The following is an 84,895-nucleotide window of genomic DNA, read 5'->3' on the forward strand; positions in this document are numbered from 1 at the left end:
GTGCTTTTTCTTCTGGTGCAGAGTCGATTGCAGCGTAATCTTTCGCTTCACCGCCGAATTTTTTTGCACATACAGTTGCAATTGCAGCTGTTAAAGTCGTTTTACCATGGTCAACGTGACCGATTGTACCCACGTTAACGTGTGGCTTATTACGTTCGAACTTAGCCTTAGCCATGAGATCTTCCTTTTTAAACTACTCATGCAGGGATACTGCATGAGCATTTGGTTTTTAACTATGAATTAGTTTGGGCTTATAGTAATCGAAAGATTACTCGTCGTCACCTTTTTTACCGCCAGATTGGAACTTAGCGATGATGCCTTCAGCCACGTTACGTGGTGTTTCAGCGTATTTAGCGAATTCCATAGAATAAGTTGCACGACCTTGAGACATAGAACGCATATGAGTTGCGTAACCAAACATCTCAGAAAGTGGAACTTCTGCACGGATAGCTTTAGTACCACCAGGTAAATCGTCCATACCTTGAACAAGACCACGACGACGGTTTAAGTCACCCATGATATCGCCCATGTAGTCTTCTGGAGTTTCTACTTCAACTTTCATGATAGGTTCAAGCAAGATAGGATCTGCTTTCATGAAACCGTCACGGAATGCGTAAGAACCAGCCATTTTGAACGATAATTCGTCAGAGTCGACGTCATGGTAAGAACCATCGAACAATGTCGCTTTGATGCCAACAACTGGATAACCAGCTAGGACACCATTCTTCATACGTTCTTGGATACCTTTGTCAACCGCACCGAAGAATTCTTTAGGTACTACACCACCTACAACTTCTTCAGCGAACTCGTAATCTTTGCCAGCATCTTCAGCAAGTGGTTCTAAACGTACGTATACGTGACCAAACTTACCTTTACCACCAGTTTGACGTACGAACTTACCTTCTTGTTCAACTGATTTTTTGATCGTTTCACGGTAAGCTACCATTGGTTTACCAATGTTCGCTTCAACGTTGAATTCACGCTTCATACGGTCAACAATAATGTCAAGGTGAAGCTCACCCATACCAGCAATAATTGTTTGACCAGATTCTTCGTCAGTACGTACGCGGAATGAAGGGTCTTCTTTCGCCAAACGACCTAAAGCAACAGACATTTTTTCTTGGTCAGCTTTAGTTTTAGGCTCAACCGCAAGCGCAATTACTGGCTCTGGGAATTCCATACGCTCTAGTGTAATTACATTGTTTTCATCACATAATGTATCACCAGTCGTAGTATCTTTAAGACCTACACATGCTGCGATATCACCCGCACGAATTTCTTCAATATCGTGACGGTCATTTGCGTGCATCTGTACGATACGGCCAACACGTTCGCGCTTCATTTTAACTGGGTTATAGCAAGGGCTACCTGCTTTAAGCACACCAGAGTAAACACGTACGAATGTTAAGTTACCTACAAATTTGTCGTTCATGATTTTGAACGCAAGCGCAGAGAACGGAGCATCGTCAGACGCTTCACGAGAACCTTCAGTTTCGTCTTTGTCGTCAAGGATACCTTTAATCGCCTCGACATCAGTCGGCGCAGGTAAGAATTCAATTACAGCATCCAACATACGTTGAACACCTTTGTTTTTGAACGCTGAACCACATAGCATTGGTTGAATTTCATTCAACAATGTACGTGCACGTAAACCTGAAACGATTTCTTCTTTAGTTAACTCACCTTCTTCAAGGTACTTGTCCATGAGTTCTTCTGATGCTTCCGCAGCAGCTTCAACCATGTTAGTACGCCATTCGTTAGCTAGTTCAACTAATTCAGCAGGGATTTCGCCATATTCAAACTTCATACCTTGAGACGCTTCGTCCCAGATAATCGCTTTCATTTCGATTAGGTCAACAACACCCTGGAAGTTTTCTTCTGCACCGATTGGAACAACGATTGGCACTGGATTACCACCAAGACGTGTTTTAACTTGTTCAACAGCACGGAAGAAGTTCGCACCAGTACGGTCCATTTTGTTCACGAATGCAATACGTGGAACTTTATATTTATTTGCTTGACGCCATACAGTTTCAGACTGAGGTTGTACACCACCTACAGCACAGTAAACCATGCATGCACCGTCAAGAACACGCATAGAACGTTCAACTTCAATAGTGAAGTCTACGTGTCCTGGGGTATCAATTACGTTAATACGGTGCTGTTCGAATTGGTTACCCATCCCTTTCCAGAAGCATGTTACTGCCGCTGAGGTAATAGTAATACCACGTTCTTGCTCTTGTTCCATCCAGTCTGTAGTTGCAGAACCTTCGTGAGTTTCACCAAGTTTGTGACTCTCACCTGTGTAGAACAAAATACGTTCTGAAGTGGTAGTTTTACCAGCATCAATGTGCGCAGAGATACCAATGTTACGATAACGAGAAATTGGGGTTTGACGAGCCATGATTTCTAGCATTCCTAAATTTTGTTGTTTAAAACAGGACGCTTTAAGCTGCATAGCAACTTAAAGCGATTCGATGACAAAACAGTGACAACTGATTTGTCACCCTCCTGAATAGGGGCTGTTTTATCCGCTTAGAAACGGTAATGAGAGAAGGCTTTGTTGGCTTCAGCCATACGATGCACATCTTCACGTTTTTTGATCGCTGCGCCTTTACCTTCAGCTGCATCAAGCAACTCACCAGCAAGACGTAAAGCCATAGTTTTTTCAGAACGCTTAGCAGCAGCATCTACTAACCAACGCATAGCCAAGGCAGTACGACGGGATGGGCGTACTTCCATAGGCACTTGGTATGTAGCACCACCAACACGGCGTGCTTTTACTTCGACCATAGGACGAACTTTTTCAAGAGTAGTCTCGAAAAATTCAACTGGGTCTACTTTAGATTTTTCTTGAACGCGGTCTAAAGCACCGTAAACGATACTTTCAGCAATAGATTTTTTACCATCTTGCATTACGTGGTTCATGAATTTAGCGATTGTTTGGCTGCTGAACTTAGGATCCGGAAGGATTTCACGGGCAGCAACTACGCGACGTCTTGGCATTTTAATACACCTAATAAATATGACACTTCAGGTTACTCCAGCAGGTGCACAAAGTGTCATGTGCTTTCGCTGGCCTTACTATACGTCGCTTGGAATTTTCACAAAAAATGCAGAAATCAGACAAGCGAGACGATAAAGGATTGCAGTTCTAACGAACTAAGAAGTTAATCTTTTCAGATTATTTCTTAGGACGTTTAGCACCGTATTTAGAACGAGACTGGTTACGATCTTTAACACCAGCACAGTCTAAAGAACCACGAACGGTATGGTAACGTACACCCGGTAAATCTTTAACACGACCACCACGGATAAGAACAACACTGTGCTCTTGTAGGTTATGGCCTTCACCACCGATGTAGCTAGAAACTTCGAAACCTGAAGTTAAGCGAACACGGCAAACTTTACGCATTGCTGAGTTAGGTTTTTTAGGTGTAGTTGTGTAAACACGTGTACAAACACCACGACGTTGTGGACAAGCCTTCAACGCAGGAACTTTAGATTTTTCAACTAAAGTTGTACGACCCTTACGGATCAACTGATTTGTTGTTGCCATTTGGCAATTCTCCCGTTAATAAAAAGCCCCAAAAAATACTACTTTTTGAGGGCATGCAATTGTAAGCGAAGACTTAAAATTGGTCAACAATATACGATCATCGAAAACATTTATTCATCGTGATTTGCGCAATTTTTCACCCACAAATAAATAGTTTATTTTTCAGAAGAATCTGCTGATTTTTTTGTAACTTTATCTACGGCTGCTGTTTTGGCTTTACGCGGCTTAGTTTTGGGTGCAGCTTTTTCCGCTGGGACATCCTCCTGCTGTATAGATTCCAACACATCAAACTCATCTTTTTCAGCTAAAACAGGTTTTTGCGCAGCCCCGGGTGCATGAGGCTCAACAACTTTCTCCGCAAGTGCTTCCAAACCTTCTGAGACTTTTTGTTCCTGCTCTACTTCCACTTCGGCTGCATCAGAGTTTTTAACTTGTGCTTTTTTGATGACTTTTACTGCGCGGATACTCTCATGACCTGTAACATCTATGGTCTGATCTAGTACAGGCTCAGCCAAATCAATATCTTTCGCCTTAATACCTTCTAGTAATTTAGGTGTTGCTTGAGCAAGCAACTCAAGAGAACGCTCATAGGCATGTAAAGGTGACAAGCTAATATCCTGATGCTGCAAAATATATTGGCGCGCATTAGAAAAGACTTGCTGTGCCTTCTGATTCACTTCATCCACTAAACGGCGACTATACACCACACTTACACCAACGCTCGCCACAGGAGATAATCGTGATAGCTGATTTAACAATGAAACTTTTGGCATTTGATTGAGCCATGCCCACTTAAACTGACCATTTTCATCTAGTACATATTTTTTCAATGCTGCTGCATCAGTATCTGAACCCATCAATTGCTGCAATTGATGTAAATCACTATTTTGTAGCGTACTACTCAGAGCTTTTATTGCCATAAGCAAAGTTTGTTTTTCTGCAATTAAACTCAGGTCGACCTGTTTAAAAATAAACTGAACAATATCTTGATCACTTTCTTTACTTAAGTCGAAACCATAAGAACGTCCAACTTGATAAATCACTCGTAAAGTCATAATCAGTGAAGCAGGGATATCAATACTTGAACCAATAACACCTGTCGCACCTGTTAAAGCCCCTTGAATTGAAGCAATCCATTTATTTTGCTCGCCTAAGGCCTGACTAATGCGGCGTGAACGATCGACATCTTGTGTCAACTCTTCTAAATCACGTACGCCAGCTTCATCAAGCACTGCATCTACAGATGAAATATCCGAACTAAAATGATTAAGTCGATCAAATAAATAATCAGAAATTTTGTCACTAAATTGAGGAGCAACAAAATTAGCCACATTATTTACAGTATTAAAATGTCGACCGAATAATTGTCTAGAAACATTTGGAACGTGTTCACGTAAGATTTGCTGAGGATTATCATATTTTTTTACATCAAATACGCCCGCTTGCCTTGACTGCCCCTCCAAGGTTTGACCATTTTTTTGAGGTTGAATGACCTTAGTTACGGATTCGGGTGCGACATGATTAATGATGGACACCCCAGTAGAACTGAACTTTTTAGCCACTCCAAAGGCGTTTGAGAGTAGACCTGCCGTTGGTTTATTATTCGTTTTCACCATTCCCTACCTCATTAAAACTATTCTTGAAATTATTGATAAATACTAGGTGTAGTCAAACTTTATCACAACTTGAATATGTATCTTTAAGTTAAGTTTTTTGCTGCAAAGTTGCAAATTAGCTCAGTCAACAATAGGCATAGGATTTGCCATAAGAATTCAAAAAGCTTTCTGCTATCATTATTCCAATCAAATTATATGAGTTCGCCTATTTAGAAAGTTTCCTTCGTATACTTTCTATAGCTTGCTCACACACTACCTATAAAGGATCTGTAGATGAAACGTGTTGTAATCACTGGTATGGGCATCAACTCATGCATTGGTAATACATTAGAAGATGTCACTCATTCTTTGCAAAACGGGATTTCTGGAACACGTTTCAACCCAAGTTATGCTGAACTTAATTTTAAAAGTCATGTCAGTGCGGCTGCAGAACAAAACTTTGACGGTATTGACCGCCGTTTAAAACGCTTTATGGGCGTATGCGCAATGTATGCATACAACTCAGCTTTGGCTGCGGTAGAAAATGCAGGCTTAACAGCAGAACAAATCGGTGGTAATCCACGTTACGGTATTGCGGGTGGGTCAGGTGGTGGTTCAACTGCATCTGTTGTTGAAATGAAAGAACTTCTAGACACCAAAGGTGCACGTAAAGTTGGTCCATTCTTTGTACCACGTAATATGACCAACACCATTACTGCAAACGTGGGTGTTGCATTTAAAATGCAAGGTATTGCACACACCATTACTAGCGCATGTGCAACATCTGCAGATGCCATTGGTTATGCATACAATTTGATTCAATTAGGCAAACAAGACTTAATGCTTGCCGGTGGTGGTGAAGAAGACCATTGGTCACAAAGTCTTTTATTTGATGCAATGGGCGCACTTTGTTCAAAATATAACGACACTCCAGAGACTGCTTCACGCCCTTACTCTGCTGACCGTGACGGTTTCGTGATCGCTGGCGGCGGTGGCTTCGTTGTACTAGAGTCACTTGAACATGCTCAAGCACGTGGTGCAAACATTTTGGCTGAAGTTGTCGGCTATGCAGCAAATTCTGACGGCGCTGACATGGTTGCACCATCGGGCGAAGGTGCGACGCGTTGTATCCTTATGGCTTTAGAAGAAGCTAAACAACATGGTGTAGATACCATCGACTATGTTAATACACACGGTACATCTACTCCGGCAGGCGATGTCACTGAACTTAAAGCGATGGAGCGTGCTTTCGGTGAAGGGCAAGTTCCTCCGCTCAGCTCGACCAAATCGATGACCGGTCACAGTCTGGGTGCTGCAGGTGTACAAGAAGCGATTTACTCTATTTTAATGATGCAAAATGACTTTATAGCACCAAATATCAACGTGACTGAACTTGACGAAGGTGCAAAACCTTTTGATATCGTACTTGAAAAACGTGATGCAAAATTGAATACTGTGATGAGTAACAGTTTTGGTTTTGGCGGTGTAAACGCTTGCCTCGTTTTCAAAAAATGGGAAGCATAATATAAAGTTTGCTGCTTTGGCGCTTCGGTGCCAAAGCACATACCCACCGCCCTTTTAAGGGTTAATATATGGATGCTCCATCAGATGCTTTCCTCTGGGTAAAAGCATTGCATATCATCGCAGTTGTTTGCTGGTTCGCAGCGCTATTCTATCTCCCTCGCCTTTATGTCTACCATGCTATGAGTGATGATGCTACGAGTCATCAGCGCTTTCAAATCATGGAACGTAAGCTATACCGCGGCATTATGTGGCCCGCTATGATTGCTACACTGATCACGGCGCACTTCCTCGTCGATTGGGGCGATGCAACACGACACTACCATGAAGCGCTTTGGTTCTATTTAAAAGTTGGATTGGTTGGACTATTGGTGATTTATCATTTTGTTTGTGGTTATTACCGTAAAAAGCTTATCGAAAATGCACATTATAAGTCGCATAAATTCTGGCGTTATTTTAATGAAATGCCCACTTTGATTTTATTTGCGGTTGTCATTTTAGTTGTAGTGAAGCCAAGCTTCTAAACGACTGTAAAAAAAGCCCCTACTCATTGGGGCTTTTTTATTTCTATATCAAAATGTTTATATACAAAAACTACAACTGCACACAGCTATCTAAAATATTCCAATTGTGTGCTCTAAATTGCTCACGCGGATACGGCACTTCAGCACACAACATCCCCTCTTTCTTAAAGAAACGTCGACCGTGGCTATTTTGATTCAACTGCATTAAATCAGTCGCACCCTGATTCAACAAATTAAAAATCATAATTCGATCATTCAAAATGTGCCCCGCAAGTACATAGCGCTCCCAAGGCACCCACTCTATATTGGACAAAGTATTGCCCAAATAGTTTTTGATATGCCAAGATGAATACTGTCCCTGTTTTTGACCAGCCTGCATCCTAAACGAATCATAAGAAAGCTCAGATAGCTGTGCCGCCTCTTCATATTGCTTAAACAATTGATTTGCAGTTTGATTTGGCAAATACAACCAATACATCAACGAGGTATTCCAGTCCGATAATTGCTGCACCTGCTTCAACACCGCATATACGCCATAGGCTTCCAATTGCGCTGCTGAGCGCAAACTTAACTGACTGGCACTTAAAGGCTCTAAATAAACAACTTGTCCAGTCTTTAATTGCTCATTACGTATAATTCGAACATAACGTGCCAGCCAGCTTTGAATCAGCATCCTTTCAACCAATGAGATCGGGCGCTCAAGCATCTGCTGCAATCTTTGATATTCAGCCATATATGCATCCAGCTTATCCTCTTTATTTAACGCAATATTGATCTGATAAAGGATCGCCAACTGATTTAAATACTTAAAGTCTGGATATGCGGAATTGCTCGGCATACTTAAACTGCGGTATTGGTCTGCATGCTGCAACCATGTGTTAAAGCGCTGCAACGGCACCTTTTCTTGCTGTATCAGCGCACCGAGCACCTGATGATGCTCAACAACAAATGCGCTAGCTGCCTTAGGATCATCGACCAGCAATTGCTGAAACTCCGCAACTAAATTCATCTGTTCTTCTGACCACTTTTCACGTGTTAGCTTCGCATTCAATGGCTGGCCCAATACATTCTGATGCTCTTGCCCCAACAAACTAAATGCCCAATCTTGATGATAACGATAGCGCCCAACATTCAATGCCGAAAACCGATCTGCGGCATTCAGCCCAAGCAAGTTAAAATACGGCTCTTGTGTGTAATTTGAATGATAAGAAATTTCAGACTGCTGCCACTTGAGCACCCGAGGATCAATACGCTCATCCCACCGCAACCAAAGACAAAAACACACAACAACTGCAAGCAACAGCAAGAAAATAAAGATGATTTTTTGTTTCATTGATTTCTTATTTTGAATTATTTCAGCCGCATTATATTCAACTTCACCATTCACGCATACAAAAAAAAGCCATCACAAGATGGCTTTTTTTACTTTAAACACAAATATTTATGCAGGAATACGAAGCACCTGACCTGGGAAAATGTCATCGGCATTTTTTAGCAAAGGACGGTTTGCTTCAAAAATTTTATTGTATTGATTTGCATCACCATAAAATTCTTTAGAAATCTTAGAAAGATTATCGCCTGATTTAACTGTATAAAATTTACTTTCTGGTTCTGGCGTTGCTACAGTCAACTGATCATCCACTTGCGCCACATGATCAATATTCCCTACCGCCAAGATAATCTTTTCACGATCTGCTTGGCTTTGCACCTGACCTTTCACTGTTGCTAGATCTGAAGTCCCGTTATAACTCACAGACAAGCCAGTTACAGGTAAGCCCAGTGCTTTGATATGACCCAATAACTTATTGGCAATTTCTTGTGCAGATGGTTCAGAAGGTGTTGCTGGCGCTGCCTGAGGTTCTGCAGGCGCTGTATTTTTTTTACCAATTCCTTTTACAAAATCAAAAAGACCCATGTTTTTCTCCGTTGTTTTTACTGTTTTAAATAATTTAACTATTGTTCAAACTCTATTTTTATAGCTAAAAAATAACCGCTTTTGAGTTGTTGTTGGTGACAGAAACGTAAGCTAATGTAAAAACAAAATATTCAGCATAAAAAAAGCCACCGAATGGTGGCTTTTTAAATCAGCATCGCTGAAATCTAAAATTAACCTAGTTTCTTAGAAACATAGTCAATTGCAGATTGTACAGTAGTGATTTCGTTTGAATCTTCATCAGGAATAGTGATGTCGAAATCGTTTTCGAAAGACATAACTAATTCAACTAGGTCTAGAGAGTCTGCACCTAAGTCATCCATGAAAGAAGCTTCGTTTTTGATCTCGTCTGCTTTAAGACCAAGTTGTTCAGCTACTGCTTGTTTTACGCGTTGTTCGATATCGCTCACAGGAATTCTCCTCATTGCTTGTGGCGTTTTTAATGCCGTTAGTTTAATTGAATCTAAATCGTTTTGAAAGTTTATACTTGAGCGCTTAGCTCATGTATAAACCACCATTTACATGTAATACAGTTCCGGTAATGTAACTTGCCTTTTCAGAAGCAAGAAAACTTACGGCATTTGCGATATCTTGCGGCTCACCTAAACGGTTTAAAGCCACTTGATCACTCATCTTTTTACGAATTTCTTCGCTTAACTGTTCTGTCATTTCTGTTGCAATAAAGCCCGGAGCCACTGCATTTACAGTGATTTGGCGGCTTCCCATCTCTTTTGCAAGGCTGCGACCAAAGGCCTCAATCCCTGCTTTTGCAGCAGAATAGTTTGCTTGTCCTGGGTTAGCAAAATGTGCAACCACAGAACTAATATTAATAATTCGGCCAAAACGTGCTTTGGTCATGCCCTTTAAAACACGTTTAGAAAGTCGATAAACGGCTTTCAAATGAATGTTGAGAATGTCATCCCAATCATCTTCTGACATACGAAGTAACAAATTATCTTTGGTAATACCCGCATTGTTCACTAAAACCAATACAGAACCAAAGTTTTGCTCAATGTCTGATACCAATGCATCAATTGCAGTTGCATCACGTACATCTAGAACTTTACCCGCACCATTTTCAGCAAAAGCAGCAGATAATTTTTCCGCACCCGCTTCTGAAGTTGCAGTACCTACAACAAAATAACCGTCTTGAATCAATTGCTGAGCGATGGCTGCTCCAATCCCTCGGCTCGCACCTGTTACTAAAGCAACTTTGCGTTCTTGTGTCATGCAATTTTCCCTTCTGCCACTAAAATGGCATTCAGTGCATCTTCCATACGACCTTTCGTGTCGAGTGGGAATGCTTTTTCAATATTTGGCAAACGTTTTGCGAGATTCGCAAGGACATTACCCGGACCACATTCAGCAATGTACTGAATACCTTGGTCTTGCAAATACTGCATGGTCTTTGTCCACTGTACAGATTGGTATAACTGTGCAGTTAACGCCTGACGTAATTGCGCTACATCAGTCGCGATTTCAGCGCCTACATTTTGTATTACAGGTATAGTAGGCAGCTCAATGGCAGTTTGTTCCAATGCTGTCGCAAACTGTTCAGCAGCAGGTTTCATCAATGCACAATGCGATGGCACAGAAACCGGAAGTGCGATTGCCTTACCGCCATTTTCTTTAGCAGCAGCCATAACCGCTTCAACCATGGCTTTATCGCCAGCAATGACAACTTGACCTTGTGCATTGTAGTTTGCAGCATCTACTGAACCTGGGCCTTCTGCTTGAGCACAAAGTTCAATGACTTTGGCATCATCTAGACCCAAAATTGCCGCCATTGCACCTTGACCTTCAGGTACAGCACTTTGCATTAACTGACCACGTAGGTTCACCAGTTTAACGGCATCACCTAGGCTCATCGCACCTGCAGCAACCAAGGCGCTGTATTCACCTAATGAGTGACCTGCAAGGTATTTCGGTGCAACACCACCTAACTCCAACCACACACGCCATAAAGCAATACTGGCCGTCAGTAGTACAGGTTGAGTAAATTCTGTTTGGTTTAACCCTTCACCACTTTGCGCAATCTGCCAAAGATCAAAGCCAACTGCTTCTGATGCTTCTGCAAATGTTGCTTGCACACTACTAAACTGTTCTGCAAGTTCAGCGAGCATGCCGACTTTCTGTGACCCTTGACCTGGGAACACGAATGCAGTTTTAGTAGCTTGAGCTGCTTGCTCGAGTTGTTTAGCAGACATAAAAAAATCCTTTATCAAGACTGGTGAATTTATGCTATTTGGACATTTATTCAACACAATCCCATGTAAGCTTGTTTCAGGGACGGAAATTTAACACTTAATTTTTGTCTTGGTAATTGCCAAATGCAACAAAAAATCGGTACAAAAAAAGGGAGCTTAACGCTCCCATTTTTTCTACTAAGCTTGACGCTTAATACATCACCAATTATTCAGCAGATGCTTTAGCGAATAATTGACGACCACGGTAGATACCATCTTTAGATACGTGGTGACGACGGTGAGTCTCGCCAGTAGCTTGGTCTACAGTTAATGCATTCTCGGTTAAAGCGTCATGTGAACGGCGCATGTCACGGCGAGAGCGACTTTTACGGTTTTGCTGAACGGCCATGATGGCTCCTTACAAAGATCGAAAAAATGGATCAGAACAAATTCGATTGTCTTATACTCAAGAGTATAACACAAAAATTAGTTAAGTTTACCCTTCAAACCTGCCAAAACATCAAACGGGTTGTCCCGTTTTTCTTCAACAAGCTCTTCAGCGGCAGGTTGATGCTTATGTTCACAAGCGTCGTGCTTAGGTGACAAAGGCATCAACAATAACAATTCATCCTCTATCAGTGAGAGTAAATCAGCAGTCGCAGGTGCATCATATGAACCTTTGGTTGTTGCTTCACTTTCACCTAAAACGATGAAATCAGCATCCTCATCCAAGCGCTCTATCAGTGACTCGTCATCTACAAGAGCTAGATGAAAACTTAAAACAAGTGGAATCTCAACAGTATCCAGACAACGCTGGCATTCCATTGGAACATTTGTTTCAACATGACCATCTAGCCATACAATGCGATGATAAGCATCCATTGATAGCTTACAGTCTATGTTAATCAATTGATCATCAATTGATCCAACAGCTTCACGAGCAATACGAACAAAGCGAGATAATGGCAGTGTTCCTGACCATTTAAAGCCCTGTTCAGCCCATTTAAACGGCTCAATCTGTGCCGGAAAGGTATTTGCTGACATAATTAAGGCGGCAATTCTACAAATTCATCAGTACTCTGTCAAAGATTAAGATACAATTTTGTACTTATTTAGACAGACCATTTGGGTAACTTAAGTTATGCATCTGTTGCAGCCGCAAACAGAAGTGAATGTTTCATCACTTATGAGCACAATTTCAACGCTTGATTCTGACATTTCAACCGACCAAGTGCAACTCTCGGCTTGGGAGAAACTTTCCACAGAAACAGAACACGTCGAATGGCTCATCTTACACTTTAATCATTGGTTTTCCCACCTGAATGTGAGCTTAGTGAAAGGTGACTTTGAGCCCGAATACTTTCCTGCTGATTCAAACGGCCCTGCCCGTATTCAATTTGCTCATGGTTATTTCAATAGCGCCTTGCATGAAATTAGTCATTGGACTATTGCTGGTGATCAACGTCGTTTACTTCCCGATTTAGGCTATTGGTATGCACCTGATGGTCGTAGTAAAGAGCAACAAGCCCTCTTTGAACAGGTAGAAATTAAGCCGCAAGCGATCGAATGGTTATTTGCCAAAGCCTTTGGACGTAAATTTCGTGTCTCACTTGATAACCTTACTGGTGAAGGCGGTGATGGCAGTAGCTTTAAAGATAATGTCTATGCACAATTACAGGCTTATTTTAAGGGCGAAGCCAAACTTCCACGCGATGCTTGGCGCTTTATCCAATGCATTTGCCACTGTACACGTGCTGGCAAAATGTTACAGGCGAATGAATTTCAACGTGAAATGCTTGATTAAATTATACAATTTGACTGCATTTCACATTGCACAAAGCAAATAGACCGCGACATAATGTCTAGAGCTTTTAATAATAAGAGGAAAACGACATGTTGCATTTAAGAATACATCCGGAAAATCCTCAGCCCCGTTTAATTACGCAAGCCGTTGAACGGATTCGTGCCGGCGATGTGGTGGTTTACCCTACAGATGCCGCCTATGCCATCGGTTGCCAAATTGGGAACAAAAATGCCATGGAACGCATTGCCCAAATTCGTCAGCTCGATGCTAAACATCAATATGCGATTATTTGTGCAGATTTATCTGACATTGCCACTTATGCCAAAGTCGATAATGCCATGTATCGTTTATTGAAAAATAACACCCCTGCGGTCACTACCTTTATTTTGCCTGCGACCAGTGAAGTTCCTCGCCGTTTAATGCATCCTAAAAAGAAAACCATTGGACTACGCATTCCGAGCAACCCAATTTGCCAATTATTACTCAAAGAACTCGGTGAGCCGTTATTAACATCGACCTTAATTTTACCGGGTCAAAAAGAACCGATTGATGATCCTTACGAAATTGAACTGCAAATCGGCAAACGAATAGATGTATTAATTGATGGCGGCTTAGGTACTTTAAATACCACTAGCGTTGTAAACCTTGCAGGTGAATACCCTGAAGTGATTCGCCGTGGTGTCGGTGATGTCAGTGCATTTGAATAACATGTACTGTTAAATACATCGGTTCAAAACGCGGTTAAAGCACCTTTCGATAAAGGAATCAACCTGATGACTTTATTTCAAATTCTACTCAAGCTCCAAAATGCGACAGACCTCAGAGTCTCCGAGCAAAACAGTCTCAATCATCTTGCCATTTATGCCACTGAGCCTTGGACTTTAGAATCCACGGCTCAACTGAGGGCAATAGATAAAAATTCAATTTCACCAATAGCGACAACACAGCCGCAGGCTTTTTCTTACTTTCTGCATGCATCAACGGTCAAATCACTATTTAAACACCGATCAAGTCAAAATCTCTGCTCGCAAGCGCAGTGCCAACACATTATCGAATTTGCACTTGAACAAAAGATATGACTAACAGGCTCAAAGCATTGATAGTGGTTTCTGCTCAAGCGCTATAAAGCTGCATAAATTCCTTTAAATGAATTTTTTGTTGCCCCTGCTCATCAAAGTTGTTTGTATCGAGCCAAGCTACGTAAGCTTGAGACAACATTGGCCAATCCTGATCTAACATCGCAAACCAAGCGGTATTACGATTACGACCTTTCACAACAACATGCTGACGAAACAGCCCTTCAAATTGAAAGCCAAAACGTAAAGCAGCATTTTTCGACGGCGTGTTCAAGTCATCACACTTCCACTCTACCCGTCGATAACCTGCTGCAAAGCACGCTTTTAACAATAGATAAATGGTTTCTGTTGCTGCGGTTGATTGCTTCATTAAACTTGAAAAATAGACATTACCAATTTCGATGACGGCATGTGCTGGGCGTACATTGAGCAAACCAATCCACCCCACAACGGCTTCACCAACCTCAATGACATAATGCATCGAACCCGCAAAATGAAAGGATTGCTGAAAATAATCACGCAATTGCTGCATGCTTTGAATTTGACAATAAGGCAAATACGTCCAACAGCGTTCATCCGGTTCTTGTTGGACAGTCAACCATAGCCGCTGTAAAAAACTGTCATCAAGCTGATCGGGCAACATCGGAATAAGCCGAACAGATTGCCCCACTTCAGTTTTACATCTGAACTGGCAAGGTTCAAACTGCGCCAACGTCATCCCTACGGCCTGACCCCATTGATTATATTGTTGTGGCATAGCAAATATTCTTTTAGTCAATTCATTCAAATCATTTCATGCTGGACGCCCATCACCCAGATATCACAGCTTAAATGAGTTCATTGATTGATGAGTGTATTTTTTACAATTAACACAAGATGTGATCGATATCACAGCTTTAAAATTTTACATGTGTATAAATAAAGCCTATTCCCTATAAATTTTAAGTTTTTTACCCAATTCAACCGTTCAGTAATTTCTTTAAACGCATTTTTCCATTACACTATTCCCTATAACTTTTGTGCTTTTACTTTCGATGTGAGATCGAAGCGAAAGCTGTCTGCATGCCTTTGAAAATTCGCGTGGCCTATAATTGCAATGAACCAAACTGTCCATAATTCTATGGAAGATGCTCCACACATTCGCGTTTTGGATGAGTGGCAAGAAGCTATTCCAGAAGATTTGTACATTCCACCCGCTGCATTTGAAATTCTATTAGAGCATTTCGAAGGACCACTCGACTTTCTGATTTACCTGATTCAAAAAAATGGCTTCGACTTATTACAAGTCGATATTGCCCCGATTGCATCCCAATATTTGTCTTATATGGATGCAATGAAATCCCTAGATATTGAATTAACCGCAGACTATATGGTGATGGCAGCCCTATTGGCCGATTTAAAATCGCGTCTATTATTGCCAAAACCTAAATCGACCGCGGCACATGAACAAGATCCTAAACAAGAATTGATTGACCGTTTAGAAACGTATTTGCGCATCAAACAAGCTTCGGAAAGATTAGGTCAAATGTCAGTGTTGGATCGAGATACATTCGATACCAATGTCAGTTTAGGAACAATAGTCGAAACCAATGATGGCTATGACATTCAATTACTTCGTGATGCCATACTCTGTGTCTTTAATCGACCAGAACCGGTTACCCACCAAATTTTACAAGAACCTGTCTTACTCGAAGAACGTATTGCTTATATTGAAACTAAGCTTGAGTCAGGTGAAGTATTAGACTTTGCGGACTTACTCAAACCAAGCCAAGGCCGCATGGGTGTTGTCGTGACATTTATGGCCGTATTGGAACTGACACGCCAACAAAAAGTTCAAATTGTCGCATCAGGTGTAGAAGCACCGCTTGCAATTCAGGGAGCACGTGCATGAACACTGAACTTAAACAAATGACTGCGGTGACTTCAGAAGATAATCTGCATGAAATTTTGATGCAGCTTGAAGCCATTATTTTTGCCAGTGAAGCGGCAGTGAGTATTGCCCGTTTAAAAGAGGCTTTCCAAGACCGTTTCAGTAAAACTGAATTACGCCAATATTTGCAGCAACTTTCAATGCTGCAACACGGCAGATCAATTGAACTTGTTGAAACCGCTCAAGGTTTCCGTTTTCAAGTACGTGCAAAATATCGTAATATTATTGCACAGACCTGGCCTGAACGACCAACTCGTTTATCGCCATCCTTGCTCGAAACTCTTTCTGTCATTGCTTACCATCAACCGGTAACCCGCGCAGATATTGAGCAAATCCGTGGGGTGACCAACAATAGTCAAATTTTACGTACGTTATTTGACTGGAACTGGATTAAAGAATCTGGTTTTCGTGAACTCCCAGGACGACCCGCGTTGTTAGTTACAACGCCTCAATTTTTAAATGCTTTTGGTCTAACCTCTTTGGGCCAATTGCCTCCCCTGCAGGATGCCAAGGAAGCTTTTATGGCCCTCGATGCGAATGCACCGAAGTCATAAATAGGTGAACTGTTGATGATAATTTCTAAGGTTATGCTGTCATGAGTGAAAAATTGCAAAAGGTGCTCGCACGCGTTGGTTTGGGTTCTCGCCGTTATATGGAAGAAGTCATTGCCGCTGGTCGTGTGAGCGTAAATGGGCAAGTTGCCCAAGTGGGTGAACGTATTGAACCGGGTGATGAGCTTCGCATCGATGGTCGTAAAGTTCAGTTCCAAATTGAAGACGAAATTCGTCGCCGTGTGTTGATTTACTATAAACCAGAAGGCGAAATTTGTTCACGCAATGACCCTGAAAACCGTCCAACGGTATTTGAACAATTACCTCAAATTACCGGTGATCGCTGGGTAATGGTAGGTCGTCTAGATATCAACTCTACAGGTCTATTGCTGTTCACAAATGATGGTGAACTGGCGAACCGTTTAATGCACCCTTCTAGCGAAATCGAACGTGAATATGCCGTTCGTGTCATGGGTGAAGTCACTCCTCAGTTAAAAAACAACATGTTACAAGGCGTTGTTTTAGATGATGGCCCTGCAAAATTTGAGTCATTCTCTGAAATTGGTGGTGACGGTATTAACCGTTGGTATCAAGTGGTCGTAAAAGAAGGTCGTAACCGCGAAGTTCGTCGTATTTTCGAATCTCAAGGCTTAAAAGTGAGCCGTCTTTTACGTACACGTTATGGTTCAGTAATTCTGCCACGCGAACTACGTACTGGTCGCTGGATCGAGCTAGATAAACAAGATATCGACAACTTAACCAAGTCCGTTGAGCTTAAACCACGTCAAGGTACTGGCCTGTTTGGTATGGCGAAACGTCGTACTGAACGTATGCAAGATAAACCAATGGCAGCACGTCGTGGTGGTTACTTACGCCAACAACGTCGTGACAGTGACGAAAACCAGCCACAACAAAGCAATGGTTATCAAGACAACCGTGGCGAACGTCGTACTGGTCGTACTGAAGGTGTTTTCCAAGGCAATGGATTTAACCGTTCAGAGCGTCGCAACGAAGGGTTCAACAATAACCGTAATGATCGCAACAGTGAAAACTTCGGTAACCGTGAACGTCGTAACGACAATTTTGGCAATCGTGAGCGTCGTAATGACTCTGTGCCAAGTCGCGCATTTAGCGGAAACAACAAAGGCTTTAAGAAATTTTAATTTCTTAAGTATAAAAAAACCGCTCATTTGAGCGGTTTTTTTATGATTACTAAGCAAATTGTTCAGTGGTTTGTGGAATCGCACTCAGCAAACGCTTGGTATATTCATGCTGCGGCGATCTATACAACTCATCCGAGTTTGCAATTTCAACGATATCACCATGGTTCATCACCATGATTTGGTCAGAAATATATTTCACTACAGATAAATCATGTGAAATAAAGATATAGCTCAAACCAAACTCATCTTGTAAGTCTTGCAATAAATTCAGAACTTGGGCTTGAACCGAAACATCTAATGCAGAGACAGACTCATCACAGATCAAAATTTCTGGCTTTAAGGTCAAGCATCGTGCAATGGCAATACGTTGACGCTGACCACCAGAAAACTCATGTGGATAGCGATAAAATGCTTGTGCAGGCAAACTGACACGTTCAAGTAAATCAAACGCCATTTGCTCTCGTTCTGCATCATCCTTCCCAATCTGATGCACTTGCATCGGCTCCATCAGAATTTGACCCACAGTAAAACGTGGATTAAGTGAAGCATATGGGTTTTGGAAAATGATCTGTATTTTGCGCTGATATTGGGTAAATTCTTTTTCGCTCATCGCCAAAATATCATGACCTTCAAACAGCGCCTGACCACCTGTCGCTTCCTGTAGACGCATCAGTAAAAGGCCGATTGTGGTTTTACCTGAGCCAGACTCTCCAACCAACCCGAGCGTTTTACCTTTCGCCAGTTGAAACGAGACACCTTTGACCGCCTGATATTCATCCTTACCAAATAAACCCTTGCGGCTATAAAAAGATTTTTTCAGGTCTTTGACATCTAAAATAATCTGTTCGTTACCCGTAAGACCACGCGTTCGTTGTCTACGGGTTTCCTCAGATAAATGCACATCCTCAATCAGCTCATCACCATTTTGACGCATAAAATCACTGATCATTGGCAATTTATAAGGACGCTCAGACATCTGAGGACGGCACTTGAGCAAAGCGCGTGTGTAAATATCTTTAGGATGATCCAGCACTTCATTGACCAAGCCTTGTTCACGGATTTCTCCATGACGCATGACAATCACCTGATCGGCAATTTCACTTACCAATGCTAAATCATGTGTAATGAACAGCATCGACATCTCACGTTTCTTTTGCAAGGCTTCGAGTAAATCTAAAATTTGCTTTTGAATCGTCACATCAAGTGCTGTGGTTGGCTCATCTGCAATCAATAACTTCGGCTCACATGCAATTGCCATAGCAATCATGACCCGCTGTTGTTGGCCACCTGACATTTGGCTAGGATAGGCATCAATTTTCGTTTCAGGAGAAGGAATACCCACTTCCTTCAATAATTCCAAAGTCCGTGCTCTTGCCTGCTTACGTCCCATACCTAGATGAAGTCGTAATACTTCTGCAATTTGATCACCCACCGTAAAGACAGGATTGAGTGACGACATCGGTTCCTGAAAAATCATCGCAATATCTTTACCGCAGATATTGCGCATTTCTCTTGGTGACAGACTCAGTAAATCCTGCCCTTCAAAAACTATTTTACTGCTCGTATCTATACGGCTTTGATCACGTGGCAACAGCCCCATGGTTGCCAACGAGGTCACCGACTTGCCACTGCCAGATTCTCCCACAAGCGCCACAGTTGTATTGGCAGGAATGTCAAAAGATATTCCTTTGACCGTTTCGATATAACTTTTATCTTCAGCTTTAAAGCTCACTTTCAGGTTTTGAACACTGAGGAGCGTTGGTTTAACAGTTTGATTTTGTTCCGTCATCCTTTACTCCTCCTTATTTCAATTTTGGATCTAATGCATCACGCAATGCATCAGTAAACATTGAAAATGCCGTAACCAAAACCGCCATCGCTACAGATGCTGCGATAAGTTGCCACCATTTACCTAAAATCAATTCACTTTGTGCTTCATTAAGCATACTTCCCCATGACACAACCCCAACAGGAACACCAAATCCCAAGAAGCTCAAAATCACTTCTGACTTAATAAAGGCCACCACTAAAATCGAGATTTGCACCAATGCAATATGACTGACGTTCGGAAAGATATGCACAAAGATGCGTCGGAAATGACTCACCCCTATCGCTTTGGCAGCGAGTACATATTCACGCGAAGTATGTTTCATATACTCTGCGCGAATCAGACGATACACCCCCGTCCATCCAGTAAGCCCTAGAATGAGGACAATCGATAAGATCCCCTTTTGCTGTAGTACAGCAGCAATCGCAAGAACCAAGAGCAAATACGGAATCGAGGTAAAAATGTTATAGAACCAGTTTAAAATATCATCAACCCAACCACCAAAGTAGCCAGAAATTGCCCCTAAAATTGTCCCAATCACGACAGCAAGTAATGCAGCTACCACGCCAACAATAATAGATGTTTCAGCACCCTTAATGGTTTTTTGCAGGACATCCTGCCCCCATTTATCCGCACCAAACGGTAAAGTTTGTTTTAGCTCGCTTTGTTGATCTAACAAATGACCACCCAATTGCTGATCAATCGCCTTCATATCTTCTGCTAATGGATCGACAACGCCATAGTAGTCAATTGCATTGGCACCACCTTGCTCAGTCGCAATCTCTGCATTCAGTTCAGCAATTACATCCTTTAAAGGATCAACAGGATTTTCAGGCAATGCCATATCTTCTGCTGATGCTTTGGTTTTGGCTGTTTCATTGAGTTCCGCCCCAATAAAACTTGGAGGTGCATAACTAACTGCCACTTCTTTATTCCAATTGGATGCAACCACGCCTGTCATCGACAATAGCAACACCACGAAATAGCACAGTACAACGAACAACGACACCATCGCTAATTTATCGGCCTTTAGGCGTCGCATCGCCAACTTCCACAAGCCAGTCGATGCAGGTGTTGATGCCGTTGCTTTGGTCTTATTGAATATTCCTAGCATAGGCCACCTACTTCAACTGAACGCGAGGATCGACAAGTTTATAAATCAAATCCGCGATTAAGTTAAAAATCATTGTAGCCGCTGCAACGTAGACTGTAATCGCCTTAATGACAGGGAAGTCACTGCGTTCAACAGCAATAATGACTTCACGACCAATACCCGGAATACCAAAGAATCGTTCAATCAGGAAAGCGCCTATCAGCAGTGCCGGTAGACTCGACATGACATCGGTAATAATTGGAATTGAGGCGTTACGCAGTACATGTACACCTAAAATACGGCTTTCACCCACACCTTTTGCGCGCGCAGTTCGAACATAGTCTTGATTGACTTCATCCAATACAAAACTGCGGTATAAGCGCAAAGTTGGCGCAATACTTACCACCAACATAATTAAGATAGGCAATAAACCGTATTTAAATAAGTTTTCGCTAAAGTGATCACTCCAGCCTTGAACCGGAAACCAACTCAACTGATATGCAAAAACATATTGAAAAACAATAATATAAACCAAAATACTGATCGACATACCAATCGTACAAAGCATCATAATCATACGATCGGTTAATGTGCCACGAACTGAAGCCACAGCAAGTGCCAAACCAATTGAAATGATCGTTTGCAAAATAGTTAAAGGAATTAAAATCGTCAGTGATGGTCCTAGACGGGTCAAAATAATATCTGACACCGACTCACCTGTACTCCAACTCATTCCATAATCAAAAGTTAAAATCTGCTTAATGAAGATCCACAATTGGACATAGTAGGGTTGATCAACCCCCAACTGTTGACGGATGTTTTCAATTTGCTCTGGGTTCGACATTTTGCCTGCTAAAATATAAGCAGGGTCCCCACCTACCCAATTAAATAAGAAGAATATGAGCAGAACAACCCCCAACATCGTTGGGATCATCTGCCATATACGCCGTATGATATATGCCAGCATAAAGTTGTCCTTACTTCACTCGTTGTCCAGTAATTTCATCAAAGAAAGCTTTGTTATCAGGTTTACGACCTAAGAAATCATGTACCAATTTTTCTGCTTCATATTGACCACCTTGCGACAAGATCGTTTTACGGTAGCGTTGTCCCACTTCAGGGTTATTTAGGTTATCTCCGAAAGCAGACAACATATCGAGTGCCATCACTTCAGACCACATATAGCCATAATAGCCAACTTGGTAACCGCCCATGATATGGTTGAATTGTCCTGGGAATTCAGTGCTTGGGACATAGCCTAAAGCTGTCTCGCCTTCCATTTTCTTCCAGACATCTAAAGGTTTAACACTCAAAGCATCTGATGAGTGAAGTGCCATATCATATTTTGCATACAAGGCTTGACGTGCATAATGCAAACCACGTCCATAGCTATGAACTGCTTTTAATTTATTAATCAGTGCATCATCTACAGGTGGACACGCTGGATTACAGTAATTTGCGAGTGTAGATAAAGTTTCTTTACGACGCGCCCATTCTTCATACATTTGTGAAGGTGCTTCTACAAAGTCGCGCTCTACTGAAGTCCCCGATTGGGATGCATAGCGTGTATTGGACAAAATACCGTGTAAAGCATGACCAAACTCATGAACAAAGGTTTCAAGTTCATCACTATTTAGACCTTTACGGTTAAAATTAGTCACCAAAGCAGAAATTGGTTTACGCTTAGTCAAGGTACTACCACCTTTTACGCCCCAAACAGCCGCATGACCATACTTCCCTTCACGTGGGTATTTATCGATATATAAACCACCAAGCAACTCACCGGTCTTTTTATCTTTTACATCGTAATATTCAACTTCTGACTGCCAAACATCGACTTTCGCAGGCTTAAATTCAATGCCATAAAGGTCAGATGAAATGGCAAAAATCCATTCTTGAGATGCTTGGGTTGGGAAATAGTCACGCAATTTTTCTTGATCGATTTGATACTTTTCTTTGCGAAGTTTTTCACTCCAGTAACTCTCACTCCAGCGATTGATTTCAGCTTTTTCGAGTGGAATTTTCAGGCTTTTCGCTTTGAACTCACGTAAAGTCTCAACTTCTTTTTTCTCTAAAGGTGCCACCGTTTGATGAACATCGGCTAAGAACTTATTCACTGTTTCAGGGTCTTTTGCCATACGGTGTTGCAACACCCATTCGGCATAGCTTTTTTTGCCAAAGAGCTGCGCAATTTCATAACGTAAATCCATTGCTTGCTTTAACAATACTAAGTTTTTCTCAGTACCACGACGCGTGAATGCAGTTTGGTAACGCTTACGCGCATCATCGCTTTCTGCGAGTTCCATAAATGGACGGTATTCTGGGTATTCAAAACCGAGCAAATAATTGCCCTTTTCATTTTTCTTTAAGCCCGAAATATAGCTGTCTGGCAAGCCTTTCAACTCCGCCGGTGTAAACTCCAGTTTTTCTTTATTATCTCGTACATTACGCGCATATTCTTGTTCAATTTTTGCTAATTCATCAAAGATAGCTTTCAAACGAGCACGTTTTTCAGGTGTAAATTGTACCCCTGTATTTTCAAAACCATCCAAGATGTCTTGACGCATTTTTTTATCAATTTCGTCATTGGTTTTGAGTTTTTTAATTTGCTCATAAAGTTTTGGATTTTGATAAACCGAAGTTTGAAACTCCATAATTTTAATTTCACAATCTTCCGCAGCCTTACGTAAAACCTCATCAGGATCGACGTTGCTATATAGTCCGATTGGTCCATAAAAATCTTCAAATTTGGCAAAAATTTGATCCCACTCCGCCAAAACAGGTGCTGCTTTTGCATTATTTTTTATCTTTTTTTGCTCAAATGCCGCTAAATCTGTTTTCACTTGCTGAATTTTGGCATCACACAGCGCAGGTATTTCTTTGGCTTGGAACTTTGGCAAAGTACTCCGTATTGAATCTTCGGCTTGAACGAATTGGCTAGCGCCGATCATCAACATACTGAGGGTGGTGAGTTTCAAAGCTTTATTTTTCATAATTTCTCCAGTTTTGTTCCATTTTATTTTTTCGGGTCAATATCGATGTACATCCATTCTGTTGCCAAAATTGGATGCTTTTTATAACCAATCACGCGTGGTTGCGACAACACACTACGGTAACGTGCATAATTAATTTGGACAGGCATGTACACTTCTAATATGCGTGACATTTTCCGATAGATTGCATCACGCTCCGGTCCCGGTTTCATACGCTGCGTCTGTTCATATAAACGGTCGTATTCAGGAATTTTTGAACAGCCGTTGTTGGTGACATTGATATTTTTGCCATAGAACAATTGCATAAAATTGTCTGCATCTGGATAGTCTGCGATCCATGCAGATGCTTTAAACATGGTTTTACACTGTTTTTCGGCTTTTAAAGCTTCTGCAAATGGCATCGACTTTGTTGTCATTTTAATTTTGATGCTATCTAAAGTTTTCTTCCAAAATTCGCCCAACTGCTGACTACGGCTACTATTGCCCGATATCGTCATTTCAATCGTAAGCGGTTTACCATTCGGTTGAGTACGCCAACCATCTGCGCCGACTTTATAGTTATAACGATCGAGCAATAAATTTGCCGCTTTAACTGAGTATGGAATACTCGACTTATAATTCGGGTCATAGCCGACAACGCCGAGTGGAATTGGGCTTTGTAATTTTTGTGCATCACCATTCATCAAAATTTTGATTTGATTATCTGCTGAATAAGCCATCGCCATTGCACGACGTAATGCAATTTTTTCTTTACTAAAACCTCCAACCACAGGGTTTTGCATATTCCAATAGTGATAGTCGATAGAGGGGTCAGAAATCCGCGACATTTGGATGCCTTTTTTAGCCAACTCAGGCTTTAGCTCTCCATCTTTTAAGGCTTGTACCGACAAATCTCCATCTAGTACCAACAAATCCGCTTCATTTTTTGCAAAGGTCAACCAACGTGATTGTGATTCTTCCATCACCTGAATATCAATCACGCCAATTTGCGGCATTTTTTTGCCTTGCATGGCTTTTACAATCTTTTCATCTTTGGCATCTGATGCTTTAAAGTCCCAGACAAAGCCACGATAGTTTGGATTGGCCTTTAAAATAATTCGTGAACCAGGTGTCCAGCGTGTCAAAATATATGGCCCTGTGCCCACAGGTTTACCCATCACAAAACCCGCTTTGTCTCGATATTTTTCGACCACTTCACGTGCCATGGCCGATGCAGGTTGATGAGCCAATAACATTGGAAAGTTTTGATCTGGAGAATTTAAACGAATGACAAGGGTATACCGATCAGGGGTTTGTATGCCTTCAATGGGCGCATCATAATCAAACTTACCTGTTTTTTTTGCCTTTTCTAAAACCTTCTCCATCCCTAAAATACGACCATCAAGTAGCCAACTGTTTGGTGAACGAAGTTGTGGATCGACTAAACGTCTAAAGGTATATGCATAATCAGCCGAGGTTAATTCTCTTTTTTTGCCCTTAAATACAGGATCATCCGCAAAATAAATGCCTCTTTGCAGGCGAATGGTATAAGTCAAACCATCAGCACTGATTTCTGGCATCGCAGCCGCCGTTTTAGGAACCAACTTTGCTGGTGATGCTAAATAGTCATAGGTATATAAGGTTTCAAAGATTGAGGTATTCACATGTGCAGAATACAGATCATGTACGCCAACTGGGTCAAAACCTGTTTCTGCGACAGGGAAAATATGACGTAAAACTTTATTTGGATCTGCTGGATTCTTTGCCATTGCTAATGTCGGCATCGCACTGAATAGCACTCCCCCCATCAAACACGCTGTAGCAAATTTGGTTAGCGTAAAATTCGAATTTCGCTTCATTGTAATCCTGACTCAATTATTTTTTACTAGGCTGAATATCGAGATATTGCCAACTGGTGTTCATCATTGGATGTGTTTTATACCCCTGAATTTCAGGGTGAATTAACCAATTACGAATCCGTGTAGAATGGATAATCCAAGGGTTATCCGCTTCAATTTGACGGTTCATTTTTTCATAAAAAGGTTCACGATCTTTAGGTTTCAACACAATTGCTTGTTTATATAAAGCGTCATAAGCTTTAGATTGATAACAACTTAAATTCCCTTGTCCTGAATTTGGCCCATATAGTAATTGAGCAAAGTTCTCCCCTTCAGGATAATCTGCAATCCACGCTCCTGACCACATCATATATTTACATTGCATTGCTTCTTTTAAATTATCAGCAAAGTTACTGACCTTAAACTGTACCCGTATCCCAATGGCATCGAGATTTTTTTTCCACAACTCAGATTGAATCACTGATTTAGAGCTATTTTCAGTATTTATTTTTAAGGTCAACGCTTTACCATCGGGCAAGGTTCGATAACCATCAGCACCTTTCTTATACCCAAATCGATCCAGTAATTTATTGGCCAGCAATGGGTTATATCCCAAACTGCTGCGATATTTTGGATTAAAGCCACTCACACCTTCTGGCAAAAACATTTCAGCCTTTACGGCCTGCCCTTGATATAACTGTTTAATCGCTTCAGCTTGATTGTATGACATGCTGATAGCACGGCGTAACGCAATCTTTTCAAGGCTTTGACCACCGACAAGCGGGTCTTGCATATTGAACATGCTGTAGGTGATTTCAGCATCTTTATTTGGATAATGCTTAATGCCGAGCTTTTGCATATCAGGCTTAAGTTTATTTTGCGAATCTAAGGCTTGCGGTACTGCATTTGAGGTCAATTTATCAAAATTCAGCTGCCCTGTTTTAAATGCTAACCACCGTGACTGTTCTTCTTCAATAATACTGACGGAAACTTTGCCGATTTGCGGCATTTTCTTCCCGTTCATTTCTTTAACTAACTGATTGTCCCAAGCTGTGCCTGTCGATTTAAAATTCCAGACAAAACCACGATAATTCGGGTTTGCAACCAGTTCGATCTTGCTACGTGGCACATATTTACTGAGCTGATACGGTCCCGTTCCCACAGGATGCTGTGCAATTTTATTGCCATAAAATTCAACAACTTCTTTTGAAATTGCACCAAACGTAACATAGGCCAAAATATATTGAAAATTATAGTCAGGGCGCGTCAAAGTAATTTGCAAAGTATAAGGATCTATCGCTTTTAGGCCGGCAATAGCCGCATTGTAATTAAATTTTCCTGACTTCTTTGCATCCGCAACGACCGCATCCCCTCCTAAGATTTTGCCATCAATAAATGAATAGGTCGGAGAACGGTTAGCTGGATCTAAAATTCGTTGAATCGCGTAAATGTAATCTTGCGCAACTAGCTCGCGTTTTTTTCCCTTAAAGGCTGGATCATCTGAAAAATGGATGCCTCTTTTGATTTTGAAGGTATAGACTTTTCCTTCTTGTTCAATCTTTGGCATCGCTTCAATGGTATTTGGAACAAGAACAACAGGACGTGCTAGATAGTCATATTTCAATAAGGGTTCAAAAATGGCTTCCGCAATATTGCCACTATAATAATTATAGGTTTTGACCATATCAAAACCATCATCAGGTGCTTCAAATGCAATATTTAAAACTTTATTCGATTGTGCAGAAGCTTGAACCTCGGCCATCATCCCTGTTGAAATTAATAATGCAAGGAGCGCTATTTTAAATTTTCTAGTTTCCAAACCTTTTCCTTTCTGATGATTTTTTAATAATACAAAGCCGCAAGCAGACTTTAAATAAAGCCACCCTCACTAAAATAAAACAATCTAGTTTAAATTGAGTTTTAAACGTAGAACTTAATACAGCAATTAATATAAAGCGAAATTCATGCCACCACTCCTTGGTTGAAAGTTATCTGAATTAAATATCCTTTTAAATTCATTTTTTAAGATAAATTTATACTAATAGCGACTTTCCGAGTAAAGCTCGTTTTTATCAAAAATTCAACTCTTGGATGTGTACTCATCCATGCACATTCTGCACAAATATAATACATTCCTGATTCATAATGGATCATGTTCAGATGAAATGACAGACAACAGACAACTAAGCCACTGAATTTATGGTTTTTATTTTTTATTTATTTCTCTTATTAGCCTTATAAATCAAACACATAAATATGAATTAAATCACACTTTTTATGGTTTAATTTGCACCTAATCATGTTTTTAAATTTTTTTTTGATCAAATGTTAAATTCCCAACAAACCCCAATCAAAAGGATAATTTTAAAAAATATACTTACCGTTCATCTTAAATTTCTCCAATTTAAAATCAATAATGTAGATATTTATCAGTATTTTATATTTGAAAATAAAATTTAAATATAAATATGGCACTTGAATTGCTTAAAAAGAATCAAGCAATATCGCTAACTACAACAAAAAGGAATACTTTTACTATGAAAGAGAAAAAAAATGCTAAATCTGTGGGGGGCACACCATTTAGCAAAACAATACTTAAATTAAGTACTCTTAGTTTAAGTATGCTGTGTTTATCTTTAGCGCATGCAGCAGATAATACGGACGAAGAAGAGAAAGCTCAGCCAAAAGTAGCTAAAGTGACCGTAACAGGCTCTTCAATTAAAGGGGTAGCAGCACAGAGTGCATCACCAATTACGGTGATTAAAGCTGAAGAATTAATTAAACAGGGTGTTACCACTGTGGAAGAAGCGATGAATAAAGTCAGTGCTAACCAGGCTGGCTTTGTGACTTCCCAGAATATTGGTAAAAGTAATACCTCTGGTTCTTCAGCAAATTTACGTGGTATTGGTACCGATAAAACACTTGTCCTTTTAAATGGTCGCCGTCTGGCAAATAGTCCATTCAGTACTTCAGAAGTCAATTTGAATATCATTCCATTGGCAATGGTAGACCGCGTCGAAGTCCTACGTGATGGTGCATCTGCCGTTTATGGTGCAGATGCAATCGCAGGTGTAATCAACTTTATCACTAAAAAACAATATACAGGCGCTGGTATTAGCGGAGGTATATTTGCACCTGAAGAAGCTGGAGGCGATAAAAAGGACGTCTCTATTTTTGGTGGTTATGGCGATTTAGATGAACAAGGTTTTAATGTCTATGGTGTTATCGATTATCGTAAAACCGACCCAATCTGGGCTAAAGATCGTAAAGTCAGTAAACGTGGCGGTTTAATTCCTGAACTCGGTATGGCAATTGGATCGACAGCTGGATTCCCTGCAAATATCGGTGATTCAGGCGTTGGTATTGTTAACCCGTATATCAACGATAACTGTAATAATGCACCAAATACATTTGTCTCTGGTACACGCTGTTTACTTAATACCCAAGCATTGATTGGTATTATTCCGGAAGAAGAAACACTATCTGCTCTTGGTAAAGCTACAATTAAAATCAATGACAATATCAATGCTGTTGCTGAATACATCTATACAAAAAGCGAAGTCACCACTTCTATTGCTCCAGATGTTTGGGGTGGTAGCCTAACTATTCCGAATACAAGTAAATACTACCCTGGCAATGGCATAACTCCAGGTATAACTGGTTTAAAAGATGATGAAGCTGCCCTTTATCTTCGTTCTCAAGCTGGTAATCGTGTATCACACACCATTAATGAATCGAATCGTGTCTTTGCCGGAATTGAAGGTGAAGCTTTAGGCTGGGATGTGAATGCTGGGGTGACATATGCCAAAGGTGAATCAAGTGACAGCTTCAAGAGCGGCTATCTCAACATGGAGAAAGTACAAGATGCGCTGAATGATGGAACACTTAATCCATTTGGTGCGCAAGCACCTGAAGATGCAGGGAAATGGTCGACTTTTGATGTTAGAGGTAAAACAAACGTCGCGAGTTTAGAATCAACTTCTGTTGACTTCACAATTAGCCGACCAATTTTCGAACTACCTGCGGGTGAAGTTGGTTTTGCATTCGGTGGTAGTTTCACTAAGCAAGATTGGGAGGCTAAAGTAAACTCACCGATTGTCGCTTTAGTTCCTGGTAGTGGTATAGACCCTGATAAACCAATCAGTAAAGGTGATCGTGAAAATACAGCATTCTTTACAGAATTCCACATTCCGATTTTACCAACCTTAGAAGCTCAACTTGCAGCGCGTTATGATGATTTCAGTGATTTCGGCGATACATTCAACCCGAAAGTTTCATTACGTTGGGAACCGACAAAGCAATTGATGTTCCGTTCGTCATATAGCACTGGTTTCCGTGCCCCAAGCCTTTGGGAAATCAACGCTCCACAAAGCGAAACATACACTAGCGCCAGCTTCGACAATCCAAGATTTTGTGATGCTGAGGGCAAGCCAAATGATGTTAACTACGCCGACCAATGTGGTATGCAATTCAAACGCAAGCAAGGTGGTAACCCAGATCTTCAACCTGAAGAATCAACATCATATACAGCTGGTTTCGTCTTTGAACCAATCAAAAACTTAGTCTTTACTGCTGATTACTACAATATTGAAATTGAAGATCTTGTTGGTTCAATTACACCTGACATGATTTTCGACAATCTTAGTCAATACGGTAACTTAATTGTATATGCACCAGATGGCCGAATTCAGTATTTAAATACAACACTGCAAAACATGGGTGGTTTAAAAACTTCTGGTGTTGATTTAAGTCTAAATTATCAAACTCCAAATACACCTACAGGACGTTGGGGCTTCGGTATTGATGGTACTTATGTCATCAAAATGGATTACCAAACTGAAAAAGGCGGTGAATGGGAAGGCTTAGTCGGTGTTTATGATGACCCTGCAGTTGTCCGCTGGAAACATACGGCCAACCTAAATTGGGCATATGAAAACTGGGGATTGCGTTTCGAACAACAATTCACCCGCGGTTATGAAGACGCATCTGAAACTCGTGATGTTGCTGACTATACCTTGTATAACGTTGCAGGTACTTACAAAGGCTTTAAAAATCTAGAGCTTACAGCAGGTATCAAAAATATGTTTGATGCCGAGCCAGCTGCATCTGACGCAAAAAACAATGCACAGTATGGTTATGACCCTCGCTACAGCGATCCAACAGGACGTACTTACTTTGTACGTGGTACATATAAATTCTTCTAAAACATAACTTTGCTAACACGGTTACTCGTCTAACCGTGTTAGTAGCGTTAATTTATTTAATTAGTCAAACATAAAAAATGCAAAAAACACTTATATCTCAAGTGCCAATTTCACTATTGATTGTTTGTCTCACATTTCAGGAGTAGTAATGGGCAAAAGCTTTTCCGAATTAGAAAATAATTCCGGCAAACGCCTGATCGGAATTGGGGCAGTCATTCTTCTGCATCTCATTGTACTCTACGGATTAATTACTGGCCTGTCCAAAAAAGGTGAGAAAACTGTAGAAGAACCTGTTGAATTAATCATTATTCAAGATAAAAAACCTGAGCCAGAAAAACCGAAACCAATTGAAAAACCACCTGAATTACCAAAACTCGTTAAGGAAGTGCTCAAAACACCAGACCCTCAACCTGAACAAAAGGTTGTTGAAAAAGCTGCACCAACACAAACAGTGAAAGCCGTTTCAACACCTACGCCTACAGCCTCTCCATCTCCTAGCCCTGTTGCAGCACCTGCACCAATCGCTGCGGCAGCACCCGCTCCTGCCCCTGCTCCAAAACCAGCTGGGGAAACACGTGGTGCATCTGAGGGTAGCGTTGGATGTAAAGAACCAGATTACCCTCGTGAAGCTGCAATGGCAGAAGAAGTAGGAACTGTCCGCATCTCTGTATTGGTTGGGCCTGACGGCAGTGCGAAACAAGTGAAGGTCAAAAAATCGAGTGGTACTAAATCTCTAGATAAGGCTGCTAGCAAAGCATTCAGCTTATGTACATTTAAGCCTGCACTCAAAAATGGTGAGCCAGTTGAAGATTGGTTTGATATTGAATACGAATTTAAACTTGATTAATGAATCTACAAAAATTTGGAGAATATGAATGAATAAAATGATGAAATCAGCACGTATTTTTGCATCAGCAACTGTATTAGCAACAACTACATTACTCCCGCTTCAATCTGTATTTGCTGAAGAATCTGCAACACCGCCAAGTATGGTTAAAGTCGAAATCAGTGAAGATAAAATTCAAATTACCGATGATGGAACACACACGCCACCACCAAAACCAGCAGCAACCCAAGAAGTCCACAACCCGTATGGCTTAGAAGCACTATGGCGTGAAGGTGACATCGTTGCTAAATCGACACTCTTTATCTTGGTCCTGATGTCGATTGGAACTTGGTACATCATGGTCACTAAATTTATTCAACAAGCTAAAATTAAGCGCCAAGGCAAAGAAGCTGAAGCTAAATTTTGGGATGCAGCTTCAATTGATAGCGCTGCAGAAACCTTAGACGAATCGAGTGCATACCGCTTTATTGCAGAAAAAGGCATTAATTCAACCAAAAAACACGGCGGTAATCTGCTGGAACGTATTGACTTCAACACATGGGTAACTATTTCAATCCAGCGTGCTATCGATAAAATTCAAAGCCATTTAAGTGGTGGATTAGCTTTCCTCGCTACTGTAGGTTCGACTGCACCATTTGTGGGTTTATTCGGTACAGTTTGGGGTATTTACCATGCTTTAACGGCAATTGGTATTTCAGGTCAAGCATCTATTGATAAAGTTGCAGGCCCAGTCGGTGAAGCCCTAATTATGACGGCAATTGGTTTGGCTGTAGCAGTACCTGCGGTTCTTGGCTATAACTGGTTAACACGTCGTAATAAAGCAGTTCTAGATAATGTTCGTACCTTTGGTTCAGATCTACACACCGTACTTTTAAGCGGTGAGATCAAAAACAATAATAACGACACAAAATAAGAGAGGCATCAGCCATGGGAATGATGGTCAATTCAGATGGTGACGAAGATGATGTAATTTCAGCCATTAACACAACACCTTTGGTTGATATTATGTTGGTGCTGCTCATTATTTTCTTAATTACAGTACCTGTTGCAATCCATACAGTTCCGGTGAAGTTGCCTGAGGAAAAGAATACGCCTTATGAAACTAAACCGATCAATATTCAGATTGCTGTCAATAAAAATGGCGATATCTTCTGGAATGAAAAATACATTGCAGATAAAGATACGCTGATCAGTCGACTACAAGCGGAAGCTAAAAAGCGTCCGCAACCTGAAGTTCATATCCGTGGCGATCAGGTGACAAAATATGAAGCGATTGATGAAGTCATTAGTGCAACACAAGCAGCAGGAATTGGCAAAATTGCTTTTGTCACCACCCCTGTTGCCGCACCATAATCGGATGAGGGACAAGGTATGGGAATGAATGTCGGTTCCGATAAAGACGATGATGTTATGTTGGACGTCAACATGACGCCATTGATCGATGTGATGTTGGTTTTGCTCATTATGTTTATTATCACAATTCCAATTCCAAATAACTCGATCAATATTGATTTGCCAAACGGTACGCCACCGCCAACCAATGAAAAGCCGCCTGAGCCGGTCACTTTACGGATTGATGCGCAAGGTAAATTATTTTGGAATGGTCAACCCGTTGCCAATAAGCAAGCTTTAGAAACACTTTTTGCTGGTGTTGCACAACAAGCAGATCAAGATACGATCAAAGTGCAACCTGACAAAATGACAGAATATAAAGATGTCGCTATGGTGATGGCAGCAGCACAACGTTTGAATGTCAAAAAAATTGGGGTCTCAGCAAATCAATAATTGCTCCCCAACAAAAAAAGCCAACTGATCACCTCAGTTGGCTTTTTTAATTCTTCACAGAAATCTATACAGTTAGTGACTCAGAAAGAAACTCTTAGTATTTATTAAGTATTTTTCTGCTTCCAAAATTCATATAGCTCATGATCACAATTTGGCTTTAACTGACTAAAACTCAACCCTTGCTGTTCATGAGGTTCATGTCTTAATTTTTCGGCAATCTCTGCTGTAGATAAGCCATAGGCTTCTGCATCAGCATTTGAATAGGCATACACAATTTTTTCAACTCCAACCATTCGCAGAGCTGCCAAACACATTGGACACGGTTGTCCGCTCGCATAAACGACACAGTTCTTCAAAGACGTCGTATTTAAATTTTGTGCGGCTTGTCTTAATGCATTTAACTCGGCATGAGATGTCGGATCGCCTGAGATTAATATTTCATTCACCCCTGTACTCACCACAGCACCATGCTTAACGATCACAGCACCAAATGGTCGCCCACCTTGCTCAATATTTTCTTTCGCAAGTTGAATCGCAAGTTCTATAAACGCATGATCCGTCATAATTACACCCAATCATTGTCAATATATAGAGTTAGCCCATTATGCCAATACAGGAACATCAATCCATAACGCCTCTGGAAAGTGTTTGGCTAAATATGCTTTTAAATATTCAGCAGTATCTTTAGAAATCAATACATCTTGCGATTCATCATTTAAATTATAAGCCAGTGCATAAAGCGCCAAGCCACGACTTTTTAGTGCTTCCAAACTTAAAATCGTATGGTTAATGCTGCCCAAACGCCCCGAAGTCACCAAAATAACGGGATATTGCTTCTCTACAACATAGTCGATGGTTAAAAGGTCCGTAGTCAATGGCACCATCAACCCTCCCGCACCTTCGAGTAAAACGTTGTCATATTTTTCAGTTAAACGTTTTGTCGCATATTCAATTTTAGCAAAATCAATGTCACGTCCATCAAGTTTGGTGGCGAGATGTGGCGACGCAGGATAACTAAATATTTCAGGCATCGTGAGTTTAGTTTCATCTTCGACCAACAACCCCGTACCCATAATTTGACGATGTTGTTCTATATCTTCAGAAATATCGACATTGCCTGTTTGAATCAACTTTTGCGTGATCGTTCGCGCCCCTTGTTCATTCCATATTTTAGCCAAATAGCCCGTGGTATATGTTTTACCGATGCCTGTATCGATCCCACTAATGAAATAAACTTGCCCTGTCATGGCATTCTCCGTGCAATACAAAAAATCGGATGATAGGTCAGTGCATAACGCATCTGCCCAGTTTCATCGCGCAAAGAAAACTGTTGATATGCTGAATAAAAATCAAAGAGCGATTGTTTCGTCCAACGAAAATGTGAGGCTGTCGCAGTCACACCTGTCGCTTTTAAATGCTGCAAAACCTGCTTTGGATGATCAAAATATAATGCCGCTGTCTGCTCTGAAAGATGCAGAATTTCAAAACCATTTTGACTTAATATAGCTTGAAGCATATCAACATCGAGGTAGTCCAAACCCTGCCCAGTCAAAGCTTTTATTTCCTGTAAATTCTGCTGCCCAAAAGTCGAAAAACAAAAATATGCCTCTTGATTTAAACTTTGAAAGGCTTTTTCGACAATGCCCGCAAAGTTTCCTACCCATTGCAAAGCCGAACTGGATGCGATCAAGTCGATATGCTGTGGAAATTCAAGTTGTTCGATATCTCCAAGCCTGCACTGAATCTGTGGATTTAACGGAAAATGCTGTTGAATTTCTGCATACAGATCATTTAAAACCAAATGATTGATTTGCATATTTTCCAGCATTAAATGGCTTAAATTCCCCGAGCCACATCCAATTTCAAAAACGGTTTCTACGGGGTGGTTTTGCAACTTTGGACAATACTGCTGCATCAACTCAAATAAATGTTGAGCAATCTCTTTTTGTGCTACGGCATGTTCAGCATAGCTGTGCCCTGCCTGAGCAAAGCGCAACGCCACTTGGGATTTATCAATCTCAAAATTATTCACAAGTCACTCACAACAATTGAGTCAACTGATCCAAATCAGTTTGTGTAATTTGAGCAGTGAGTGAAATGCGTAAGCGCGAACTATGCTGCGGCACAGTGGGTGGACGTACAGGCATGATATAAAAACCTGCCGCTTGCAAAGCTTGAGCCTTTGCTACAGTTTTATTCGACTCGCCAATAATGACGGGCACAATATGTGATGTAGATGGACAATCAAAACCTTTGTCTTGCACAGCTCGCTGCAAACTTTGACTGATTTGCTGTAAATATTGACGCTCTGCTTTTAAATTTAAAACATTCTTGAAGATAAAATCTGTCCACGCCATACAGATCGGGGGCTGTGCGGTACTAAAAATCAACGGTCGCATCGAGTTAATCAAATAGTCACGAATAATCGAATGACAGATGAGATACCCCCCTATTGAAGCCAGTGCTTTACCAAATGTTCCGACTAAAAGATCAATATCATCCATCACTTGATATTGTTCAGCACAACCTAAACCTCGCCCACCGCGCACACCAATGGCATGCGCTTCATCGACATACAGCATGACTTTGCTAAATTGCCTTTTGATCCGTACCAGTTCAGCTAAATCTGTTTCATCACCATCCATGCTGAAAATCGATTCCGTCACTACAATGATCCGCTCAAAAGCCTCATCTTCATGATATTTGCATAAAAGCTGAGATAAATGTGCCAAATCATTATGGCGATAACGTACATATTTCGCACTCGATAATCGGATGCCATCAATCATACTGGCATGAATCAGCTTATCCGCCAATATCAAGGTTTTACTGTCTGCCAGTGCAGGTAAAATCCCGATATTCATGTGATAGCCACTATTAAAGAGCAGTGCTGATCGGCCATGAAAGGCATCACTTAATGTTGATTCAAGTTGTTCATATTCAGGAAAGTTTCCAGTTAATAAACGCGAAGAGGATGAGCTCATCCAACGCTGTGCGTTCGGGGTTTCATCAAAAAACTGTTCACGTAGATGTAGGTTTGAAGCCAGACCTAAATAGTCATTTGACGCTAAATTCAACATATTGTGATCGTGAATACTGATGCAATGATCGTGCTGAAGATTAGAAGTGAACTGACGTAAGTTGCCTTGCTGTTTCAGTTGATCAAGTTGATCTGAAAAATGGCTAAGCAGATTCATACCGACTGCCCCATGTTTTTCACCACCTCAACCATTTGTTCTAGCAAAATTTTTAATTCATACTCAGAAATAATATAGGGTGGCATCACATACACTAGCTTACCGAATGGACGAATCCAAATACCACGACGAACAAACTCCTGTTGTAGCGTTTTCATATCGACATTAAAGGTCAATTCCACCACACCAATAGCACCAAGTATTCGCACATCTTGCACATAATTGAGTTTAGCTAACGAACTCAAGCCCAACTTTAGCTGTTGTTCTATACGTTGAATATTACTCGCCCAGTCCTGTTGCATTAAAAGTTGGGTACTTTTCAGCGCAACTGCACACGCCAGCGGATTCGCCATAAAGGTTGGGCCATGCATAAACACGCCGGCTTCGCCTTGGCTAATCGTATTCGCGACTTTCTGCGTAGTCAGGGTTGCAGACAAGGTCATATAACCGCCTGTCAGTCCTTTACCAATACACATAATATCTGGCTCAACTTCAGCCCATTCCCATGCAAATAATTTTCCGGTACGGCCAAAGCCTGTGGCAATTTCATCAAAAATCAATAAGACCTGATATTTCTCACAGAGTAATTTAGCTTGACGTAAATATTCTGGGTGATAAAAACGCATGCCTCCTGCACCTTGCACAATGGGCTCTAGAATCAATCCCGCAATATTTTCATGCTGTTCGGCGAGTGTCTTTTCCAGTTCAGCAATATCCGCAGGATTCCACACTTGGTCAAAGCCAATTTGCGGCGCAGGAACAAAAATTCGATTTGGTAAACTTGGACCAAAAATTTGATGCATCCCTGTCACGGGATCACACACAGACATCGCATTCCAAGTGTCGCCATGATAGCCAGAACGTGGAGTGACAAAATTGGTTTTATTCGGTTGATGCAAAGACGCCCAATACTGCACTGCCATTTTTAAGGCCACTTCGACAGCAACCGAACCTGAATCGGCAAAGAAAATTTTATCTAAACTGGGCGGGGTGATTTTTAACAGTAACTTAGCAAGTTGAATCGCAGGATCATGCGTCAATCCACCAAACATGATATGTGACATTTGTTGCAGTTGATCGGTCACAGCTTGATTTAGCTCGGGATGGTTATAACCATGAATCGCACACCACCATGAAGACATACCATCAATCAATTGACGACCATCTTCAAGCTCAATTATCACCCCTTGAGCACGTTTCACTTTAAACGTTGGAAGGGGCTGAGTCATCGATGTATAGGGATGCCAAATATGCTGCTGATCAAATTGTAGATCGGTTAAATTGGCCATCCCTCACTCCATGTATCAGGCTTAAACATCAATGTGGCAAGATGTTAAACCCACGGCAAGGAAAAATAAATTGCCATAAAGCCCAGCTATTCAGAGATTTGTTCTATTTTCTTTAAATATTGGCAGATTTTGCAACTTATGACTTCAGATTGAAACAATGGAAAGCCATGTGAGCCAGAAACCAATTCAGTCTCCAAAAACTTTACAGCTAAATTACGCAGTAAGCGTTCAACTTTGTAACTAACTAAAAAATCTTGCTTAGCAAACAAATGGTATTGATGACCAGTGTAATTTTTCAAGATACTGACATTATTAAGCTTCCCCAAACAGTTCAATCCTGCTCGAAGCACATCTAAATTTTGCGCTTGAATCAAACTTTGCAAGGTGATGAAATCTTGCTTAGTGCTATCAGTACCCTGACAAACCATATAACCAAACTTCTTTAAGGTAGAAATAGCATCCTGCTCGAAAGATTGTTTGAAGCTTTGAAAACTCGCTTGATCCATCGCAGCAGGCCACTGTTCATGAGCCACAAAACTTGGATTTGAGCCTAATGTGATCAGCACTTTCTGTTGTTGATATTTTTTTTGAATTTCATCTACCAAAATCGTCGCCAATTGACCACCAAGGGACCAGCCAATAATCACATCAAATTGCTGCGCCAATTCAACTTTCTGTTCCAGCACTGCTAGATTTAAGGCATCAAAAATATTCCATAATTCGACCTGATAACCTTGAGCGATCAATGCCTGCTGTAAAGGAGCAAGTAATTTACGACCGCCGCCCCAACCAGTAATAAGTAAAATCTGTTGTTTCAATGCAAACTCTAAAATTAAACGATTCCACATAGTATAAAAGTTCAGAGCACGTTTGATAGTGGCATTTCAGCACATCAACCGGTTTGCCAAAAGACATTCGAAATCGACTTTGATAAATATAAAATCAGCTAGCCTACAGCGCTTTAAAATTTGCTAAGATCGGATAAAGAACGATATAAACTGATGCTCTATGAAAGTTTCTTCATTGCTAAAAATCTGTTTAATGACATGTGCTTTAATAGCAACTACCCAAATCACAGTTGCCGAAACATCAATACTCAGCACCAGTCAAAACAAACAAAAACAATGGGTAGGCACACCCGCACCCAACTTTAAATTGCAAGATCAAAATGGAAAATGGCACGAACTGAAGCAATATCAAGGGAAATGGCTCGTTCTGTACTTTTACCCTAAAGACAACTCACCCGGTTGTACAGAAGAAGCCAATCAATTTAAAACCCTATATCCACAATTTTTGAAAAGTAATGCTGTTGTTTTGGGCGCAAGCTTAGATGATGTTGCATCACATCAAAAGTTCTCTAAAGCACTAGGACTTCCCTTTCCAATTCTTGCCGATCAACAACATAAACTGGCGACACAGTTAGGTATTGTACGAAACTTAGGGATTTTGAAAGTTGCCAAACGTGAAACCTTTCTGATTGATCCGAAAGGCATTATTGTTTATCACTACACCAGTGTGAATACACAGACACATGCGGCGCAAGTCTTGGCAGATATTAAAAAACTACAACAATAGTTTTCATGGCCCAATAAAAAACCCAGCAGAAGCTGGGTTTTTTGGATATTTTTTAAATTACATTTGAGACTGAATATAGTTTGGTAGACCAATAAGTTCGATCAAACGCATTTGCTTTTCAAGCCAGTAAGTATGATCTTCTTCAGTATCTGACATTTGCTGACGGAGCATATCACGGGTCACATAGTCACCCTTTTCTTCACACAATTTTACGCCTTGTGCAAGTTTCTCACGAACATGATATTCAAGCGCCAAATCCGCTTTTAAACAAGTCACAACGTCTGTACCGACTTCAATATCATCACGATTCATATTCGGCGTTCCTTCAAGGAACAATACGCGCCGAATCAATGCATCTGCATGTGAGCCTTCTTCTTGGCTTTCATGATCGATACGTTCAAAGATTTTACTTAAGCCCCAATCTTCATACATACGGGAATGAATTAAGTATTGATCACGAGCAGCCAGTTCGCCACCGATCAGCATATTTAAGTAGTCTACGACTTCTGGATTGCCACGCATTTTCTTCACTCCATACCCTTTTCAAATATTATGGACAAGTTTCAAAATGAATGCAAAATATAATTTTTGTAAGTTTATGATTTATATAAAATTTAAATGATAAACATACGCATTTGCAGTTCAATTCCGCGCATTTTTCACATATAAAAGAAGCCCTTGCAGAAAATTTAAGGCATTTAGAACACGAAATAATCAAAAATCGCTGGATGCTGTTTTTTGTAACAATTAACAATGCGTCTTGTTTAGCAAAAATATCTCCTGATTGATTCAACACACTGAGCTTATCGCTATGGGAAACTTTATATTGATGCCCTATGCATTGCTGTCAAAGACAAGGCGAAAATCTCCAACGAAGACAGACTTAAGCTGAAGTCCAACGTGCATTCTTCCACGCTTGCTGTTGCCTTAAATCTAGAAAAGTCCAAGCGACAAAACGGCTTTCTTTTTGTCCCTGCGTCATTTTAATGGTTTTCACATCCACTGCGCCGCTCTTCGCTAAGGCCTTTAAAAGCACGGGCAATGTTGTTTTCTTGGAAACCAGCGTACTAAACCAAAGGCATTGCTCAGCAAAATGAATACTCTCTTGCACCATTTGGCAGACAAATCGTTCTTCACCACCATCACACCAGAGTTCGTTCTTTTGACCACCAAAGTTCAATACCACCTTGGTCCGATTAACTGGCTTACCCAGTTTTCTTAATTTTTGCGTTGCTGTCGCGTTGGCTTCATCTTGCGAGGCATGAAATGGTGGATTACACATGGTCAAATCAAAACGATCTGAAGGTTTAATCACACCATTGAAAATATTGCTCGCTGTCTTCTGCAATCGAATCTGAATCCCTTTACGCAGATTCGGATTGGCCTCCACAATAAATTGAGCACTTTTAACCGATGCAGCATGTATGTCTGAGCCGACAAATTTCCAACCATAGCTCCGATGACCAATGATCGGATAAATACAGTTCGCGCCAACCCCAATATCTAAGACTTGAACGGCGTGTCCAGTTGGAATCTGCCCTTTATTGTTTGCACTCAACAGGTCAGCTATATAGTGGATATAGTCCGCTCTACCCGGAATAGGTGGGCAAAGATAATCTTGAGGAATATCCCAATATTGAATGCCATAAAAATGCTTGAGCAATGCTTTGTTGAGCATTTTCACAGCGTGCGGATCAGAAAAATCTACCGATAAATCATTATATTTATTTGGGCTGACAAAAGGCGCAAGTTCCGGACAACTCTTGATTAACTGCGGAAAATCGTAACGACTGCGATGCAGATTTCGTGCATGTAGTTCCGATTTTTGTTGCGGAAAAGATTTCTTTGCTTGCGCCATATGAATGCCAATAATCAACGGGAGAACAGAATCATCTGATAAGGCAGGATCTAGACCTGCAAATTAAGCGATATTGTACGTGAATTTAATGCTCAATGACGCCCCTATCCTTTTATTTGTCTTTCTGCAAATCAATAACCACTTGGAAATCTATTCTTATTTAATCTGTACATTTTTGGTTGCTATAGCATTAGATTTCATTAAAAAAACCGTGGAAGATGAAGAATCAACAAAAAAGCCCAATCTGTGATGATAGGGCTTTTCATATCAGCATAAAATAATGATTTATATGAAATAAAAGTTAGTGTTATTCCCAAGTAGAAATGTCCGCTTTTAGAATATGCACTTCTGCAATTTCCTTAGCGGACGGTTTGATATGTTGGTGTCTATGTCGGATAAAGAACTTAAACGATTGTCGGTCTTACAGGAAATCTGTGATCAACGCATAACTCAATCCCAAGCTGCTCAGCTACTTCATATTTCAGAACGTCAGATCAGACGCTTACTGCAGAAATACAAAGCTCAAGGCCCAGCTGCATTAGCCCATGCTGGTCGTGGCCAAACCAGCAACTCCAGGCTTCCTGAAGAAATCAGGCTCAAGTGTCTCAATCTTGTCGCTGATCAATTCCATGGTTTCGGACCCACTTTAGCGCATGAAAAGCTCACCACCGGGCATGGATTCGATCTTTCAGTAGAAACCCTGCGTTCCTGGATGATTGCAGCCGATCTGTGGATTCCTCGCTCCAAGCGCCTGAAACGCCCATATCAGCCACGCTATAACCGGGATTGTTATGGTGAACTGGTACAAATCGATGGCTCTCACCATGACTGGCTCGAAGGACGTGCAGCTAAATGCTGTTTGCTGGTGTTTATTGATGATGCCACAGGAAAATTGCAGCACTTACGCTTCTGTGAATCAGAATCAACCTTTGACTATATGATTTCGACACGCCTGTATGTCGAACAGCACGGCAAGCCCTTAGCGTTTTACAGCGACAAACATTCAGTCTTTAGAGTGAATCAAAGCAGCAAGAAAGATACCAAGATTACCCAGTTTGGACGCGTACTCAGCACCCTGAATATCGATATTATCTTCGCTAATTCACCCCAGGCCAAAGGTCGTGTAGAACGAGCGAATAGAACACTTCAGGATCGTCTGATTAAGGAGATGCGTCTAGAAGGCATCAGTTCAATTGCAGATGCCAATAAGTGGCTGCCGTGCTTTATTGAGCAATTTAATCGTAAATTCGCCAAGATGGCTTTTAATCCCAAGGATCTACATCGGCCTATCGCTGAAACAGCCGAAGAATTAGATGATGTTTTTACCTGGCGTGAACCCCGCAGAGTCACGAATAGCCTGACGATTACTTATGATAAATGCGTATATCTCCTAGAAAACACCGAAGAAAATCAAAGGTTGATCGGTAAGTATCTTGAGTTCCTGGAATACCCGGATGGTACTGTATCCCTCATGCATGATGGCCGAAAGATCAATTACAGCCTATTCGATAAATTAAGTCAGCTGAATCAGCGAGAGATTGTTGAGAATAAACGGTTGGGTGCTGTTCTGAATCATATCCAACAACAGCATGAAGAACTGGAACAACAAAACAAACGCAATCGTTCTCAAAAGATGCCAAGTAGACGTGCACAGAAAACAGCGATTGAACAACGAAATCTGAATCCTGTGCTTGACTTGGAAATGCCTGTATAGGACATTTCTATTTGGTTTTAAGGTAGGACATTTCTACTTGGGAATAACAGAAGAAGCCTATAACTCTGATCTAGGCTTTAAATTAAAGCTCACAAGTTAGATACGACTCTTTGTCCATCTATTTATGAGATTTTGCGTCCATAATCATAAGAATATACATCTATCCAACATTCATCCCATATTCGCGTTTTTTAAGATCAATAAAAAAAGTACTTTTACAGCATTCACATACATTTTCTGCTGAATTTAGAGCGTATTAAACCCAATCATCAACATATATTTTTCAAATCAATCAAAGACAAAACCAAATATTCTCAATATGATAAAAAAATGCGTCAATTAAAGTTGAAGAATATGAATAGCAAGACAACAAAACAGATACTCGTCACAGGCGCGACAGGCTATATTGCCAGTTGGGTCATTAAAAACTTACTTGAATTAGGTCATACAGTGCATGCCACAGTTCGTGATCTGAATAAAACATCAGGATTTGCACATCTCGAAAAAATTGCAGCGGGTGGAACTGGCACTTTAAAACTATTCCAAGCCAATTTATTAGATGAGGGTGCATTTGATTCAGCCATGCAAGGTTGTGACATTGTGATCCATATGGCATCTCCTTTTGTAGTGACCAACTATAAAGACGCGATTAAAGATATTATTGAGCCAGCCATTTTAGGCACTGAAAATGTGCTCAACAGTGTCAATAAAACTGAGTCAGTAAAACGTGTTGTCGTGACTTCAAGCATCGCATCAACCTATGGTGATGCCATTGATATTCTACAGACCGAGCATAATGAATTTGATGAGTCTCACTGGAATACCTCCAGTTCAGAAACTCATCAGCCTTATCCATATTCAAAAGTAATGGCAGAGCGCAAAGCGTGGGATATGCAAAAAGCACAAAACCGTTGGGATCTGGTTTGTGTCAATCCAGCATTGGTCATGGGGCCATCTTTAACTGCGTCAACACAGTCAGGAAGCGTTGAAGTGCTACAACAGTTTGCCAATGGTATGACTTTGGCCGGTGTTCCACCAATGTGGAATGGTATCGTCGATGTTCGCGATGTTGCCGATGCGCACGTACAAGCAGCTCTCAATCCCGCAGCAAGCGGACGTTATATTATTAGTGGTGGAACACTAAGCCTATTAGACATGGGCAAATTATTACGCGCACATTTTGGGAATAAATTTCCATTTCCACGTAATACCTTACCGAAGTTTGCCTTTAAAGCATTTGGCCCTCTTGCAGGTTTCCCACGTAAATTTGTTGAACTCAATATGGGTTACCCAATTTACTTTAATGCAGATAAGAGCAAGAAAGAATTAGGGATCGAATACCGTGATATTCAAAACAGTGTGGTTGAGCATTTCCAACAACTCCTAGATGACGGTGTGGTGAAGCAATATATTCCGTGAATCACTCATCAACAAAAAAGCCACCTTAAATAGGTGGCTTTTTATATTAAAAAACTAATCTAACTTAGAAATCAAAAGTCACACCAACTTTATAAGTACGTGGACCACCCACTAAGGCATAACCTGAGTTAAATATACCTTCCCAATATTTTTCATCAGTCACGTTATCAATATTAGCTAAGAACGTTGTGTTCACACCACCTAATTGAGTTTTATAGCGCGCACCAAGATCTAAAATTGTGTAGTCTGGCAGTTTAAGTGTATTAGTTTCATTTAAGTACTGTTCACTCACGTAGTTTGCACGTGCATTGACATTCAAACCATCCACATACGGCACTGCATAATCCAAGCCGAGTGTAGCAGTAAAGTCAGGAAAACCATACACCGTATTACCTTGATTGGTTACGCCACTTTTCACCGCTGCTTTGGTATATTCAGCGTCAATATAAGCCAAGCTACCCATCAGATTTAGTCCAGTATAAATCTCCCCAGAAAATGCCCACTCGACGCCACGTGAACGTGTTTCTGCATCATCTGTTGTGATTTGGTTGACACTACTACCTGTATTTCCATCAGAATAATCAGAAGACATCGTCGATGGTTTTTCAATTTGATAAAGTGCAAATGTATTTAACCAACTACCTGTTTGATATTTAGCACCCAATTCATATTGTTTGGTTTGGAATGGCGCAAAGGTGACATTATTGTTGGCATCTGCAACATTATTCACCGTTACACCTTCAGAAAGACCTTCAACATAGTTTGCATAAATAGAAAGATTCTCACCAAATGGTTTAACCACAACACCTAAGCTTGGGGATATTTTATCGTCTTGATAGCCTGTATTTTTCTGTAAATTCTTTGTGTCGATATCTTGATAACGTGCACCAACAATAAATTGCAACTTATCATCTAACATTGAAATCTGATCAGATACCGTATAGCTAGTATATTTATTATCTAAATTCGGTTTAACCACTGGGTACGCAGAAGGCATCCCTACAGTCGTATCAGGATCATACAAATTAGTTGAATTAATTTTCTCTTGTGTTGCCGCAACATGCTGATCTGTTTCTTTGGTCAAATAATCAGCTCGAACATTTACAGCATGTTTTACAGCACCCGTATTAAACTTATATTGAATACCTGTATTTGCTGATGTAATCGACTCTGATGACCCCGTACGATAGTACTGAGATGTGGCATGACCATCTGCTTGGCCAACGACAAGACGCGTACCAAAAATATGGCCACTATAGGCCTTTTCAATATGTCCTACACCTGCATAAACATTTAAGTCAGGTGTAAATGCATATTCACCACTTAAGCCTACAAACTCACTATCAGTATGGCCTTCCAAATTTTTAAAATAATTGGTATCGCCTTTAGGTGCAGCAAGCACGCCATTATAGGTATGGCCATGAGCATCTTTGACACCAAATGCCACCATCGCAGGCGAACCACCATTACGGTCATCACGTACAGCATACGCATCAAAATTCAGTTTCAATTTATCTGTTGTATAATCAGCAGCAATTGCACCTGAAGCATGTTTATCATCCATGCCTTCTATGATGTGCTCACCTTGACCATAAGCCCCATTCACACGTAAGCCAAATTCTTTTTCAGCACCAAAGCGACGTGAAACGTCAAAACCTGATTGGTAAAAACCACCTTCTTCCATTGAAGCTGAAACTTGAGTTTTTTCTTTATCTGCACGCTTAGTTTTAGCGATGACCACACCACCGACCCCACCTGCTGGTGACATCCCAGCAACTAAGGCATTCGGGCCTTTTAAAACCGTTACCGAATCTAGAAATTCAGTCGGTACGCGTCCATAAGGCGCCATACCATAGATACCATTGAGTGCAATGTCATCGTGATTGATGTCAAAGCCACGAATATTAAAGTTTTCGTTTATATGACCTTGGTTGGTTGTAATACGGATACTCGCATCATTTTTTAAAACTTCACCAACTGTCCTAGCCTGCTGTTCTTCAATTAACTTTTCACTATATGCAGCAACGCTAAATGGCGTATCAACAATTTTTTTATTTCCCAGTGCACCAAGGTCTGTCTACGCTTTCAATTTTCCATTTGCAAGCTGCTTTTCGGCTGACACCTCAACTTCAATTGTTTCAAGCACGGTTCGCTCTGCTGCATTCACTGCTGCAGATGTACCCACCCCTAAGATCGCGATTGAAATCGCACGGACTAAGTGTGTTTTTGCAAAATTATTCATCATTTCAAGATTAGTTTTATTTGAATAAGAATCATTATTATATTTAGAATAATTCTTAACTGCATCATGAATCCCGATGAATATATTTTTTTAATGAAAAATATAAATATTCATTTTTTATAAATTGTAGATAAGACAAATGTAAATAATTGTTTTTTTATTGCTTTTATAAAAAAATAAAAATACAACCTGGTTATGTTCAATTAAAGCTCTTAGGCAAACAGATGATTAATTAATATACAATAGTTTGAATTTTTACATGCTTAATTGCCACATGAATAGATAAATCCTTTTACATCCAACGATTATTTAAAAGTAAACAACGCTTTTGCGTTAGTGCCTTTTAGCCAAATTTAAATCTCCTTTTTTAAATTTTTAACAAAAAAAAAGCGACTCAAAAGAGCCGCTTTTTTCTAACCGAAGTTAAACTCAAATTATTGAGCTTGACCAGGTTGAGCCACTACAGTACGGCTACCAGAAATCGTAGCGAATACGCGACGGTTCATAGCACGGCCTTCTTTAGTGTTGTTGTCAGCGATTGGTTGATCCCACGCGAAACCTTGAGTAGATAAACGAGCTGGGTCAACGTTGTATTCGTTAACAAGCGAAGATTTAACAGAGTTAGCACGAGCTAGTGATAAACGTTCGTTTAGAGCACGTGGACCAGTGTTATCTGTGTGACCTTCGATGTTCGCTGTAGCATTAGGGTATTCGCCTAATTTTTCAGCTACTTTAGCAATTTCAGGTTTGTATTGATCTTTGATGTTTGATTTGTTTGTATCAAAGAACACACGAAGTTCCATGTTAAGATCTTCAGTCAACTCTTGAGGAGCTGGAGCAACTGGAGCAACTGGAGTTACAGGAGCAACTTCAACTACAGGAGCAGCAGGTTTCAAGTGACCGCCAAGAACTACGTTAAGACCAGCCAAAGCTGTGTAGTTCCAGAAATCTTCATCGATGTTGTAAGTAGCACGAGCTTCAGTACGTAGAGATAAAGCATCGTTTAAGCGCCAGAAAGCACCTAGACCAGCGTTACCTAAAGTACCTTCTTCAGTAGTACCACGATCAGTACCGTTTACACCACGAGCAAGAGCTTCGTCAAATTTGTATTTATAGTGACCAGCACCTAACAATACATATGGCTTAACTTTGCTGTCATAGTTTTTAGTAATCAAATCAGAAGTAGCATAGAAGTTACCGTTGATTTGAGTTTGTTTGTATTCGCCGTGATCAACGTCTACATCACCTTTAACTTGGTTATATTCAGCTTCGAAACCTAACCATGGAGTTAATTCAACACCAAGTGCTGCACCAACAAACAAGTCGTCTTGTAGCTCTGGACCTTCAGTAAGGTTGCCACGGCTGTTGTTGTGTTGAGAATCTTGGAAAGTGTAACCAAGCATTAATGGAGTAACAGTTACGCCTGCGTTTGCAGCTGCTAAAGGAGCAGCTACGAGCATTGCTAATGCAATACGACTCATTTTCATGGATTTATCCTCCAGAGATAACAATTGTTGTTCAAGCTCAAGCCGAAAAATTGGCTATCCTGAGATAGGCTTTCTTAATACCCCAGTTTTTTTTTAAGCTATTTACGCTGAATCATACAAACACTTTATTCTTTTTCCAAGTGCTTGATTAATCTAATCAAGTAAATTATTGACAAAATTACTTACAATTTCCGTTGTAATTCGGTAAATTTTTACTCAATTTTGAGCAGTGAATCGCCTATTGTCACTTGCTATTTTCATTTTAACAGCTTTATCTAAAATTGAGTAATAAAATTCTATACTCAAAATTAATATCGCCATTAAAAACACATATAACACTAAACATATAAAAATAATATTAAATTTTGGATTAAATCAATGTCTTACAACAAAGAAACTGGCTTTACTTTATTTGAACTTTTAGTCTCAATTGCGATTATTGTCATTATCGTGACGATAGCTTTACCACATTTCAACAATTTAATGGCGCAGCGAGAAGCGAATAACATCAAATCGACTATTCAAAATCACAATGCATTCGCACGGGCTCATGCCACTATTTATCATTCCAATATTGTGATTTGTCCTAGTCTTGACTTTAAACTTTGCCAACCTAACAACTGGAACAGTGGTCTGATTATATTTATTGACAGTAATAAAAACCGTCAAGTTGATGCAAATGAAAAAATATTACTGCAAGACAAACTCAACTTAAAATATGGCGATCTGTCTTGGCGTGGGACTCTACACATTCCAAGTCTCACCTTTCAGGCTAGCTCCGGTTTACCCAATGGTTCAAATGGCAGTTTCTACTACTGTTCGAAATCAACGCTTCAACCGATCCGAGCAGTCTTAAGTCGAATGGGACATATCCGATTTGAAAACCCAACCAGTTGCTAATTTGAGAACCGGTGAGTCCAAAGCAGCCTTTTAAATTTGCTTTATTCCTGTTCAATTTTACTTATACTGCTGACGTATTCAAAAATTAATGTATAAGAAAATGGAGACATGTAATGACTGATATCGTCATCGTGAATGGTGCCCGTACAGCAATGGGTGGTTTTCAAGGGAGTTTAGCCGCTGTCACTGCACCAGAATTAGGCGCAGTTACGATTAAAGCAGCCATCGAACGCGCGGGTTTACAACCGACAGATGTTGAAGAAGTCATTATGGGCTGTGTGCTTCCGGCTGGCCTGAAACAAGGTCCTGCCCGTCAAGCGATGCGTAAAGCCGGTCTTCCAGATTCAACTGGTGCCGTAACCATCAACAAGCTGTGTGGTTCAGGTATGAAGGCCGTGATGCAAGCGGCAGATATGATTAAGGCAGGTTCGGCTCAAGTCGTGGTTGCAGGTGGTATGGAGTCAATGACCAATGCCCCTTATGTTTTGACCAAAGCACGTGCTGGCTACCGTATGGGCCATGGTGATGTTAAAGATCATATGTTCTTAGATGGCCTAGAAGATGCAGAAACGGGCCGACTCATGGGTTCTTTTGCGCAGGATATGGCAAATACCAAAGGCTATACACGTGAACAAATGGATGACTTCGCCATTCGTTCGCTTAAACGTGCACAAACTGCAATTACTGAGGGTTATTTTGCTGACGAAATCGTGCCTGTCACTGTTTCGAGTCGTAAAGGCGATGTGATTATCGATAAAGACGAACAGCCTTTTAACGCTAATATTGAAAAAATTCCAACGCTGCGCCCTGCTTTTGCTAAAGATGGAACAATTACCGCTGCCAATGCCAGTTCTATTTCTGATGGTGCATCTGCTTTAGTTTTAACATCAGCAGATCTAGCTTCAGCAAAAGGTTTAAATCCGCTCGCGAAAATTGTGGCTTATGCATCAAATTCACAGCATCCTTCAGAATTTACCATTGCACCTGTGGGCGCAATTCAAAAAGTTCTAGATAAATCGGGTTGGAATGTTGCTGACGTAGATTTATGGGAAATCAATGAAGCTTTTGCCATGGTCACGATGTGCCCTATTGATGAATTTAAATTAGATGCTGAAAAAGTAAATATCAACGGGGGTGCTTGTGCGCTTGGACATCCAGTTGGTTCTACAGGTTCACGTATTATCCTAACGCTGATCCATGCATTAAAACGTACTGGTGGTAAACGTGGTATTGCAGCGCTATGTATTGGTGGTGGTGAAGCGACTGCTGTGGCGATTGAATTGCTTTAATCCTCTGTAGAGTTCCTTCGCAAAGGGTAATTTAGAGGGAATATTCTTTAATCCTCCCCGAACCCCTCCTTTAATAAAGGAGGGAGACTGAAAATCCCTCTGTAAGAGGGATTTTTTATGCTTACATTTTAGACATAAATTGTTCACATATGGCACAGCAAAGGCTCTTAAAATAAATGTCGACATAATAAAAATGGATGACCTTTATGCAGCTCAATCACTACTTGAATTTTCAAGGCAATACCGAGGCAGCATTTAATTTTTATCGTTCTGTATTTGGTGGAGAGTTCCTCAATGTGATGCGTTATGGTGATATGCCTGCTGAGGAAGGTATTTCACTATCCGATGCAGATCAGCAAAAGATTCTGCATATTTCCTTGCCAATCAATGAATTTACAGTGCTGATGGCCTCAGATGTCAGCGAACAATTTTGTGCACAAACCAACCAACCTTTTACCGTAGGCAGCAATCACTATATTTCGATTAATTTAGAAAGCAGTGAACAAGCTGAAGTCAAACGACTGTTTGATGCATTGTCCAAAGGCGGCTCTATAGAAATGCCTCTCGAAAAGACCTTCTGGGGCGCGTTGTATGGCGCATTTACCGATCAGTTCGGCATTAAATGGATGGTCAATTGCTCGCTTGAAAACGAATAATCACTCATTAAAAGTATTTCGATCAATAAAAAAGCCTCCGAACGGAGGCTTTTTTAATCAATCAAGGTACTTAAGCACCTGTTTGATAATGTGCTTGCGGCACAGCAGTTGAAGCTTGGTATGGATTGGTAAAATCACCTAAGCCAGCAGCAGCTTCAGCAACATCTTTACCTTCTTTCACCACAAAAGTATCGAAACCTGAACGCTTCATGTAGTTCAACACGTCTTTGAATACATCACCTGTCGCACGTAGTTCGCCTTGGAAACCTTGGCGACGTAACAATGCAGCAAATGAATAGCCACGACCATCATTAAAACCGGCAAATTCGATGAAAATGGCATCTAACTGGTCAAGCGGGAATTCATTGGTTTCAGGTGAAGCATCCACCGTTACGAAAAGTGCTTTTTTACCAGTTACATTCGCAAGTTGATCTAACTGCTCAACCGTTAAAACCACGTCACCTTGTGGCAACACACCATCTTCACCAATGACTTGGTAAGTATTGTCTGCAATCGAGCCATCTTTAGAGAGGACTTGTAGTGCTGTATTAAGCATATGCACGCTCCTTAAATGGTTGGATGCCAACACGGCGGTAAGTATCAATAAACTCTTCGCCTTCAGTACGAAGGTCTAGATAAGTATTTAAGATCTCTTCGATGATGTCAGGTACAACTTCAGCTGCAAATGATGGGCCTAAGATGTCACCAATCGATGCATCATGATCGGCATTACCACCCAAAGTGATTTGATAGAACTCAGCACCCTTTTTGTCTACACCTAAAATACCGATGTTACCCACATGGTGGTGACCACACGCATTCATACAGCCAGAGATGTTCAGATCCAATTTACCCAAATTGTAAATGGTGTCTAAATCATCAAAACGACGTGTAATGGCTTCAGAAATTGGAATCGATTTCGCGTTCGCCAATGAACAGAAATCACCGCCTGGGCAGCAAATGATGTCGGTTAAGAAACCGATATGCGCACGTGCAAGATTGTGTTGATCAAGGATTTTCCATAGATCAAACAAATCTTTTTGCGGTACATCTACAAGTGCAATGTTTTGCTCATGTGTGGTACGGAACTCACCAAAGGTATATTTGTCAGCTAAGTCAGCAATTAGGTTCATTTCTTCAACGGTCATATCGCCCGGCGCAATACCCGCACGTTTCAGAGAAATCGTAACGATGCGATAACCTTTGACTTTATGTGCATTGGTGTTGATGTTGAACCATTGTTTAAATTTCGGCTCTGCGGCAAATTGCTCTGCAAAATCTTCATCTGCATAATCTTGGTAATCAAATGGTGTGAAGTTCTCATCCATTTTCGCCAAGGTATCTGCATCGATTTTTAATGTTTTGATGGTATGTGCAAATTCAGCTTCCACTTTCTCTGCAAATACTTCTGGTGTTAATGCTTTCACCAAAATTTTGATACGTGCTTTATATTTGTTATCACGACGACCGTGTAAGTTGTATACACGAAGTACCGCTTCTAAATAAGCAATCAAATCTTCACGTGGCAAGAAGTCACGAATAAAGCTACCAATCACTGGGGTACGGCCTAAACCACCACCAACTTTGATTTTATAGCCAATCTCGCCTGCTTCATTTTTCACGATATACACACCGATATCATGGAAAGACGTTGCCGCACGATCAGTTTCTTCCAGTGCTGAAACTGCAATTTTGAACTTACGTGGCAAGAAAGCGAATTCTGGGTGGAAAGTTGACCATTGACGAATCAATTCACACGTTGGACGTGGGTCAGCAATTTCACCTGCAACCACACCTGCATATTGGTCAGTTGTGGTGTTACGAATACAGTTACCCGAAGTTTGAATCGCATGCATTTGAACAGATGCGAGCTCTTGTAACATATCAGGCACATTTTCTAGTGCAGGCCAGTTAAACTGAATGTTTTGACGAGTAGATACGTGCGCATAACCACGGTCATAGTCCTGAGCCAATGACGCAATTTTACGTAATTGTTTAGAATTCATCAGGCCATAAGGTACTGCAATACGTAGCATCGGTGCATAACGTTGTACATAAAGGCCGTTTTGAAGACGCAGTGGACGGTATTCATCTTCCGTCAATTTACCTGCTAAATAACGTTCCGTTTGATCACGGAACTGTGCAACACGTTCATTAACCAGTTGCTGGTCAAAATCAGTATATAAATACATGGCGTACAGCTAGTAATTTCTATTATAACAATGCACAGCATAACGAGATTTTATCTATCAAGAAAATGCGTTTTTTACATATTTAATAGCGATTTTATTGATAAGACTGTCGCAATTTCACTGATATAGCGGATTTCGGTCCTTTACTTTTTATTTATTAATATATTGAATTATTTTTCTATTACTTAGCATAAATTTACATAAAGAATTTCAGCTAATAAAAAGCCCGATAAATCGGGCTTTTTATTTAGCGATGTAAAATCACTTATTTTTTATCTGGTAAAGCATACGCAACAAGGTAATCACCAAGTTTTGTACCAAATGAACCATGACCACCAGCCATGATCACAACATATTGTTTACCATTTGCTTCATAAGTCATTGGAGTCGCTTGACCACCTGCTGGTAGACGACCTTCCCACAAAGTATCACCATTCGTTACATTGATTGCACGGATATAGTTATCTTGTGTTGCGCCTACAAACATGACATTACCAGCAGTCGAGATTGATCCACCAAGACCCGGTACACCAATTTTCACAGCAGGTAATTGGAACAATTTCGGTAAACTATCACGAATTGTACCAATACGTTTTTTCCAGACCACTTCATGTGTATTTAAATCTACACCTGCAGTAAAGCCCCATGAAGGTTGTTTACAAGGTAAGCCAAGTGGTGACAAGAAGGCTTTGATTTCCACACCATAAGGTACGCCATACATCGGTTGCACGCCTTGTTCAGTACCCGCACCTTTCGCAGTTTGCTCACGGTTTGGATCTGTAGGAATCAACTTAGTCACAAATGGCAAGCCAATTGGGTTCATCACAGCAACTTGACGGTCTTGGTTCACCGACATACCACCCCATTCAAATACCCCAAGGTTACCTGGGAATACCAATGTGCCATTTTCAGAAGGTGGTGTATAAATACCGTCGTAGTTTAATGATTTGAAATACACACGACACATCAACTGGTCAAACATAGTGGCACCCCACATTTGTTTATCAGTTAATTTATCTTTTGGTGCTAAATCAAAATCAGAGAACGGTTGAGTTGCAGAATAATGCTCACCTTTAGTTTGTGGACCACGTTTTACAGTTTGTGGAACTGCTTTTTCGGTGATTGGCACAATCGCTTTACCGGTACGACGGTCAAGGACGAATGCATTACCTGTTTTGGTTAAGACATAGATCGCTGGAACAATATTACCTGATTTATCTTTGATATCTGCCAATGAAGGTTGTGATGGTACATCCATATCCCACAAATCATGATGTGTGGTTTGGAAATTCCAAATTAATTTACCTGTTGATGCATTTAATGCCAACATTGAGTTTGCATAGCGTTCATCTAATGGCGTACGGTGACCACCAAAAATGTCTGGTGTGCCTACACCTGTTGGCACATAAACGATGTCAAGTTTTTCGTCATATGCTAAAGGTGCCCATGCATTCGGTGAGGCTACAGAGTATTTTTGACCTTCACTTGGCATGGCATTTGGATCTTGCGCCCCTGTATCAAAGATCCACAATAATTCACCAGTATTAACATCATAACCACGGATGACACCAGATGGCTCTTTAGTCGAGAAGTTATCAGTTGTTGAACCGCCAATCACAATGGTTGTGCCAGTAACCACTGGAGGTGAAGTTGGGATATAACCGCCCGGATACGGATAAGGCATATCTTTTTGTAGATCGACTTCGCCGTTATGACCAAAATCACTACATGCTTTACCTGTGTCAGCATTGACTGCAACCAAACGACCATCATTTACAGGCAAGATCACTTTGCGCGGACATTCAGTAGAAGTCGAGCGTTTGTTCTCTAAGCTTTTTGCAAACTGAGTGGTATTTGCTGCGTCAAAATAAGACACACCACGACATGTTAAATGTTGATAGGTATTGTCCGCTTTAAGTTTAGGATCGAATGCCCATTTTTGTTTACCTGTCGCAGGATCAAGTGCAATTAAACGTTGGTGAGTTGTACACATAAACATGTCATTGCCGACTTTAATCGGAGTGACTTGGTTTGTGGTTTCACCTGAGTCGTTTTCTGTTGGTAACTCACCTGTACGGAAAGTCCATGCTACTTCTAAATCTTTAACGTTGTCGCTATTGATTTGGGTGAGTGGAGAATAACGTACACCACCTTGTGTACGACCATAGGCAGGCCAATCTTCAGGAGCAATACCCTCAATCGCTTTGGCTGTTTGAGGTTGTGCATTTTTAATTTCACCGTGAATTTCTTGCGGATCATTAAAAATTGAATAGATCATCACGATAATCGCAATCACCAGTGTGCCTGATAATGTAATTTTCGCAGTTTTGCCATTTTCCATACCGCGTGTCACGGCAGGAATCAGTAACCAAAGGCCCAATAAGCCTAAAATATCAAAACGCGGTGCAAGTGCCCAAAAGTCAGAACCTGCCTCCCAAAGTCCCCAAATCACTGTACCCAGCATCAACGCTGCATAAATGTATAAAGAACTGTTTTGAATTTTTCTTAAGTATATTGCTGAAGCCAGCATTAACAGGCCGGCGATAATGTAGTACCAAGAACCGCCAAGGACTGCCAGCCAGATACCACCAATCAATAGAACTAAGGCGAAAATTGCCATCACAACGACGGTAAATGTTCGCATCCCAGTTCCGGTAGATGGGTTGCTCATGTTGACCACCTCTATTGTCGAATGTTGTATTTGGTGCGTGAAACACATTCAACACACCACCGTTTTTATGTCGCAAAGAGAAGTTGTTACAAAAACAATTCAAGGGGAAATATCGTAATTTTTCTCAGAATTACCGAAGTGCTTTTATAAGAACTCTAATTGGACATCAATTAAAATGCTGTTTGAAATTTGATACCGCCAACCCACGCATTCTCACCATTTTTGTAAGCACCGACGTGACGGATATATTGAATATTAGGACGAATAGTTAACCAGTTTGTTGCATGGATGCCGTAATAAATTTCGGCATCGTATTCTTCACTACGACCATCATTGAGGTCATCATTAATGCTGATACGACCTAAACCAATCGCAATTTCATCCTGAGGACGTGCATCGAATGCACCTTTGTAGACCAAGCCAATGTTTTGCATATCACTCACATTGTTGGTGTCTGAGTCATGCACGGTGACATTCACAAAACCGCTTAAGCCACGTGAAGCATCGTCTTTGTGTGCTGTCAGTTGTTGTTTCGCCACAATCCAACCACCTTGATGGTGATCTTTTTCATTTACTGGGCTATCAATGACATCGGCATCAGCGGTACTGTAGTAGTAACCTGCACGGTATTCACCCGGTAGCTTTTGTGTCCCCACTTTTGGCGTCCACACCACTTCAGCAGGAATAATCGCACCTTTAGAACCATCAGTACTCAAGTTCCAACCTTTACCACGTTTTAGATTTTCAGGGTTGTATTCATAAACCCCGACTTGTGCGTAGAGTTCAGGCTGAATGTTATATTTCACGCGAGCAGCCCATTGGCTGACTGGCCAGTTGTACCATTGGTCACCGACCCAGTTACCCACTTGTGAACCACAAAGTGCTAAGTTTTGAAAGTCACAGTCAAAGCTGTTGAAATCTTCACCTTCACCGAAACGACCGACTTTAATATCTAATTTTTGATCTAAGAATTTTTTCTTGATCCAAAAATCAGTCAAACGCCAAGTTTGACCACGACCCCACACTTCTTGTGTTGCACTTAAATGACCATTTAATGCATCTGAAGTTTGAGACAATGAACGACCATTACGTTCAGTGATATTGATTTGCGCTTCGGTATCTTTCCAACCCGCAATTTTTTCTAAATCGAGATGTGCCCCGATCGCGAATTGGTCCGCATATTCAGTGCCATGACCAGAAGCATGCTTTGCATCTAACAAAGTGGCTAATTCGCCACCATAACTAAAACTAAAATCGTAACCTTTCTGTTGAAGCGCTGTTCGTTGACCGTTCCAATCACCGAACATCCATGGGCTTTCAGAACTGAAAGCATCTGCAGTAGTTGCCGCTTGGGTTGCTGAACCCGCAAGCATTATGCCGAGGCTAAGATATAAAGATCCAAGTTTACTCACAGCTATTTTCATTTGGAGACCTATATACCAATTGTGTTAATAGCTCATATAATAATCTCACATTTGTATAATTTATTTATTTTTTTGTTAACAACTCTCAATATTTACATAGATGTTTATCTAATTAAGAGATTTTAAAAGGTTTTATTGTTTAACTTATCACCTTTTTTTATACCTTTCATAACCAATTATCCGCACCTAAAGTTTTACCCACATGGGTATAAATCAATGCTGATCTAGAAAATTTAATCGGACATGCCAGTTGAGTTTGTGTCATTGTGTCGCCTTCTTGTAGCGGAACTTCAACACACCAATGCCGCTCTTGGGCCAATTGTGAATTTAGAGCTTCGTCCAAACTTAAAACTGGTTCCACACAGACATCTTGAGAGGCAAAAATCTTTTTCCACTCAGCCCATGTTTTGGTTAGTATTTTTCGGGCAATTGCATGCTTAATTTCAGTCTGGTCTTGCGGATCAAATGACATGCCTTGCGTTGCTAAAGCGGGTAAATCTAGAATTTGCGCCAATCCATGTAAAAACTGTGGCTCCAAACCACCTATAGACAGATAACGACCATCTTGGGTTCGATAATAGTCATAGAAACTTCCGCCATTCAGATGTGCCGTCTCTGCCGCGGTTACCGCATTGGCAGCCAATACGCCAGCTGCAGCCATATTGTTCAATGCGACAGCGCAATCGGTCATGGAAATATCAATATATTGTCCTAAGCCGCTACGGTAACGCTCAATCACCGCAGCTAAGATGCCAGTAATCGCATGCATTGATCCGCCTGCCACATCGGCGATTTGAATCCCCATCGGTGGCGGGCCACTATCTTGACGTCCGCTATGACCTGAAATACCCGATAAAGCCAAGTAGTTGATGTCATGCCCTGCACGGTCTTTGTAGTGCCCAGTTTGACCATAACCCGTAATCGAGCAATAAATAAGTCGCGGATTAATTTCGGCCAAAACTGCATAATCCAAACCCAAGCGTTGCATGACACCTGGACGAAATTGTTCTACCACAATATCAAAATCTGAAATTTTGGCTTTGATCAATTCAATACTTTTCGGATCTTTTAAATCCAATGCGATGGATTGTTTATTGCGATTTAAATAACTATGCGCTGTGGCTTGCCCATTGGCATAAGGTGGCATCAAACGAACTAGATCGGGACGCGTCGGTGACTCAATATGCACAACTTCCGCACCCATGTCAGCCAAATACAAGGTCGCAAATGGCCCTGGGAGTAATGTCGAAAAGTCGAGTACTTTCAATCCTTTTAAAGCTGCTTCCATGGATATTTTTCTCTAATTGTGTAGATTTTTTATCCATGGTAGAAATATAAAATGATTAAAACAATGTCATGTTCAGCCATTTACCTTGATAGTTTCGGCAATTTACCATGTAAAAATGGCAAAACCGCTGTTGTAAATTGCCATGATTTCTTTTTTTAGCGTCATTTAGGTCAAACATTTGTGAACATTAAAGAGACTGAAGGATTAAACATGAGTCGTGATACGATCAGTATCCATTTCGTCAACGCAGCCTTAACTGGTGTGAAACGTCTCGGCATGGATGTCGAAACTTTATTGTCTCATGTTGGCATTGAGGCTGAACTTCTACGCCAACCCAAAGCCCGTATTTCACCTGAACAATACACACGTTTTATTAAAATGTTGTGGATGGTGACCCAAGACGAACATGTCGGTTTTGATATTCAACCGCGCCGCTTGGGTACTTTTGCCATTATGTGCCAATTGATTATTCATGCAAAAACCCTTGGTGATGCACTTGAATTGTCTTCGCAGTTCTACAAACTGTTTGGTGATGAATGGTCAGTGACACTAGAACGTGATAAACACGAAGCACGTTTAGTTCCTCAAATTCCAAAATCTATGGACCCAGACCATTTCATTACAGAAAGTATGCTGATGATTTGGCATGGTCTCGCTTCTTGGTTGATTGAACGTCGTCTGCCTTTAGAACGCGTACACTTCGGTTATGAACGTCCTGAACATGCTGACGAATATGATGCCTTGTTTTTTGCACCTGTCATGCAGTTTGATACACCACGAACTGAAATTACATTTGCAGCGGATTATTTAGATTTACCCATTCGTCAAAACGAAGAAACGCTTGAAGAATTCTTAAAAGCGGCTCCTGCACAGTTATTGGTTAAATTTAAAAATACCAATTCATTAACGTCTCGTATCCGTGATGTGCTGAAGAGTCAAATTGGCGAAGAAATGCCAACCTTGAACGATGTTGCTTCAATGCTGTATCTATCGCCACAAACACTTCGTCGTCGTTTAGCCGCTGAAGGTAAGAGCTACCAAGGTGTGAAAGATGCCTTACGTCGAGATGCTGCAATTCACTTATTGCTTAATCCAGACTTAACGCTTGAAGATGTTGCACAGCAAGTCGGCTTTAGTGAAACCAGTACTTTCCACCGTGCATTTAAAAAGTGGACCGGTGTAACACCAGGCCTATACCGCCAATTACATGGTTATCACTAAGCATCATTCAAAACTAGCATTCTCTAAAACCTGATCTCGATCAGGTTTTTTATTTCGGAAAATCTGCGCGTTGTTTTTGACAAAGCAATGGATCGACAGGCGTAATCACTCGTTTGCCATCCTGTATCCGATACATTTCTGCCTTGGTCACATGATCATTTCGATCATACTCACAGGCTAAGCCGCCAGTCCCTTCATCTGAAGGATGAATGCCATAGATCATATAAATATAAAAACCGATCAAGCATACAAAACCTAAGCAGCCTGCAAAAACAAGCCAAGCCAGACCTTTCAACACTCGCTTCACATTTTTATGCATAAGCAGATCTTCAATATGTACTGAATCGATAGCAACTGATCTTAACCGATCCTCGCTTTCAATGTGCAGGTTGATTTTTATCTTATTCAGCAGCAAGCGTTGACCAAAAATATCAAACGACTCGCCCGTTCTCATCATTGCACCGGCTTGATTAATCCGTACACTCAAAAAACCAATAAAAATTTATAGATCATAGGGACAGGATTATGAGCGAGGCTTACATCATTGATGCCATTCGCACACCGCGCGGCAAAGGAAAAAAAGACGGTTCACTGCATGCCGTTAAACCCATCAGCCTACTGACCGGTTTATTGAACGAATTGCAAAACCGCCATCAATTTGACACCGCTGCAGTAGACGACATTGTACTGGGCTGTGTAACTCCAATTGGTGACCAAGGCGCAGACATTGCCAAAACCGCAGCCATTGCAGCAGGTTGGGACAATGATGTAGCAGGCGTTCAAATCAACCGTTTTTGTGCATCAGGTTTAGAAGCTGTGAATATGGCAGCGCAAAAGGTCCGCTCTGGCTGGGAAGACCTTGTGGTGGCTGGCGGTGTAGAGTCGATGTCTCGTATGCCGATGGGCTCAGATGGCGGTCCTTGGGCGCTTGACCCTGAAACCAATATGGCCTGTGACTTTATTCCACAAGGCATTGGAGCCGATTTAATTGCCACCATTGACGGTTACAGCCGAGCAGATGTGGATGCCTTTGCAGCCAACTCTCAGCAAAAAGCCGCAGCAGCTCAAGCCAATGGTTATTTTGACCAATCTGTCGTTCCTGTTAAAGACAAAGCAGGCGTGACAGTTTTAGCCAAAGATGAATTTATTAAACCAACGACCACAGCAGAAGGCTTAGGCAAGCTCAACCCAAGTTTTGCCATGATGGGACAAATGGGCTTTGATGCCATTGCCTTGCAAAAATATCCTGAAGTCGGCGCAGTCAACCATGTACACCATGCAGGGAATTCATCTGGCATCGTTGATGGTGCTGCCGTAGTATTGCTTGCCTCTGAAAAAGCGATCAAAGAACAAGGCCTAAAACCGCGTGCCAAAGTGCTTGCCACTGCATTGGTGGGTGCAGACCCAACCATTATGCTGACTGGCCCTGCACCTGCTGCACGTAAAGCCTTAGCCAAAGCTAACTTAACCATTGATGATATTGACCTATTTGAAGTGAACGAAGCTTTTGCAGCAGTCGTGATGCGTTTTATTACCGAACTCAAGGTTGATCCTACCAAAGTCAATGTGAATGGCGGTGCAATTGCATTAGGACATCCGCTGGGTGCAACAGGCGCCATGATTTTAGGCACCCTGATGGATGAACTAGAACGCCAAGGTAAAAAACGCGGTTTAGCGACCTTGTGTGTCGGTGGCGGTATGGGTATCGCAACGATTATTGAGTTGGTATAAGGAGACTAAAATGAGCGCAATTCAATTTGAAAAAAATGCCGACAATATCGTCATTTTAACTTTAGATTCTCCAAACCAATCTGCCAACACCATGAATGCAGACTTCCGTGCTGCACTGGCTGAAACGGTAGACAAACTGCAAGCAGATGAAAATATTGCAGGGATTATTTTCCGTTCCGCAAAAAAAACCTTCTTTGCCGGTGGCGACTTAGACGAACTGATTCAAGCTACACCTGAGCATGCGACAGAATTCTTCAATATGATTGAAGAGATGAAAGCCAAACTGCGTTATATCGAAACCCGTGGCATTCCTGTTGTAGCAGCCTTAAATGGTACAGCGCTTGGCGGTGGCTGGGAGTTAGCTCTTGGCTGTCATTATCGAATCGCCCTTAATGATGCTAAGGCAAAATTTGGCTTACCTGAAGTAACCTTAGGTTTACTGCCGGGTGGTGGCGGTATTGTACGTATGGTACGTTTATTGGGTCTGCAAAATGCATTTCCGCTCTTGATGGAAGGCAAACAAATTGGTGTCGAAAAAGCCAAATCATTGGGGCTGATTCAAGACACTGCAGATAGCCTTGAAGAATTGATGGACAAAGCCATTGCGTGGGTCAAAGCCAATCCAAAATCACAACAGCCCTATGATGTAAAAGGCTATAAAATTCCGGGTGGTACGCCATCGACTCCTGCTGTGGCGCAAATGCTCGCCATTGCCCCTGCTATGCTGCGTGACAAAACCAAGGGCTGTTACCCTGCACCCGAAGCCATTATGTCGGCTGCGGTTGAAAGCGCTCAAGTCGATGTCGATACGGCGCTCACGATTGAATCACGTTATTTTACTTACCTTGCAACCGGTCAAATTTCTAAAAACATGATCGGCACCTTCTGGCATGGTCTAAATGCTATCAAATCAGGTGCAAGCCGTCCAAAAGACGTCGCGAAATGGCAAGCCACCAAAGTTGGTATTTTAGGCGCAGGCATGATGGGTGCAGGCATCGCTTATGCCACAGCATCAAAAGGCATTGCAGTTGTACTCAAAGATGTTTCTGTTGAAGCTGCTGAAAAAGGCAAAGCCTATAGCCAAAAACTGCTAGATAAAAAAGTTTATCACGGCCGTTTAAGTGTAGAAAAACGAGATCAAGTTTTAGGCCTGATTCAGGCCACTGCAGATGCTGCCGACTTACAAGGCTGCGACTTGATCATTGAAGCTGTATTTGAAAATGTCGAATTGAAAGCCAAAGTGACGCAAGAAACAGAAACCTATTTGGCAGATGGCGGTATTTTTGCATCCAATACCTCAACCTTGCCAATTTCAGGCTTAGCCAATGCATCTCAAGATCAAGCTAAATTTATCGGTCTGCATTTCTTTAGCCCTGTCGATAAAATGCAATTGGTCGAAATAATTAAAGGTAAAAACACGTCAGCTGAAACCTTAGCCAAAGCCTATGACTATGTACAGCAAATTGGCAAAACACCAATTGTGGTGAATGACAGTCGCGGCTTCTTTACCAGCCGTGTCTTTGGCACTTTTGTACAAGAAGGTTTACGTCTACTGTCTGAAGGCGTACACCCTGCCCGCATTGAAATGGCAGCGCTAAAAGCCGGCATGCCTGTAGGTCCATTGGCCATTCAAGATGAAGTGTCTTTAACACTCTCTGAACATGTCGCGGCCGAGACACGTAAAGCCTTGCAAGCTGAAGGCAAAGACCTGCCTCGCTCAGGTGCGGATGAGGTGATTCAGACAATGATTCATGAGTTTGGCCGTAAAGGTAAAGCTGCGGGTGCAGGTTTTTATGAATATCCTGAAGGCGGTAAAAAGCACCTCTGGGAAGGCTTGAGTAAATGGCAGAAAGATAATGCTATTTCTGAACAGGAAATGATTGACCGCTTCCTATTTGTACAGTCGCTCGATACGCTGCGCTGCCTAGAAGAAGGCGTACTTGAATCAACAGTAGATGGTAATGTCGGTTCAATCTTCGGGATTGGTTTTGCCCCTTGGACAGGTGGTGCACTTCAATTTTTAAATCAATATGGTTTGGAAAAAGCGTTACTTCGTGCCAATACACTAGAAGCAAAATATGGCGAACGCTTCAAAGCACCGCAATTGCTGAAAGACAAAGTGGCGAAAGCTGAGAAGATTTAATTATTCATTTTGAGCATGCAAATTTTGCTGTTCAATCACATCAAAAGGAGCTTCGGCTCCTTTTAATTTTCCTTCGCATTCGCGTGTTTGCAAACAAGTCTAGATTTTACGCGAACTCTCATCTGTTTTATGTTATAAAGTAACAAGTTTTTTGATTTCTTTTTATCCGATTGAGTAGCTTGTTATGACAGATCATACTTCTCCTGAAAAATCACCATGGGGCTGGAAAGCACTGATTATCTTCTGTATTTTAGGTGCGCTATTCATGGGTATTTTCTGGCTTGCTGTGACCAATGAACCAGACTATATGCCGAGCCAACAGAAAAAAGACAATACTCAACAGCATGCATTTAAAAATGCCCCTGTGATGTCAGAAGAAGCGTTGAAAAAGGCGCAAGCTGATCAAGCAGCTCGTGAAGCTTCTGCGCCGACTGCAGCAGATATGCATATGACCGAAGAACAACATGCACATATGGATGACATGAGCCCTGAACCTACTCCATCGAATGATCATGGTAACTAAGCTTTGACCCAATCTATGCAAATAAAAAACGCTTAAAATATTAAGCGTTTTTTATTTATAGCTGTCCAATTTTACGTATTTAAGCCAAAGCCATATACATATCTTGATGCGGAATACCACAATCTAAATATTCATCACCTTCAACAACAAAACCTAAAGCTGCATAAAACGGTATAGCATGCACTTGTGATGATAGTTTTAAATATTCACGTTGCTCTAATTTCGCTTGTTCGATGATAGCTTGCATCAAGATTTTACCAATACCCTGACCGCGATGAGCCTTTAAAACAGCAACACGACCTATACTGTTATTTTTCAACAAACGTGCAGTTGCAATAGCTTTCATCCCATCATGAACAATAAAATGCAGTGAAATCGCATCTTCTGCATCCCATTCATCTTCGGGCGATATCTGCTGTTCTAAAATAAAGACCTGTTCACGTATCGGCCGAGCTGCAGATGCCAGTTGCTCCCACGGACCAAATTGAATATTTAACTGCTGCATCCCTTCATCCTTTAGCATTTACAGCCAATATCTTGCTGGTCCCATTGATCATTCAACAATAATTCTAACGAATGCTTTTGAATGCCATACATGTCTTTTAAAGCTTGGATCTGCGCCAATACCGCTTGATCAGGTTCGACATAGTCTGCACGTTTGGTTGCCAAGATCATTTTATTTTTACTGGTATGTTCAAGTGCCACAAATTCAAAGACTTTGGTTTCATAACCATATGCTTTCAATAAAAGTGCACGAATCGTGTCGGTTAGCATTTCTGCTTGCTGGCCGGCATGAATGCCAAATTGCAACATCGGTGCAAGTACTTGCGGCGCTTTCAATTGCGGACGCAGTTCTTTATGACAACACGGCGCACACATGATCATTTGCGCATTTAATCGAATACCGGTATGAATCGCAAAGTCCGTTGCCACATCACAGGCGTGCAGCGCAATCATGACATCTAAGCGCTCAGGCGCATATGTACGCACATCGCCTTGGAAAAAATCGAGTTTGCTAAAATTCGACTGCTGCGCAACGCTTTGGCAAAATTCCACCATTTTCGGATTCAGCTCAACCCCTGTCACTTTAGGCACTTGCTGGTGTTTTGCTAAATAATCATATAGTGCAAAAGTCAGATAGCCTTTACCTGAACCAAAATCCACGACATGTAGAGATTGATCGGTCTCTTTGATCTGACTTAAAGCACCTGAAAAAAATTTCTACAAATTTATTAATTTGTTTCCATTTACGCGCCATGCTCGGAATAATTTGTGCTTTGGCATCCGTAATGCCCAATGGCTGTAGAAAGAAACTGTCTTGATCGACATAGCGATGTTTTGCTCGATCATGCCCTTGCTGCTCCGTAGGATTTTTCCCTAAAGCAGGCTGCTTTTTGCTAATGCTTAGCATGGCTTTCTTTTTATTTTTCTTAAGCTGAATTTCTTCATCTAAGGTCATCAGGTTGGCTTGCTTACAACAACTCAATAAACTTTCGACTTGTTGATATGCAGATGCGATTGGATAATTTTTGGTGATATCTTGAGTTTTGTAACGATATAAACAGCTGAGAAATGACTCACCTTGCAGCGAAATGACTCGCAAGGTCATTTTTTCTAATTGCTCTAATTCACCTTTATACTGACTCAAGATCATGCGATCAAAACGCTGTGTTTCAATGGCTTGCTGAAAGGCTGCTAAAAATTGCTGCTCTTGCGTAGAGGGAGAAGCCAAAGATGACATAATATAAACCTAGATAAATTTGCAAAACAATTTTAAATCTTCTTACACCAAAAGCAAAATTGAATTACTATACACTTGTATATTTAAATTATTATAAAAGATACGTTATGAATGCTCCCCACCTTTTAGCTTATGACCCAGCTGAAGAAAGACTGAATTTCTATACCCATGCTTTCGGTGCAGCGTTGTCTGTCATTGCAGGTATCCTATTGATTTTAAAAGGATCATACCTTCAAACTGGACAATGGCTTGCACTTTGGGTGTATGCATTCAGTATGCTGTTATTGTTTTCAGCCTCGAGTCTATATCACTTCGCAGAATCTCCTGAGCGCCGTGGTTGGTACAAAAAACTCGACCATACCGCAATCTATTATTTAATTGCAGGTACTTATACCCCGTTTCTGGCAATCGCACTGCCTACCGCAAAAGCGCATTATTTACTCATTGCACTGTGGGTTATTGCCGCTATTGGAACACTATTCAAATTAATTTTCATTCATCGTTTTCAAAAGATTTCGTTGATTGCTTATTTGGTGATGGGATGGCTTGCAGTACTGGTAATGGATGATATGCAACGCTTTTTATCTGATCAAGCTTTAACCTACCTGATCATTGGCGGGCTATCTTATACAATCGGTGCATTGTTTTATGCCTTAAAAAAGGTAAGATATACACACGCTATCTGGCATATTTTTGTATTGATAGGTGCAGGATCACATTTCCTGTCGATTTATCTCTACGTGATATAACCCACTGACACTGCATTCTTTAGTGACCCTAATTCCGCAGTCCGTAAGTTGGTATTTCGTATTTTTTTAAGAAATTACGCCTTTTTTAAAAAGATTACGCTTTTAAAACTAAGTTCAATTATTTTTAGTAAGTGTAAGGTCCACCATGGCGTCTTCAAGTGCTGCTGCCACTGAACAGCAACCAACAAATTCAAAATTCCGCGTACTTACAGCAAGTCTTGTAGGTACCACAATCGAATTCTTCGATTTCTACATCTATGCAACTGCGGCTGTAATTATCTTCCCGCATCTGTTCTTCCCTGCAAGTACAGATCCAACAACCGCAACGATTCAATCTCTAGCAACGTTTGCGATTGCCTTTATTGCTCGCCCGATTGGTGCAGCATTCTTTGGCCATTTAGGTGACCGTATCGGTCGTAAAGCCACATTAGTTGCCGCTCTCCTCACCATGGGGATTTCTACAGTATGTATCGGCTTGCTTCCAACCTATGCTCAAATTGGTATCGCTGCTCCGCTCATGCTTGCACTTTGTCGCTTAGGTCAAGGTCTGGGTTTAGGTGGTGAATGGTCAGGTGCCGTGCTACTTGCAACTGAAAATGCGCCAGAAGGCAAACGTGCTTGGTATGGTATGTTCCCTCAATTAGGTGCGCCAATCGGCTTTATTCTTGCAACAGGCTCATTCTTGACCTTAGGTCACTTCATGTCTGAAGCTGAGTTTATGCAATGGGGTTGGCGTATTCCATTCATTGCAAGTGCGCTATTGGTTATTGTCGGTCTGTGGATTCGTTTAAAATTACATGAAACACCAGCGTTCCAAAAAGTATTGGATAAGCAAAAAGAAGTAAATATTCCGTTCAAAGAAGTGATCACTAAGCACTGGGGGATGTTAATTCTCGGTACGATTGCCGCGATTTGTACATTTGTAGTGTTCTACTTAACCACAGTATTCGCTTTACAATGGGGTACAACCCAGCTTGGTTACACACGTGAAGAATTTTTAAAACTTCAACTGGTTGCCACACTTTGTTTTGCTGCCTTCATTCCACTTTCTGCTGTATTTGCTGAAAAATTTGGTCGTAAAACGACTTCGATTGCGGTATGTGTTGTATCTGCATTGTTTGGCTTAGTCTTCTCAAGCATGCTTGAGTCTGGCAGTACTGCGATGGTGTTCTTATTCCTATGTATCGGTCTTGCGATCATGGGTTTAACCTATGGTCCAATTGGTACAGTATTGTCTGAAATCTTCCCAACGTCTGTACGTTACACAGGTTCAGCTTTAACCTTTAACATGGCAGGTATTTTTGGTGCATCTTTCGCACCACTGATCGCAACTAAACTTGCAACTGGCTATGGTTTATATGCAGTAGGTTACTACCTAACTGCGGCATCAATCCTTTCATTGATCGCGTTCTTAATGATTCGCGAAACCAAAAATGATGATGTGAATAATCAGGTTTAATCTGCACATAATAAAAAAGCCAGCACCTATTGCTGGCTTTTTTATGTCTCAAATGGAGTCAATGACCTGATTAGCTACTCTATAGTTGACATCACTTCGATTTTATTCATGAATGCAGCTTAGATCCAACTGAGCAATACACATCATCTGTTCCAAGACACGGTCATTCACTTAATTTCAAACAGCAAATGAATGGCACGATTCAATTTTATTAACCAAACAAGGCCTGTAGCTCTACATCAAGAAGAACATTCACCAAACCGTTTAGCGATAATGAACGGTAGTTTTTGATTAAACCAACTCGATAATATCAATGGTCGGTGGCACAAGAAAACGGAAAGGTACCCCAACCATGCCCGTACCAACAGTGACAAAGACATCTGCATTGTCATGCTGATATAGCCCTTTTTTATGGCCTAAAATCGACACTTTTTTCATTACATAATCGGTCAACCAAGGCAGTTGTACCTGCCCGCCATGGGTATGACCCGACAACATCAATGGTCGTCCGGGAAGTTTAGGTACCATATCGACGGTATCTGGATTATGCGACAAAATGATCCAAGGCTTATCTTGTGGCAATTCTGGCAAATAGCGCATATCGGCTTTACCTGCCCACAAATCCCCAACACCTAATAAACGAAACTCATTAAACTCAACCACTTGCCCTTCGATATCCACCACATGATTACTTTCTAATGCATGTTTTAACAGCGCTTGAATAGGCGGACCGGGATATTGCTCATCATGATTACCATTCACCGAATAAATTGGAGCAATAATTTTTTTCAGTACAGCCAATTCTTCAGCTAACTTATTTTCTGGCTCGTAAGTCCAATCCCCTGCAACCACGACCAAATCAGGATTTTGCGCATTGATTTTATCGACGATCATTTTTAACTGACGTTCATGACCTGAAAATAAACCAATGTGTAAATCACCAATTAAGGCAATGCGTACAGGCTTTAATAATTGTCGTGTTTCATGCAATTGATATTGACATTTTTTCACCTGAATCATGTGCGGCTCGATAAATCGGGCATAGCACAAAAGCCCCGTAACAGCACCGACAAAAATCGCTTCATGTAGTGAATAATAGCCACTCCAGCCTGCATAAAAGCTAAAGAAGAATAAAGGGATAAGTAAATACGAGAGATAAAACGCCAACAAATGTACGAAGGCTTTAAACGGATGAATCGTTTCCGTGCGCGACTGGCTTAACCAAGCTTGGGATATTGCCCAAACGCCCAGCACAGCCAACCCGATATAAAAATACATCACTACGGAATCTAATTCCCACATACATTTGCTCTACAATTTGCCTAACGAGAAAACTCGGTCACTATATTTATCTTTTCACAGCTGACACTTATACTCAAATCAAATTTTTTAGTATGTCTAACAGTATGAACTCAGCTACACTGAAACAGCAAAATTTGTCCTTCATACATAACCACACTAAGGTGGTTTTGCTGAGTTGTAGCCTTGTTGTGACTTTATCTGCATGTAGTACCTTGCCTAAACAGCAAACTCAACCTGTGGAATATGCCTTTAATACTCCCACTGACGATACTAGCCTTGCTAAAATTGTGCTGCCGTTACGGGAACAAAATCCTAACTTAACTGGTTATCATGTTCTATATGACCCATTAGAAGCCTTAGCGGCTCGAATCGAACTGATCAATAAAGCCGAAAAAAGTTTAGATCTACAATACTATATTTGGGATAACGACAAAATTGGTGCTTTGGCCCTGCATGCCATGATCAAAGCTGCAGATCGTGGGGTGAAAATTCGTTTATTGGTCGATGACAACAATGCCAAAAAAATGGAAGGCATTTATATGGCACTCGACCAACATGCCAATATTGATGTCAAACTGTATAACCCGTACCGCTTCCGACATTTCCGCCCTGTCGATATGGTACTGGATCTAAAACGCATCAACCGTCGTATGCACAACAAAAGCTTTATTGCAGACAATCAAATTGCTCTGATTGGTGGTCGCAATATGAGTAACCAATACTATAACGTCAGTGATAACTATCAATTTTCCGATGTCGACGTCATGTTGGTCGGTGCGGCATCCGATGAAATCATCCATTCTTTTGACGAATATTGGAATGATGATTATGCCTTTCCAGTACGTCAATTGGTCAATCCACGCCACTATAGTTTGCGCTTTGACAGTCTCAAACAACAACTCGATGACTATAACCAAGAAGCCACTGTGGTCAATTATTTGGACTTAGCTAACCGTTCACATGCCTTTGATGATTGGCTCAACAATAAAATCCAATTTGATTGGGTCAAAGCCGAAGTGGTCAAAGATTCCCCGAGCAAAATCAAATCTAAAGCCAAAAAAGAAGAGCACCTCAACTTTCAGCTCCTCAACCGTTTAGATAAACCGGAACAAAGTGTCGATATCGTTTCAGCCTACTTTGTCCCAGAAAAAAAAGGGGCTGAACGCCTAAAAAACCTTCGTGCAGATGGCGTAAAAGTCAGAGTCTTGACCAACTCATTCCAGGCCAATGACGTACCATTGGTTCATGCTTTTTATAGCAAATATCGTCAAGATCTCTTGGAACACGACGTTCAACTCTATGAATTTCTCTCTAGACCTGATGCAGAAAACCTCAACACCAATACCAAAGAGTTGGCGGAAAAATCTAAAGTTAGTCTAAAAGGTTTAAGCCGTTCAAGCCTGCATGCCAAACTGATGGCAATTGATGAAAAACAAGTCTTTATCGGCTCATTTAACTTTGATCCACGTTCAGCATATTTAAATACTGAAATTGGGGTATTACTAAATAGTCCGCGTTTAGCCAAAGCCGTCCACTACACCATGGATGAAAATTTAAGTAAATATGCCTATAAGTTAGTGCTCAATGCAGACCAACAGATCAATTGGAAAATTAAGCTGTCAAATGGTCAAACGCGTATTTATCCACGTGAACCGAAAATCAAGTGGTGGCAAAAAGCGGGGGTGAAATTTATCTCTTGGTTGCCGCTCGAAGGCTTTATGTAAGGATTGTGCTGCAAAGGCATCCCCTGCAGCCTGTATCATTAAATTATTTAGCTTCAACTGGAACTGGCGCTTTAAGAACTTTAGCTTGAAGCTCTGCTAATCCCTGATTCATTTTTTGCTGCACTTCTTGTGTCAGACTGTCAACAGTATGACCTGCCGAATCAATTGCGGGCAATGTCATCAGATGCGCGGTGACATTCGGCATTTCTAAGACATTTTTGACATGTCGATCAAAGCTAATGTCTCCGACATAGGGTGCAATATTGTCTAGTTCACCATCTTGATTTACATAGCAAATTAAACAAATTTGGACTGGGCGTTCGGCTTCAATCGCCGCACCTAAAATACGACCATGAATTTTTTTAATTTTGCTGCCATCTGAAGTGGTGGCTTCTGGGAAAAAGAGTACCGGCGTATCTTGTTTTAAGAAGCCCGTAATTTGTTCTTTAATTTTAATCGAGTCGCCAGAGCCACGCTTAATAAATAAGGTGCCACCGCCTTTCGCCAAATTACCCAGCACTGGCCATTTTTCAATTTCAGCTTTCGCCAAAAAGAATACACGTGCGCCAGAACCTAAAACTGCCACGTCTAACCATGAAATATGATTACTTACCCAAAGGGCTGGTTGTCGTGGAATTTCACCATGCACTTTGACTTCAAGGTTGAATACTTTGCATAACTTGCGACAAAAATACTGCACATAGCGAGTATTTTGCGGGTTATTCGGGTCTTTATACAATTGATGACGATAAACCAAATAAAAACCCTGCGTCACGGCAACAGCTGCTGCACCGACTTTTTTACAATACAAATAAAATTTTGAAAACACATTAATTTGCGGTGTATTGACGATTTGAGGTTGATTCATAAACGGTTCACTAAAATGACACGGTGCCACAATTTGGCGTAAATTTTCATCATCATATACCGAAGACAGTTTTTTTGCATTGATCATAAAAACCGAAGTCGAAGATAATATTTTCCTATTTTAATCGTTTTTAAAAATCAAATATCATTTTTATATCGGTTTTAAAGGTTATGTATTATGAATCACTCACATTCGGACAATCCTTCTATTTCGTCATGGCAAGCTTTAAAAGCCATTGCTGGTTTTTCACTGATATATATGAGTGTGCTTTTTTTACTGGCACTAAGCTTTCTCTAATTGAACAGCAGGTCATATAGCAGCTTAGCCATTAATCCCTCACTTAGATTAACCCTCGCACTCCATTTTCGCCTAAAATGAATCTTTAAACAGGAGTGTGTGCTGAGTGGAAAATTTAAATCAACATCAAGCGAGCGGTGAACGCGTAATTTTAGTCAGCGTGGCAGTACAAATGCTCGCAGACCTTGATGCCGAAGAATTCCACTTACTGGCTCAATCTGCAGGTGCCAATATTCTGCAACATGTGCATGCTCAACGTATTAAACCTGATGCCAAATTATTTATTGGCTCAGGGAAAGCTGAAGAAATTGCCGAAGTGGTTGCAGAACATGAAGCCGAATTGGTCATTTTTGACCATGCCCTCACCCCTGCCCAAGCACGTAATCTAGAACGCATCATGCGATGTCGTGTGGTCGATCGCACAGAACTAATTTTAGATATTTTTGCCCAACGCGCACGTACCTATGAAGGTAAATTGCAAGTTGAATTGGCCCAATTACAACATATGGCTTCACGACTGATTCGTAGTCGTGGCGATCTCGATAGCCAAAAAGGCGGAATTGGCTTACGTGGCCCTGGCGAAACTCTGCTGGAAACAGACCGTCGTCTACTCAAGCTCCGTATGGGACAACTCAAAGCGAAACTTGAGAAAGTCCGCCAAACACGTATGCAAGGCCGTGTGGCACGTCAAAAAGCCGCTGTTCCAACTGTTTCATTGGTGGGTTATACTAATGCGGGTAAATCGACCTTATTTAATAATTTAGCGAAAAGCGATGTCTATGCAGCAGACCAACTGTTTGCGACACTTGATCCGACCCTACGCCGTCTACATTGGGATGGTATCGGCAACTTGGTGCTCGCCGATACTGTAGGGTTTGTGCGTAATTTATCGCACTCATTAGTCGAGTCGTTTAAAGCCACCTTAGAAGAAACGTTAGAGGCGACCTTATTGTTACATATCATTGACTCCAGCAGTCCGGACATGATGGAACAAATTGAGGCTGTCGAAAAAGTACTGAAAGAAATTGGTGTCGATGTTCCGATTCTGCGCGTTTATAACAAAATTGATGTCAGTGGCGAAGATCCTAAAATCATCTATGGCAAGCCACATCAGCCGGAACGTGTTTATGTCTCTGCGCATAGTGGTAAAGGTTTACCCTTATTACGCCAAGCGGTTCAAGAATGTTTAATGGGACAAATTCAAAGCTTTGAAGTCCATCTAAAACCGGCTTATGGTAAATTAAGAACACAACTGTATGCGCTCAATGTGATCCAAAATGAAAGTTATGATGAACAAGGCAACTTAATTTTGCATGTCATCATTGCGCCGCATAAGTTAGAACAACTGATTAAACAGGCGCATTTACCCATTGATGAAATTTTGGGAACACGTGCGCAACAATTCCAACGTCCTCTTGAAGAATTTGAAATTAAAGATTAAATCGGTTAAAACTTGATTTGTATAATTTTAACGAAAGACAAAAATGGACTGGATCAAGCGCATCGACTGGAAAGCCTGGATAGGCACTATTGCATTAATTATTCTTTTCCGTGAAGGCGCGGTCTGGGTCATGAAGCAATTCAATCACCCCGAATTAGGCAATCTCGTCGGACTGATTAGCTTACTGATCGTGCTTTCATTTTGGAGAAAATTCAACAAAATTCCGGCCAGTTTGGTCGACACCAATAATAAAATCATGAAAGAAAGTGCCTTTGCCTTCTTACCCATTAGTGCAGGCTCATTGCTGATGATGATGCATTTAGGCGATGAAATTCCGATATTTTTGATTGTTCTCTTTGTCAGCACCCTCATACCGCTGTGGGTCTACGCAAAAATGTCTAAGAAATGGCTATAAGGAGAATCAACATGCTTTCAATCCTCTCTGGATTCATCATTACCCTGATCGCCTATCTTGTAGCAAAACCCATTAATAAAAAATTACCGCAAATCCCCGTGATTGTGATTGGGATGTTTTTCGTCATTGGTATGCTCTATCTGTTTGGCATTTCCTATGAAAGTTATATGACACAGGTCAATCCACTGTTCAATAACTTACTCGGCTATGTCACGGTGGCTCTAGCCATTCCTTTAGCAGCGATGCGTTACGATGACTTACCATTAAAAGCCGTAGGCGGGATTTTAGTCTTTGCCAGTATCAGTGCCGTTGCCCTCCCTATGGGGCTGGCTTATTTATTGCATTTGTCAGATCCAACCATTATGGCTTTTGCTACACGGGCAGTGACCACCCCAATTGCCATCAACATTGCGACGCTGCTGCATTCCCCGATTCCTTTGGTGATTTTGATTGTGATTTTATCAGGGGTGATTGGCGCAGCATTTTCACCCATCATACTCAAAAATATTCATGATGAACGTGCATCAGGACTCGCCTTAGGACTTGCTGCACATGCGATTGGCACAGCTCAAGCTTGGCAGCGCGGCAGCATTGCTGGGCGCTATGCAGCATTTGGCATGGCGGTAAATGCAGTCTTCACAGCAATCTGGTTGCCAACTTTCATACTCTATCTACAAAATATGTGACTGAGCAATCACTTTTAAATGATTGTTTTGTATAAAAAATAAACTTAATATAAATTCAAGGGTACGCCACAACACATTGAACGATGTGCTGTGGATGTTACATTTTTGGTAAAGTCACTTTTGTGCAACATGTCAACTTTCCCGAATAAAATGTAAATATTTATGCTTAGAGTAGTTGCTCTAAGTTCAGATATTACCTAGTATGATCAATAAACCCTCACAAAGTGTATTGATAAAGGATTATTAATATGATCGAAAAAAGTTTGAAATGGGCTGCATTATTCGGTGCTGTAGTAACAAGCTCTGCACTCTATGCTCAAGATCTTACAGGGACTTGGCAACAAATTGACGATAAAACCGGTTCGCCTAAAGCACTGATCGAAATTCGAAAAGATGCCAAAGACACCTATACCGGCAAAATTGTCAAAGTGACGCCACGTCCGGGTTATACACCAAAGGAAAAATGTGTGAATTGCCCTGCACCTTATACCAACCAGCCTATTTTAGGGATGGATGTATTTAAGGGGCTGAAACTTGAAAGTGAAAATACCTACTCTCAAGGAAAAATTATTGATCCTTTGGCAGGCAAAATTTACAGCTTAAAAGGCAAAATTTCTGCCAATGGTAAGCGCTTACATTTACGTGGATATCTGGGGATTTCCGCGATTGGTCGTACACAGACATGGATTCGCGCTGAATAAATTTTAAATTTATTCAGTAAATTGATTTGACATAGGTGAACCACCTACAGGGAATATCTGATGAAAAAATTAAAAGTGAGCCTCTTATTCTTAGCTGCTGTAATGAGTGGTTCAGCTTTTGCTCAAGACCTTTCAGGGACTTGGCAACAAATTGATGATAAAACAGGTTCACAAAAAGCCATTATTGAAATCCGTAAAGAAAGTAATGGCACATTCGTGGGTAAAATCATCAAAGTGACGCCGCGTCCGGGCTATACACCACGCGACACCTGCGTAAACTGCCCTGCACCCTACAAAAACAAGCCAATCTTAGGCCTTGATATCTTAACAGGTTTAAAACATATTGAAGGCACTAATAACTACGACAAAGGCCGTATTATTGACCCTCTTTCAGGCAAAGTTTACGACACAAAAATCCGTTTAAATGCCAGTGGGAAACGCCTAACTTTACGGGGTTATATGGGTGTTTCTGCACTTGGTCGTAGCCAAACTTGGATTCGCCAAGAGTAACCCCAAACAAGTAAAAAAACCGCCGACATGGCGGTTTTTCTTATTCCGAATATCTTCAAATTATTTTTAAATTAAAGTTGACTATTCTCATAAACTTTCTAACATACGTGCTCATAAATCATGCTTCTCGGGGACAAACGATCATGTTTAAAAAAATATTATTCAGCCTATGTACATTGGGTATGATGAATGTTGCATTTGCAAATGACATTGCTGGCACATGGCAACAAATTGACGATAAAACAGGAGCTGCAAAAGCAATTATTTCGATTCACAAAGAATCAAATAATACCTATACCGGTAAAATTATTAAAATTACACCACGTCCGGGCTATACACCGCAAAAAAACTGTAATAAGTGCCCTGCGCCTTATACCAACCAACCGATTCTCGGCATGGAAATTGTTAAAGGTTTAAAGCAAATTAATAATACGAATAATTATGAAAAAGGTCGTATTATCGACCCTCTTTCTGGCAAAGTTTATGATGCTAAAGTCCGCTTAAACAGCACAGGAAAACGTATTTCGATCCGTGCAAGTATTGGCGTTTCAGTCTTGGGTCGTAACCAAACTTGGATTCGTTTAGACTAATCCACACACCAATAAAAAAGCCGCACGAATGCGGCTTTTTTATTTTTAAATACTTACATTACAGGATTATCGACCGCAAACATGCACTGATCTTCTAAACGATAGGCCATCAACTGATTGCCCCAAACACATCCGCCATCCACATTTTGGATTTTTGCTGAAATGCTTTTTCCTTGTAAAGCAGCCCAATGACCAAAAAGAATTTGATGGGTCTGAGCTGCTTGTGACTCAAACTCAAACCATGGCTTAAAACCCTTCGGCATAGGGTCATCGAGTGAATCTTTAAAACTGAACTCTAATCGACCTTCTGCATCGGTTAAGCGCATGCGGGTCAAATAGTTGGTAATACAGCGTAAGCGCGCATGACCAGACAAATCATCCGACCATAGGTTCGGCTCTTTACCGTACATCACTTGAAGAAACGCATCGACCACATCAAAGTCGTCATGACCAATCACCGCTTCCACTTCCTTTGCCAAGTCTGCGGTTTGCTGCGCAGTCCAATTCAAAGGAATACCCGCATGAGTCAAAATGGTTTGCTCATTCGGAAATAGACACAGCGGCTGCTTGCGTAACCAATCAATCAAATCATCACTTTCTAAAGCGTGAATCACATCATCGATATTGTCTTTAGGATTGATATCCTTAATACCGCGAGCGCATGCCAGCAAAGTCAGATCATGATTGCCCAGTACCGTCGCCGCAACTTCACTATCCACTAATTTTTTGATGAACCGCAAAGCGCCTACCGAGTTTTCACCCCGTGCGACGAGATCACCGGCAAACCATATAAAATCTTGGTCTGCATCAAACTTAATCTCTTTCAGTAAAGCTTTTAATGCTTCAAAACAGCCTTGAACATCACCAATGACATAGTTATAGCGAATATTGCGAGTCATAATTATTTAAGCCACCATTTGATCTGCTAATGCGACAAATTCTGCAAGTGTTAGGGTTTCTGGACGCGCCATTGGATCAACCCCTGCATTTTCAAAACCATCTTCAACCAACATGCCTTTTAAGCTGTTACGCAAGGTCTTGCGGCGCTGAGTAAAGACATGTGAAACTAAACGCGCAAGCGCTTTTTCATCTTTCGCCATAATCGGTTTAACGGCATAAGGCTCTAAACGGAATACCGCAGAGGTGACTTTTGGCGGCGGATTAAATGAGCCCGGTGGCACTTCAAATAAAAACGTCGGTTTGCAGAAATATTGAATCATCACCGATAAACGACCATATTCTTTAGTATTCGGTGAAGCGGTAATACGGTCCACGACTTCTTTTTGCAGCATGAAGTGCATGTCTTTGACTTTGTCGCCAAACTCCAAGAGATGAAACAGCAGCGGAGTCGAGATGTTATACGGCAAGTTGCCAACCACGCGCAGAGGACGGCCTTCGGCAAACAGCTCGGTAAAGTCATATTTCAGCGCGTCGGTTTCAACAATGGTCAAGCGCTCAGGATGCGGCACACGGCCCGGCAAACCTGCAGCTAAGTCACGGTCCAGCTCAACCACAGTTAGAGCATCACATTCACCAATTAAAGGCGATGTAAGCGCGGCAAGACCGGGACCAATTTCGACAATATTGTCACCAGTACGCGGATTTACCGAACGTACAATTTTGGCAATAACACGTTGATCATGTAAGAAATTCTGTCCAAACCGCTTACGCGTGTGATGCCCTTCATCTTTTGGGTTTAGGGCATTAATTTGATACATAAAATTCTCCGCATAGGTTTATTACAACGATTACTGACTTGATTCAAATTCACTCAAGCGAGCAAAAATTTCTTCGGACTTGGCCACATTATCCCGAGCCGCGTTAATTACACTGAGCAATGGCTCTCTTTGTTTCAACAAAGCCATTGTTTCAGATTTCATCATTTCTTCAGTTTCAGCCTGAATGGAGAGCAAACTTTCACGCATTTCAGCATTGTTTACGCGCTCTACACCGAGTTCGGGATTACCATTCAGTTGAGCCTTCAAAAAAATATTGAAAGTTTCAAAATCTGCTAAAAAGTCATCTAAATCGTCTGGATGAATAGAATTTACATCAGTTAACTTCAGCAAAGAACTCAACATTCGTCCCGCAATATAGACTTGATTTTTGGCAATCATTGCTTGAATAGCTGAATTGTTTGCTCTAGCCATCATATCAGCCAGAATGTTATATTCAGCTTGAATACCTGGAATGGTTTCACTTACAAGAAGTTGATATTCATATAGCGCACTCAGGCTATTTTGATGCTGTACAAGCAGATCAATATTAGCATTGATTGCCTGTCCATCTTGAAGCATTTTATCAGCTCCATCACGATTCGCATATTTTTTATGCACCGCGGTCAGCGCTTGATTAAATTTTTGCTGATTATGTTTAAAGCCATCCACAGCACCCGGTAATGCAAAACGTATAAATCCTTCCGTCTGTTTTGGAATTTGCAGCGATAATACTTTTAATTCACAAAAATGATGATCTGTAGCGAGCGTTGAACATGCTGACAGCATCAACGCTAACGCAATCCCAAAAAATGGGCGAATGATCGATTTCGCCCTAAGCATCTTGTTATTTTCCTGTTTTATTTTTGATAATTTTTTACTATTATTCATATAAAATTCAAACCTTTATTATTAAGTTTCGTTATTTTTCGCACGTGCTAATTCTAAAGCCAAATCAACCGCCACCTGTAAACTCGAACTTTTAGCAAGACCAGTTCCAGCCAGTGACAGTGCTGTGCCGTGATCCACTGAAGTCCGAATAAACGGTAAGCCCAAAGTGATATTGATGGCTTCGCCAAAGCCCTGCGACTTTAACACAGGCAAGCCCTGATCGTGATACATCGCCAAAACCGCATCGGCATCTTTTAAATTTTCAGGGGTAAATAAGGTATCGGCAGGTAAGCTCAGGCTCATATTCACCCCTTGAGCGCGATAACGCTCTAGCACCGGATTGATCACTTCAATCTCCTCCATGCCCAAATAGCCATCTTCACCCGCATGTGGGTTTAGACCGCAGACTAAAATATGCGGATGATCTTTTTTAAATTTGGTTTTTAAGTCATGAATTAATATATCGATGACTTGATGCAAACGTTCTTGAGTAATGGCATCGGCTACATCACGAAGCGGTAAATGTGTAGTTGCCAATGCGACACGGAGCGTTTTGGTCGCAAGCATCATCACGACACGATCAACGCCTGCAAATTCTTGATAAAACTCCGTATGTCCGCTGAAATGGATACCGGCATCATTAATAATCGACTTTTGCACAGGTGCAGTTGCAACACCAACACTTTTGCCAGACATCGCATAATCTGCAGAACGCCGTAATTGCTCCAACACATAGGCTGCATTGTTCACATCTAACTGACCTGCGATGACAGATTTAGCCACAGGTACATGTTCCACATAAAGCTGACCTAGAGCTGCCGACGCTTCCTGCCCAACATAGTCAATCAGTTCAACTTCGAGCTTTAACTGTTGAGCACGCTTGATCAGCAAATCTTTATCAATAAGAACCACAATTGGCCTTTCATCTATTCGATTGGCTAAGCTCAAACAAATATCAGGTCCGATACCTGCGGGTTCACCGCTCGTGATATATAAAGGCAGCATGGGTCTATCCTGTGTGTGCAATAACATTATTATACTGTGTGATGCACATGACAGACCTAATTTTATTGACTAAAAATACCTGACAAAACTCAAAAATAAGCGCGTTGTACGACATTGTATGGAATGAAATCGAAAGCAAAACCTAAAATGTCAATGATCCAAATCAATGCAAATAAGAATCATAATGCCGCGCTGAACGACTGACACATGCTGCGGGTACTTCGTTATCAACCAAAAAGACATAACGCTCACAAGCAATAATCCAATCAACAGATAAACCAATAAATAACTAAGGAAAAATAAAGTGAGCATCATCAACAAAACGATGATCGCACCATCCGCCCCATGCAAATATACCAAATACAAAAAAGTTGGGCTTAAAATCAAGGTGCTACATAAGCCCATTAAATACCACCAATGTCGCAAAATAAGGGTTCAGATGTGTTTTTTAACAGATTAGAATTCGACATGATTTACTTTCATCCGCTTTTTTTATAATTTCTGGATTATCTACTGTTTATTGCTGAAGAAATATACTACAATACAGCGCTTGAAATTTTATATTTTCATTTGTGATTCTTCACGTATTCGTATAGAATCGCGTCTCCTTTTGTTTGGACAGCTTCCATAGTCCAAACCAACTATAATAGGTAGTGGTTTAATGAAAACTCTCAGCGCTAAGCCAGCTGAAGTTCAACACGACTGGTACGTTGTTGATGCTTCTGGCAAAACTTTAGGTCGCCTTGCGACTGAAATCGCTCGTCGTTTACGCGGTAAGCACAAAACTTCTTATACTCCTCACGTTGACACTGGTGACTACATCGTTGTTATCAATGCTGAGCAAGTTCAAGTGACTGGTAAAAAATCACTTGATAAGAAATATTATCGCCACACTGGTTTCCCTGGTGGTATTCGTGAAACTAATTTCGAAAAATTAGTTGCTCACAAACCAGAAGAAATCTTCGAACGTGCTGTAAAAGGCATGTTGCCAAAAGGTCCTCTTGGTTATGCAATGATCAAGAAAATGAAAGTGTACGCTGGTACTGAGCATCCACATACTGCTCAACAGCCACAAGTTTTGGACATCTAAGGGATACAGCACATGGCTACTAACTATGGTACAGGTCGCCGTAAGACCGCAACTGCACGTGTTTTCCTATCAGCTGGTACTGGTAAACTCGTAATCAACAACCGTTCTTTAGAACAATATTTCGGTCGTGAAACTGCTCGTATGGTTGTTAACCAACCACTTGAGCTTTTAGAAGCTACTGAGAAATATGACCTTTACATCACTGTTGCTGGTGGTGGTATCGGTGGTCAAGCAGGCGCTATCCGTCACGGTATTACTCGTGCATTGATCGCTTCTGACGAAACTCTTAAACCTGCTCTTCGTCAAGCTGGTTTCGTTACTCGTGATGCTCGTGAAGTTGAACGTAAGAAACTTGGTTTACGTAAAGCTCGTAAACGTCCTCAATTCTCTAAACGTTAATTCGTTTACCGAATCGGACAAAAAACCTTGGCTTATGCCAAGGTTTTTTTATGTCTTAATTTTTATGAAGATGATGCAAATAGAACAATGATCCGATAAACAAAGAGACTCAAACTCGCAATTAAGCATATAACCGACAGTGTTAGTGTAATTGTACAAATGGTCATTTTGCTTTTTTGTTCAGGACTATCATCCTCTGCTCCATAATCAGAGGCATAACCTCCAGCGAGTGCCGTATAAAAGCCAATGCCCATAAAAATAACTGCAGCAAAAAATAATATTTTTTGTACAAGTGCAATGGTCATCATGCGGTGACGATCAGGTAAATGAATGACATGAAAAGCTATCAGATAAAATCAAATAAAACAAAACTGTAATTTTCACTGTAGCTGCATTGATATTGCTAAAGTCTCCGTGATTTTACTGTCTAATTTTAGTATCCTATCTTATTCATTTCTCATCGTCTCGGATTATGTCAGTCGAAAATGCACCTCTCCAAGGAATTACGCTTTACAGTCATGCGGATGACTTTCGCTCACACTGGATACGCTATGTACTTGCAGAGAAGCAAATCAAACATAATTTAATTATTGCTGATGATGAAGACGAAGATCTTGCGAGTTTAAATCCCTACAATCAACTTCCGATGATGATTGAAAATGGCCTAAAACTCTATAACAGCAGTATTATTGCCGAATATTTAGATGACCGTTATCGTCAAAATAAACTGTATGCAGATGCACCTATGCCTCGTGCAGAGCAACGTCAATATGTATGGCGCTTCGAACAAGATTGGTTAAGACTGGCGGATATTATGCTTCGCCATCCCGATACCCTCGATGAAAAAGCCACGCAAAAAGCACAAAAACAATTACGTGATACACTCATTTCACTAACCCCCTTGTTTCAGCATTATCCTTATTTTATGTCTGAACAATTTAGCATGTTAGACTGTATGCTCGCGCCTATATTTCTGCGCCTAAAAGCCATGGGTATTGAGCTTCCCAAACAGCAATGCCGCCCTATATTTCTCTATTGCCAACGCATCTTTAGCCGTCCAGCATTTATCAAATCAATGACATTGCAGGAAAAAAATCGCTATAGCGAGCTTTTAGTAAAAAATTAATTTTCCATAAATATTCGAGTAAGCATTATGTCTGAACAGGAACTACAATTCACTCCAACACGTCCATACTTAACACGGGCACTTTATGAATGGATTTGTGAAAACCAACTTACCCCCTACCTACTTGTCGATGCGACACAGAATGGTACGATGGTGCCAGTTCAATATATTCAAGATGGCCAAATTGTCCTGAATATCGCACCTCATGCAACGCATGCGCTACACATGAGTAATGAGACGATTACTTTCTCTGCACGCTTTGGTGGCGTTTCGCAAAACCTCTATATCCCCTTTTCTGCTGTTCTAGGCATCTATGCACGTGAAAATGGTCAAGGAATGTTCTTCGATCCTCAAGAATATGAAGGTATTCAGAATGATCAAAATGCTTTAAAATCAAACGACCAAGAACAACAAGAGCAACCGAAGAAAAAACCGGGTTTAAGGTTGCTCGATTAAAGAATAAGGAAGCGAATAATGGCTTTTGATTTAGTACAATATTTTGTCGAACAAATAGAATCTCAAAAGCCTACGCTTTTAAGTCATTTAAATCGTGAAGAAAAACGACAACATTTACGTGAAATTAATGCTTTAACCTTAGGTGAATTGATTCATCAGCTCCGCAATAATGCTCAAAAGGTTTATCAAGAAATTACTCATCCTGATGAACTCTATATTCAAGAAGTTTCACGCCATCTGACCACCAATCCATCGAATGCATCAATATTAGAGCGCTCTGAACTTGAACACCTAACAACTGAAATTTTTCATTTACAATTAAATGAATTAAAGCAACTTCATGATACCGGCTCACACTCACCACAAAGCATTCAAGAATTACTCAACGGCCAAATTGAACACCTTTCTGGTCAAGCGGATGATTGGGTTTGGTCAACAAACAACCTAACAGAGCTCCTTGGTTCTAAACCAAATCTGCAAGAAGAGATATCATTAGAAGCATCAATGAAGGAGTTCAATCAAATGGTTAATCAACAACATACACAAGAAGACGTAACAACTGAAGTACAAGTACCGACTTGGTCAAAAATTGTAGAGCCAGTAGTTGCAGTGGTGATTCTATGGATTTTGGCATCTGCAGCATGTAATATTTTTGCTTAATTGACTTCATTTCTCTAAATCTATGACCTGCTTTTTAAGCAGGTTTTTTTTAATCGAATATTTAGGATATTGATATTTTAAATATAAAATTTACCCGATAAAGGTAGCCAAATAATGATCCCAGGCAGTATCGTGGACAACCTATCCCTCTAAATTCTTAAAATATTTCTGCTCAAAGGCTTCTGGGCTTAACCAACCATTTGCAGAGTGCCTTCTCACTCGATTGTAGTAAATCTCAATATAGTCAAACAAGACAACATTGGCTTCTTTTCGGGTCAAAAATACACTGCCATGTACCACATGACCTTTAAATGTGTGAAAGAAGCTTTCTGTTACTGCATTATCCCATGAGCAATATACTGCGCAAGGCCTCGTCTAGACATGCTTTGGATGCAGTTGTTCATCAATAATAGCGCTCTAAAATCACGACTACAGTGCTGTGAGCCTTGGTCAGAATGGACCATGATATTCGTTGGATACCCGCCCACAATTCAAATTATGCAGTCATTGGCTTATGTTAGCTTGGATGATTTCAGAAGAACGAACCATTCATGAAATTTTAAATAAACCCTTTTATCATCCAACTTTAGAAGAAGGGTTAAGAACTGCATTAAAGCATGCACGACGTCAGTTAAAATAATTTTATCGTTTTAGGTCGATTTATAGCGTTGGATTTCCAACGCTTTATTTTCGCCCCCTTTTATCTTTTTTCCACGCATAAAAAAACACCCCCTGAGATATCAGGGGGTGTTTCGAATAATGAGCTGGCGATGACTTACTCTCACATGGGTAACCCCACACTACCATCAGCGCTAAGAGGTTTCACTTCTGAGTTCGGGAAG

The 84,895-nt window shown here is 41.0% G+C and carries 79 protein-coding genes and 4 pseudogenes; 38 read left to right on the forward strand and 45 right to left on the reverse strand.

Going from position 1 to position 84,895, the window contains the following annotated elements; genetic code table 11:
• The 5 genes from FTU79_RS11860 to FTU79_RS11880 form a co-directional block, all read right to left on the reverse strand.
• Positions 1 to 175 (reverse strand): GTP-binding protein (locus FTU79_RS11860; RefSeq protein ID WP_228154768.1); only part of this gene is annotated, 175 nt, incomplete at its 3' end.
• Between the two features lie 93 nt (positions 176 to 268).
• On the reverse strand, positions 269 to 2,404 hold the full coding sequence (fusA, locus tag FTU79_RS11865) for an elongation factor G (RefSeq protein WP_180004228.1): 2,136 nt from the start codon (positions 2,402 to 2,404) through the stop codon (positions 269 to 271).
• A gap of 131 nt (positions 2,405 to 2,535) precedes the next feature.
• The gene (gene rpsG / locus FTU79_RS11870; RefSeq protein ID WP_005011815.1) at positions 2,536 to 3,006 is read right to left on the reverse strand and encodes a 30S ribosomal protein S7; all 471 of its coding nucleotides are present in this window, start codon (positions 3,004 to 3,006) and stop codon (positions 2,536 to 2,538) included.
• A 178-nt stretch (positions 3,007 to 3,184) separates the two neighbouring features.
• A complete protein-coding gene (gene rpsL / locus FTU79_RS11875; protein WP_000246374.1) occupies positions 3,185 to 3,559 on the reverse strand; it encodes a 30S ribosomal protein S12 in 375 nt (124 codons plus the stop codon).
• Positions 3,560 to 3,714: 155 nt separating this feature from the next.
• A complete protein-coding gene (locus FTU79_RS11880; RefSeq protein WP_180050230.1) occupies positions 3,715 to 5,175 on the reverse strand; it encodes an EcsC family protein in 1,461 nt (486 codons plus the stop codon).
• A 273-nt stretch (positions 5,176 to 5,448) separates the two neighbouring features.
• Between FTU79_RS11880 and FTU79_RS11885 the strand changes: the two genes are divergently transcribed.
• Together FTU79_RS11885 and hemJ are read left to right on the forward strand one after the other, a co-directional pair.
• Positions 5,449 to 6,678 carry a beta-ketoacyl synthase N-terminal-like domain-containing protein gene (locus FTU79_RS11885; protein WP_111885033.1) on the forward strand — a complete coding sequence of 410 codons (1,230 nt, stop codon included), beginning with the start codon at positions 5,449 to 5,451 and terminating at the stop codon, positions 6,676 to 6,678.
• Between the two features lie 68 nt (positions 6,679 to 6,746).
• On the forward strand, positions 6,747 to 7,199 hold the full coding sequence (hemJ, locus tag FTU79_RS11890) for a protoporphyrinogen oxidase HemJ (protein ID WP_180022661.1): 453 nt from the start codon (positions 6,747 to 6,749) through the stop codon (positions 7,197 to 7,199).
• A 70-nt stretch (positions 7,200 to 7,269) separates the two neighbouring features.
• On the opposite strand, the gene FTU79_RS11895 is transcribed toward hemJ, so the two are convergent.
• The 7 genes from FTU79_RS11895 to FTU79_RS11925 form a co-directional block, all read right to left on the reverse strand.
• Positions 7,270 to 8,532, reverse strand: a complete 1,263-nt coding sequence (locus tag FTU79_RS11895) for a hypothetical protein (protein ID WP_180050234.1) — start codon at positions 8,530 to 8,532, stop codon at positions 7,270 to 7,272.
• 108 nt (positions 8,533 to 8,640) lie between these two features.
• Positions 8,641 to 9,114 (reverse strand): peptidoglycan-binding protein LysM, encoded by a 474-nt coding sequence (gene lysM / locus FTU79_RS11900; RefSeq protein ID WP_180008199.1) that lies wholly within the window; start codon positions 9,112 to 9,114, stop codon positions 8,641 to 8,643.
• 191 nt (positions 9,115 to 9,305) lie between these two features.
• Positions 9,306 to 9,542 (reverse strand): acyl carrier protein, encoded by a 237-nt coding sequence (acpP, locus tag FTU79_RS11905; protein ID WP_078190054.1) that lies wholly within the window; start codon positions 9,540 to 9,542, stop codon positions 9,306 to 9,308.
• Positions 9,543 to 9,627: 85 nt separating this feature from the next.
• The gene (fabG, locus tag FTU79_RS11910; protein ID WP_078190055.1) at positions 9,628 to 10,362 is read right to left on the reverse strand and encodes a 3-oxoacyl-ACP reductase FabG; all 735 of its coding nucleotides are present in this window, start codon (positions 10,360 to 10,362) and stop codon (positions 9,628 to 9,630) included.
• Positions 10,359 to 11,339, reverse strand: a complete 981-nt coding sequence (fabD, locus tag FTU79_RS11915) for an ACP S-malonyltransferase (protein ID WP_168379587.1) — start codon at positions 11,337 to 11,339, stop codon at positions 10,359 to 10,361. The genes fabG and fabD overlap by 4 nt, the downstream gene beginning before the upstream one ends.
• A gap of 205 nt (positions 11,340 to 11,544) precedes the next feature.
• Positions 11,545 to 11,727, reverse strand: coding sequence for a 50S ribosomal protein L32 (rpmF, locus tag FTU79_RS11920; protein WP_004279227.1), 183 nt, complete (start codon positions 11,725 to 11,727; stop codon positions 11,545 to 11,547).
• Positions 11,728 to 11,804: 77 nt separating this feature from the next.
• On the reverse strand, positions 11,805 to 12,362 hold the full coding sequence (locus FTU79_RS11925; RefSeq protein ID WP_078190057.1) for a DUF177 domain-containing protein: 558 nt from the start codon (positions 12,360 to 12,362) through the stop codon (positions 11,805 to 11,807).
• A 97-nt stretch (positions 12,363 to 12,459) separates the two neighbouring features.
• On the opposite strand from FTU79_RS11925, the gene FTU79_RS11930 reads away from it, so the two are divergent.
• The 3 genes from FTU79_RS11930 (at position 12,460) to FTU79_RS11940 (ending at position 14,201) form a co-directional block, all read left to right on the forward strand.
• Positions 12,460 to 13,122, forward strand: coding sequence for an elongation factor P hydroxylase (locus FTU79_RS11930; protein WP_180011969.1), 663 nt, complete (start codon positions 12,460 to 12,462; stop codon positions 13,120 to 13,122).
• Between the two features lie 89 nt (positions 13,123 to 13,211).
• Positions 13,212 to 13,829 carry an L-threonylcarbamoyladenylate synthase gene (locus FTU79_RS11935; protein WP_078190059.1) on the forward strand — a complete coding sequence of 206 codons (618 nt, stop codon included), beginning with the start codon at positions 13,212 to 13,214 and terminating at the stop codon, positions 13,827 to 13,829.
• 66 nt (positions 13,830 to 13,895) lie between these two features.
• Positions 13,896 to 14,201, forward strand: a complete 306-nt coding sequence (locus FTU79_RS11940; protein ID WP_180050237.1) for a hypothetical protein — start codon at positions 13,896 to 13,898, stop codon at positions 14,199 to 14,201.
• 34 nt (positions 14,202 to 14,235) lie between these two features.
• On the opposite strand, the gene FTU79_RS11945 is transcribed toward FTU79_RS11940, so the two are convergent.
• Positions 14,236 to 14,955 (reverse strand): GNAT family N-acetyltransferase, encoded by a 720-nt coding sequence (locus FTU79_RS11945; RefSeq protein WP_180050240.1) that lies wholly within the window; start codon positions 14,953 to 14,955, stop codon positions 14,236 to 14,238.
• A gap of 339 nt (positions 14,956 to 15,294) precedes the next feature.
• Here FTU79_RS11945 and FTU79_RS11950 point away from each other — a divergent pair, with 339 nt between their 5' ends.
• The 3 genes from FTU79_RS11950 to rluB are packed head-to-tail and all read left to right on the forward strand — an operon-like array spanning position 15,295 to position 17,842.
• Entirely contained in the window at positions 15,295 to 16,089 is a 795-nt protein-coding gene (locus FTU79_RS11950; protein WP_180050243.1) for a ScpA family protein, read from the forward strand.
• On the forward strand, positions 16,086 to 16,682 hold the full coding sequence (scpB, locus tag FTU79_RS11955) for an SMC-Scp complex subunit ScpB (protein ID WP_168379583.1): 597 nt from the start codon (positions 16,086 to 16,088) through the stop codon (positions 16,680 to 16,682). Before FTU79_RS11950 ends, scpB begins: the two co-directional genes overlap by 4 nt.
• 41 nt (positions 16,683 to 16,723) lie before the next feature.
• Positions 16,724 to 17,842 carry a 23S rRNA pseudouridine(2605) synthase RluB gene (gene rluB / locus FTU79_RS11960; RefSeq protein WP_180005438.1) on the forward strand — a complete coding sequence of 373 codons (1,119 nt, stop codon included), beginning with the start codon at positions 16,724 to 16,726 and terminating at the stop codon, positions 17,840 to 17,842.
• Between the two features lie 49 nt (positions 17,843 to 17,891).
• Here the strand turns inward: rluB and FTU79_RS11965 are convergent, their stop codons facing one another.
• From FTU79_RS11965 to FTU79_RS11990, 6 genes are all read right to left on the reverse strand, one after another.
• Positions 17,892 to 19,631, reverse strand: a complete 1,740-nt coding sequence (locus tag FTU79_RS11965; RefSeq protein WP_180050247.1) for an ABC transporter ATP-binding protein — start codon at positions 19,629 to 19,631, stop codon at positions 17,892 to 17,894.
• A 13-nt stretch (positions 19,632 to 19,644) separates the two neighbouring features.
• On the reverse strand, positions 19,645 to 20,784 hold the full coding sequence (locus FTU79_RS11970) for an ABC transporter permease (RefSeq protein WP_078190066.1): 1,140 nt from the start codon (positions 20,782 to 20,784) through the stop codon (positions 19,645 to 19,647).
• Between the two features lie 7 nt (positions 20,785 to 20,791).
• Positions 20,792 to 21,730 (reverse strand): ABC transporter permease, encoded by a 939-nt coding sequence (locus FTU79_RS11975; protein WP_078190067.1) that lies wholly within the window; start codon positions 21,728 to 21,730, stop codon positions 20,792 to 20,794.
• A gap of 10 nt (positions 21,731 to 21,740) precedes the next feature.
• A complete protein-coding gene (locus FTU79_RS11980) occupies positions 21,741 to 23,756 on the reverse strand; it encodes a M3 family metallopeptidase (protein WP_180022668.1) in 2,016 nt (671 codons plus the stop codon).
• 23 nt (positions 23,757 to 23,779) lie between these two features.
• The gene (locus tag FTU79_RS11985; RefSeq protein WP_373685390.1) at positions 23,780 to 25,543 is read right to left on the reverse strand and encodes an ABC transporter substrate-binding protein; all 1,764 of its coding nucleotides are present in this window, start codon (positions 25,541 to 25,543) and stop codon (positions 23,780 to 23,782) included.
• Positions 25,544 to 25,610: 67 nt separating this feature from the next.
• Positions 25,611 to 27,338 carry an ABC transporter substrate-binding protein gene (locus FTU79_RS11990; RefSeq protein WP_180050335.1) on the reverse strand — a complete coding sequence of 576 codons (1,728 nt, stop codon included), beginning with the start codon at positions 27,336 to 27,338 and terminating at the stop codon, positions 25,611 to 25,613.
• A 772-nt stretch (positions 27,339 to 28,110) separates the two neighbouring features.
• Here FTU79_RS11990 and FTU79_RS11995 point away from each other — a divergent pair.
• The 5 genes from FTU79_RS11995 (at position 28,111) to FTU79_RS12015 (ending at position 33,409) form a co-directional block, all read left to right on the forward strand.
• Complete coding sequence (locus FTU79_RS11995; protein ID WP_168379578.1) at positions 28,111 to 30,777, forward strand: TonB-dependent receptor; 2,667 nt, start codon at positions 28,111 to 28,113, stop codon at positions 30,775 to 30,777.
• Between the two features lie 148 nt (positions 30,778 to 30,925).
• Positions 30,926 to 31,624, forward strand: coding sequence for an energy transducer TonB (locus FTU79_RS12000; RefSeq protein WP_180026721.1), 699 nt, complete (start codon positions 30,926 to 30,928; stop codon positions 31,622 to 31,624).
• 37 nt (positions 31,625 to 31,661) lie between these two features.
• Entirely contained in the window at positions 31,662 to 32,537 is an 876-nt protein-coding gene (locus tag FTU79_RS12005; RefSeq protein ID WP_373685391.1) for a MotA/TolQ/ExbB proton channel family protein, read from the forward strand.
• A gap of 14 nt (positions 32,538 to 32,551) precedes the next feature.
• The gene (locus FTU79_RS12010) at positions 32,552 to 32,977 is read left to right on the forward strand and encodes a biopolymer transporter ExbD (protein ID WP_078190074.1); all 426 of its coding nucleotides are present in this window, start codon (positions 32,552 to 32,554) and stop codon (positions 32,975 to 32,977) included.
• An 18-nt stretch (positions 32,978 to 32,995) separates the two neighbouring features.
• Positions 32,996 to 33,409: a biopolymer transporter ExbD gene (locus FTU79_RS12015; RefSeq protein WP_078190075.1), complete on the forward strand. Its 414-nt coding sequence runs from the start codon at positions 32,996 to 32,998 to the stop codon at positions 33,407 to 33,409.
• Positions 33,410 to 33,513: 104 nt separating this feature from the next.
• On the opposite strand, the gene FTU79_RS12020 is transcribed toward FTU79_RS12015, so the two are convergent.
• From FTU79_RS12020 to FTU79_RS12045, 6 genes are all read right to left on the reverse strand, one after another.
• A complete protein-coding gene (locus tag FTU79_RS12020; protein ID WP_180050253.1) occupies positions 33,514 to 33,972 on the reverse strand; it encodes a nucleoside deaminase in 459 nt (152 codons plus the stop codon).
• 39 nt (positions 33,973 to 34,011) lie between these two features.
• Positions 34,012 to 34,656: a dethiobiotin synthase gene (bioD, locus tag FTU79_RS12025; protein WP_180050256.1), complete on the reverse strand. Its 645-nt coding sequence runs from the start codon at positions 34,654 to 34,656 to the stop codon at positions 34,012 to 34,014.
• Positions 34,653 to 35,441, reverse strand: a complete 789-nt coding sequence (gene bioC / locus FTU79_RS12030; RefSeq protein WP_180050258.1) for a malonyl-ACP O-methyltransferase BioC — start codon at positions 35,439 to 35,441, stop codon at positions 34,653 to 34,655. Before bioC ends, bioD begins: the two co-directional genes overlap by 4 nt.
• 7 nt (positions 35,442 to 35,448) lie before the next feature.
• On the reverse strand, positions 35,449 to 36,606 hold the full coding sequence (locus FTU79_RS12035; protein WP_180050261.1) for an 8-amino-7-oxononanoate synthase: 1,158 nt from the start codon (positions 36,604 to 36,606) through the stop codon (positions 35,449 to 35,451).
• A complete protein-coding gene (gene bioA / locus FTU79_RS12040) occupies positions 36,603 to 37,895 on the reverse strand; it encodes an adenosylmethionine--8-amino-7-oxononanoate transaminase (RefSeq protein ID WP_180050264.1) in 1,293 nt (430 codons plus the stop codon). Before bioA ends, FTU79_RS12035 begins: the two co-directional genes overlap by 4 nt.
• Before the next feature lie 86 nt (positions 37,896 to 37,981).
• Positions 37,982 to 38,743 (reverse strand): YqiA/YcfP family alpha/beta fold hydrolase, encoded by a 762-nt coding sequence (locus tag FTU79_RS12045; RefSeq protein WP_180050267.1) that lies wholly within the window; start codon positions 38,741 to 38,743, stop codon positions 37,982 to 37,984.
• A gap of 160 nt (positions 38,744 to 38,903) precedes the next feature.
• Here FTU79_RS12045 and FTU79_RS12050 point away from each other — a divergent pair, with 160 nt between their 5' ends.
• Positions 38,904 to 39,470, forward strand: coding sequence for a peroxiredoxin (locus FTU79_RS12050; RefSeq protein ID WP_180050270.1), 567 nt, complete (start codon positions 38,904 to 38,906; stop codon positions 39,468 to 39,470).
• A 57-nt stretch (positions 39,471 to 39,527) separates the two neighbouring features.
• Here FTU79_RS12050 and bfr read toward each other — a convergent pair whose 3' ends face one another.
• Positions 39,528 to 39,992, reverse strand: coding sequence for a bacterioferritin (gene bfr / locus FTU79_RS12055; protein ID WP_067762676.1), 465 nt, complete (start codon positions 39,990 to 39,992; stop codon positions 39,528 to 39,530).
• A 361-nt stretch (positions 39,993 to 40,353) separates the two neighbouring features.
• Positions 40,354 to 41,328, reverse strand: a complete 975-nt coding sequence (gene rlmF, locus FTU79_RS12060; protein ID WP_180005444.1) for a 23S rRNA (adenine(1618)-N(6))-methyltransferase RlmF — start codon at positions 41,326 to 41,328, stop codon at positions 40,354 to 40,356.
• Positions 41,329 to 41,716: 388 nt separating this feature from the next.
• Here rlmF and FTU79_RS12065 point away from each other — a divergent pair, with 388 nt between their 5' ends.
• Both FTU79_RS12065 and FTU79_RS12070 read left to right on the forward strand, forming a co-directional pair.
• Entirely contained in the window at positions 41,717 to 43,042 is a 1,326-nt protein-coding gene (locus FTU79_RS12065; RefSeq protein WP_180050273.1) for an ISNCY family transposase, read from the forward strand.
• Positions 43,043 to 43,372: 330 nt separating this feature from the next.
• Positions 43,373 to 44,461 (forward strand): aldehyde reductase, encoded by a 1,089-nt coding sequence (locus FTU79_RS12070; RefSeq protein ID WP_257224304.1) that lies wholly within the window; start codon positions 43,373 to 43,375, stop codon positions 44,459 to 44,461.
• A 64-nt stretch (positions 44,462 to 44,525) separates the two neighbouring features.
• Here FTU79_RS12070 and FTU79_RS12075 read toward each other — a convergent pair.
• Together FTU79_RS12075 and omp38 are read right to left on the reverse strand one after the other, a co-directional pair.
• A pseudogene (locus FTU79_RS12075) lies at positions 44,526 to 46,703 on the reverse strand (TonB-dependent receptor).
• A gap of 434 nt (positions 46,704 to 47,137) precedes the next feature.
• A complete protein-coding gene (gene omp38 / locus FTU79_RS12080; protein ID WP_180026712.1) occupies positions 47,138 to 48,190 on the reverse strand; it encodes an outer membrane protein Omp38 in 1,053 nt (350 codons plus the stop codon).
• A 378-nt stretch (positions 48,191 to 48,568) separates the two neighbouring features.
• Here omp38 and FTU79_RS12085 point away from each other — a divergent pair, with 378 nt between their 5' ends.
• From FTU79_RS12085 to FTU79_RS12095, 3 genes are all read left to right on the forward strand, one after another.
• Positions 48,569 to 49,090 (forward strand): GspH/FimT family protein, encoded by a 522-nt coding sequence (locus tag FTU79_RS12085; protein ID WP_180026711.1) that lies wholly within the window; start codon positions 48,569 to 48,571, stop codon positions 49,088 to 49,090.
• Positions 49,091 to 49,203: 113 nt separating this feature from the next.
• Positions 49,204 to 50,379, forward strand: a complete 1,176-nt coding sequence (locus tag FTU79_RS12090) for an acetyl-CoA C-acyltransferase (RefSeq protein ID WP_180050276.1) — start codon at positions 49,204 to 49,206, stop codon at positions 50,377 to 50,379.
• A 206-nt stretch (positions 50,380 to 50,585) separates the two neighbouring features.
• A complete protein-coding gene (locus FTU79_RS12095) occupies positions 50,586 to 51,035 on the forward strand; it encodes a VOC family protein (protein WP_180050279.1) in 450 nt (149 codons plus the stop codon).
• Between the two features lie 70 nt (positions 51,036 to 51,105).
• On the opposite strand, the gene FTU79_RS12100 is transcribed toward FTU79_RS12095, so the two are convergent.
• From FTU79_RS12100 to FTU79_RS12120, 5 genes are all read right to left on the reverse strand, one after another.
• Positions 51,106 to 51,591 (reverse strand): DUF934 domain-containing protein, encoded by a 486-nt coding sequence (locus tag FTU79_RS12100; protein WP_180050282.1) that lies wholly within the window; start codon positions 51,589 to 51,591, stop codon positions 51,106 to 51,108.
• Positions 51,584 to 53,227, reverse strand: a complete 1,644-nt coding sequence (locus FTU79_RS12105; RefSeq protein WP_180050285.1) for a nitrite/sulfite reductase — start codon at positions 53,225 to 53,227, stop codon at positions 51,584 to 51,586. The genes FTU79_RS12100 and FTU79_RS12105 overlap by 8 nt, the downstream gene beginning before the upstream one ends.
• Positions 53,228 to 53,492: 265 nt before the next feature.
• Complete coding sequence (locus tag FTU79_RS12110) at positions 53,493 to 55,898, reverse strand: glucose/quinate/shikimate family membrane-bound PQQ-dependent dehydrogenase (RefSeq protein ID WP_180050288.1); 2,406 nt, start codon at positions 55,896 to 55,898, stop codon at positions 53,493 to 53,495.
• Positions 55,899 to 56,068: 170 nt separating this feature from the next.
• Entirely contained in the window at positions 56,069 to 57,271 is a 1,203-nt protein-coding gene (locus tag FTU79_RS12115; RefSeq protein ID WP_257224307.1) for a carbohydrate porin, read from the reverse strand.
• A 217-nt stretch (positions 57,272 to 57,488) separates the two neighbouring features.
• On the reverse strand, positions 57,489 to 58,610 hold the full coding sequence (locus FTU79_RS12120) for a CaiB/BaiF CoA-transferase family protein (RefSeq protein ID WP_111885009.1): 1,122 nt from the start codon (positions 58,608 to 58,610) through the stop codon (positions 57,489 to 57,491).
• Positions 58,611 to 58,820: 210 nt separating this feature from the next.
• Here FTU79_RS12120 and FTU79_RS12125 point away from each other — a divergent pair, with 210 nt between their 5' ends.
• Positions 58,821 to 59,831, forward strand: a complete 1,011-nt coding sequence (locus tag FTU79_RS12125) for an AraC family transcriptional regulator (RefSeq protein WP_078190094.1) — start codon at positions 58,821 to 58,823, stop codon at positions 59,829 to 59,831.
• A 49-nt stretch (positions 59,832 to 59,880) separates the two neighbouring features.
• Here FTU79_RS12125 and FTU79_RS12130 read toward each other — a convergent pair whose 3' ends face one another.
• A complete protein-coding gene (locus FTU79_RS12130; RefSeq protein ID WP_180022851.1) occupies positions 59,881 to 60,150 on the reverse strand; it encodes a hypothetical protein in 270 nt (89 codons plus the stop codon).
• Positions 60,151 to 60,356: 206 nt separating this feature from the next.
• Between FTU79_RS12130 and FTU79_RS12135 the strand changes: the two genes are divergently transcribed.
• The 3 genes from FTU79_RS12135 (at position 60,357) to FTU79_RS12145 (ending at position 64,228) form a co-directional block, all read left to right on the forward strand.
• On the forward strand, positions 60,357 to 61,562 hold the full coding sequence (locus FTU79_RS12135; RefSeq protein WP_180050295.1) for an acetyl-CoA C-acetyltransferase: 1,206 nt from the start codon (positions 60,357 to 60,359) through the stop codon (positions 61,560 to 61,562).
• Positions 61,563 to 61,572: 10 nt separating this feature from the next.
• Positions 61,573 to 63,705, forward strand: a complete 2,133-nt coding sequence (locus FTU79_RS12140; RefSeq protein WP_180050298.1) for a 3-hydroxyacyl-CoA dehydrogenase NAD-binding domain-containing protein — start codon at positions 61,573 to 61,575, stop codon at positions 63,703 to 63,705.
• 184 nt (positions 63,706 to 63,889) lie between these two features.
• Entirely contained in the window at positions 63,890 to 64,228 is a 339-nt protein-coding gene (locus tag FTU79_RS12145; protein ID WP_180050301.1) for a hypothetical protein, read from the forward strand.
• A 79-nt stretch (positions 64,229 to 64,307) separates the two neighbouring features.
• On the opposite strand, the gene FTU79_RS12150 is transcribed toward FTU79_RS12145, so the two are convergent.
• Together FTU79_RS12150 and FTU79_RS12155 are read right to left on the reverse strand one after the other, a co-directional pair.
• Positions 64,308 to 64,733 carry a GNAT family N-acetyltransferase gene (locus FTU79_RS12150; RefSeq protein WP_257224305.1) on the reverse strand — a complete coding sequence of 142 codons (426 nt, stop codon included), beginning with the start codon at positions 64,731 to 64,733 and terminating at the stop codon, positions 64,308 to 64,310.
• An 11-nt stretch (positions 64,734 to 64,744) separates the two neighbouring features.
• Positions 64,745 to 65,969, reverse strand: a pseudogene (locus tag FTU79_RS12155) (SAM-dependent methyltransferase).
• Between the two features lie 107 nt (positions 65,970 to 66,076).
• On the opposite strand from FTU79_RS12155, the gene FTU79_RS12160 reads away from it, so the two are divergent.
• Both FTU79_RS12160 and FTU79_RS12165 read left to right on the forward strand, forming a co-directional pair.
• Positions 66,077 to 66,718: a hemolysin III family protein gene (locus FTU79_RS12160; RefSeq protein ID WP_180050307.1), complete on the forward strand. Its 642-nt coding sequence runs from the start codon at positions 66,077 to 66,079 to the stop codon at positions 66,716 to 66,718.
• 145 nt (positions 66,719 to 66,863) lie between these two features.
• A complete protein-coding gene (locus FTU79_RS12165; protein WP_111885003.1) occupies positions 66,864 to 68,177 on the forward strand; it encodes an MFS transporter in 1,314 nt (437 codons plus the stop codon).
• 291 nt (positions 68,178 to 68,468) lie between these two features.
• On the opposite strand, the gene FTU79_RS12170 is transcribed toward FTU79_RS12165, so the two are convergent.
• Positions 68,469 to 69,479, reverse strand: coding sequence for a metallophosphoesterase (locus FTU79_RS12170; protein ID WP_180050311.1), 1,011 nt, complete (start codon positions 69,477 to 69,479; stop codon positions 68,469 to 68,471).
• Between the two features lie 104 nt (positions 69,480 to 69,583).
• Between FTU79_RS12170 and FTU79_RS12175 the strand changes: the two genes are divergently transcribed.
• Positions 69,584 to 71,203 (forward strand): phospholipase D family protein, encoded by a 1,620-nt coding sequence (locus FTU79_RS12175; protein WP_306669885.1) that lies wholly within the window; start codon positions 69,584 to 69,586, stop codon positions 71,201 to 71,203.
• 43 nt (positions 71,204 to 71,246) lie between these two features.
• Here FTU79_RS12175 and FTU79_RS12180 read toward each other — a convergent pair whose 3' ends face one another.
• Positions 71,247 to 72,071, reverse strand: coding sequence for a 1-acyl-sn-glycerol-3-phosphate acyltransferase (locus tag FTU79_RS12180; RefSeq protein ID WP_180050341.1), 825 nt, complete (start codon positions 72,069 to 72,071; stop codon positions 71,247 to 71,249).
• Positions 72,072 to 72,474: 403 nt separating this feature from the next.
• Between FTU79_RS12180 and hflX the strand changes: the two genes are divergently transcribed.
• From hflX to FTU79_RS12210, 6 genes are all read left to right on the forward strand, one after another.
• Positions 72,475 to 73,809, forward strand: coding sequence for a ribosome rescue GTPase HflX (gene hflX, locus FTU79_RS12185; RefSeq protein WP_180050317.1), 1,335 nt, complete (start codon positions 72,475 to 72,477; stop codon positions 73,807 to 73,809).
• 43 nt (positions 73,810 to 73,852) lie between these two features.
• Complete coding sequence (locus tag FTU79_RS12190; RefSeq protein WP_180050320.1) at positions 73,853 to 74,224, forward strand: hypothetical protein; 372 nt, start codon at positions 73,853 to 73,855, stop codon at positions 74,222 to 74,224.
• Positions 74,225 to 74,235: 11 nt separating this feature from the next.
• Positions 74,236 to 74,910: an LrgB family protein gene (locus tag FTU79_RS12195; RefSeq protein ID WP_180050323.1), complete on the forward strand. Its 675-nt coding sequence runs from the start codon at positions 74,236 to 74,238 to the stop codon at positions 74,908 to 74,910.
• A gap of 248 nt (positions 74,911 to 75,158) precedes the next feature.
• Positions 75,159 to 75,611, forward strand: coding sequence for a DUF2147 domain-containing protein (locus tag FTU79_RS12200; RefSeq protein ID WP_111884999.1), 453 nt, complete (start codon positions 75,159 to 75,161; stop codon positions 75,609 to 75,611).
• A gap of 60 nt (positions 75,612 to 75,671) precedes the next feature.
• On the forward strand, positions 75,672 to 76,121 hold the full coding sequence (locus FTU79_RS12205; protein WP_168379558.1) for a DUF2147 domain-containing protein: 450 nt from the start codon (positions 75,672 to 75,674) through the stop codon (positions 76,119 to 76,121).
• Positions 76,122 to 76,264: 143 nt separating this feature from the next.
• Entirely contained in the window at positions 76,265 to 76,711 is a 447-nt protein-coding gene (locus tag FTU79_RS12210; protein ID WP_180005129.1) for a DUF2147 domain-containing protein, read from the forward strand.
• 53 nt (positions 76,712 to 76,764) lie between these two features.
• Here FTU79_RS12210 and FTU79_RS12215 read toward each other — a convergent pair whose 3' ends face one another.
• From FTU79_RS12215 to pdxA, 4 genes are read right to left on the reverse strand one after another with little or no spacing between them, the layout of a single operon-like run.
• Entirely contained in the window at positions 76,765 to 77,610 is an 846-nt protein-coding gene (locus FTU79_RS12215; protein ID WP_180050326.1) for a symmetrical bis(5'-nucleosyl)-tetraphosphatase, read from the reverse strand.
• A 6-nt stretch (positions 77,611 to 77,616) separates the two neighbouring features.
• On the reverse strand, positions 77,617 to 78,429 hold the full coding sequence (gene rsmA, locus FTU79_RS12220) for a 16S rRNA (adenine(1518)-N(6)/adenine(1519)-N(6))-dimethyltransferase RsmA (protein WP_180011634.1): 813 nt from the start codon (positions 78,427 to 78,429) through the stop codon (positions 77,617 to 77,619).
• Between the two features lie 30 nt (positions 78,430 to 78,459).
• A complete protein-coding gene (locus FTU79_RS12225) occupies positions 78,460 to 79,317 on the reverse strand; it encodes a pilus assembly protein PilJ (RefSeq protein WP_180050329.1) in 858 nt (285 codons plus the stop codon).
• A 21-nt stretch (positions 79,318 to 79,338) separates the two neighbouring features.
• Positions 79,339 to 80,322 (reverse strand): 4-hydroxythreonine-4-phosphate dehydrogenase PdxA, encoded by a 984-nt coding sequence (gene pdxA / locus FTU79_RS12230; protein ID WP_180011638.1) that lies wholly within the window; start codon positions 80,320 to 80,322, stop codon positions 79,339 to 79,341.
• 661 nt (positions 80,323 to 80,983) lie between these two features.
• On the opposite strand from pdxA, the gene rplM reads away from it, so the two are divergent.
• A complete protein-coding gene (gene rplM / locus FTU79_RS12235) occupies positions 80,984 to 81,412 on the forward strand; it encodes a 50S ribosomal protein L13 (RefSeq protein ID WP_004722943.1) in 429 nt (142 codons plus the stop codon).
• 12 nt (positions 81,413 to 81,424) lie between these two features.
• The gene (gene rpsI, locus FTU79_RS12240; RefSeq protein WP_078190115.1) at positions 81,425 to 81,811 is read left to right on the forward strand and encodes a 30S ribosomal protein S9; all 387 of its coding nucleotides are present in this window, start codon (positions 81,425 to 81,427) and stop codon (positions 81,809 to 81,811) included.
• 62 nt (positions 81,812 to 81,873) lie between these two features.
• On the opposite strand, the gene FTU79_RS12245 is transcribed toward rpsI, so the two are convergent.
• Positions 81,874 to 82,119: a hypothetical protein gene (locus FTU79_RS12245; RefSeq protein ID WP_180011640.1), complete on the reverse strand. Its 246-nt coding sequence runs from the start codon at positions 82,117 to 82,119 to the stop codon at positions 81,874 to 81,876.
• 164 nt (positions 82,120 to 82,283) lie between these two features.
• On the opposite strand from FTU79_RS12245, the gene FTU79_RS12250 reads away from it, so the two are divergent.
• From FTU79_RS12250 to FTU79_RS12260, 3 genes are read left to right on the forward strand one after another with little or no spacing between them, the layout of a single operon-like run.
• Positions 82,284 to 82,937, forward strand: a complete 654-nt coding sequence (locus FTU79_RS12250) for a glutathione S-transferase N-terminal domain-containing protein (protein WP_180050332.1) — start codon at positions 82,284 to 82,286, stop codon at positions 82,935 to 82,937.
• A gap of 27 nt (positions 82,938 to 82,964) precedes the next feature.
• Entirely contained in the window at positions 82,965 to 83,393 is a 429-nt protein-coding gene (locus tag FTU79_RS12255) for a ClpXP protease specificity-enhancing factor (RefSeq protein WP_180005136.1), read from the forward strand.
• An 18-nt stretch (positions 83,394 to 83,411) separates the two neighbouring features.
• The gene (locus FTU79_RS12260) at positions 83,412 to 84,053 is read left to right on the forward strand and encodes a hypothetical protein (protein WP_180005137.1); all 642 of its coding nucleotides are present in this window, start codon (positions 83,412 to 83,414) and stop codon (positions 84,051 to 84,053) included.
• 141 nt (positions 84,054 to 84,194) lie between these two features.
• Here FTU79_RS12260 and FTU79_RS12265 read toward each other — a convergent pair.
• Positions 84,195 to 84,535: pseudogene (locus FTU79_RS12265) on the reverse strand (IS3 family transposase); the annotation flags it as partial.
• A gap of 32 nt (positions 84,536 to 84,567) precedes the next feature.
• On the opposite strand from FTU79_RS12265, the pseudogene FTU79_RS16605 reads away from it, so the two are divergent.
• Positions 84,568 to 84,693: pseudogene (locus FTU79_RS16605) on the forward strand (hypothetical protein); the annotation flags it as partial.
• Positions 84,694 to 84,895: the final 202 nt, after the last annotated feature.

The sequence above is a fragment of the Acinetobacter sp. YH12144 genome (assembly GCF_013418345.1).
Lineage (GTDB): Bacteria > Pseudomonadota > Gammaproteobacteria > Pseudomonadales > Moraxellaceae > Acinetobacter > Acinetobacter amyesii.

Coding starts and splice junctions, on each gene's coding strand:
- FTU79_RS12195 (WP_180050323.1), top strand. CDS start 74,236: ATGCTTTCAATCCTCTCTGGATTCATCATTACCCTGATCGCCTATCTT.
- bioD (WP_180050256.1), bottom strand. CDS start 34,656: ATGACAGGGCAAGTTTATTTCATTAGTGGGATCGATACAGGCATCGGT.
- bioA (WP_180050264.1), bottom strand. CDS start 37,895: ATGGCCAATTTAACCGATCTACAATTTGATCAGCAGCATATTTGGCAT.
- rpsL (WP_000246374.1), bottom strand. CDS start 3,559: ATGGCAACAACAAATCAGTTGATCCGTAAGGGTCGTACAACTTTAGTT.
- FTU79_RS11940 (WP_180050237.1), top strand. CDS start 13,896: ATGACTTTATTTCAAATTCTACTCAAGCTCCAAAATGCGACAGACCTC.
- FTU79_RS12140 (WP_180050298.1), top strand. CDS start 61,573: ATGAGCGCAATTCAATTTGAAAAAAATGCCGACAATATCGTCATTTTA.
- FTU79_RS12160 (WP_180050307.1), top strand. CDS start 66,077: ATGAATGCTCCCCACCTTTTAGCTTATGACCCAGCTGAAGAAAGACTG.
- FTU79_RS12100 (WP_180050282.1), bottom strand. CDS start 51,591: ATGCTTAATACAGCACTACAAGTCCTCTCTAAAGATGGCTCGATTGCA.
- FTU79_RS12145 (WP_180050301.1), top strand. CDS start 63,890: ATGACAGATCATACTTCTCCTGAAAAATCACCATGGGGCTGGAAAGCA.
- FTU79_RS12170 (WP_180050311.1), bottom strand. CDS start 69,479: ATGTGGGAATTAGATTCCGTAGTGATGTATTTTTATATCGGGTTGGCT.
- FTU79_RS12070 (WP_257224304.1), top strand. CDS start 43,373: ATGCGTCAATTAAAGTTGAAGAATATGAATAGCAAGACAACAAAACAG.
- FTU79_RS11885 (WP_111885033.1), top strand. CDS start 5,449: ATGAAACGTGTTGTAATCACTGGTATGGGCATCAACTCATGCATTGGT.
- rpsI (WP_078190115.1), top strand. CDS start 81,425: ATGGCTACTAACTATGGTACAGGTCGCCGTAAGACCGCAACTGCACGT.
- FTU79_RS12095 (WP_180050279.1), top strand. CDS start 50,586: ATGCAGCTCAATCACTACTTGAATTTTCAAGGCAATACCGAGGCAGCA.
- FTU79_RS12250 (WP_180050332.1), top strand. CDS start 82,284: ATGTCAGTCGAAAATGCACCTCTCCAAGGAATTACGCTTTACAGTCAT.
- FTU79_RS11950 (WP_180050243.1), top strand. CDS start 15,295: ATGAACCAAACTGTCCATAATTCTATGGAAGATGCTCCACACATTCGC.
- rpmF (WP_004279227.1), bottom strand. CDS start 11,727: ATGGCCGTTCAGCAAAACCGTAAAAGTCGCTCTCGCCGTGACATGCGC.
- FTU79_RS11970 (WP_078190066.1), bottom strand. CDS start 20,784: ATGCTAGGAATATTCAATAAGACCAAAGCAACGGCATCAACACCTGCA.
- FTU79_RS12000 (WP_180026721.1), top strand. CDS start 30,926: ATGGGCAAAAGCTTTTCCGAATTAGAAAATAATTCCGGCAAACGCCTG.
- FTU79_RS11880 (WP_180050230.1), bottom strand. CDS start 5,175: ATGGTGAAAACGAATAATAAACCAACGGCAGGTCTACTCTCAAACGCC.
- pdxA (WP_180011638.1), bottom strand. CDS start 80,322: ATGCTGCCTTTATATATCACGAGCGGTGAACCCGCAGGTATCGGACCT.
- FTU79_RS12135 (WP_180050295.1), top strand. CDS start 60,357: ATGAGCGAGGCTTACATCATTGATGCCATTCGCACACCGCGCGGCAAA.
- FTU79_RS11965 (WP_180050247.1), bottom strand. CDS start 19,631: ATGACGGAACAAAATCAAACTGTTAAACCAACGCTCCTCAGTGTTCAA.
- FTU79_RS12125 (WP_078190094.1), top strand. CDS start 58,821: ATGAGTCGTGATACGATCAGTATCCATTTCGTCAACGCAGCCTTAACT.
- FTU79_RS12215 (WP_180050326.1), bottom strand. CDS start 77,610: ATGACTCGCAATATTCGCTATAACTATGTCATTGGTGATGTTCAAGGC.
- FTU79_RS11995 (WP_168379578.1), top strand. CDS start 28,111: ATGAAAGAGAAAAAAAATGCTAAATCTGTGGGGGGCACACCATTTAGC.
- FTU79_RS12245 (WP_180011640.1), bottom strand. CDS start 82,119: ATGATGACCATTGCACTTGTACAAAAAATATTATTTTTTGCTGCAGTT.
- FTU79_RS12035 (WP_180050261.1), bottom strand. CDS start 36,606: ATGAATCTGCTTAGCCATTTTTCAGATCAACTTGATCAACTGAAACAG.
- FTU79_RS11935 (WP_078190059.1), top strand. CDS start 13,212: ATGTTGCATTTAAGAATACATCCGGAAAATCCTCAGCCCCGTTTAATT.
- fusA (WP_180004228.1), bottom strand. CDS start 2,404: ATGGCTCGTCAAACCCCAATTTCTCGTTATCGTAACATTGGTATCTCT.
- FTU79_RS12255 (WP_180005136.1), top strand. CDS start 82,965: ATGTCTGAACAGGAACTACAATTCACTCCAACACGTCCATACTTAACA.
- FTU79_RS12110 (WP_180050288.1), bottom strand. CDS start 55,898: ATGAGCAACCCATCTACCGGAACTGGGATGCGAACATTTACCGTCGTT.
- FTU79_RS11945 (WP_180050240.1), bottom strand. CDS start 14,955: ATGCCACAACAATATAATCAATGGGGTCAGGCCGTAGGGATGACGTTG.
- FTU79_RS12190 (WP_180050320.1), top strand. CDS start 73,853: ATGGACTGGATCAAGCGCATCGACTGGAAAGCCTGGATAGGCACTATT.
- FTU79_RS11985 (WP_373685390.1), bottom strand. CDS start 25,543: ATGGGGGGAGTGCTATTCAGTGCGATGCCGACATTAGCAATGGCAAAG.
- scpB (WP_168379583.1), top strand. CDS start 16,086: ATGAACACTGAACTTAAACAAATGACTGCGGTGACTTCAGAAGATAAT.
- FTU79_RS12065 (WP_180050273.1), top strand. CDS start 41,717: ATGTCGGATAAAGAACTTAAACGATTGTCGGTCTTACAGGAAATCTGT.
- FTU79_RS12165 (WP_111885003.1), top strand. CDS start 66,864: ATGGCGTCTTCAAGTGCTGCTGCCACTGAACAGCAACCAACAAATTCA.
- hemJ (WP_180022661.1), top strand. CDS start 6,747: ATGGATGCTCCATCAGATGCTTTCCTCTGGGTAAAAGCATTGCATATC.
- FTU79_RS12175 (WP_306669885.1), top strand. CDS start 69,584: ATGAACTCAGCTACACTGAAACAGCAAAATTTGTCCTTCATACATAAC.
- FTU79_RS11980 (WP_180022668.1), bottom strand. CDS start 23,756: ATGAAAAATAAAGCTTTGAAACTCACCACCCTCAGTATGTTGATGATC.
- fabG (WP_078190055.1), bottom strand. CDS start 10,362: ATGACACAAGAACGCAAAGTTGCTTTAGTAACAGGTGCGAGCCGAGGG.
- lysM (WP_180008199.1), bottom strand. CDS start 9,114: ATGGGTCTTTTTGATTTTGTAAAAGGAATTGGTAAAAAAAATACAGCG.
- FTU79_RS12045 (WP_180050267.1), bottom strand. CDS start 38,743: ATGTGGAATCGTTTAATTTTAGAGTTTGCATTGAAACAACAGATTTTA.
- FTU79_RS11925 (WP_078190057.1), bottom strand. CDS start 12,362: ATGTCAGCAAATACCTTTCCGGCACAGATTGAGCCGTTTAAATGGGCT.
- FTU79_RS12210 (WP_180005129.1), top strand. CDS start 76,265: ATGTTTAAAAAAATATTATTCAGCCTATGTACATTGGGTATGATGAAT.
- FTU79_RS12050 (WP_180050270.1), top strand. CDS start 38,904: ATGAAAGTTTCTTCATTGCTAAAAATCTGTTTAATGACATGTGCTTTA.
- FTU79_RS11930 (WP_180011969.1), top strand. CDS start 12,460: ATGCATCTGTTGCAGCCGCAAACAGAAGTGAATGTTTCATCACTTATG.
- FTU79_RS12205 (WP_168379558.1), top strand. CDS start 75,672: ATGAAAAAATTAAAAGTGAGCCTCTTATTCTTAGCTGCTGTAATGAGT.
- rsmA (WP_180011634.1), bottom strand. CDS start 78,429: ATGTATCAAATTAATGCCCTAAACCCAAAAGATGAAGGGCATCACACG.
- FTU79_RS12120 (WP_111885009.1), bottom strand. CDS start 58,610: ATGGAAGCAGCTTTAAAAGGATTGAAAGTACTCGACTTTTCGACATTA.
- FTU79_RS11895 (WP_180050234.1), bottom strand. CDS start 8,532: ATGAAACAAAAAATCATCTTTATTTTCTTGCTGTTGCTTGCAGTTGTT.
- rluB (WP_180005438.1), top strand. CDS start 16,724: ATGAGTGAAAAATTGCAAAAGGTGCTCGCACGCGTTGGTTTGGGTTCT.
- FTU79_RS12225 (WP_180050329.1), bottom strand. CDS start 79,317: ATGAATAATAGTAAAAAATTATCAAAAATAAAACAGGAAAATAACAAG.
- FTU79_RS11975 (WP_078190067.1), bottom strand. CDS start 21,730: ATGCTGGCATATATCATACGGCGTATATGGCAGATGATCCCAACGATG.
- FTU79_RS12085 (WP_180026711.1), top strand. CDS start 48,569: ATGTCTTACAACAAAGAAACTGGCTTTACTTTATTTGAACTTTTAGTC.
- FTU79_RS12015 (WP_078190075.1), top strand. CDS start 32,996: ATGGGAATGAATGTCGGTTCCGATAAAGACGATGATGTTATGTTGGAC.
- FTU79_RS12090 (WP_180050276.1), top strand. CDS start 49,204: ATGACTGATATCGTCATCGTGAATGGTGCCCGTACAGCAATGGGTGGT.
- fabD (WP_168379587.1), bottom strand. CDS start 11,339: ATGTCTGCTAAACAACTCGAGCAAGCAGCTCAAGCTACTAAAACTGCA.
- bfr (WP_067762676.1), bottom strand. CDS start 39,992: ATGCGTGGCAATCCAGAAGTCGTAGACTACTTAAATATGCTGATCGGT.
- FTU79_RS12020 (WP_180050253.1), bottom strand. CDS start 33,972: ATGACGGATCATGCGTTTATAGAACTTGCGATTCAACTTGCGAAAGAA.
- FTU79_RS12105 (WP_180050285.1), bottom strand. CDS start 53,227: ATGTATTTATATACTGATTTTGACCAGCAACTGGTTAATGAACGTGTT.
- FTU79_RS12115 (WP_257224307.1), bottom strand. CDS start 57,271: ATGCTTGCGGGTTCAGCAACCCAAGCGGCAACTACTGCAGATGCTTTC.
- FTU79_RS12005 (WP_373685391.1), top strand. CDS start 31,662: ATGATGAAATCAGCACGTATTTTTGCATCAGCAACTGTATTAGCAACA.
- FTU79_RS12180 (WP_180050341.1), bottom strand. CDS start 72,071: ATGAATCAACCTCAAATCGTCAATACACCGCAAATTAATGTGTTTTCA.
- FTU79_RS12130 (WP_180022851.1), bottom strand. CDS start 60,150: ATGCATAAAAATGTGAAGCGAGTGTTGAAAGGTCTGGCTTGGCTTGTT.
- omp38 (WP_180026712.1), bottom strand. CDS start 48,190: ATGAAAATGAGTCGTATTGCATTAGCAATGCTCGTAGCTGCTCCTTTA.
- FTU79_RS11990 (WP_180050335.1), bottom strand. CDS start 27,338: ATGATGGCCGAGGTTCAAGCTTCTGCACAATCGAATAAAGTTTTAAAT.
- FTU79_RS12200 (WP_111884999.1), top strand. CDS start 75,159: ATGATCGAAAAAAGTTTGAAATGGGCTGCATTATTCGGTGCTGTAGTA.
- rlmF (WP_180005444.1), bottom strand. CDS start 41,328: ATGGCGCAAGCAAAGAAATCTTTTCCGCAACAAAAATCGGAACTACAT.
- rpsG (WP_005011815.1), bottom strand. CDS start 3,006: ATGCCAAGACGTCGCGTAGTTGCTGCCCGTGAAATCCTTCCGGATCCT.
- FTU79_RS12260 (WP_180005137.1), top strand. CDS start 83,412: ATGGCTTTTGATTTAGTACAATATTTTGTCGAACAAATAGAATCTCAA.
- rplM (WP_004722943.1), top strand. CDS start 80,984: ATGAAAACTCTCAGCGCTAAGCCAGCTGAAGTTCAACACGACTGGTAC.
- FTU79_RS12150 (WP_257224305.1), bottom strand. CDS start 64,733: ATGCAGCAGTTAAATATTCAATTTGGTCCGTGGGAGCAACTGGCATCT.
- FTU79_RS12010 (WP_078190074.1), top strand. CDS start 32,552: ATGGGAATGATGGTCAATTCAGATGGTGACGAAGATGATGTAATTTCA.